The sequence below is a fragment of the Streptomyces sp. NPDC003327 genome (assembly GCF_053589515.1).
In genome coordinates this window covers 1-89,824 of sequence record NZ_JBSFSA010000025.1, presented here as the reverse complement: position 1 = coordinate 89,824, position 89,824 = coordinate 1, and the positions used below count along the sequence as shown (strand labels likewise).

The 89,824-nt window shown below is 72.8% G+C and carries 70 protein-coding genes and 1 pseudogene; 49 read left to right on the top strand and 22 right to left on the bottom strand.

What is annotated here, in order from left to right:
- Positions 1–210, top strand: a pseudogene (locus tag ACWDVG_RS19990) (2-oxoacid:ferredoxin oxidoreductase subunit beta); the annotation flags it as partial.
- Positions 211–295: 85 nt separating this feature from the next.
- On the opposite strand, the gene ACWDVG_RS19985 reads toward ACWDVG_RS19990, so the two are convergent.
- Positions 296–832, bottom strand: coding sequence for a flavin reductase family protein (locus tag ACWDVG_RS19985; RefSeq protein ID WP_451700607.1), 537 nt, complete (start codon positions 830–832; stop codon positions 296–298).
- Positions 833–879: 47 nt separating this feature from the next.
- A complete protein-coding gene (gene solA / locus ACWDVG_RS19980; RefSeq protein WP_451700606.1) occupies positions 880–2,022 on the bottom strand; it encodes an N-methyl-L-tryptophan oxidase in 1,143 nt (380 codons plus the stop codon).
- Positions 2,023–2,280: 258 nt separating this feature from the next.
- On the opposite strand from solA, the gene ACWDVG_RS19975 reads away from it, so the two are divergent.
- Entirely contained in the window at positions 2,281–3,252 is a 972-nt protein-coding gene (locus ACWDVG_RS19975) for an AfsR/SARP family transcriptional regulator (protein WP_451700605.1), read from the top strand.
- A 75-nt stretch (positions 3,253–3,327) separates the two neighbouring features.
- On the opposite strand, the gene ACWDVG_RS19970 is transcribed toward ACWDVG_RS19975, so the two are convergent.
- The gene (locus tag ACWDVG_RS19970; protein WP_451700604.1) at positions 3,328–4,401 is read right to left on the bottom strand and encodes an LLM class flavin-dependent oxidoreductase; all 1,074 of its coding nucleotides are present in this window, start codon (positions 4,399–4,401) and stop codon (positions 3,328–3,330) included.
- A 228-nt stretch (positions 4,402–4,629) separates the two neighbouring features.
- Between ACWDVG_RS19970 and ACWDVG_RS19965 the strand changes: the two genes are divergently transcribed.
- Positions 4,630–5,913: a DegT/DnrJ/EryC1/StrS family aminotransferase gene (locus tag ACWDVG_RS19965; protein WP_451700603.1), complete on the top strand. Its 1,284-nt coding sequence runs from the start codon at positions 4,630–4,632 to the stop codon at positions 5,911–5,913.
- Between the two features lie 19 nt (positions 5,914–5,932).
- Entirely contained in the window at positions 5,933–6,139 is a 207-nt protein-coding gene (locus ACWDVG_RS19960; protein ID WP_451700602.1) for a tautomerase family protein, read from the top strand.
- 148 nt (positions 6,140–6,287) lie between these two features.
- On the opposite strand, the gene ACWDVG_RS19955 is transcribed toward ACWDVG_RS19960, so the two are convergent.
- Together ACWDVG_RS19955 and ACWDVG_RS19950 are read right to left on the bottom strand one after the other, a co-directional pair.
- Positions 6,288–8,030 (bottom strand): ABC transporter ATP-binding protein, encoded by a 1,743-nt coding sequence (locus tag ACWDVG_RS19955; RefSeq protein ID WP_451700601.1) that lies wholly within the window; start codon positions 8,028–8,030, stop codon positions 6,288–6,290.
- Complete coding sequence (locus ACWDVG_RS19950) at positions 8,027–9,877, bottom strand: ABC transporter ATP-binding protein (RefSeq protein ID WP_451700600.1); 1,851 nt, start codon at positions 9,875–9,877, stop codon at positions 8,027–8,029. Before ACWDVG_RS19950 ends, ACWDVG_RS19955 begins: the two co-directional genes overlap by 4 nt.
- 200 nt (positions 9,878–10,077) lie before the next feature.
- Here ACWDVG_RS19950 and ACWDVG_RS19945 point away from each other — a divergent pair, with 200 nt between their 5' ends.
- On the top strand, positions 10,078–10,806 hold the full coding sequence (locus tag ACWDVG_RS19945; protein ID WP_451700599.1) for a TetR/AcrR family transcriptional regulator: 729 nt from the start codon (positions 10,078–10,080) through the stop codon (positions 10,804–10,806).
- Positions 10,807–10,833: 27 nt separating this feature from the next.
- Here ACWDVG_RS19945 and ACWDVG_RS19940 read toward each other — a convergent pair whose 3' ends face one another.
- Positions 10,834–12,138 (bottom strand): phenylacetate--CoA ligase family protein, encoded by a 1,305-nt coding sequence (locus ACWDVG_RS19940; protein ID WP_451700598.1) that lies wholly within the window; start codon positions 12,136–12,138, stop codon positions 10,834–10,836.
- Between the two features lie 319 nt (positions 12,139–12,457).
- Between ACWDVG_RS19940 and ACWDVG_RS19935 the strand changes: the two genes are divergently transcribed.
- From ACWDVG_RS19935 to ACWDVG_RS19890, 10 genes are all read left to right on the top strand, one after another.
- A complete protein-coding gene (locus ACWDVG_RS19935) occupies positions 12,458–13,543 on the top strand; it encodes a ketoacyl-ACP synthase III family protein (protein ID WP_451700597.1) in 1,086 nt (361 codons plus the stop codon).
- A gap of 91 nt (positions 13,544–13,634) precedes the next feature.
- On the top strand, positions 13,635–15,314 hold the full coding sequence (locus ACWDVG_RS19930) for a (2,3-dihydroxybenzoyl)adenylate synthase (RefSeq protein WP_451700596.1): 1,680 nt from the start codon (positions 13,635–13,637) through the stop codon (positions 15,312–15,314).
- A gap of 120 nt (positions 15,315–15,434) precedes the next feature.
- A complete protein-coding gene (locus tag ACWDVG_RS19925; RefSeq protein WP_451700595.1) occupies positions 15,435–15,734 on the top strand; it encodes a phosphopantetheine-binding protein in 300 nt (99 codons plus the stop codon).
- The gene (locus ACWDVG_RS19920) at positions 15,731–17,365 is read left to right on the top strand and encodes an amidohydrolase family protein (RefSeq protein WP_451700594.1); all 1,635 of its coding nucleotides are present in this window, start codon (positions 15,731–15,733) and stop codon (positions 17,363–17,365) included. The genes ACWDVG_RS19925 and ACWDVG_RS19920 overlap by 4 nt, the downstream gene beginning before the upstream one ends.
- Complete coding sequence (locus tag ACWDVG_RS19915; RefSeq protein ID WP_451700593.1) at positions 17,362–18,204, top strand: 2,3-dihydro-2,3-dihydroxybenzoate dehydrogenase; 843 nt, start codon at positions 17,362–17,364, stop codon at positions 18,202–18,204. Before ACWDVG_RS19920 ends, ACWDVG_RS19915 begins: the two co-directional genes overlap by 4 nt.
- 46 nt (positions 18,205–18,250) lie before the next feature.
- The gene (locus ACWDVG_RS19910) at positions 18,251–18,964 is read left to right on the top strand and encodes an isochorismatase family protein (protein WP_451700592.1); all 714 of its coding nucleotides are present in this window, start codon (positions 18,251–18,253) and stop codon (positions 18,962–18,964) included.
- The gene (locus tag ACWDVG_RS19905; RefSeq protein WP_451700591.1) at positions 18,961–21,141 is read left to right on the top strand and encodes an anthranilate synthase family protein; all 2,181 of its coding nucleotides are present in this window, start codon (positions 18,961–18,963) and stop codon (positions 21,139–21,141) included. The genes ACWDVG_RS19910 and ACWDVG_RS19905 overlap by 4 nt, the downstream gene beginning before the upstream one ends.
- Before the next feature lie 13 nt (positions 21,142–21,154).
- Positions 21,155–22,426 (top strand): 3-deoxy-7-phosphoheptulonate synthase class II, encoded by a 1,272-nt coding sequence (locus tag ACWDVG_RS19900; RefSeq protein WP_451700590.1) that lies wholly within the window; start codon positions 21,155–21,157, stop codon positions 22,424–22,426.
- A gap of 385 nt (positions 22,427–22,811) precedes the next feature.
- On the top strand, positions 22,812–25,025 hold the full coding sequence (locus tag ACWDVG_RS19895) for an MMPL family transporter (RefSeq protein ID WP_451700610.1): 2,214 nt from the start codon (positions 22,812–22,814) through the stop codon (positions 25,023–25,025).
- 231 nt (positions 25,026–25,256) lie between these two features.
- Positions 25,257–25,922 (top strand): GntR family transcriptional regulator, encoded by a 666-nt coding sequence (locus ACWDVG_RS19890; protein WP_451700589.1) that lies wholly within the window; start codon positions 25,257–25,259, stop codon positions 25,920–25,922.
- 76 nt (positions 25,923–25,998) lie between these two features.
- On the opposite strand, the gene ACWDVG_RS19885 is transcribed toward ACWDVG_RS19890, so the two are convergent.
- Positions 25,999–26,616 carry an NADP oxidoreductase gene (locus tag ACWDVG_RS19885; protein WP_451700588.1) on the bottom strand — a complete coding sequence of 206 codons (618 nt, stop codon included), beginning with the start codon at positions 26,614–26,616 and terminating at the stop codon, positions 25,999–26,001.
- A gap of 51 nt (positions 26,617–26,667) precedes the next feature.
- Between ACWDVG_RS19885 and ACWDVG_RS19880 the strand changes: the two genes are divergently transcribed.
- From ACWDVG_RS19880 to ACWDVG_RS19865, 4 genes are all read left to right on the top strand, one after another.
- A complete protein-coding gene (locus ACWDVG_RS19880; protein WP_451700586.1) occupies positions 26,668–27,096 on the top strand; it encodes a cell division protein SepF in 429 nt (142 codons plus the stop codon).
- Positions 27,097–27,151: 55 nt separating this feature from the next.
- Complete coding sequence (locus ACWDVG_RS19875) at positions 27,152–28,651, top strand: ATP-binding protein (protein WP_451700585.1); 1,500 nt, start codon at positions 27,152–27,154, stop codon at positions 28,649–28,651.
- Entirely contained in the window at positions 28,648–29,073 is a 426-nt protein-coding gene (locus ACWDVG_RS19870) for a nucleotide pyrophosphohydrolase (RefSeq protein ID WP_451700584.1), read from the top strand. The genes ACWDVG_RS19875 and ACWDVG_RS19870 overlap by 4 nt, the downstream gene beginning before the upstream one ends.
- Positions 29,074–29,235: 162 nt before the next feature.
- The gene (locus ACWDVG_RS19865; protein ID WP_451700583.1) at positions 29,236–29,721 is read left to right on the top strand and encodes a DUF6099 family protein; all 486 of its coding nucleotides are present in this window, start codon (positions 29,236–29,238) and stop codon (positions 29,719–29,721) included.
- Between the two features lie 44 nt (positions 29,722–29,765).
- On the opposite strand, the gene ACWDVG_RS19860 is transcribed toward ACWDVG_RS19865, so the two are convergent.
- Positions 29,766–30,119: a hypothetical protein gene (locus tag ACWDVG_RS19860; protein WP_451700582.1), complete on the bottom strand. Its 354-nt coding sequence runs from the start codon at positions 30,117–30,119 to the stop codon at positions 29,766–29,768.
- A 251-nt stretch (positions 30,120–30,370) separates the two neighbouring features.
- Between ACWDVG_RS19860 and ACWDVG_RS19855 the strand changes: the two genes are divergently transcribed.
- From ACWDVG_RS19855 to argF, 7 genes are all read left to right on the top strand, one after another.
- A complete protein-coding gene (locus tag ACWDVG_RS19855) occupies positions 30,371–31,294 on the top strand; it encodes an LLM class F420-dependent oxidoreductase (RefSeq protein WP_451700581.1) in 924 nt (307 codons plus the stop codon).
- A gap of 4 nt (positions 31,295–31,298) precedes the next feature.
- Complete coding sequence (mmuM, locus tag ACWDVG_RS19850) at positions 31,299–32,222, top strand: homocysteine S-methyltransferase (protein ID WP_451700580.1); 924 nt, start codon at positions 31,299–31,301, stop codon at positions 32,220–32,222.
- Between the two features lie 69 nt (positions 32,223–32,291).
- Positions 32,292–33,848 (top strand): 3' terminal RNA ribose 2'-O-methyltransferase Hen1, encoded by a 1,557-nt coding sequence (locus tag ACWDVG_RS19845; protein ID WP_451700579.1) that lies wholly within the window; start codon positions 32,292–32,294, stop codon positions 33,846–33,848.
- On the top strand, positions 33,848–36,385 hold the full coding sequence (locus tag ACWDVG_RS19840) for a polynucleotide kinase-phosphatase (protein WP_451700578.1): 2,538 nt from the start codon (positions 33,848–33,850) through the stop codon (positions 36,383–36,385). The genes ACWDVG_RS19845 and ACWDVG_RS19840 overlap by 1 nt, the downstream gene beginning before the upstream one ends.
- 662 nt (positions 36,386–37,047) lie before the next feature.
- Complete coding sequence (locus ACWDVG_RS19835; protein WP_451700577.1) at positions 37,048–38,616, top strand: hypothetical protein; 1,569 nt, start codon at positions 37,048–37,050, stop codon at positions 38,614–38,616.
- Positions 38,617–38,734: 118 nt separating this feature from the next.
- Entirely contained in the window at positions 38,735–39,967 is a 1,233-nt protein-coding gene (locus tag ACWDVG_RS19830) for an arginine deiminase (RefSeq protein WP_451700576.1), read from the top strand.
- Between the two features lie 120 nt (positions 39,968–40,087).
- Complete coding sequence (gene argF / locus ACWDVG_RS19825) at positions 40,088–41,119, top strand: ornithine carbamoyltransferase (protein ID WP_451700575.1); 1,032 nt, start codon at positions 40,088–40,090, stop codon at positions 41,117–41,119.
- On the opposite strand, the gene ACWDVG_RS19820 is transcribed toward argF, so the two are convergent.
- The gene (locus ACWDVG_RS19820) at positions 41,055–41,606 is read right to left on the bottom strand and encodes an ATP-binding protein (RefSeq protein ID WP_451700574.1); all 552 of its coding nucleotides are present in this window, start codon (positions 41,604–41,606) and stop codon (positions 41,055–41,057) included. The genes argF and ACWDVG_RS19820 overlap by 65 nt on opposite strands.
- A gap of 259 nt (positions 41,607–41,865) precedes the next feature.
- On the opposite strand from ACWDVG_RS19820, the gene ACWDVG_RS19815 reads away from it, so the two are divergent.
- Both ACWDVG_RS19815 and ACWDVG_RS19810 read left to right on the top strand, forming a co-directional pair.
- Entirely contained in the window at positions 41,866–42,693 is an 828-nt protein-coding gene (locus ACWDVG_RS19815) for an enoyl-CoA hydratase family protein (RefSeq protein WP_451700573.1), read from the top strand.
- Positions 42,678–44,993: a bifunctional salicylyl-CoA 5-hydroxylase/oxidoreductase gene (locus ACWDVG_RS19810; RefSeq protein ID WP_451700572.1), complete on the top strand. Its 2,316-nt coding sequence runs from the start codon at positions 42,678–42,680 to the stop codon at positions 44,991–44,993. Before ACWDVG_RS19815 ends, ACWDVG_RS19810 begins: the two co-directional genes overlap by 16 nt.
- A gap of 33 nt (positions 44,994–45,026) precedes the next feature.
- Here ACWDVG_RS19810 and ACWDVG_RS19805 read toward each other — a convergent pair whose 3' ends face one another.
- Together ACWDVG_RS19805 and ACWDVG_RS19800 are read right to left on the bottom strand one after the other, a co-directional pair.
- Positions 45,027–45,839: a PaaX family transcriptional regulator gene (locus ACWDVG_RS19805; protein WP_451700571.1), complete on the bottom strand. Its 813-nt coding sequence runs from the start codon at positions 45,837–45,839 to the stop codon at positions 45,027–45,029.
- A gap of 4 nt (positions 45,840–45,843) precedes the next feature.
- The gene (locus ACWDVG_RS19800) at positions 45,844–47,553 is read right to left on the bottom strand and encodes an AMP-binding protein (protein ID WP_451700570.1); all 1,710 of its coding nucleotides are present in this window, start codon (positions 47,551–47,553) and stop codon (positions 45,844–45,846) included.
- Between the two features lie 186 nt (positions 47,554–47,739).
- Between ACWDVG_RS19800 and ACWDVG_RS19795 the strand changes: the two genes are divergently transcribed.
- From ACWDVG_RS19795 to ACWDVG_RS19770, 6 genes are all read left to right on the top strand, one after another.
- Positions 47,740–48,909 (top strand): acyl-CoA dehydrogenase family protein, encoded by a 1,170-nt coding sequence (locus tag ACWDVG_RS19795; RefSeq protein ID WP_451700569.1) that lies wholly within the window; start codon positions 47,740–47,742, stop codon positions 48,907–48,909.
- On the top strand, positions 48,906–49,319 hold the full coding sequence (locus tag ACWDVG_RS19790; RefSeq protein WP_451700568.1) for a RidA family protein: 414 nt from the start codon (positions 48,906–48,908) through the stop codon (positions 49,317–49,319). Before ACWDVG_RS19795 ends, ACWDVG_RS19790 begins: the two co-directional genes overlap by 4 nt.
- 95 nt (positions 49,320–49,414) lie before the next feature.
- The gene (locus tag ACWDVG_RS19785) at positions 49,415–50,968 is read left to right on the top strand and encodes an MFS transporter (protein ID WP_451700567.1); all 1,554 of its coding nucleotides are present in this window, start codon (positions 49,415–49,417) and stop codon (positions 50,966–50,968) included.
- A 341-nt stretch (positions 50,969–51,309) separates the two neighbouring features.
- Positions 51,310–51,861 (top strand): DUF2690 domain-containing protein, encoded by a 552-nt coding sequence (locus tag ACWDVG_RS19780; protein WP_451700566.1) that lies wholly within the window; start codon positions 51,310–51,312, stop codon positions 51,859–51,861.
- Positions 51,862–51,884: 23 nt separating this feature from the next.
- Positions 51,885–54,881, top strand: coding sequence for a hypothetical protein (locus tag ACWDVG_RS19775; protein ID WP_451700565.1), 2,997 nt, complete (start codon positions 51,885–51,887; stop codon positions 54,879–54,881).
- A complete protein-coding gene (locus ACWDVG_RS19770; RefSeq protein ID WP_451700564.1) occupies positions 54,878–55,585 on the top strand; it encodes a hypothetical protein in 708 nt (235 codons plus the stop codon). Before ACWDVG_RS19775 ends, ACWDVG_RS19770 begins: the two co-directional genes overlap by 4 nt.
- A 109-nt stretch (positions 55,586–55,694) precedes the next feature.
- Here ACWDVG_RS19770 and ACWDVG_RS19765 read toward each other — a convergent pair whose 3' ends face one another.
- From ACWDVG_RS19765 to ACWDVG_RS19755, 3 genes are all read right to left on the bottom strand, one after another.
- Positions 55,695–55,994, bottom strand: a complete 300-nt coding sequence (locus tag ACWDVG_RS19765) for a hypothetical protein (RefSeq protein ID WP_451700563.1) — start codon at positions 55,992–55,994, stop codon at positions 55,695–55,697.
- 74 nt (positions 55,995–56,068) lie between these two features.
- On the bottom strand, positions 56,069–57,598 hold the full coding sequence (locus ACWDVG_RS19760; RefSeq protein WP_451700562.1) for a helix-turn-helix domain-containing protein: 1,530 nt from the start codon (positions 57,596–57,598) through the stop codon (positions 56,069–56,071).
- A 51-nt stretch (positions 57,599–57,649) separates the two neighbouring features.
- Positions 57,650–58,006, bottom strand: coding sequence for a VOC family protein (locus tag ACWDVG_RS19755; RefSeq protein WP_451700561.1), 357 nt, complete (start codon positions 58,004–58,006; stop codon positions 57,650–57,652).
- A gap of 272 nt (positions 58,007–58,278) precedes the next feature.
- Between ACWDVG_RS19755 and acnA the strand changes: the two genes are divergently transcribed.
- Complete coding sequence (gene acnA, locus ACWDVG_RS19750) at positions 58,279–60,993, top strand: aconitate hydratase AcnA (RefSeq protein ID WP_451700560.1); 2,715 nt, start codon at positions 58,279–58,281, stop codon at positions 60,991–60,993.
- Between the two features lie 97 nt (positions 60,994–61,090).
- Here the strand turns inward: acnA and ACWDVG_RS19745 are convergent, their stop codons facing one another.
- On the bottom strand, positions 61,091–62,014 hold the full coding sequence (locus ACWDVG_RS19745) for an FG-GAP repeat domain-containing protein (protein ID WP_451700559.1): 924 nt from the start codon (positions 62,012–62,014) through the stop codon (positions 61,091–61,093).
- 527 nt (positions 62,015–62,541) lie between these two features.
- Here ACWDVG_RS19745 and ngcE point away from each other — a divergent pair.
- From ngcE to ACWDVG_RS19695, 10 genes are all read left to right on the top strand, one after another.
- Positions 62,542–63,987 (top strand): N-acetylglucosamine/diacetylchitobiose ABC transporter substrate-binding protein, encoded by a 1,446-nt coding sequence (gene ngcE, locus ACWDVG_RS19740; RefSeq protein ID WP_451700558.1) that lies wholly within the window; start codon positions 62,542–62,544, stop codon positions 63,985–63,987.
- A 100-nt stretch (positions 63,988–64,087) separates the two neighbouring features.
- Complete coding sequence (locus ACWDVG_RS19735; protein ID WP_451700557.1) at positions 64,088–65,017, top strand: carbohydrate ABC transporter permease; 930 nt, start codon at positions 64,088–64,090, stop codon at positions 65,015–65,017.
- Positions 65,017–65,958, top strand: coding sequence for a carbohydrate ABC transporter permease (locus ACWDVG_RS19730; RefSeq protein ID WP_451700556.1), 942 nt, complete (start codon positions 65,017–65,019; stop codon positions 65,956–65,958). The genes ACWDVG_RS19735 and ACWDVG_RS19730 overlap by 1 nt, the downstream gene beginning before the upstream one ends.
- A 195-nt stretch (positions 65,959–66,153) precedes the next feature.
- The gene (locus tag ACWDVG_RS19725; RefSeq protein WP_451700555.1) at positions 66,154–67,365 is read left to right on the top strand and encodes an ROK family transcriptional regulator; all 1,212 of its coding nucleotides are present in this window, start codon (positions 66,154–66,156) and stop codon (positions 67,363–67,365) included.
- A gap of 121 nt (positions 67,366–67,486) precedes the next feature.
- Positions 67,487–68,551, top strand: coding sequence for a sugar ABC transporter substrate-binding protein (locus ACWDVG_RS19720; protein WP_451700554.1), 1,065 nt, complete (start codon positions 67,487–67,489; stop codon positions 68,549–68,551).
- 209 nt (positions 68,552–68,760) lie between these two features.
- Positions 68,761–69,549: an ATP-binding cassette domain-containing protein gene (locus ACWDVG_RS19715; protein WP_451700553.1), complete on the top strand. Its 789-nt coding sequence runs from the start codon at positions 68,761–68,763 to the stop codon at positions 69,547–69,549.
- Complete coding sequence (locus ACWDVG_RS19710) at positions 69,546–70,820, top strand: sugar ABC transporter permease (protein WP_451700552.1); 1,275 nt, start codon at positions 69,546–69,548, stop codon at positions 70,818–70,820. Before ACWDVG_RS19715 ends, ACWDVG_RS19710 begins: the two co-directional genes overlap by 4 nt.
- A gap of 281 nt (positions 70,821–71,101) precedes the next feature.
- Positions 71,102–73,021: a 1-deoxy-D-xylulose-5-phosphate synthase gene (gene dxs / locus ACWDVG_RS19705; RefSeq protein WP_451700551.1), complete on the top strand. Its 1,920-nt coding sequence runs from the start codon at positions 71,102–71,104 to the stop codon at positions 73,019–73,021.
- A gap of 156 nt (positions 73,022–73,177) precedes the next feature.
- A complete protein-coding gene (locus ACWDVG_RS19700) occupies positions 73,178–74,656 on the top strand; it encodes an amino acid permease (protein ID WP_451700609.1) in 1,479 nt (492 codons plus the stop codon).
- Positions 74,657–74,841: 185 nt separating this feature from the next.
- Positions 74,842–75,855, top strand: coding sequence for a hypothetical protein (locus ACWDVG_RS19695; protein WP_451700550.1), 1,014 nt, complete (start codon positions 74,842–74,844; stop codon positions 75,853–75,855).
- A 100-nt stretch (positions 75,856–75,955) separates the two neighbouring features.
- Here ACWDVG_RS19695 and ACWDVG_RS19690 read toward each other — a convergent pair whose 3' ends face one another.
- Positions 75,956–78,094 carry a 3-hydroxyacyl-CoA dehydrogenase NAD-binding domain-containing protein gene (locus ACWDVG_RS19690; RefSeq protein WP_451700549.1) on the bottom strand — a complete coding sequence of 713 codons (2,139 nt, stop codon included), beginning with the start codon at positions 78,092–78,094 and terminating at the stop codon, positions 75,956–75,958.
- Positions 78,091–79,305, bottom strand: a complete 1,215-nt coding sequence (locus tag ACWDVG_RS19685; RefSeq protein ID WP_451700548.1) for a thiolase family protein — start codon at positions 79,303–79,305, stop codon at positions 78,091–78,093. The genes ACWDVG_RS19690 and ACWDVG_RS19685 overlap by 4 nt, the downstream gene beginning before the upstream one ends.
- Positions 79,306–79,886: 581 nt before the next feature.
- Between ACWDVG_RS19685 and ACWDVG_RS19680 the strand changes: the two genes are divergently transcribed.
- Complete coding sequence (locus tag ACWDVG_RS19680; protein WP_451700547.1) at positions 79,887–80,597, top strand: hypothetical protein; 711 nt, start codon at positions 79,887–79,889, stop codon at positions 80,595–80,597.
- 98 nt (positions 80,598–80,695) lie between these two features.
- Here the strand turns inward: ACWDVG_RS19680 and ACWDVG_RS19675 are convergent, their stop codons facing one another.
- The 3 genes from ACWDVG_RS19675 to ACWDVG_RS19665 form a co-directional block, all read right to left on the bottom strand.
- A complete protein-coding gene (locus tag ACWDVG_RS19675; RefSeq protein WP_451700546.1) occupies positions 80,696–81,979 on the bottom strand; it encodes an HRDC domain-containing protein in 1,284 nt (427 codons plus the stop codon).
- A 196-nt stretch (positions 81,980–82,175) separates the two neighbouring features.
- On the bottom strand, positions 82,176–82,841 hold the full coding sequence (locus ACWDVG_RS19670; RefSeq protein ID WP_015037008.1) for a response regulator transcription factor: 666 nt from the start codon (positions 82,839–82,841) through the stop codon (positions 82,176–82,178).
- A 216-nt stretch (positions 82,842–83,057) separates the two neighbouring features.
- On the bottom strand, positions 83,058–83,750 hold the full coding sequence (locus ACWDVG_RS19665; protein WP_451700545.1) for a DUF3000 domain-containing protein: 693 nt from the start codon (positions 83,748–83,750) through the stop codon (positions 83,058–83,060).
- A gap of 90 nt (positions 83,751–83,840) precedes the next feature.
- Here ACWDVG_RS19665 and hemE point away from each other — a divergent pair, with 90 nt between their 5' ends.
- Positions 83,841–84,917 carry a uroporphyrinogen decarboxylase gene (gene hemE / locus ACWDVG_RS19660; RefSeq protein ID WP_451700544.1) on the top strand — a complete coding sequence of 359 codons (1,077 nt, stop codon included), beginning with the start codon at positions 83,841–83,843 and terminating at the stop codon, positions 84,915–84,917.
- Between the two features lie 69 nt (positions 84,918–84,986).
- Here the strand turns inward: hemE and ACWDVG_RS19655 are convergent, their stop codons facing one another.
- The gene (locus tag ACWDVG_RS19655; protein ID WP_451700543.1) at positions 84,987–86,360 is read right to left on the bottom strand and encodes an FAD-dependent oxidoreductase; all 1,374 of its coding nucleotides are present in this window, start codon (positions 86,358–86,360) and stop codon (positions 84,987–84,989) included.
- A gap of 157 nt (positions 86,361–86,517) precedes the next feature.
- The gene (locus tag ACWDVG_RS19650; RefSeq protein WP_451700542.1) at positions 86,518–87,465 is read right to left on the bottom strand and encodes a DUF4349 domain-containing protein; all 948 of its coding nucleotides are present in this window, start codon (positions 87,463–87,465) and stop codon (positions 86,518–86,520) included.
- Positions 87,466–87,603: 138 nt separating this feature from the next.
- Here ACWDVG_RS19650 and hemG point away from each other — a divergent pair, with 138 nt between their 5' ends.
- Together hemG and hemQ are read left to right on the top strand one after the other, a co-directional pair.
- Complete coding sequence (gene hemG / locus ACWDVG_RS19645) at positions 87,604–89,133, top strand: protoporphyrinogen oxidase (protein WP_451700541.1); 1,530 nt, start codon at positions 87,604–87,606, stop codon at positions 89,131–89,133.
- Positions 89,134–89,150: 17 nt separating this feature from the next.
- Positions 89,151–89,824 (top strand): hydrogen peroxide-dependent heme synthase (hemQ, locus tag ACWDVG_RS19640; RefSeq protein ID WP_451700540.1); only part of this gene is annotated, 674 nt, incomplete at its 3' end.

Here is an 89,824-nt window from a genome sequence, read left to right as displayed (position 1 = left end):
GCCGCCACCCCCACCACCGCGTTCGCCCTCTCCCGCCTCGCCGACCCCACCACCCTCCACCACACCCCCATCGGCGTCCTGCGCTCCGTCGAACGCCCCGTCTACGACACCCTCATGGCCGACCAGCTCGACACCGCCGTCGAACACCACGGCAAGGGCGACCTCACCCAACTCCTCACCGGCAACGACACCTGGACCGTCATCGGCTGACAAACCCCCCGGCGCGTACGACGAGGCCCGGCCCCCGCGCGGGGGACCGGGCTTCCTCGTACGCGCCGGGGCTCCGGCACCCGCCTTACGGCCGGGGCCTCGGCAGGGTGCAGAAGGTCCGGTCGTACCAGAGCAGGGCCGCGTCGGCGGAATCGGCAGCGGGCGGGGCGATGCGGGTGTCGCGGAGCGCCCCGAGCAGCAGGTCGTGGTCGCCCGCGGGCAGGGCTGCTCCGGTCACGCAGCGGAACACGGCCGGGGCGTCGGGAAGGCAGGGCAGGTCCGTGCCCGGCCAGGTGGTGAAGCCGCCCTCGGCGAAGCGGTCGACGCCGTGGGTGGCGAAGCGTCCGGCGAGCGCGCGGTGCCGGGCGCCGAGCACGTTGACCACGAACTCCTGGGACTCGGTCAGCGCCCGGTGGCAGCTCGACGTACGGGCGAGTCCGACGAGCAGCAGCGGCGGGTCGAGCGAGACCGAGACGACGGAGCTCGCGGTGAACCCCCATCGGCGGCCGTGCTCGTCCACGGTCGTCACGACGGCGAGGGGCGCCGCCAGCTGTGCCATCGCGTCGCGGAACCGCTGGGCGTCCACCAGCGGTGCCACGGACTGGGCCGGGGGAGACGTCATCAGGTGCCTTCCGTCGTCGGGGAGGGGATCGGGAGGGGCGGGGACGGTCAGCGGAAGCGGCCCGGCGAGAGGAACTCCAGGTCCATCCTGGTCGGTTCGCCCTTGACCAGGTGCGTCAGGGCCTCGCCGATGCCGGTGGCGTGCTTGAAGCCGTGGGCGTTGTCGCCGCCCGCCACGATCACCCGCGGGTCGCCGCCGGGCCGGCCGACGACGAACTGCCCGTCGGGGGTGCGGGTCAGCATGCACACCGCGACCTTCGCGGGCAGCGGCGTGAGGCCGGGGACCTTCGCGGGCAGCAGCTGGGCCAGCTCCGACCAGTCGTCGGGGGTGACCGACCGGTCGCTGTCGTCCGGGTCGATCGGCTTCGACACCTTGCCCCGCTCCTCAAGGCCGAGTTTCACGTCGTGGCCGCCCTCCCTGCCGTTGCCCCACAGCACGCGGCCGTCGTCGAGCTCGCGCATGAAGACCGGGAAGCGTTCGAGGGCGAAGGCGGAGTCGGCCTCCAGGGGCCGGAACCAGGTGATGGGCATCCGCAGCGTCTCCAGGGGCAGCCCGGGGTAGAGCGTCGAGAGCCAGGAGCCGACCGTCACCACGACCTGGCGCACCCGGGTGCCGCCCTGCGCGGTGCGCAGCAGCACCCCGCCCGGCACCCGCTCGATCCCGAGGACGCGGGTGTCCGCGTACACCCGCGCCCCGGCGTCCGTGGCGAGGCGGATCGCGGCCCGTACGGACCGCTCGGGGCGGATGATGCCGGCGGACGGCTCCCAGACGCCGATGTGGTGGTCGGGCACGGCGGTGTGGCGCGGGTAGCGGAAGGCGAGGGCCCGGGACGAGAGCGTGCGGACCCTGATGTCGTGGGTGTGCGAGGCGCGCAGGGTGCCGCCCGCGATGTGCCCGTCCCTCGGGCCGATCAGGAGCCCGCCCGTCGGGAAGAACAGCTGCTCGCCCGCGCCCTCCTCCAGCTCGGACCACAGCTCGCGGGAGCGGCGCGCGAGCGGTACGAGCCCGGGGTGTTCCAGGCAGGTGATCCGGAACATCCGGGACCCGCCGTGGGTGGAGCCCAGGGCGTGCCCCGGGGTGAACCGGTCGAAGCCGATCGCGTCGACGCCGCTCGTCGCCAGTCTCCACAGCGTCGCCGACCCCCACGCGCCGAGGCCGACGACGGCCACTTCCGCATCCCAGCGAGCCATGCCTTGTCTCCCCACCTGTTGTCGCGGTACGTGACGGCCACCAGATCACGCGCGCCCCGGCGCGCAGGTGAGTAGCCGCCACTCACCTGCTCCCGGAGGGCCCGGCCGCCGACGCGCGCGGCGCCGCCGCGGCCGGGCACGGGCCGGGGGCGTACCGGCGGGGACTGAGTAGCGCGGTACTCATGCGGGCCGCGGGCGGGCCGTGATGGCCTCGGAGCCGCGGCTCAGCGCCGACCGCGACGACGGGTGGAGGTAGGAATGGAGTTCCGCGTACTGGGCCCGCCCGAGATCTGTGACGGGGACCGGCAGCGACGGGTCCGGCTGACCAGCCCCAAGCAGCGCCTGCTGCTCGGCGCGCTCCTCGTCCGGGGCGGGACTCCGGTGGCGACCGAGGACCTCATCACCGAGCTGTGGGGCGACCACGCTCCCGACAAGGCCGCCAACGCCCTTCAGGCCCATGTCTCCCGGCTGCGCCAGCAGTTGATCGACCTGGAGCCGCCCCGGGCCAGCTCGCCCCGGCTCGTGGCGCGCGGCGCGGGCTATCTGCTCCAGGTGCGGCCCGAGGAGATCGACAGCGTGCAGTTCCGGCTGCGCGCGGAGCGGGGCAGGCGCCGGCTGGACGCGGAGCCGCGCGTCGCCTGCCGCCTGCTGCGGGAGGCGCTGCGGCTGTGGCGCGGTCCGGCCCTCGCGGGCGGGACGCACGGTCCGATCTGCGCCGCGGTGGCCGCCCGGCTGGAGGAGGAGCGGCGGCTGGTCCTGGAGGACCTGTACGACGCGTCGCTGCGCGACGGCCGTCACCGGCAGGTGATCGGCGAGCTCCAGGAGCTGGTCGTCGCCCATCCGTCGCGGGAACGCTTCCGCGAGCTGCTGGTCCTCGCGCTCCGGCGGTCCGGCCGGCAGAACGAGGCGCGGGCCCTGAGCGACGCCGGCCACCGCCGCGCGCCGGGCCCCACCCTCCCCGCACCGACCGTCGCCGGCGTCCCGGCCGCCGTCCCCGCGGCCCGAACGCCTCCCGTGCCTCCGGCCGAGCAGCCGTACGCCGAGACCGGCGGGGTGGACGGCGCCGCGCAGACCCGCGAGCTGCTGCGGCTGCGCCGCCAGGTCGACCGGCTGACGACGGAGCAGGACACGCTCCGTACGGAACTGGCCCGGCTGGTCTCCCTGGTCGAGCGGTCGCCGGCGCCCCGGGGCGCCGCCCCCGGCCTCTCCGCGGCGACGCGCACCGGCTGAGCCGGCCCCGGGCGCGAGACGCGAGGCACGAGGAGCACCGCCCCGGACGGAGGGCGCCGTCCGGGGCGGACCGGGTCAGCGGTCGGAATCGTCCGTGAATTCCGGCATCACCTCGGCGGCGAAAAGGTCCATCGCGCGCGCCGCGTGGGCGAAGGAAAGCCCGCCCGGATTGAACTGCAGGCTCATCGTCAGATCCGTGCCGAATTCGTCCCGCACCCACGAGATCTGCTTCCGCACGTCCTCCGGATTTCCGGCGAAAACCTTGTTCGCGGCGAGGGAGGCGGCGAAGTCGTAGTTCATCGCCTTTTCCAGGAACTTCTCGTACCCGGGGTAGTCCGCCGAGCCGACCTCCGCCAGCGGCGCCACCGCCTTCGCCATGTGCGCGACGTAGGAGCGCTCGTACCGCTCCGCCGTGCGCAGCGCCTCGGCCGCGTCCTCGCCGAGGTAGCAGGTGTACTTGATCTGGATGCGGCGCTCCGCGGTGTCGTGACCGGCCTCGTCCCAGGCGGCCCGGTAGTGCTTCAGCATCGCCGCGAGCTGCTCCGCCGACGTCACCGACGGCACGATCTGCAGGTGGTGTCCGGCGGTCCCGGCCGCCGCGCACGACTCGCTGCTGGTCGCCGACGCGATGAAGATCGGCGGGTGCGGGGCCTGGTACGGGCGGGGCAGCAGGGTGACGGGGCCGAAGCGGTGAAAGCGGCCCTCGAAGACCACGTCCTCCTCCGACCACAGGCGCCGGCAGGCCTCCACCCCTTCCTGGAAGCGGGCCCTGCTCTCGTCCATGTCGATCTGGAAGGCCTCGAACTCCGAGGGCAGGAAGCCCCGGCCGAAGCCCACGTCGAGGCGCCCGTGCGAGAGGTGGTCGAGCATGGCGAGCTTGCCGGCCAGCTTCACCGGGTGGGTGAACGCGGGGATCACGGCGCCCGTGGCGATCCGGATGCGGCTCGTGCGGGCGGCCATCGCGGTGAGCAGGGTGACGGGGTCGGGGCTGTAGCCGCCGTAGCCCGTGAAGTAGTGCTCCACCGTCTGCGCGTGCTCGAACCCGAGCGCCTCGGCGAGCTCGACCAGGCGGAGCGTCTCGTCGTAGTAGGCGGTCGCGCTCTTCACCTCGGGGTCGATGACGGGGAAGAAGTTCACACCGAATTTCATCTCTGCCGTGCTCCCTGCGCTCATCGGTTCGTTTCGGGGTCGGCCCCCAGTATTTCCGTCGCGCGAACAATCGTGTCAAGGGAGAACGGTCCCGGCCGTCAGCATGTCAATTACTTGTCAGTGTGCGCATTCGACCGTGTGCGGCTGCGGGAGCGCACTCTACGATGCGCATGCCCAGCAATTCGATCGGCGGGCAGTGACACCACTATTCCAGCCGGAGGGTACGTTATGCACGGAACCTACGCCGTCCCGTACGCGAGCCGTGGAAGCATCCTCGGCGGAGCGGAGAAGCGGGCTCTGGAGCGGCTCATCGAGTCCGACGACACGCTGTCGATGGGGTCGTGGCGGGAGAGGTTCGAGAAACGCTTCAGCGAGCATGTCGGATCCCGCCACGCGCTGACCGTGACCAGTGGCACGGTCGCCCTGGAACTGGCGATCCACCTGCTGGACCTGGCGCCGGGCGACGAGGTCATCGTCACCCCGCAGACCTTCCAGGCGACGGTCCAGCCGCTCCTCGACCACCAGGCCACGGTGCTCTTCTGCGACGTCGACCCCGACTCGCTCAACATGGACCCGCGCGAGCTGAAGAACCTCATCACCGACCGCACCCGCGCCATCCTCCTCGTGCACTACGGCGGCTGGCCCGCCGAGATGGACGAGATCCTCACGATGGCCCGCGAGCGCGGGATCCTCGTGGTCGAGGACTGCGCGCACGCGCTCGGCTCCCGTTACGACGGCCGGCGCCCCGGGTCCCTCGGTGACATCGGCTGCTTCAGCTTCCACTCCTCGAAGAACATCACGACCCTCGGCGAGGGCGGCATGCTCACCTTCGACCGGGACGACTGGGCGGAACGCATCCACCGGCTCCGCTCGAACGAGGTCGACGGCGTGTTCGTCCCGGCTTCCGAACTGCCCATGCAGGAGCCGGGGTTGCTGCCCTGGATGAAGTACTCCGCGACCGTCTACCAGGAGGCCTGCCTGCGGGTCCGCCGGTCCGGCACGAACGCCACCCTCTCCGAGGCGGCCTGCGCCGTCGGCCTCATGCAGATGGACCGGCTGGACGAGCTGGTGGCCCGGCGGCAGTCCATCGCGGCCCGGCTCGACGCGGTGATCGACCGCCACCCCGGGGCCCGGGTGGGCCGCCCCCGGGCCGGCCTCGAGCACGCCCAGCACCTCTACACCTGCTTCGTCGAGGGCCCGCCCGGAACCCGCGAGGGCCTGGTCCGGGGCCTCGACGAGCGCGGCGTCGAGGTGCAGCTGCGCTACTTCCCGCTGCACCTGCTGCCCGAGTGGCGCGACCGCGGCCACGGCCTCGGGGACTGCCCGGTGGCGGAGGAGCTGTGGTTCACCGCGCACGTCAACCTGCCCTGCCACCCCGGGCTCACGGACGCCCAGGTGGCGCACCTGGAGACCGCCCTCGACGAGGCGCTGACCGCCGCCTACGCGGCGACCCCGGCCGCCGCCCCCGCGCCCGCATCCGCCCCCACGCCCGCTCCCGCGCACAGCGTCTGACACGGAAGGAACCGCCCCCATGCCCCTCATCGAGGTCAAGCTCTACGAGGGTCGGCTCGACGGCACGACCGAGACCGAGCTGATCGCCCGTCTGACCGACGCCGTCACCGAGGTCTTCGGCGAGAAGGCCCGCGCCGCCACCTGGGTGGTGCTCCAGGAGGTGCCGGCCACCCGCTGGGGCATCGCCGGCGAACCCGGGACCCGCCCGCCGCACGCCCGCGACTGACCCCCCCGCGCCCCTGCGCCCCCGGCCCCCACACCCGCCGAGCCCCCACACCCCCCCACGCCCCACGAAAGGGGGCCTCCCGTCGCCGGGAGGCCCCCTTTCTCGTACGTACGCGTCCGGTGTGCGGCTCCGCTGTACGGCTCCGGGCTCAGCCGGCCGTCGGAGCGGCGAGCCGCCAGCCGCGCGCCCGGTCCCGCTCGCGCCAGAAGTCCGCGTAGCGCCCCGGCTCGCCGATCAGTTCCGCGTGCGTGCCGCGCTGCACGATGCCGCCGCCGTCGAGCACCAGGATCTGGTCCGCGGCCATCACGGTCTGGAGCCGGTGGGCGATCACCAGGAGCGTCCGGTCGGCGGTCAGGGCCGTCAGGGCGTCCTGCACGGCCTGCTCGTTCTCGGGGTCGAGCGAGGCGGTGGCCTCGTCGAGGAGCACCACCGGCGCGTCCTTCAGGATGGCGCGGGCGATCGAGATGCGCTGGCGCTCGCCGCCGGAGAGGGCCGCGCCGCCCTCGCCGACCTGCGTGCCCCAGCCGTCCGGCAGCCGGTGCACGATCTCGTCGACGCGCGCCTGCCGCGCCGCGTCGCGCACCTCCGCGTCGGTCGCGTCGGGGCGGCCGACCCGGATGTTCTCCTCGATCGTCCCCTCGAAGAGGTAGACGTCCTGGAAGACCACGGAGATCCGGGACATCAGGTCCTCCGTCACCAGGTCCCGGACGTCGGTGCCGCCGACCCGGACGGTGCCCGCGTCCACGTCCCAGAACCGCGCGATCAGCCGGGTGACCGTGGTCTTGCCGGAGCCCGAGGGGCCGATCAGCGCCGTCATCGTCCGCTCCGGGACGGTGAAGGACACGTCGTCGAGGACCTTGCGGGACTCGTAGCCGAAGGTGACCCGGTCGAACTCGATGTCCGAGCGGCGCGGCGCCTCGGCCGGCCGGACCGGCTCCCGCAGCGGTTCGAGGGCGAGCAGCTCCTGCACCCGGCCCAGCGAGGCACGGGCCTGGCGCAGCGCCCCGCCGAGGTTGGCCGCCTCCGTCATCGGCTCCACGAACCGGGCCGCCAGCACCAGCAGCGCCATCAGCTCCGGCACGTCGAGCGAGCCGCCGAGCGCCAGGTACGTCCCGTACACGAGGACCGTGGTGAACGCGGCCTGGACCACGAGCGTGAAGGCCGCCTGGCCCGGCACGCCCGCCGTCATCACCTTGTGCGAGGCCTCCCGCTGGGCGGAGAGGGCGGCGTCGAGCGGCCGGCTGACCGCTCCGCCGGAGCGCCCGAAGGAACGCAGGACGGGCTGCATGTCGGCGTACTCGATGACCCGTCCCGCGGCCTCGGTCATCGTCGCGTGCCGCAGGTCGTCGGCCTTGACCGTCAGCCCGCTGCTCCAGCGGTAGACGAGGACGATCACGGGGACGGTGACGGTCGCGGCGAGGGCCATCCGCCAGTCGAACAGGTACATCAGGAGGACCACCACGGCCGGTGTCAGGAGGCCGTTGATCAGCGGCCTGACCAGATAGCCGGGGACGCGCATGATGGCCATGACGGTGCTGGTCGTGAGCGCGCTCAGCTCGCCGGTGCGGGCCGGTCCGAACCAGCCGAGCGGCAGGTTCGAGACGTGGTCGCCGATCCGGTGGTGCAGGTCGCGGGAGAGCGAGGCCCCGGCCTCGAAGCCCTTCTTGGCGCCGAGGAAGTACAGCACGGCCTGCACGGCGCAGACCGCGCCGAGGGCCCACACCCACGGCCAGGCCGCGTCCGGGTCGGCGCCGAGGAGCCGCCGCAGGACCGGGACGAGCAGCACGAAGGCGGTGGCCTGCACCACGGCTCCGGCGATCTGGAGGGCGAGGACGGTGCGGAGCAGCCGGCGTTCGTCGGCGCCGACGACGGAGAACAGCTGACGGATCATCGGACGACCTCCTGGGCGGCGGTGTTCAGCGGAGCGGTGGATCCGGCGCCGGACGTCCCCGCGCCCGGGGACCCCGTGTCCGTCGTCCCCGCGTTCTCGGAGCCCGGACGCCAGCCCTCGGCGCGCTGGTGGGCGGCCCACATGCGGGAGTAGGGGCCGCCGCGGGCCAGCAGTTCGGGGTGGGTGCCCTGCTCGACGACCGCCCCGTCCGCCATCACCACGATCCGGTCCACGTCCTTGACGGTCGCCAGCCGGTGCGCGATGACCAGGAGGGTCCTGCCCCGGGTCAGTTCGGAGAGCGCGTCCTGGACGGCGGCCTCCGACTCGGGGTCGGCGTAGGCGGTCGCCTCGTCGAGGACGATGACCGGGGTGTCGGCGAGCAGCGCGCGGGCGATGGAGAGGCGCTGGGCCTCGCCACCCGACAGGCGGGCGTCCTCGCCGACCACCGAGTCGTAGCCGCGGGGCAGTTCCATGATCCGGTCGTGGATCTGGGCGCGCCTGGCCGCCTCCACGAGCTCGGCGTCGGTCGCCTCCGGCCGTGCCACGGCGAGGTTCGCCCGGACCGAGTCGCGGAGCAGCTGCACCTTCTGGAAGACGAAGGACACGTGCCCGTACAGGTCGGCGGGGGAGATCTCGCGCAGGTCGGTGCCGCCGATCCGGACGGCGCCCGACTCCGGGTCCCAGAAGCGGGGGAGCAGCGCGGCCACGGTGCTCTTGCCGGCGCCCGAGGGGCCGACGACGGCGGTGGTGGTGCCGGGGGCGAGGGTGAGGCCGACGCCGCGCAGGACCTGGTGCTCGCCGTCGTACGAGAAGTCGACGTCCTCGAAGGTGACGGCTCCGGGGCCGGGCGTGCCGGGCACCGCGGGGAGCGGGAGTTCGGGGGCGGTGAGGACGGCCTGGACGCGGCCGGCGGCCGCCGTGGCGGCGCGGACCTCCTCCTCCGCGTAGCTGATGGTGAGGACGGGGGTGGTGATGCCGACGCCGAGCAGGGCGAAGGGCAGCACGTCGACGGCGGCCATCGAACCGTTCGTCACGAACAGCGCGCCGCCCGCCATGACGGTGAAGAGCATGAGCGTCGGGGAGAGCACGATCTCCGACAGCGCGCGGGGCCGCACCAGCGAGCCGACCCAGCCGCGGAAGAAGTCGGCGAAGCGGTCGGCGGCCTCGGTGAACCTGCGGTGGGCGCGCCGGGCCTGGCCGAAGGTCTTGACGACGGCGATGCCGTGGACGAACTCCACGGCCGCGCCGTTGATGGCGCCCATCGCCGCGTCGAGCGCGGGCAGGTTCTCCTTGAAGGCGTTTCCGGTGCGGCCGAAGAGCGCGAGGCCGAGCAGCAGCGGGACCATCGTGACCAGGGCGAGCCGCCACTCGACCGTGAAGAGGTAGACCAGCGTGGCGACCGGGACGATCACGGCGGCGGTCAGTTCGCGCAGGGAGTGGGCGACCAGGTGGTGCATCGCGTTGACGTCGTCCTGCACGGTCTTCTTCACGGACGCCGAGTTGCGGCCGGAGAACCAGCCGAGCGGCACCCGCCCCAGCCGCTCCACGAGCCGGCGCCGGATCGTGTACTGGAGGTCGTTCTCCGCGAAGTGGCTGACGGTGTTGGCGGCCAGCAGCAGGAGCATGCGGGCGAGCAGGGCTCCGGCGGCCACGGCCGCGATCGCCCAGGCCCGGTCCTCGTCGACCGGACCGGCGGCCAGCAGTTCCCGTCCCAGCTCCGCGACCGCGACGAAGGGGACGATGCCGAGCAGGGAGGCGAGCGCCTGGCAGACGCACGCCAGAATCAGCCGCCCCTTGACGGGCTGCAGTAACGAGCCGAGCGCGGCGGGTTCCGGATCCGCGGACATCGTCTTCCTCCGTTGACATAGATCTGCCATAGACCCAGATCGGGGTTCTTACCCAGTGGGTAATGGATAGCAGTACTATACGTTGTGGGGGTCGGCGCGGGTCAAGCCGGGAAACCGTCCCGGAGAGCGCGACGTCAGCTGTTCGTCAGCTGTTCCACGGGAGGTCGGTCATGACGGGGAGGTCCATTACAGTTCCTGGTATGACCGGAACAACCGCTCCCAGAACGCGCTCGGGAAAGGCGGCGGACCGGCCGCCGGTGACGGCGAGGAAGATCGTCGAAGCCGCTGTGCGACTCACCGCGTCCCACGGCCTGGACGCCTGGTCCACCCGGCAGCTCGCCGCCGAACTCGAGGTCTGGCCCCGGGTCATCTACCACCACGTCGGTGACCGGGAGGCCGTCGCCGACGCCGTCGCCGACCACGTCGTCGGCCAGATGCCGCTGCCCGACGCGGACCTTCCGTGGCGCGCCTGGTTCGAGGCCCTGCTCATCGGCGGCCGCCGCGTGCTCCTCGGCTATCCCGGCGTGGCCCGCCGACTGGTGCGCACCGGCCCCACCATGCCCTCCGCCCTGCAGCTGATGGACCGCGGCATCCTGGTGCTCCGGCGCGCCGGGTTCGGCGACGGCGCCACGGCGGCGTACCGCTACCTCACCAACAGCGCCTTCATGCTCGTCGCCGTCGAGGACGACCGCGCCGAGCACCTGCCCGACGCCCGCGCCCGGCTGGCCGGAATCCTCTCCTCGCACCGGGGCGACGCCGAGCACCCCGGCCTCGCCGTGGTCGGCGAGGCCGTCGTCGGCAAGGGCGCCGACGACCCGGAGGCCATCCGCGCCCTGGAGGCCGAGTTCTACGCGTACACCGTGGAACGGGCCCTCGACGGCATCGCCGTGATGCTGGCCGACGGCGCGGCGGCCGCCACCCCGCTGTAAGCCGTACGCGGGAAGGGAGCCGCGGCCTCAGTAGTAGAGCAGCGCGCGGTCCCAGTCCTCGTCCGGGCCGAACAGGCCCCGCGGCTTCAGCACGTCGGGGTCCGCCGTCAGCGCCGACAGCGGCACCAGCGTCCCGGGCGGGCCCGCCGTCACCTCGCACGGCACCCCGAGCGTGGCCCGGATCGCCGCCGTCAGCGCCTCCACCGCCGCCGGACCGCGCCCCTCGGCCGCCTCCAGCTCCACCCGCAGCAGGTCCCGCTCGGCCCTCGCCCGCCAGAAGACGACCTCGTCGCGCGCGGGCAGCCCGAAGACCAGCTCCTCCAGACGGTGCTGGTCCACCGTGCCCCCGCCCACCCGGTGGGCGAAACCGGAGCGCCCGTAGACCTGCACGACCGGCAGCCGCCATCCGCAGGCGCAGTCCGGCCAGGAGATCCGCACGTCGTCGTCCAGGTTGTACCGCAGCAGCGGCATCGCCTCCCGGTACAGGGGCGTGACGACGAGCCGGCCGCGGCCCTCCTCGGACAGCGTCCCGGTGGCCGGATCCAGCACCTCGAACAGGGCGCGGTCGGCCCACAGGTGCAGCTGCCCCTCCGGGCACTGCCCGGCCAGGGTGCCCGTCTCCGTCGAGCCGTACTCCTCCACCACCGGCACGTTCCAGATCTCGCTGATCCGGTCCCGGCGGGCCGGACTGAGCGGCTCGCCGCCGACGAACAGCGCCCGCAGCGCCGGGAAGTCCTTCTCAGGCGCCCGCCCCGCGGCCCGCGCGGCCGCCGCCCACAGCAGCGTCTCGGTCGGATTGGACCAGGTCAGGGTCACGTCCAGGTCGTGCAGGACGCGGATGATCCGCGCGGGAGGCGTGGCCGCCGAGCGGCTGTCGCCCGGCACGACCGTCGCCCCGCGCGACCGGGCCGCCGCGTGCGCCAGGTGCCCGGTGATCATCAGCGCGTAGGGGGTGCGGACCAGGAAGGTGTCCGAGGCCTCGATGCCCACCCACTTGCGGGCGTACCGCTCGGCCAGGTCGGCCCAGTCGTTCTCGGTGTAGTACGAGGCGGTCGGCCGGCCCGAGGTGCCGCTGGACTCGTGGTACGTGGCGAGCAGCGAACGGTCCACGGCCAGCAGGCCGTACGGGTAGGCGTCGCGCAGGTCGTCCTTGGTGGTCGGCTCCAGGAGGAAGAAGTCCTTCCGGGTCGTCGGCGCCGCCCCGCCCGCGTGCCGCGCCCGGTAGAACGGGGAGCGCCCGGCCCGCGCGAGCAGCGGCTCCAGCCGGCGGTGCTGCAGCGCCCGCAGTTCGTCGAGGCTCGTCCAGTCGCCCATCGCGGGCCGTCGTTCCACCACAGCTCTCGTCTCCTCCGGATCGCCCCGCGGCCCTCCGTGTGGACCGCGGCCACCGCGCGCCAGCACAGCAGCGGGGCCATCGGGACGGCCTGAGTACCCACCACTCAGCACGCCCGGCCCGGCGCCGCCCGTGGCCGCCCGCCGGAGCCCCGGGCACGCGGCCGCCGGGAGGAAACGCCGCCGCCCCGCGCCCCGCCCGGCCCCAACGTGAGTGACGCCTACTCACGAAGCGCCCCGAGCGCCCGTGTTGGGCTGATCAGCGGTCACGACACGAGAGCCGACGACACGCGCACTGCGGAGACGAAAGAGGCCGAGGGTGAAGCTCGAGAACATTCATCTGGCAGGTGTGGGGACCTACGTCCCCGAACTGGTTCCCACCCGGCGGGCGGTCGAAGCCGGCTGGTACGACGCCGCCGAGTGCGAGGCGTCCGGAATCGAGTCCATCGCGGTGGAGGACACCGTCTCCGCCCCCGACATGGCGATCCGGGCGGCGAAGACCGCCCTCGCCCGCTCCGGACACACGCCCGACGACTTCGCCGCGCTGCTGCACAGCAACACCTACCACCAGGGCCCCGACGGCTGGTCGTCCCCCCACTACGTCCTGCTCAACACGCTCGACCGGCCCGTCCCCGCCCTCGAACTGCGCCAGGGCTGCCTCGGCATGCTGGCCTCCCTGGAGGCGGCCGCGCACCGGCTGACGGCCTGCCCCGAGAAGGACGCCGTCCTCCTCACCACCGGAGACAACTTCTCCACCCCGATGGTGAACCGCTGGACCGCCTCCAAGCTGTTCCTCTTCGCCGACGCCGGCGCCTCGCTCGTCGTCTCGCGCCGCCCCGGCTTCGCCCGGGTCCTCGCCGTCGGCTCGCTCTCCGACCCGCGCATGGAGGCCCTCCACCGCGGCGGCGAGAAGCTGCTCCCGCCGAGCATCACGGAGGGCATCCCGCTCGACTTCGACTCCCGCATCCAGTACTGGCGCAAGCAGTGGGCGAACGGCGTGAAGCCGCCCGTCGGCCACTTCGGCGACCAGGTCGCGGACGTCGCCGAGCGCACCCTCAAGGAGGCCGGCCTGACGATGGACCAGGTCAAGCGGGTCTGCCACGTCGGCTTCCACCTCGACCCGCTCCAGGCCATGTTCCTGGAGCCCCTCGGCATCACGCCCGAGCGCGGCATCTGGGACATCGTCCGCCGCATCGGCCACACCGGCGTCAGCGACTTCGTCATCGGCCTGGAGCGGCTCTGGCTCTCCGGCGAGGTCGTCCCCGGCGACCACGTCCTCCTCGTCGGCGCCGCCACCGGCATGGAGGCCGGGTGCGCCGTCCTGGAGATCACCGCGGCCCCCGCCCCCGAGCACACGACCGCCCAGGAGCACACGACCGGCCCGGAGCACACGCCCGCCGCCTGACGGTCCCGCCCCGCGCCCCTCCGGGCCCCGACCACCTCCCGAGCCGACGCCCGGCGACCGACCCCCACGTACACAGCACCGAGGAGACATCATGCTGGAAGGCTGCACTCCCTGGCCCGCGGACCGGGCGGAGCGCTACCGCCGCGAAGGACTCTGGCGCGGCGAGAGCCTCGTACGGCTCCTGTCCGACGCGGCCCGCGTCCACGGTCCGAAGACCGCTCTGGTGGGCGGCGGCCGACGGATCAGCTACGCGGGCCTGGAGGACCGGGCGCGCCGCATCGCGGCCGGTTTCCGGCAGCACGGCATCGAGCAGGGCGACCGGGTGGTCGTCCAGCTGCCCAACTGCCCCGAGTTCGTCGAGGTCTGCTTCGCGCTCTTCCTGGTCGGGGCGAAGCCCGTGTTCGCCCTCCCCGCCCACCGCCACAGCGAGATCCGCCACCTCTGCGAGCTGTCGGGCGCGACCGGATACGTCTTCCCCGGTCTGCTCCGCGGCTTCGACCACCCGGCGCTCGCCCGCCGCGTCCACGACGAGGTCCCCACCCTGCGCACGCTCTTCGTCCACGGCGAGGACAGCAAGGACGCCGAGGGCGCCACGCCCGTCGTGCCGCTCTCCGAGGTCGACGCCGACCCCGACGAGGGCCCCGCCTTCCCCGTACCGGACCCCTCCGACGCGGCGTTCTTCCTGCTCTCGGGCGGCACCACCGCCCTGCCCAAGCTGATCCCGCGCACCCACGACGACTACACGTACCAGGTACGGGCCGCCGCCGAGGCCTCCGGGCTCGGCGACCGCGACGTCTACCTGGCCACGCTCCCCGTCGAGTTCAACTTCACCTGGGGCTGCCCCGGTGTCGTGGGCACCCTCCGGGTCGGCGGCACCGTCGTCTTCGCCGACGACCCGACGCCCGAGCACTGCTTCCCCGTCATCGCGCGGGAGAAGGTCACCGTCACCTCCGTCGTCCCGAGCGTGCTCCAGCTGTGGCTGGAGGGCGCCGAGTGGCTCGACGACGACCTGACCAGCCTGCGCGTCCTCCAGGTCGGCAGCGCCAAGCTCTACCCGGAGATCGCCGAGCGCGTCGAGCCGGTCCTCGGCTGCCGCCTCCAGCAGGTCTTCGGCATGGCGGAGGGCCTGCTCACCTTCACCCGGGACGGCGACCCCGCCGAGACCGTCCTCACCACCCAGGGCCGGGCCATCTCGCCGGCCGACGAGATCCGCATCGTCGACGAGAACGACGAGGACCTCCCGGCCGGCGGCGTCGGCGAACTCCTCGCCCGCGGGCCGTACACCCTCCAGGGCTACTACCGGGCCCCCGAGCACAACGCGAAGGCCTTCACCGCCGACGGCTTCTACCGCAGCGGCGACCTCGCCCGGCTCACCGAGAACGGCGACCTCGTCATCGAGGGCCGCATCAAGGACGTCGTCATCCGGGGCGGCGACAAGGTCTCCGCGGCCGAGGTCGAGGGCCACCTCCTCGCCCACCCGGCCGTCGCGGTCGCCGCGGTCGTGCCGGTGCCGGACCAGTTCCTCGGGGAGCGGACCTGCGCCTACCTCGTCACCGAGGAGGGGGCCGAGCAGCCGACGCTGCCCGACCTGAAGAAGGCGCTCCTGGAGCGCGGGCTCGCCGAGTTCAAGCTGCCCGACCGGGTCGTCTACATCGAGGAGATGCCGCTCACCGGGCTCGGCAAGATCGACAAGAAGGCGCTGGGCGCCCTCGCCCGCGGCGAGTCCCTGCCCGAGACCGGCGCCTTCATCCCGACGCGCGCCGACGCCTGACCCGGCCGGGCCCCGCCGCCGGCCGGCCGGTCCGCGTGCCGGCACCGGTCGACCGGCCCGCGTGCCGCCGCCGCCCGTACCCCCCTCCCCGCATCCGCAGAGACGAGGACTCCGACTCCCATGGACAGCACTGAAGTGAGCGCAGAGCACGCGGCCGAGACCACCCGGCAGGAGGTGCGCGAGGCCGTCTCCGCCCTCATCGGCCTGGACCCGTCCGAACTGGCCGACGACGCCAACCTCGTCCACCTCGGCCTCGCGTCCCTCGACGTGATGCGGATCAGCAGCCGGTGGCGCCGGGCCGGGACGCCCGTCGACTTCGACACGCTCGTCGCCGGACCCACCGTCGGCGGCTGGGCCCTGCACCTGGAGCAGGTCCGCGCCCGCACCGCCGCCGCGGCGCCGGACGGCGGTGCCGCGTGACCGCCCCGGAGCCGGACGCCGCCGGGGCCCCCGCCCCGATGCTGCTGCGCGGGGCGTACGTCTACCCCGCCGACGCCACCGACCGGGTCCTGCCCGACGGCTCGCTGCTCGTCGTCGACGGCCGGATCGCCGCCGTCGGCACGACGGCCGAGGTCGACGCCGCCGTCGCCGCCCTCGACCCGGCCGCGCGGGCCGCCCTGCGCACGATCGACGGCCGCCGGATGCTCGCCATGCCCGGCTTCGTCAACGCCCACTGGCACGAACTCTTCGCCACCCGCCTGCCGTTCAACGGCGCCTTCCGCCCGGCGTCGGACCGGGAGGACAAGCCCGGGTTCCTCGCCAGGGGCGGCGACATGCACCGTACGTCCGCGGTCTTCGACGCGTTCCACGATATGATCGACGGCCTCACCCCCGACGAGGCCGAGGCGATCGCACGCTTCTCCCTCTGGACCCAGCTGCGCGCCGGCTCCACCACCCTCGGCGACGTCGGCTCCGTCAACCGCCCCGAGGCCCTGGCGGCCGCCGCCGTCGGCCTCGGCATGCGGTGCTCGATCAGCACCTGGGCGGCGGACGCCGTCTGCGCGCCCGGCGAGAGCCGCTTCCGCCGCACCCGCGACACCGACGCGCTCCTCGCCGGCGTCGAGGCGCTGATCAAGCGCTGCGAGGCGGACACCACCGGGCTCCTCAAGGCCCGCCCCACCGCCGTCTACGGCACCAACATGACCGACGAGCTCGGCCGGGGCCTCGCCGAACTCGTCGCCCGGCACGACACCGGCTTCGCCTCCCACATCGGCGCCCAGCGCAACGAGTCCGCCGTCGTCGAGCAGTACTACGGCGCCACGCCCGTACGGCGCTTCGCCGACCTCGGCCTCCTCGACGAGCGGCTGATGTCGGTCCACACCGCCTTCGTCGACGCCGAGGAGCGCGAGCTGCTCCTCGCCGGCCGCGTCCACCTCAGCCACTCGCCGGCCAAGTACGGCGGGGCGGGCGAGTCCGCCATGACCGAGACCCGGCTCATCCCGGAGCTGCGCCGCGCCGGACTCGACGTCTCCCTCTCCACCGACGGCCAGCCGCTCGTCTTCGCGGGCATGACCGAGCAGATGCGCGCGGCCTGGCAGGGGCACAACGAGCTGTACGCCGACTCCACGGTCGTCGTCCCCACCGACGCCCTCGCCATGGCGACCCGCCTCGCCGCCCGCGGCCTGCGCTGGGACGACCGGATCGGCAGCCTGGAGCCCGGCAAGGAGGCGGACTTCGTGCTCGTCCGCATGGACGACTGGCGGTACGTCCACACCCCCCGGCCGCTGGAGACCTTCCTGGCCACGGCCGGCTCCGGCGACATCGACACCGTCGTCGTCGGCGGCCGGGTGCTCATCGAGGGCGGCCGCAGCGTCACCGTCGACGAGGACGAACTCCTCGCCGCGTACGAGGAGGCGCTCCGCTCCTTCTCGGTGCGCTGCCTCGGCGTGGAGCGCGAGGCCGTCGACCGGCTGTACGCCCGCTCCGCCCGCCGCCGCTCCGGCGCGCCCGCACCGAGCGGGGCCCCGGCGAACGCCTCCGCACCGAGCGGGGCCGCGTCCGGCGCGGCCGCGGCCCGACCCGTACCGCACCGGACCCAGGAGGAGAAGTGACCACAGCACCCGCGCGGTCCTCCGTCGCGCCCGCCCGTGCCGGAGGCGCCCACGGCGAGGTCGCCCTCGTCACCGGCGCGGCCGGCGGCATCGGGGCCGAGATCGCCCGCGCCCTGTACGCCCGGGGCGTCTCGGTCGGCCTGGTCGACCGGGACCGGGCGGCGCTCGACGCCCTCGCCACCGAGCTGAAGGGCGGCGCCGACGGCGGCCCCGGGGCCGCCGCCCGCCTGCTCGTGCTCCCCGCCGACGTCTCCAGCGCCGCCGACGTGGCGGACGTCGTGGAGACGGCCGAGCGCGAACTCGGCCCCGTCGACCGGCTGGTGAACGCCGCCGGCATTCTGCGCCCCGGATCCGTGCACGACCTGGCCGACGCGGACTGGCACGACACCCTCGCGGTGAACGCCACCGGCGTCTTCCTGGTCTCCCGCGCCGTCTCGGCCCGCATGAAGGAGCGCCGCAGGGGCGCCATCGTGACGGTCGCCTCCAACTGCGCCCGCACCGCCCGCACCGACATGGCCGCCTACGCCGCGTCCAAGGCCGCCGCCCAGGCCTTCACCAAGTGCCTCGGCCTGGAACTCGCCGGCCACGGCATCCGCTGCAACGTCGTCGCGCCCGGCTCCACGGACACCCCGATGCTGACCTCCCTCTGGTCCGGTGACGGCGCGGAGGCCGCCTCGATCGAGGGCGTCGCGAAGGCATTCCGCGTCGGCATCCCCACCGGCCGTCTGGCCCGCCCCTCCGACGTGGCGCAGGCGGTGCTCTTCCTGCTGTCCGACGCCGCCGCCCACATCACCCTGCAGGACCTGACCGTTGACGGCGGAGCCACCCTCGGCGTCTGACCCGCCCGGGGCGCGTCGTCGCCCTGTCGACCAGAAGGGCCACACCATGGCAGAGAACTCCCTTCCCGAGATTCCCCCCTATCCCATGCCGACGGCCGGTGAGCTGCCGCGCAACACCGCCTCCTGGACGGTCGACCCGGCCCGCGCCGTGCTCCTGATCCACGACATGCAGCGGTACTTCCTCCGGCCCTTCCCCCGGGGCGCGTCCCCGCGCGAGGAGCTGCTCGCCCACGCGGTCGCGCTGCGCGAGGCGGCCGTCGTCGCGGGCGTGCCCGTCGTCTACACCGCCCAGCCGGGCGGCATGACGCCCGAGCAGCGCGGCCTGCTCGTCGACTTCTGGGGCCCCGGCATGAGCGCGGATCCCGCCCACCGCCAGATCGTCGACGAACTGGCCCCCGGGGCGGGCGACACGGTCCTCACCAAGTGGCGGCCCAGCGCCTACTTCGACACCGAGCTGCTCGACCTGCTCCGCGAGGCGGGGCGGGACCAGCTCGTTGTCTGCGGGGTGTACGCGCACGTGGGCATCCTGCAGACGGCCTGCGAGGGCTTCGCCCACGGCGTCCGCACCTTCCTGGCGGGCGACGCGGTGGCCGACTTCGGCACCGCGGAGCACCGCATGGCCCTGGAGTACGCGGCCGCCCGGTGCGCCATGGTGCTGCCCACGAAGGAACTGTGCGACGCGTTCGCGGCCGGTGCGGGTGCCGGCCTCGCGGCGGCGACGGCGGGCGGCGTGTCCGCGGGGGCGGGTGAGCGCGCATGAGCAGGACCACGATCCCGGACCCGTCGACCCCGGACGCGGCGGCCCCGGGCCCGGCGACCCCCGACCCGTACGCCCTCCTCGACCGGATCGCGGGCGGCGCGAGCACCGCGCCGTTCGCCCTGCTGTTCCGGCCCGAGTCGGCGGACCCGGAGGCGCCGCCCCGGGTGGACCTCCTGACCGGCCCGGTCGAACGGTTCACGGACCTCGCCGACCTGCCCGTACGGGAGCACACCGGAGCGGACGAGGCGAGCACGGGCGGGCGGCACGAGCTGCTGGTCCTCGTCCCGTACCGCCAGATCGCCGAGCAGGGCTTCGCGCACGTCGACGACAAGACCCCGCTGCTCGCCATGACCGTCGAGGAGCAGGCCGCGCTGCCGCTCGACGCGGTCGTGTCCCGGCTCCCCGACGGGGCGGCGTACCCGATCCGGGTGCGGGACGGGCGCTTCGACCGGGACGACGAGGAGTACGCGGCGACCGTGCGGCGCATCCTCGACGAGGAGATCGGCGCGGGCGCCGGAGCCAACTTCGTCCTCAAGCGGACGTTCACCGCCGAGCTGGAGGGCTGGTCCGTCCCGGCCGCCCTGGCCCTCTACGCCCGGCTCCTGAACGGCGCCCCGGGACAGTACTGGACCTTCCTCGTCCACCTCGGCGACCGCACGCTCGTCGGGGCCAGCCCCGAGCGGCACATCACCCTCGACCGGGGCACCGCCGTCATGAACCCGATCAGCGGCACGTACCGCTACCCGCCGGAGGGACCCACGGCCGAGGGCGTCCTCGCGTTCCTCTCCGACGACAAGGAGACCAACGAGCTCTACATGGTCCTCGACGAGGAACTGAAGATGATGAGCCGGGTCTGCGACGAGGGCGGGCAGGTGCTCGGCCCCCGGCTGCGCGAGATGGCGCACCTCGCCCACACCGAGTACTACATCGAGGGCCGCACCACCCGTGACGTCCGCGAGGTGCTCAAGGAGACCCTCCTCGCGCCGACCGTCACCGGCAGCCCGGTGGAGAGCGCCTGCCGGGTCATCGCCCGCTTCGAGCCCGAGGGCCGCGGCTACTACTCCGGGGTCGCCGCGCTCATCGGCCGCGACGCCCGGGGCGGCCGGACCATGGACTCCGCCATCCTGATCCGTACGGCCGACGTCGACGCCACCGGCACGCTGCGGCTCGGCGTGGGGTCGACGCTCGTCCGCGACTCCGACCCGGCGGCCGAGTCCGTCGAGACCCGGGCCAAGGCGGCCGGACTGCTCGCCGCGCTCTACGACGGGGAGGAGCGGCCCGCGGCCGCCCCGGCTCCCGTCACCGGCCGCGCTTCCGCGGCCCGGCCGGAGGTCGCCGAACGACCCGCCGTCGCCGAACTGCCGGGCGTCGCCGAACTGCCGGGCGTCGCCGAGGCGCTGGCCGCGCGCAACGCGCCCCTCGCGCCCTTCTGGCAGGCCCCGCCGACGGCCCGCTCGCAGGCCCGCCCCGGCCTGGAAGGGCGCCGGGTGCTGATCATCGACGCCGAGGACACCTTCACGGCGATGGGGGCGACGCTGCTGCGCTCGCTCGGCTGCACCGTGGACGTCCGGCGCTTCGACGAGATGTTCCTCCTGGAGGGCGCCGACCTCGTCATCGTCGGCCCGGGCCCCGGTGACCCGCGCGAGGTGGAGCACCCCAAGATCGGCTACCTGTACGAGGCCACCGGCGAACTCCTCGAACGCGGCACGCCGTTCCTCTCGGTCTGCCTCGGGCACCAGGTGCTCAGCGGCCTCCTCGGGCTGCCCCTGGTCCGCAAGAAGGTCCCCCACCAGGGCGCGCAGCACGAGATCGACCTCTTCGGCCGCCGCGAACTCGTCTACTTCTACAACTCCTTCGCGGCGGTCAGCGAGACGGACGCCTTCCCCGGTGTCGCCGTGCGGCCGGGCACGGTCCGGGTCGCGCGCGACGCCGCGACCGGCGAGGTGCACGCCCTGCGCGGACCGGGCTTCGCCTCCGTGCAGTTCCATCCCGCGTCCGTGATGACCCGGGACGGCCGCGGGATCGTCGGTGACCTGCTGGTCTCGCTGCTGAGCGAGCCCGCGGGCACGGGGGTACGGGCAGGCACCGGGGCACGGGCGGGTGCCGGTGTTGTCGGTCCTCCGCCGCCGCCCGTCCCGTGGCGTACCGCACCCGCACCCGCGACCGCAGAAGCGTGAGGCTGAGGACGACATGAGCGAGTTCGATCAGACGTCCGTCCCCCGGACGGACCTTCCGGCCGCCCAGCAGCCGGACTGGCCCGACCCGGCCGCGCTGCGCTGGGTGCGCGGCCGGCTCGCCGGGCTGCCCCCGCTGGTCGCCCCCGAGGACGTGGACCGGCTGCACGCGCGGCTGGCCGAGGTCGCCCGCGGCGAGGCGTTCCTGCTCCAGGGCGGCGACTGCGCCGAGGTGTTCGACCGGGTGACGCCGCAGGCCGTGCACGCCACCGCCGAGACGCTCCTGAGGATGGCGTCCGGTCTCGAACGCGCCACCGGCACGCGGGTGGTGACGGTCGGCCGGATGGCCGGCCAGTACGCCAAGCCCCGCTCCCGCCCCACCGAGACCCGCGGCGACGTCACCCTCCCGGTCTACCGGGGCGACGCGGTCAACGGCGTGGGCTTCACCGAGGCCGAGCGCGTGCCCGACCCGCACCGGATGCTCCGCGCGTACACCGCCGCCCGCGCCACGCTCCAGCACCTCGACACCTATCTGCGGTCCGTGGCGCCCGACGCCCGACGGGACCTGTTCGTCTCCCACGAGGGCCTGCTCCTCGACTACGAGCGGCCGCTCACCCGTCTCGACGTACGGTCCCCGGGGCGCCGTTACGCGGCCTCCGGCCACCTCCTGTGGGTGGGGGAGCGGACCCGTGACCTCGGGGGCGCGCACGTCGACCACCTGGCGGGCGTCGCCAACCCGGTGGCGGTGAAGATCGGGCCGACGGCCGAACCGGCCGATCTCCTCGCCCTCGCCCGGCGGCTCGACCCCGGCCGCGTCCCGGGGCGGCTCACCTTCGTCGTCCGGGTCGGCGCGCGGGCCGTGCGGCGGGTGCTGCCCCGGCTGATCGAGGCGCTGACGGAGTCGGGCTCGCCCGCCGTCTGGGTCTGCGACCCGATGCACGGCAACACCTACACCGCGCAGTCGGGACACAAGACCCGGCACTTCGACGACGTCCACGACGAGATCGCCGGCTTCTTCGAGGTGCACCGGGCGCTCGGGACCCACCCGGGCGGGGTGCACCTGGAGATGACGGGGGCCGCCGTGACCGAGTGCGTCGGCGGCGGTTCGGGTTCCGCGCGCGGCGGCGCGGTGGCCCCGGCCGACCTGGGCCGGTGCTACGAGTCCGCCTGCGACCCCCGGCTCAACCGCGACCAGTCCCTGGAGATGGGCCGGATGATCGCGGGCCTGCTCGCCCCGGTCGGGGCGCCCCGGGTCGTACCGCCCGGGGTCGTACCGGTGCCGGCCTGAGGCGCGCGGGCGAAGGGGAGGGCGGAGGTGAGCGGTCATGGGTGAACGGCCGTCGTCGGCACTGGGCTGGCGGGCGGTGTTCTGCATGGGAGCCGGGGTGTACCCGGACGTGTATCCGGGCGAGGAACCCGCCCGCCCGGAGGCCTCGGACGGGGCGGCGGCTCCCGACGACGGGGGAGAGGGGACGACGGGCGCACCCGGGCCCTCAGTAGACAACGGCTAGTGCCGCTGTCTATTCTGACATGGCCACCCTCCCCGTGCGGAGGGGGGTTCGTCGCCGCTTCCTCCGGCTCCTGGTGTGGCCCCGGATGTGCGGCCGGGGCCACACCGCCCCCCTGTCACCACCACGCCCTCACCCTCGACTCACCCAAGGGAAGTGCCCACCGTGCTCACCAGGATCGCCGAACTCGCACTGCGCAGGACCCGGTTACTTCTCGTGCTCGCCGCCGCCGTCGTCGCCCTGATGGGCGCGCTGGGCGTCGGCGCCTTCGGCAAGCTGCTCAGCGGCGGCTTCGACGACCCCGACGCGCCCTCGGCGCGCGCCCAGAGCGTCATCGACGAGAAGTTCGGCGGCGAGACCGACCTCGTCCTGCTCGTCCGCGCCGTGGACGGAAGTCCGCTCGACTCGCCGGCCGTCGAGGAGCGGGGCCGTACCCTCACCGAGGCGCTCAAGAAGGACGCGACGGTCGGCAACGTCATCTCCTACTGGGACACCGGAGCCGACGCCCTCGCCTCCCGCGACGGCAAGAAGGCCCTCGTCCTCGCCCATGTGAACGGCGACGAGAACGAACGCGCCGACCTCGCCAAGGCCGTGATCGAGGAGCACGGCGGCGTCAGGAACGGCGTCGAGGTCCAGGCCGGCGGCCTCTCCGCGATCATGAACGACGTGACCACGCAGGTCGGCAAGGACCTCGCGATCGCCGAGGCCATCGCCGTACCCATCACCCTCGTCCTGCTCGTCCTCGCCTTCGGCAGCGTCGTCGCCGCGCTCCTCCCGCTCGTCATCGGGATGTTCGCCGTCATGGGCACCTTCGCCGAGCTCTTCGTCATCGGCAGCGCCACCGAGGTCTCCGTCTTCGCCATCAACCTCACCACCGCCCTCGGCCTCGGCCTCGGCATCGACTACGCGCTCCTGCTCGTCAGCCGCTTCCGCGAGCAACTGGCCGCGGGCGCCGAGGTCGACGACGCCCTGCGCCGCACCGTCCAGACCGCAGGCCGCACCATCGTCTTCTCGGCGGCCACCGTCATCGCCGCGCTCGCCGCCCTCCTCATCTTCCCGCCGTTCTTCCTGCGCTCCTTCGCGTACGCGGGCATCGGCGTCGTCCTCATCTCCGCCCTCAGCGCCCTCTTCGTCATCCCGCCGATGCTCGCCGCCCTCGGCCCCCGTGTGAACAAGGGCCGCCTGCCGTGGGCCGCGCGCGTCCAGCGCACCGACACGCCGTTCTGGGGCAAGCTCGCCGCCCTCGTGATGCGCAGGCCCGCGCTGACCGCGCTCCCGGTCCTCGCCCTCATGCTGCTGGCCGCGAGCCCCCTCCTCTCCGTCACCTTCGGCACCCCGGACGAGCGCGTCCTGCCCGAGAGCGCCGGCAGCCGCCAGGTCGCCACCCAGCTCCAGGAGGACTTCCCCGGCGACGAGAACAACGCCGTCCAGATCGTCGCCCTCAACGGCGCCACCGGCACCGCCTTCCAGGAGTACGCGAAGGAGGTGTCCCGCCTCGACGGCGTCGAGCAGGTCGCCACCAGCACCGGCTCGTACCGCGACGGCACCGCCGGCCGGCCCGGCCCCGCCGCCGCGGCCCTCGGCCGCGACGACGCCCAGCGGCTCGTCGTCACCATCAGCCATCCCACCAAGTCGGAGGAGGCCCAGAGCCTCGCCGAGGAGATCCGCGCGGTCGCCCCGCCGGCGGGCACCGACGTCCTCGTCGGCGGCCAGGACGCCCGCCTGGTCGACTCCAAGCACTCCATCGGCGTCCGGCTTCCCATCGCCGCCGGACTGATCGTCGTCACCACCTTCGTCCTGCTCTTCCTCTTCACCGGCAGCGTCGTCCAGCCGCTGCGCGCGCTCGTCCTCAACGCCGTCAGCCTCACCGCCTCCGTCGGCGTCATGGTCTGGATCTTCGAGGACGGCCACCTCTCCTCCTGGCTCGGCTTCACCCCGCAGCCGCTCGACACCTCCATGACCGTGCTGTTCTTCTGCGTGGCCTTCGGACTGTCGATGGACTACGAGGTGTTCGTGACCAGCCGGATGAAGGAGCTCCACGACGCGGGACACGACCGCGAGAGCGTCGTCACCCAGGGACTCGCCAGGACCGGCCGGATCGTCACCGTCGCCGCCGGTCTGCTCTCGGTCAGCTTCTTCGCCTTCGGCACGAGCTCCATCAGCTTCCTGATGATGTTCGGCATCGGCAGCGGTCTCGCCGTGGTGATCGACGCGCTCCTGGTCCGCGGCGTGCTGGTGCCCGCCGCGATGCGGGTCCTCGGCGGCGCCGCCTGGTACGCCCCGCGCGGCCTGCGCAAGCTGCACGACCGGGTCGGCCTCAGCGAGGGCGACCCCGCGGCGGACGAGGCCGAGCGCCAGCAGCCGGTCCCGGCCGCCTGAACCGCCGTCGGCCTGAACCGCCGCCGCCGCGACGCACGAGGCCTCCCCGGGCTCCGCCCCCGCCGCCCGGGGAGGCCTCGTGCGTCAGCGACCGGCGACCGGCGACCGGCGACCGGCGGCCCGCGCGCCCGGCGACCGGCCCGCGCGACCGCGTACGGCTCGCGCCGCAGCGACGGCCGGAGAAACGTGACATTGTACGATGCCCCTCCGCGACGTCCCGGAGGACACACGATGGGTGACCTGAAGCAGTACGGCCTCGTCCGGGCGCAGGAGCGGCTCCGCGACCAGGTCGGCCACGCGCTCCGCGCGGCGCTCATCGCCGGCGCACTGCGCCCCGGCCAGGTCTATTCGGCCCCCGGTCTCGCCGCCGACCTCGGCGTCTCCGCCACCCCGGTCCGCGAGGCCATGCTCGACCTGGCCCGCGAGGGCCTCGTGGAGCCCGTGCGGAACAAGGGTTTCCGCATCACCGAGGTCAGCGAGCGGGACCTCGACCAGTTCACCGAACTCCGCACCCTCATCGAGGTCCCCACCATCGGCCGGGTGACCCGGACCGCCCGCCCCGAGCAGCTGGAGGAACTCCGCCCGGTCGCCCAGGAGATCGTCGACAGCGCCCGCGCCCACGACCTCATCGGCTACCTGGAGGCGGACCGCCGCTTCCACCTCGCGCTGCTCGCCCTCAGTGGCAACGACCGGCTCGTCGAGACCGTGGGGGATCTCCGCAAGCGCTCCCGGCTCTACGGCCTCACCGCCCTCTCCGAGGCCGGAAAGCTCGTCAGCTCCGCCGAGGAACACCTGGAACTCCTCGACCTGATGCTCGCGGGCGACGCGGCCGGAGCGGAGGCGTGCATGCGCCGCCACCTCGGCCACGTGCGCTCCCTCTGGGCGGCCGACGCCTGAGACCTCGCGGGCGCCGGGGCCCGTCACTCCGGGCCCTCGCCCGGGTCCGGCCGCTCCGGCCGTCACCCCGGGCGCCTCACCTCCCCGGGCCCGTCGCGAAGTCCAGCGGCGGCGCGACGGCCCGGGCGTCGGCGTGCTCCGCCACCCACAGCCCGATGAACAGCGCGGCCGTCGCCTCCAGCAGCCCGGCGCGCCCGAGGCCGCCTCCCGCCACCGGCTCGCAGCCCACGTCCCGTACCAGCGTGTACACCCGCGCGAGCGCCGCCTCGTCGTCCCCGCAGACCGGCACCGCGAGCGGCCGGCCGTCGAAGACCGGCGGGGTCATCCGCCACACGTTCTCGTGGCAGAGGTGGAACGCCTTGACGACCCGGGCCCCCGGCGCCGCCGCGGCGAGCCGGAGCGCCGCCGAGGGACCGCCCTCCGTGAGCAGCCGCTGGAACCGGCCGGAGGGCGGCATGTTCGTCTGGGCGACCCTCCCCGAGGGGTTCGACGCGACCGCGCTCCTGGCGACGGCGGTCGGCCACGAGGTGGCGTACGTCCCGGGACGCCGTTCTTCAGCGGGAACCCCGACCCGGGCGCCCTGCGCCTGTCGTTCACCACGCACCCGGCCGACGAGATCGCGGAGGGCCTGCGCCGGCTGGCCAAGACCTTCGTCTGAGGCCCCGTTGCCGTACCGTGCCGTCGTTCGGGTCATGACTTCGTGTCGTTGTTGGGCCGAACGGGTGAGGAGCGGGAGGATGGACCCATGAGTAGGTACGAGAGGTACGACGTCACCGACGAGCAGTGGGAGGGCCTGGCCCAGGTCGTCCCCCTGCGCGGCCGTGACGAATGGCCGTCCAGGGTCGACCACCGCACGATCCCCGAGCAGTACGAGTCCGCCGAGCAGCGCCGCATGGTCGTGCTGCGGGTCCAGGTGTTCGCCGACGCCCGCGAGGTCGCCGAGTACCTCATCGCCCAGGTCCCGGTCCTCCTCGACCTGACCAGCGCCGACACCGAGGTCGCCAAGCGCATCCTCGACTTCAGCAGCGGCGTCGTCTTCGGCCTCGGCAGCGGCATGCACCGGGTTGACCGGAACGTCTTCCTGCTGGCCCCCGCGGGCACCGAGGTCGAGGGCGCCGTCGAGGACTCGGAGTCGGTCGGGGGCGCCACCGCGGCCGGTGTCCCCCGATCGTAGGAAGGCCGTCTCGCCGTAACGGTTCGTCAGGTGGACGGATGCGTACGGTCCCGGCATGGACCTCACCGGCGGCGCCACGCTCGCCCGCACGCCCGACGACCCCACGCCCGCGCCGCCGCGCGCCGCTTCCTCCGGCCCGGCCGGCCCCGCAGCCGGAACCCGTACCGCCGCCGGACCCCGTGCCGCCGTCGGGTCCCCCACTGCCGCCGGACCCCGTGCCTCCGTCCCCGAGGCACGGCGTCCGAGCGGAGCTCCGGGACGCGGCGCGGACCCCCAGGACGGCCGGGCGGCCCCCGCGCGGGTCCCCGCCCCGGCCCGTTCGTCTCGGGGCGAGTCAGTTCGGGGCGGGTCGGTTCGGGGTGACGCGGCCCGGGCGCCGGGGGGCGACCTGGCCGCGACCGACCCGGGCGCGGGCGGCGACGCCGACGGGAACGCCGCCCGCCCCGCCGTAACCGAACTGCGCCTGTCCGCCTTCGGCGGGCGTCGGGCGGACGTCCACGCGCTCGGCCCCGTCACCCTCTTCGCCGGGCCCAGCGGCAGCGGCAAGAGCACCACCCTCCGGGCGTACGAGGCACTGGCCCGGCTCGGCGCGGGCGAGCCCCTCGGCGAGGTCTTCCCCCACCCCGGCGACCACGTCCCCGACCGGGCCCGGCCTGACGCCCAGGGACGGCGCGGCTTCCGCATCGGATGCACCGTCGAAGGACCCGCGGGCCCCGTCCACCTCGACCTCGCCGTCCAGGTCGAGCCGCGGCTCCGCATCGTCGGCGAACGCCTCAGCCGCCACGGCCGCCCCCTGCTCACCACCGCCCTGCGCGACCCGGGCCGCAGCACCGTCCAGGCCGCCTGGTACACGGCGGGCGCCACCCCCGTCACCCGGGCCCCGCTCCCCGACGACCTCCTCGGCACGGCGCTGCTCCCGCTGCGCGTCGCGGGCAAGACGCCCGGCCAGCTGGAGGTCCTGGCCGCGGCCGAACAGCTCGTCATCGGACTGCGGTCCGTCTTCGCCTGCGAGCCGCGCCCCGACCGCATGCGGGCACCCGTGCCGCCGGGGGACGGCAGGCTGCGCCGAGGCTGCGGGAACCTCGCGGAGGTCCTCCACCGCACGAGCACCGCCTGCGCGCGGCGCCACCAGCGGTTCGCGGCGACGGCGGGCGCGGGCTGCGCCGGGCCCGTCACGGGTCTCGCCGTGCGCGAGCTGCCGGACGGCACGGTCCGCGCCGTGCTCGAACGCGGCGGCGCCCGCCCCGCGACCCCGCTCGGCCGCCTCGGCGACGGCGAACTCCGCTACCTGGCCCTCGCGGTGACCCTCCTCACCGGGCCCGGGGTGCTGGCCATGGACCGGATCGCGGAGGTGCCGGACGCCATGCAGCTCCTGACCCTGCTCGCGGACGACCTGGACCGCGGGCTCGACGGGCGCCAACGGCGCGAACTGCTCGCCCTGACCTCGTCGGTGGCCGCGGACGGCCACATCCGGGTCGTCGGCGCGGTGGGCGAGGAGGCGGCGCGGGAGGCGCGCTCCCTGCCGGGGGTCACGGTGGTAGACCTGGAGCCATGACGGAGAACGAGACGACGCACGACGGCCCGGACCGGGCCTCGGACCGGGCCCCGGGTCAGGCCTCGGACCAGGTCCCGGACCGGGCCCCCGACCTGGCCGAACTCCAGGGCAGGCTGGTCGCCTTCGCGGCCGCGCGCGACTGGGGTCCCTACCACACGCCCAAGAACCTGGTGGCGGCGCTCAGCGTGGAGGCGGCCGAACTGCTCGCGATCTTCCAGTGGTTGACGCCCGAGGAGGCGGAGCGGGTCATGGAGGACCCGGAGCGGGCGCCCCGGGTCGCGGACGAGGTCGCCGACGTCCTCGCCTACCTGCTCCAGTTCTGCGCCGTGCTCGACGTCGACCCGCTGACCGCGCTCGCCGCGAAGATCGACCGGAACGAGGTCCGATTTCCGGTGCGGAGGCGCGGCGGAGCGGACACCTGAGCCCTCACGACGGCGGGGTCGTCACTCTTCGGAGTGATCGACTTTTCCCCCTCAGGCCTCCTGTCCACAGATTTCCGAATTCCTCTGGTGCCGGGGCTCAGGCGGCCTCACTCTGGGTAATGACTCAGTGGGTGGTAAGTCGTGGGAACGGGGGCGGTGTTGATGGAGGCGGAGCGACTCGTCGCGGTCGGCCGGCACGCGCTGGCGGCGAGCGGAACGGCGCAGGACATCGTGGCGGAGGCCTGGCAGGCACAGGCGCTCGCCCAGGCAATGGGAAGTCATCTCGCGCTCTGCGGTCCGCTGGAGCTGCGCGGCGAGGCGCGGGGCCTGAGCGAGATCGGGGAGTACCCCGCGTGGGGCGCGGGCGGCCCGAGGGCCGCGCAGCTCACCGAGGTCCTCGACCCGGAGGCGGCGCTCACGGCGCTCGCCGAGCTGCTCGGGGAGGTGGGCATCGCGCTCGTCGGCGTGGCCTGCGCCACCGACGAGGAGGGGCTGTACTGGCAGTGCATCGAGGCCATCGACGCCGCCGACGAGTCGAGCGACCGGGTGCGCGGCATGCTGCGGCGCCTCGCGGTGCGGGACCGGGACCGGGCGCGGCCTCCCGACCACGCCCGGGGCCGCGCGGGCCCCGGGCGGGACCCGTCGTGAACGGCGGGCGGCGATCGGCCGGGGGCGCGGGGGTTTCCGGTGGATCAGAAGACGTCGCTGCCGCCGCCCCGGCGCTGCTCGGCGTCGTCCTGCTGCGGCTCGTCGTGGCGGGGACGGGGGCTCTCGTGCCGCGGGTCGTCGTGACGGGGGCTCTCGTCTCGCGGGCCGTCCTGCTGCGGGCCTTCGTGGCGCGGGCCGTCGTGCGTCGCGGGCTCGTCGCGGTCGGCCGAGGACTGGAGGTCGGCGTCCAGCTGGGAGAGGTCGGCCGAGAGCGCCGCCATCAGCTCCTCCATCTGCTGGAGCAGGCCCTTCGGCGCGCCGGAGCCCTGCTGCTCGGGCACGGCCTGCGGCACCTGTTGCTCGGGGACGGCCCGCTCCGGCGCGGCTTCCTGGGACATGGCGGCCTCCTCGGCCCCGGACCCGGCCGGTGTGACGACGGGGCCGGAAGAGAGAGCGGCGCACCGGCAGCGGCCGCCGGCACGCGGGCCGGGCGGTCCGGCTCCGCCCGAGCCAACGACGGCCCGGCGCCCCGGTCACTGGCCGGGGCGGTACGGAGCCCGCCAGGGGGACGGATATCACCCGACAGGGCCGGACGGCCCGACGGGCTGACGGAGAGGTTGACACGCACCCGACGGTGCAGGATGGAGGCATGGATCTTCGCATCTTCACGGAACCCCAGCAGGGGGCGAGCTACGACACCCTGCTCTCGGTGGCGCGCGCCACCGAGGAGCTCGGCTTCGACGCCTTCTTCCGCTCCGACCACTACGTCAGCATGGGCTCGGCCGACGGGCTGCCCGGACCCACCGACGCCTGGATCACCCTCGCCGGTCTCGCGCGCGAGACGAAGCGGATCCGCCTCGGCACCCTGATGACCGCGGCCACCTTCCGGCTCCCCGGCGTCCTGGCCATCCAGGTCGCCCAGGTGGACCAGATGTCCGGCGGCCGGGTGGAACTGGGCCTCGGCGCGGGCTGGTTCGAGGAGGAGCACACGGCCTACGGCATTCCGTTCCCCAAGGAGCGGTTCGCCCGGCTGGAGGAGCAGCTGGCGATCGTCACCGGGCTGTGGGAGACGGAGGCCGGCAAGACCTTCTCCTACGAGGGCACCCACTACCGGCTCACCGACTCGCCCGCCCTGCCCAAGCCGGCCCAGGACCGGGTCCCCGTCCTGATCGGCGGGCACGGCGCGAGCCGCACGCCGCGGCTGGCCGCGCGGTACGCGGACGAGTTCAACATCCCGTTCGCCTCCGTCGAGGACACCGAGGCGCAGTTCGGCCGGGTCCGGGCGGCGGCCGAGGCCGCGGGCCGGCGGGCGGACGACCTCGTGTACTCCAACGCGCTGGTCGTCTGCGTCGGGAAGGACGACGCCGAGGTGGCCCGCCGGGCCGCCGCCATCGGCCGGGACGTGGACGAGCTGAAGGCGAACGGCCTGGCCGGTTCGCCGGACGAGGTCGTCGAGAAGATCGGCCGGTACGCGGCCGTCGGCTCCTCCCGGATCTACCTCCAGGTCCTCGACCTGCACGACCTGGACCACCTGGAGCTGATCGCCGGCCGCGTCCAGTCGCAGCTGGGGTGAACCGATGACGCCGGACCGCACGCTCGCCGATGCCCTCGCCGCGGAGGTCCTCGTCCTCGACGGCGGGCTCTCCAACCAACTGGAGGCCCAGGGCTGCGACCTGTCGGACGCGCTCTGGTCCGCCCGGCTCCTCGCCGAGGCGCCCGAGCAGATCGAGGCCGCGCACACGGCGTACGTACGGGCCGGGGCCCGGGTGCTGATCACCGGCAGCTACCAGGCCACCTTCGAGGGCTTCGCCCGCCGGGGCACCGGCAGGGCGGAGACGGAGCGGCTCCTCGGCCGCAGCGTGGGACTCGCCCGCGCGGCGGCCGAGGGGGCGGCCGAGGAGGTGTGGGTCGCGGCCTCCGTCGGGCCGTACGGCGCGATGCTCGCGGACGGCGCCGAGTACCGGGGCCGGTACGGGCTCTCGGTGCGGCAGCTCGAACGGTTCCACCGGCCCCGGATCGAGGCGCTGGCCGCGGCGGAGCCGGACGTCCTCGCCCTGGAGACCGTGCCCGACGCCGACGAGGCCGAGGCGCTGCTGAGGGCCGCCGAGGGGTGCGGGGTGCCCGTCTGGCTCTCGTACACCGTCGAGGGCGGCCGGACCCGCGCCGGGCAGGAGCTGGCGGAGGCCTTCGCGGTCGCCGCCGGGAACGATCAGGTCGTCGCCGTCGGGGTGAACTGCTGCGACCCGGCGGGCGTGGGCGACGCCGTGGCGTCGGCCGTCGCCGTCACCGGCAAGCCCGGCGTCGTCTACCCCAACAGCGGGGAGAGCTGGGACGCCGGCGCGCGGAGCTGGCGCGGGGACGTCGCCTTCGACCCCGCCCTCGCGACCGGCTGGGCCGCGGCGGGCGCCCGCCTCGTCGGCGGCTGCTGCCGCGTCGGGCCGCCCACCGTCGGCGCGCTCGCCACGGTCCTGAGGGGCCGTCCACCGCACGAGGGCGACTGAGGGGCGGAGTACCGGGGGGACCCGGAAAATGCCTGGTCGGCGGGGACGCGCGCGCCCATACTCGGACGTGTGTTCCTGACGATCAGCACCCACGGCACCCCGGAGCGACCCGCGACCGACCTCGGATTCCTGCTGCACAAGCATCCCGAGCGGGCGCAGTCGTTCTCGACCTCGCACGGCACCGCGCACGTCCTCTACCCCGAGGCGAGCGCCGAGCGGTGCACGGCGGCGCTCCTCCTGGAGGTGGACCCCGTCGCGCTCGTGCGCCGCGGCAAGGGCAAGGGCCGGGGTGGCGCCCCCGACTCCGCGCTCGCGCAGTACGTGAACGACCGGCCCTACGCCGCGTCCTCGCTGCTCGCGGTCGCGCTCGCCAAGGTGTTCACGTCCGCCCTCCACGGCCAGTGCGCCGCGCTGCCCGAGCGGGCCGCCGCACCGCTGCCGCTGCGCATCGAGGTCCCGGCGCTTCCCGCCCGGGGCGGCGGCGACCTGGTCGCGGCGCTCTTCGGACCGCTCGGCTGGGACAGGGTGGAGGCCGAACCGGTCGCGCTGGACGCGGAGTTCCCCGAGTGGGGCGACTCCCGGTACGTGCGCCTGGTCCTGGAGGGCGAGCTGCGGCTCGCGGACGCGCTCAACCACCTGTACGTGCTGCTGCCCGTCCTCGACGACGCCAAGCACTACTGGGTCGCGCCCGACGAGGTCGACAAGCTGCTGCGCGCCGGGGACGGCTGGCTCGCCGACCACCCCGAGCGCGGGCTGATCACGGCGCGCTACCTCTCCCGCCGCCGGGGCCTGACCCGGGAGGCCACCGAACGCCTCGAACTGGTCCGGCTCGCCGAGGCGGAGGGCCTCGACGTGGAGGACGTCGACAACGCCGTCGACGAGACCACCGACACCGAGGAACGCCCGGTGCCGCTCGCCGCGCAGCGCCGGGACGCGATCCTGGCCGAGCTGCGCGACGCCGGGGCCGTCCGCGTCCTCGACCTCGGCTGCGGGCAGGGCCAGCTCGTGCAGGCCCTCCTCAAGGACGTCCGCTTCACCGAGATCGTCGGCGTGGACGTCTCCGTCCGCGCCCTGACCGTGGCCGCCCGCCGACTGCGCCTGGACCGGCTGGGGGTGCGGCAGGCCGCCCGCGTGAAGCTCCTCCAGGGTTCGCTGGCGTACACGGACAAGCGGCTGGCCGGCTACGACGCCGCCGTGCTCAGCGAGGTCATCGAGCACCTGGACCTGCCGAGGCTGCCGGCGCTCGCGTACGCGGTGTTCGGCGCCGCCCGGCCCCGTACCGTCCTCGTGACCACGCCGAACGTCGAGTACAACGTGCGCTGGGAGTCGCTCCCGGCCGGGCACGTCCGGCACGGCGACCACCGCTTCGAGTGGACCCGCGCGGAGTTCCGCGCCTGGGCGGCCGGAACCGCGGACCAGTACGGGTACGAGGTGCGGTTCGTCGCCGTCGGCCCGGACGACCCCGAGGTCGGCCCGCCGACCCAGATGGCCGTCTTCGCCCGTACCGAGACCGGGACCCCGACCCGCACCAAGACCCCGGCCAAGACCCCGGCCAAGACCCCGACCGAGACGCCGACCGGGACCCCGGCCAACACCCCGACCGAGACCGAGAAGGAGGGACCGTGATGACCACCGAGACCCGAACCCTGCCCGTCACCGACCTCTCCCTCGTCGTCCTCGTCGGCGCCACCGGATCGGGCAAGTCGACCTTCGCCCGGCGCCACTTCAAGCCCACCGAGGTCATCTCCTCCGACTTCTGCCGCGGCCTCGTCGCCGACGACGAGAACGACCAGTCCGCGAGCGGGGACGCCTTCGACGTCCTCCACTACGTCGTCGGCAAGCGGCTCGCCGCCGGCCGTCTCACCGTCGTCGACGCCACCAACGTGCAGCGCGAGGCCCGCCGTCAGCTCGTCGACCTGGCCCGCGCCCACGACGTGCTGCCCATCGCGATCGTCCTCGACCTGCCCGAGGACGTCTGCCGCAGCCGCAACGCGGCCCGGCCCGACCGCGCCGGCCTGCCCGCCCACGTCATCCCGCGCCACCGCCGCGAGCTGCGCCGCTCGCTGCGCGGCCTGGAGCGCGAGGGCTTCCGCAAGGTCCACGTCCTGCACTCCGAGGCGGAGGTGGAGGCGGCCGAGGTCATCCTGGAGCGCCGCTTCAACGACCTGCGCCACCTGACCGGTCCCTTCGACATCATCGGTGACATCCACGGTTGCCGTTCCGAGCTGGAGACCCTGCTCGCGAAGCTGGGCTACGTCGACGGCCACCACCCCGACGGCCGCACGGCCGTCTTCGTCGGCGACCTGGTCGACCGCGGCCCCGACTCCCCGGGCGTGCTGCGCCGGGTGATGGGGATGGTCGCCGCGGGCGACGCGCTCTGCGTCCCCGGCAACCACGAGAACAAGCTCGGCCGCTGGCTGAAGGGCCGCAAGGTCCAGGAGACCCACGGCCTCGCCGAGACGATCGAGCAGCTCGGCCGCGAACCGGAGGAGTTCCGGGCCCGGGTGCGGGAGTTCATCGACGGACTCGTCAGCCACTACGTCCTCGACGGCGGGAACCTCGTCGTCTGCCACGCGGGGCTCCCCGAGAAGTACCACGGCCGCACCTCCGGCCGGGTCCGCTCGCACGCGCTCTACGGCGACACCACCGGCGAGACCGACGAGTTCGGCCTGCCCGTGCGCTACCCGTGGGCCGAGGAGTACCGCGGCCGGGCGACCGTCGTCTACGGCCACACACCCGTCCCGAACACCTCCTGGATCAACAACACCATCTGCCTCGACACCGGCGCGGTCTTCGGCGGGAAGATGACGGCGCTGCGCTGGCCGGAGCGCGAACTCGTCGACGTACCGGCCGAGCGGGTCTGGTACGAGCCGGCCCGGCCGCTCGTGACCGAGGCGCCCGGCGGCCACGAGGGACGCCCCCTCGACCTCGCCGACGTGCACGGACGCCGCACCGTGGAGACCCGCCACCTCGGCAACGTCGCCGTACGGGAGGAGAACGCCGCCGCGGCCCTGGAGGTCATGAGCCGCTTCGCGGTCGACCCCCGGCTGCTCGCCTACCTGCCGCCGACCATGGCCCCCACCGCCACCTCCCGCGAGGACGGATACCTGGAGCACCCGGCCGAGGCCTTCGCGCAGTACCGGGCGGACGGCGTCGAGCGGGTCGTGTGCGAGGAGAAGCACATGGGCTCCCGGGCCGTGGCCCTGGTCTGCCGGGACGCCGGGGCGGCCGGCGCGCGCTTCGGGGTCACCGGGGCGACCGGCGCCCTGCACACCCGTACCGGACGGCCGTTCTTCGACGACCCCGCGACCACCGAGGAGGTCCTCGGTCGGCTGCGGACCGCGATCGGGGCCGCGGGGCTCTGGGACGAGCTGGGCACGGACTGGCTGCTGCTCGACGGCGAGCTGATGCCGTGGTCGCTGAAGGCGTCCGGGCTGCTCCGCGCCCAGTACGCGGCGGTCGGCGCCGCCTCGGGAGCCGTCCTCCCCGGCGCGGTCACCGCCCTGGAGCGGGCGGCGGCGCGCGGGATCGAGGGCGTCGACGCGCTGCTCGCCAAGCAGCGCGAACGGGCCGTGGACGCGGCCGCGTTCACCGAGGCGTACCGCAGGTACTGCTGGCCGACGCAGGGACTCGACGGCGTGCGGTTCGCCCCGTTCCAGGTGCTCGCGGCGGAGGGGCGCTCGCTCGCCGGCGTCCCGCACGACGAGCAGCTCGCGCTCCTCGACCGGCTCGTCGAGCACGACCCGACCGGGCTGCTCCAGGTCACCCGCAGGACCGTCGTCGACACCGGCGACGAGGCCTCGGTCCGCGCGGGCACCGACTGGTGGCTCGACCTCACCGCCGCCGGCGGCGAGGGCATGGTCGTCAAGCCGCTCGCGGCGCTCGTCCGGGACCCCGGCGGCCGGCTCGCCCAGCCCGGCGTGAAGGTGCGCGGCCGGGAGTACCTGCGGATCATCTACGGCCCCGAGTACACCCGGCCGGAGAACCTGGAGCGGCTGCGGCAGCGGCACCTCGGGCACAAGCGCTCGCTCGCCCTGCGCGAGTACGCGCTCGGCCTGGAGGCACTGGACCGGCTCGCCGACGGGGAGCCGCTCTGGCGGGTCCACGAGGCGGTCTTCGCCGTCCTCGCCCTGGAGTCGGAGCCGGTCGACCCGAGGCTCTGACGCCGCGAGCGCGCCGCGAGCGCGTCCGGGCGCGTCCGAGCGCGCCCCGGCGCGCCGGTGGACGCCGGGGGCGCAGGGGTGCCGACGACGGCGCTCCCCTGCGCCCCCCGTGCTCGTTGACGCGTTTCTTCCGCACCCTCTAGCGTTCTTCACCCCATGATGTGACATGTCGTCAACACCGTTGCGCAGCAAGCTACTTGCGGTGTGACCGCACACGCCGAAGCGGCCGGTCGGCCATCGGCGGACGTGGTCTTCCCCGGAAGACCGGCGGCTCCCGCCCCCACCTGGCCCTGCGCGGCGCGGGCGAGGCCGTCGGCGACCTCGCCGCAGCGGACCGGGGCCCGCGCAGCGCCACCTCCCGCTGCCCCCGCACGACCTGGCGGCGGCCATCGGCGCGACGCGCGAGGCGGTCGCCAAGGCGCCACGGCTGCTGACATCGCCGGCCGCGGAACGCGGCCGGTCCGGACACGCGCCACCACCACGGCAGGTCACGCACCACCACCGCAACACGGCACCCAGGGAGTCGCAGTGGGAGTGAGCAGTGCGGGTACGAACGGGGCGGCGGCGCCCGGCGGCATCCACCGGCAGCGGCCCCTGCGTCTGCGGCTCGGCGTGAACGCGGGTCCGGTCGTGCGGGACGCCGTGACGGAAGGAGCGAACCGATGACGGGGCCCGAACAGTACGGCGGCGACGCGCGGCCGGACGAGCGGGAAGGGTACGAGGGGCGGTACGACGGAGGGTACGAGGCCCGGGAGCGGCGGCGGGAACGACCCGCGCCCCGCCCCGCGCGCCGCGACGACGAGCGGTACGACGAGGACCACGGCGACGCCGGCCGGTACGGGAACGGGGTCCGCGAGCGCGACCCCCGGGCGGCCGTACGCGCACGGGCAGGGACGCCCGGGACCCCGGCCGAGCGGGGCGCGGCCCGGCGCCCCCGCGGGCCCCTGTTGCGCGAGTCCACGCCCCCGTACCAGCGCAGGGGCGGCATCGCGGCCGTGCTGCTCTACCGCAACGGCGGGCACCGGATCGTCTGGCCGGACCGCAACGAGGACGTCAACAAGCCACTGTTCGGCTCCCCGTACACCGTCTTCGAGGTCCAGCTCGGCACGCACGTCACCGAGTTGCGGCTCGACCTGCCGGCGGCCGGTGACGGGGTCTTCTTCCAGGCCGTCGCCAAGGTCCACTGGGTGGTGACCGATCCGCACCTCGTCGTCCAGGAGCAGGTCTGGGACGTGGCGGAACTCCTCCACGACGAGCTCCTCGACGGGCTGCGACGGCTCTCCCGCCGGTTCCGGATCACCGAGGCGCAGCGCGCCGACGAGGCGGTCAGGGACGAACTGGCCTCCGGGCGGCTCAGCCTGGGCCGGGACATCGGCCTGCGCACCCGGGTCTACGTCTTCGTCGACCTCGACGCCTCCGTCAAGGCGGAGGTCTCCCGCCGCGACACCCTCGGCCTGACCATGGAGGCCGACCAGCGCATCGCCGAGGCGGAGCGCCGCAGGGACGCGGCCGAGCGCGCGCTCGTCGCCGACCGCGCCCGGGAGATGGAGGAACTGTTCCGGCGCGGCGACCTCGCCCAGATCGCCCACCGCATGGTGATGCACCCCGACAAGCAGGGGGACATCCGCAGCCGGCTCCAGCGGGAGCGGCAAGACGGCCGGGAGGACTACCTGGCCGTCTTCAACCGGCTCCTGGACACCGGGGTCCTGGAGCGGCACGACATCGGCGAGCAGACGTACCAGGTGCTGATGTACCTGCGGACGCGGACGGGCACGGGCACGGTCACCGGGGGCAGCGCCGACCGGGTCGTCGACCCGGCCGGCGCCACGGGCCGCAGGCTCGCCCTGGAGGGGGCGCTCCCCGAACCGGACCGGCCCGACCGGGACGGGGAGGAGCGGCGGGCGCCCCGCCCCGAACACGGCGGCGCGCCCCACGACCCCCGGGTCTACGAGCCGACCCGGGTCGAGTCCGGCTCCGAACGCGACCGCGACCGCGAGCGCGACCGCGAGCGTGACGGTGACCGCGACCGTGACGGTGCGCGGGGCGGCGGCGGGCGGCGGGACGGGCACCGCGACCCGTACGAGCGGGAGGACGCCTACGACCGCGCCGAGACGTACGACCGCTACGACCGGGCCGACCCGTACGACCGCGGGGGACGCGGCCGTACGGGCGGGGGCTCCGCGCGCTCCGGCCGGGCGAGCACCGACTTCGACGACTGGGACGACGCGTGAGCGCCCCCGAGGCACCCCCGCCGCCCTCGCCTGATCCGGGGCGTCCCAGGAGGTGCCGCCCGGGGCCACGTGCGGCGAAAGACGGGACCGCGACGCTCCGCTCCGTCAGGATGGGCCCATGGGATTCCACGTCGATTCCGAGACCGGGCGGCTGCGCCGCGTCATCCTCCACCGCCCGGATCTGGAGCTGAAGCGGCTCACGCCCACCAACAAGGACACCCTCCTCTTCGACGACGTGCTGTGGGTGCGCAGGGCCCGCCAGGAGCACGACGGCTTCGCCGACGTGCTGCGTGACCGCGGGGTGGCGGTGCACCTCTTCGGGGACCTGCTGCGCGAGGCCCTCGAGGTGCCGGCCGCCCGCGGACTCGTCCTCGACCGCGTCTTCCACGAGAAGGCGTACGGGCCGCTCGCCGCCGACCACCTGCGCGCGGCGTTCGACTCACTGGACGCCGCCGCCCTGGGCGAGGCGCTCGTCGGGGGGATGACGAAGCGCGAGTTCCTGGCGTCGCACCGCGAGCCGACCTCGGTGCGCTTCCACGCGCTCGACCTGGACGACTTCGTGCTCGACCCGCTGCCCAACCACCTCTTCACGCGGGACACCTCCGCCTGGATCTACGACGGGGTGTCGATCAACGCCATGCGCTGGCCGGCCCGGCAGCGCGAGACCGTGCACTTCGAGGCGATCTACAAGCACCATCCGCTCTTCACGGGCCCGCAGGCGGGCGCCTTCCACCACTGGTCGGAGGGGCAGGCGGACTATCCGTCGACGATCGAGGGCGGTGACGTCCTGGTCATCGGGAACGGCGCCGTCCTCATCGGGATGAGCGAGCGCACCACCCCGCAGGCGGTGGAGATGCTGGCGCGCGGCCTCTTCGCGGCGGGCTCGGCGCGGACGATCGTGGCGCTCGACATGCCGAAGCGGCGGGCGTTCATGCACCTGGACACGGTGATGACGATGGTCGACCACGACACGTTCACGCAGTACGCCGGGCTCGGCATGCTCCGCTCGTACACGATCGAGCCGGGCGACGAGGGCCAGTCCCTGCGGGTGACCGACCACCCGCCGGAGCAGATGCACAGCGCGATCGCGGCCGCCCTCGGGCTCCAGGACGTCCGGGTCCTGACGGCGACGCAGGACGTGCACGCCGCCGAGCGCGAGCAGTGGGACGACGGGTGCAACGTGCTCGCCGTGGAGCCGGGCGTGGTCGTGGCGTACGAGCGGAACGTCACGACCAACACGCACCTGCGCAAGCAGGGCATCGAGGTGATCGAGATCCCGGGGAGCGAGCTGGGCCGGGGGAGGGGCGGGCCGCGCTGCATGAGCTGCCCGGTGGAGCGGGACGCCGCCTGAGCGGGGCGGGTGGCGGGTGGCGAGGGGGTCCGGGACGGGGGCTGTATATAAATGTCTTTCCATGTATACACTTGCAGGGTTCGCGACCACCGCCCCGACCGTCACACAGGAGCACGACCCATGGCCATTGACCTCATCGGCCGCCACTTCCTCAAGGAGCTGGACTTCACCGCCGAGGAGTTCCGCGGCCTGATCGAGCTCGCCGCCGAACTCAAGGCCGCCAAGAAGGCGGGCACCGAGGTCCAGCGGCTCCGCGGCCGGAACATCGCCCTGATCTTCGAGAAGACCTCCACCCGGACCCGCTGCGCCTTCGAGGTCGCCGCCGCCGACCAGGGCGCCTCCACCACCTATCTGGACCCGTCCGGCTCCCAGATCGGCCACAAGGAGTCGGTCAAGGACACCGCCCGCGTCCTCGGCCGGATGTTCGACGGCATCGAGTACCGCGGTGACAGCCAGGCCGCCGTCGAAGAGCTCGCCGCCTTCGCGGGCGTCCCCGTCTTCAACGGGCTCACCGACGACTGGCACCCCACCCAGATGCTCGCCGACGTGCTCACCATGACCGAGCACACCGACAAGCCCCTGGACGGCATCGCCTTCGCCTACCTCGGCGACGCCCGCTTCAACATGGGCAACTCCTACCTCGTCACCGGCGCCCTGCTCGGCATGGACGTCCGGATCGTCGCCCCCGAGGCGTACTGGCCGGCCGAGGACGTCGTCGCCGCCGCCCGCAAGCTCGCCGAGACCAGCGGGGCCACGATCACCCTCACCGAGGAGGTGGGCGAGGGCGTCCGGGGCGCCGACTTCGTCGTCACCGACGTCTGGGTCTCGATGGGCGAGCCCAAGGAGGTCTGGGACGAGCGGATCGCCGCCCTCGCCCCGTACTCCGTGACCATGGACGTGCTGCGCGCCACCGGGAACCCGCACGTCAAGTTCCTCCACTGCCTGCCGGCCTTCCACGACCTCGGCACGGCCGTCGCCCGCGACATCCACGCCCGGCACGGCCTCACCGAGCTGGAGGTCACCGACGAGGTCTTCGAGTCGGAGCACTCGGTCGTCTTCGACGAGGCCGAGAACCGCCTCCACACCATCAAGGCCGTGCTGGTGGCGACGATGGCCGACGGCGCTGCTGCGCCGGCACCCCGGGAAGGGTGAACCAGACCGCCTTGCCGTCCTCGGTGGGGCGGTGACCGCAGTCGCTGCTGAGCGCCCGGACCAGCAACAGGCCCCGGCCGTGCTCCTGCCACGGGTCGACCTCGGCGTCCGGGTCGGGGCAGACCAGATCGCCCGGCCGGGCCGGCTCGGGGTCGTGCACCTCGATCTGGCAGCCGCCGGCCGCCGCGAGCACCTCCACGACCAGCTCGATCGGGCCCCCGCCCGCGGTGTGCTCGACCGCGTTGGCGACGAGCTCCGCGGTGAGCAGCTCCGCCGTGTCCCGGTCCGGCCGCCCGTCCTGCCCCGCGTCCTGTTCCGCGTCCTGTTCCGCGTCCTGCCGTCCGTCCCGGCCGCCGGAGAGCGCCGTACGGACCAGGGCGCGGGCCAGGGGCACGGCGGCCGTCGTGCGGGGCAGCCGCACGCGCCAGGTGCCGGAGGCGGTCGCGGGAGCGGTCGCGAGGGCGGCGGGGGCCATGGCTTCGGGCATGGGAGCGGGTCCTTCACGGGGGAGGGAAGGCGGCAGGGCGGGCGAGGAGGCGGGGTGGGGAAGGGTCCCGAGTCGTCCGGTTTCCACCCTACGAGGCGCCGCGTCGCGCCCCCAGGGCACCCCTCCCTCACCACCCCGGGACCTCCGTCCCCGCCCTTCGGGGCCCTCGGCCCCACGCGACCCCGAGGCGCTTATCGCGCAGTCGTGACGACAGTCACAAGTCGGTGATACGCTCCCGGTGGAGGAAGGAGGCCGCCGAATGAGCCCCTTTACCGGCTCCGCGACCCGCACCGCACGATGGCGGCATCTCCGCCTCGACCTCGACGAGGGCGTCGCCACCGTCACCCTCGCCCGCCCCGCCAAGCTCAACGCCCTCACCTTCGGCGCCTACGCCGACCTGCGCGACCTGCTCGCCGAACTCTCCCGCGAGCGCGCCGTCCGCGCCCTCGTCCTCGGCGGCGAGGGGCGCGGCTTCTGCTCCGGCGGCGACGTCGACGAGATCATCGGCGCCACGCTCGCCCTCGACACCGCCCAGCTCCTCGACTTCAACCGCATGACCGGCCAGGTCGTCCGGGCCCTGCGCGAATGTCCCTTCCCGGTGATCGCCGCCCTCCACGGCGTCGCCGCCGGGGCGGGCGCCGTCCTCGCCCTCGCCGCCGACTTCCGCGTCGCCGACCCGACCACCCGCTTCGCCTTCCTCTTCACCCGCGTCGGCCTCTCCGGCGGCGACATGGGCGCCGCGTACCTGCTGCCCCGCGTCGTCGGCCTCGGCCACGCCACCCGGCTCCTCATGCTCGGCGAGGCCGTCCACGCCGCCGAGGCCGAGCGCATCGGGCTCCTCAGCGAGCTCACCGAGGAGGGACGGGCGGGGGAGCGTGCCGCGGCCCTCGCCCGCCACCTCGCCGACGGCCCGGCCCTCGCCCACGCGCAGACGAAGGCGCTGCTCACCGCCGAACTCGACATGCCGCTCGCCGCCTCCGTCGAACTCGACGCCGCCACCCAGGCGCTCCTCATGAACGGCGAGGACTACGCCGAGTTCCACGCCGCCTTCACCGAGAAGCGGCCCCCGAAATGGCGGGGGCGCTAGCCGTGCCGGGCGCCCGCGCCGACGGCCCCGCGAGCCCCGGACACCCCGTCTCGCGCCCGCCCCGGACGGTCGCCGTCGTCGGCGGCGGCCCCGGCGGGCTCTACGCCGCCGCCCTCCTCAAACGGCAGGACCCCACCCGCGAGGTCACCGTCTGGGAGCGCAACGCCCCCTCCGACACCTTCGGCTTCGGCGTCGTCCTCTCCGACGAGACCCTCGGCGGCATCCGGGACGCCGACCCCGTCGCGTACGAGGCGCTCGACCGCGCACTCGTCCGCTGGGACGCCGTCGACATCGTCCACCGCGGCCACCTCACCACCTCCACCGGCCACGGCTTCGCCGCCCTCGGCCGCCGCCGCCTCCTGGAGCTGCTGCACACCCGCTGCGCCGACCTCGGCGTACGGCTGCGCTTCCGCACCGAGGCCCCGCCGCCCGACGTCCTCGCCGCCACCCACGACCTGGTCGTCGCCGCCGACGGCGTCCACAGCCGCACCCGCGACGCCTACGCCCCGCACTTCCGGCCCCGGCTCACCACCCACCGCTGCCGCTACATCTGGCTCGCCGCCGACTTCCCCTTCGACGCCTTCCGCTTCGAGATCGCCGAGACCGAACACGGCGTGATGCAGCTCCACGGCTACCCCTTCTCGGCCGACGCCTCCACCGTCATCGTCGAGATGCGCGAGGAGGTCTGGCGCTCCGCCGGATTCGACGAACTCGACGAGACCGAGTCCACCGTCCGCTGCGCCAAGATCTTCGCCGAGGCGCTCGGCGGCCGTCCCCTGCGCTCCCACCGCTCCGCCTGGACCGCCTTCCGCACGGTCGTCAACGCCCACTGGTCCCACGGCCCCACCGTCCTCATCGGCGACGCCGCGCACACCGCGCACTTCTCCATCGGGTCCGGCACCAAGCTGGCCGTCGAGGACGCCCTCGCCCTCACCACCGCCCTCGGCCACCACCCGGCCCTGGACGAGGCGTTGACGGCCTACGAGGCCGAGCGCCGCCCCGTCGTGGAGTCCACCCAGCGGGCCGCGACCGCCAGCCTCCGCTGGTTCGAGGAGCTCGCGGGACACGTCGACCGCCCGCCCCGCCGCTTCGCCTTCGACCTCCTCACCCGCAGCCGCCGCGTCACCCACGCCAACCTCCGGCTGCGCGACCCGGCGCTCACCGCCGCCGTCGAGGCCGACTTCGGCTGCCCGCCCGGCACCCCGCCGATGTTCACCCCCTTCCGGCTGCGCGGACTCACCCTCCGCAACCGGATCGTCGTCTCGCCCATGGACATGTACGTCGCCGAGGACGGCGTCCCCGGCGACTTCCACCTCGTCCACCTGGGCGCCCGGGCCCTCGGTGGCGCCGGACTCGTCATGACGGAGATGGTCTGCGTCGCCCCCGAGGGCCGCATCACCCCCGGCTGCACCGGCCTGTGGAGCGACGAACAGGCCGCCGCATGGACCCGGATCACCGACTTCGTCCACCACCGGGCACCCGGCACCGCACTCGGCGTCCAGCTCGGCCACTCCGGCCGAAAGGGCTCCACCCGCCTCATGTGGGAGGGCATCGACCAGCCCCTCCCCACCGGCAACTGGCCGCTCGTCGCCGCCTCACCCCTGCCGTACCGCCCGGGCGTCAGCCAGGTTCCCCACGCCCTCGACCGCGCCGGACTCGCCGCCGTGCGGCGGCAGTTCGCCGAGGCGGCCCGCCGCGCCGCCCGCTGCGACTTCGACCTCCTCGAACTCCACTGCGCTCACGGCTACCTCCTCTCCGGCTTTCTCTCCCCCCTCACCAACCACCGCACCGACGCCTACGGCGGGGACCTCACCGGACGGCTCCGCTTCCCCCTCGACGTCTTCGACGCCGTGCGCGAGGCCTGGCCGGACGACCGGCCCCTGACCGTCCGCGTCTCCGCCACCGACTGGGCCGAGGGCGGCACCACCGCCGAGGACGCCGTCACCGTCGCCCGCGCCTTCGCCGACCGCGGCGCCGACGCCATCGACGTCTCCACCGGCCAGGTCGTCCCCGAGGAGGCCCCCGAGTACGGCCGCTCCTACCAGACGCCCTTCGCCGACCGCATCCGCAACGAGGCCGGCGTCCCCGTCATCGCCGTCGGCGCCATCTCCTCCTGGGACGACGTCAACTCGCTGCTCCTCGCCGGCCGCGCCGACCTGTGCGCCCTGGGCCGCCCGCACCTCTACGACCCGCACTGGACCCTCCACGCGGCCGCCGAACAGGAGTACACGGGCCCCGCGGCCCCCTGGCCCGCCCCGTACCGCGCGGGCAGCCGCCGCCCCCCGACCGGCAAGGCCTGACCGGCCCCCGGACAGGACCTTGCGACAGGCCCGCTAGAACACCCCCCGCACGTACTCCGCGCCCCGGTCCCGCAGCAGCTCGTGCAGGGCCGCGAAGACCTCCGCCGAGCGGCGGCCCGGCCAGTCGTCGGGGAGCAGCTCGGCCGGGAGGACCGGGTCGGCGTACGGGAGGCGGCGCCAGGAGTCCAGGGCGAGGAGGTAGTCCCGGTAGGCGTCCTCCGCGGTCCCCGGGTCCGCCCCGCGGGCCCGCAGGACCGGCTCGTGGGCGGCGAGGAACTCCTGGTGGAGGGCGGCGATCGCGGGCAGGTCCCACCAGCGCTCCGCCGCCCCGGCCGTCGCCGCGTAGCCGAGGTGGTCGCCGCGGAAGAGGTCCACGTACGAGGAGAGCTCCAGGCGCTCCAGGGTGTTGCGGGTCTCCTCGTACAGCCGAGCGGGTGCGATCCACACCCCCGGCGCCGCCGTCCCGAAGCCCAGCCTGCCGAGCCGGGAGCGCAGCAGGTGCCGCTTGTGGCGCTCCTGCTCGGGCACCGAGAACACGGCGAGGACCCAGCCCTCGGACAGCTTCGGCTCCGTACGGGCGTAGATGCGGCGGTCGCCGTCGTCCAGGAGCCGCCGGGCCTCCTCCGAGAGCGCGTACCCCGCGGCCCCGTCCGCCGTCCTGCGCGGGAGCAGCAGCCCGCGCCGTTTCAGCCGCGAGACCGACGACCGCACCGAGGGCGCGTCCACGCCGACGGCCGCGAGCAGCCGGATCAGCGCGGCCACCGGCATCGGGTGCTCGTCGGTCCCGCGGCCGTAGGCGCCGTAGAGGGAGACGATCAGGGAACGGGGAGTGTGCTGCTCGGCCACGTGATCACTGTAGGCCGTGCCCCGCCGGGCCGGTCGGCGGGCCGGTCGCGGCACCCGTCGGTGCGTCCGTCGCCCCGCCGGGCCCCGCGCCCGTCGCCGGGTCGCGGAGCCGGAAGCGCTGGAGCTTGCCGGTGGCGGTGCGCGGCAGCGCGTCCAGGAAGACGACCTCGCGCGGCGACTTGTACGGGGCAAGGCGGGCCCGCACGAAGGCACGCAGCGCGGCGGCCGTCGTCGAGTCCCGCGGCACCCCGTCCCGTACGACCGCGTAGGCGACGACGATCTGTCCGCGCAGGGGGTCGGGGCGGCCCACGACCGCCGTCTCGACGACGTCCGGGTGGTCGAGCAGCACCTCCTCGACCTGGGGGCCCGCGATGTTGTACCCGGCCGAGATGATCATGTCGTCGGCGCGGGAGACGTACCGGAAGTAGCCGTCGGGCTCGCGGACGTACGTGTCGCCCGTGACGTTCCAGCCGTCCCGCACGTACTCCGCCTGGCGCGGATCGGCCAGGTAGCGACAGCCCACCGGGCCGCGCACCGCGAGCAGCCCCTCCTCGCCGTCCGGGACCGGGCGGCCCTCCGCGTCGACGATCCGGGCCTGCCACCCGGGGACCGGGCGGCCGGTCGTGCCGGGCCGGATGTCGCCGTCGGCGGCCGAGATGAAGATGTGCAGCAGCTCCGTCGCCCCGATGCCGTTGATCAGGCGGAGCCCCGTCCGCCCGTACCAGGCCGTCCAGGTCGCCTCGGGCAGGTTCTCCCCGGCGGAGACGCAGCGCCGCAGCGAGCCGATGTCCGGCGCGGCGCCGGACGCGAGCTCGTCCAGCATCACCCGGTACGCCGTGGGCGCGGTGAAGAGCACGGACACGCGGTGCCGCTCGATCGCGGCGAGCAGCTGCTTGGGGCCCGCCTGCCGGAGCAGGACCGCGCTGGCCCCGGCGCGCAGCGGGAAGACGACGAGCCCGCCGAGTCCGAAGGTGAAGGCGAGGGGCGGCGAGCCGGCGAAGACGTCGTCGGGCCGGGGCCGCAGGACGTGCGCCGAGAAGGTGTCGGCGACGGCGAGGACGTCCCGGTGGAAGTGGACGCAGCCCTTGGGCCGTCCGGTGGTGCCGGAGGTGAAGGCGATGAGCGCCACGTCGTCGGCGGCCGTCGCCACCGCCTCGTACCGTCCGGGCCGGCGGGCGGCCAGGGCGAGCAGGTCGTCCGGGCCCGCTCCGCCGAACGGGGTGATCCGCAGCCCGGGGATCCGCGCCGCGAGCAGCTCGTCGAGGGACGCGGCGTCGCAGAGCGCGTGGGTGCAGTGCGCCAGCTCGGCCATGACGGCCAGTTCGGGGGCGCGCTGCTGGGCCAGGACGGTGACGGCGACGCCGCCCGCCTTCATCACGGCGAGCCAGCACGCGGCGAGCCACGGGGTGGTGGGGCCGCGCAGCAGGACGCGGTTGCCGGGCCGCAGCCCGAGGTCGGCGGTGAGGGCGTGGGCCAGCCCGTCGACCCGGTCCCGCAGGCCGCCGTAGCTCCACACCCCGCCCTCCTCGTCGTGGAAGGCAGGCCGGTCCGCGCCGAAACGTTCCACCGAGCGGTCGAGGAGCTCCGTGCCGCAGTTGAGCCGGTCGGGGTAGGCGAGTTCGGGACGGTCGAAGACGAGGTGCGGCCACCGCTCCGGGGGCGGCAGGTGGTCACGGGCGAAGGTGTCGAGGTGGGCCGAGGGCGTCAGCTCCATGAGTCCGTCCCCCTGTCGTGGTGGGGTCGCCCAACGCTCCACGAGCGTATCGTGATGGTGACGACAGTCAACAGTTCGCGACAAGGGTGCCGGAGGGCGCCGCGGCGAACCGGCTCAGGGGCGCCGCGACGGACCGGCCCCGGGGCGCGGGGACGCGGACGCCCGAGGGCGTCGGAGAGGGCCCGCATGCCCGCATTCTCGCTCGATCCCGAACAGATCACCCGGTGTGCGGAGCTCCGCGCGCTCGCCGCCGACCGGCTGCGGCCCCTCGCCGACCGGGGCGAGCCCGGCCGCGTCAACCGCCCCCTCGTCGCCGCCCTCGGCGACCTCGGCCTCCTCGACCGCCTCTTCGACGCGGGCGCCCTCGACCTGTGCCTGCTGCGCGAGTCCCTCGCCCGCGTCTGCACCGAGGCGGAGACCGCCCTCGCCCTCCAGGGCCTCGGCACCCACCCCGTCGCCGCCTTCGGGACCGCCGCCCAGCGCGCCCGCTGGCTGCCCGGGGCGGCCTCGGGCCGGGCCGTCGCCGCCTTCGCCCTCTCCGAGCCCGGCGCGGGCTCGGACGCCGCCGCCCTGGAGCTGGAGGCCGTCCCCGACGGGCGCGGCGGCTGGCGGCTGCGCGGCGAGAAGCGGTGGATCTCCAACGCGCCCGAGGCCGACTTCGCGACCGTCTTCGCCCGCACCACCCCCGGCGCGGGTTCCCGGGGCGTCACCGCCTTCCTCGTCCCCGCCGACCGGCCGGGCCTCGGCGGGGAACCCCTCGACATGCTCGCCCCGCACGCCCTCGGCACCCTCACCTTCGAGGACGTCCCCGTCGGCCCCGAGGACGTCCTCGGCGAGCCCGACCGGGGCTTCCGGGTCGCCATGCACACCCTCAACCTCTTCCGCCCCAGCGTCGGCGCCTTCGCCGTCGGCATGGCGCAGGCCGCCCTGGACGCCGCCCTCGCCCACACCGCCGAGCGCCGCGCCTTCGGCGGCGTCCTCGCCGACCTCCAGGCCGTCTCCCACCGGATCGCGGAGATGGCCACGCGGACGGAGGCGGCCCGGCTGCTGGTGTACGCGGCCGCGGCGGCGTACGACGCGGGCGACCCGGATGTGCCCCGGCGCTCCGCCATGGCCAAGCTCCTCGCCACCGAGACCGCGCAGTACGTCGTCGACTCCGCCGTCCAGCTCCACGGCGCCCGCGCGCTCCAGCGCGGCCACCTCCTCGAACACCTCTACCGCGAGGTGCGCGCACCCCGGATCTACGAAGGCGCGAGCGAGGTCCAGCGCACGATCGTCGCGAAGGAGCTGTACGGGGCGCGGGAGCACCTGGGCCGGGCCCCGTCCCTCCCGGTCGAGGAGGTGCGGACCGCGTGACCCTCCACCGCCACAACCCCGCCGAGCTCTCCCCGCCCACCGGCTTCTCGCACGCCGTCACCGCCACCGGCACCCGCCTCGTCTTCCTGGCCGGGCAGACCTCGCTCGACAGCGAGGGCGAGGTCGTGGGGGAGTCCCTCACCGAGCAGTTCACCACCGCACTCGGTAACCTGCTCACCGCGCTGCGCCACGCCGGCGGCACCCCCGCCGACCTGGCCCGGGTCACCGTCTACACCACGGACGTCGAGGAGTACCGCACGCACGCCCACCAACTGGGCCGTATCTGGCGGGCGTTGGCCGGCCGCGACTATCCCGCGATGGCCGTCGTCGGCGTCGTACGGCTCTGGGACGAACAGGCGCGGGTGGAGCTCGACGGCTTCGCCGTCCTCGACGAACCGACGCACGCTTGATCAACTGGTCACCCGCACGGGCCGGGCTTAGTGTCGAAAGGTGGACTGACCGGCCCACGGCCCCTCAGCAGAGGCGCGATGCGCCATGAGTTGCCATGACTAGTGCACCGAAGCCGACGACCCCCGAAGCGACCGCCCCGCGCAAGAGCGGCGGCGACGGCAAGGGCATCGCCCTGTTCGTGATCGCCTCCTGCCAGCTGATGGTCGTCCTCGACATCACCATCGTGAACATCGCGCTCCCGGACATCCAGAGCTCGCTTGCCTTCTCGACCACCAGCCTGTCCTGGGTCGTCAACGCGTACACGCTGACGTTCGGCGGCCTGCTGCTCCTCGGCGGACGGGCGGGCGACATCCTCGGCCGCCGACGGGTCTTCATCTTCGGCGTGCTGCTCTTCGGACTGGCCTCCCTGCTCGGCGGGTTCGCCCAGAACTCCTGGCAACTGCTCGCCGCCCGCGCCCTCCAGGGCGTCGGCGGCGCGATCGCCTCGCCGACCTCCCTCTCCCTCATCACCACGACCTTCGACGAGGGACCCGAACGCAACCGTGCCTTCGGCGTGTTCGCGGGGGTCTCGGCGGGCGGCGGGGCCATCGGCCTGCTCGCGGGCGGCGTCCTCGTCGAGTGGCTCGACTGGCGCTGGATCTTCTTCGTGAACGTCCCGATCGCCCTGCTCATCGCTTTCCTGACGCCACGTCACGTCAAGGAGTCCGAGCGGCACCCCGGCCACTTCGACCTGGCCGGCGCGCTCACCTCGACCCTCGGCATGGTGGCGCTGGTGTACGGCTTCATCAGAGCCGCCCAGGAGGGCTGGCGCGATCCCTTCACGCTCGGCTCCTTCGCGGCCGCCGTCGTCCTCCTCGTCGCCTTCGTCCTCATCGAGCGGCGCTCCCGGCAGCCGATCACCCCGCTGCGGATGTTCGCCGACCGCAACCGCGCCGGCACCTACGGCATCATGCTCTGCCTCGCGGCGGCGATCTTCGGCATGTTCTTCTTCCTGACCCTCTTCGTGCAGACGGTCCTGGACTTCAGCCCGCTGGAGGCCGGCCTGGCCTTCCTGCCGGTCAGCGCCGTGATCGCGGTCGCCGCGGGCCTCACCTCCCAGCTCCTGCCCAAGTTCGGCCCGAAGCCCTTCATGGTGATCGGCTCGCTCTGTCTGGCCGCCGGGCTCTCCTGGCTCACCCTGACCGACGTCCACTCGACGTACGCGGGCTCGATCCTCGGACCGATGCTGGTATTCAGCTTCGGCATGGGCTTCATGTTCGTCTCGCTGACCCTGATGGCCCTGTCGAACGTGGCCCTCGAGGACTCCGGAGCCGCCTCCGGACTCCTCAACGCCACCCAGCAGGTGGGCGGTTCGCTCGGCCTGTCCATCCTCGTCACGGTCTTCGGCACCGTGAGCCGCAACGAGGCCGACACCCAGGTCCCGGCCTTCCTCCAGCAGGCGGGCCCCCTGGAGAAGGCGCGCTTCGCCGAGACCGGCCAGCTGCCGCCGCCGTGGGGCGACGAGGTCCTCACGGCCGGCGTCTCCGCGGGGTTCATCGTGGCGGCCGCCTTCGCGATCGTCGCCTTCGTGATCGCCCTCGTGGTGATCCAGGTCCGGCCCTCGGACATCGAGCGCCTCAAGGGCGGCGCGATGATGCCGGGCGCCTGACCCGCGGGTCCGCCCCTCCCACGGGGCCGCGCGCGGAGCCCCTCGGCCCCGCTCGCGGCCCCTTCGCGCGCCGCCGCACGATCGCCCGACACGCCGCCGGACGACCGCCTGACACGCCGCCGGACGACCGCCTGACACGTCCCGCTCTGGGGTCGCGCACCACCGATGAGAGGCCTGCCACGACATGTCCGGCTTCGGTGTCCGCGCAGGTAAAGGGCAGGACAACGAACGGATCAACCCACGCTGTGCGTACGTGTGTTCGCGTAGGCTGCGGGCGTTCTGGAACATGACCGTCCGCGTCCGCTCCGAGCGGCGCGGAGAGCGAACACCCGAGGTGATGTGTGTTACACGCAATACGCAGATGGGGACCCGCGGCGGCCGCACTGACACTGCTGGCGGGAGCCGTCCAGGGCATCCAGGCGTCCCCCGCGGCCGCCGCCGGCTGCTGGCGGGCCACGTGTTCGGGCAAGGACCCGATCCAGATGGGCTGTGACGCCGACGCCGAGATCCTCCAGCAGGTGACCGAGCCGGACGCGTCGGTCTCGGTGCGGCTGATGTGGTCGCCGGAGTGCCAGGCCGTCTGGGCGAAGGTCTCGCGCGACCTCGACACCTCGCCCGACTACGTCTACCTGACGCTGTGGACGACCCGCGCGCCCGACGGCGGGATCCAGGACTACGACACGGCGGGCCTGCTCGCCGACGGCGTGGCCGGGGCGTACACGCCGATGCGGAACTGGAAGACGACGTCGGCGAAGGCGTGCTGGAACGACGTCCACGCGCAGTACGACCCCGCGCCGCTGAAGTACATCATCAACGCCCCCGGCGCCACCACGGACAAGCCGGTCGACGCGAGCCTGCCCACCACGCACGGCACGTGCACGAACTGGCTGTGAGGAAACCCATGCCGAGGAAACCCATGCCCGCCTTACGTCTCAAGAAGTACTTCGCCACGAGTCCCCTGGTCGTCCTGAGCATGGTGGCGGCCTCCGTCGCCCTCGTGCCGGTGGCCGCCGCCCCCGGGACCCCGGCGGCCCCCGCGGTCCCCGCCGCGGCGGACGCCCCGACGCCCCGCCTCTTCTCCGCTCCCGCCAAGGAGCTGGGCGCGGACTACGCCGCCTCCCCGGACGCGATCGTCCAGGCCACCGGCGACGCCGACGGCCTGCACGTCCTCGCGGCGCGCGAGAGCGACGGGTTCTCCTTCTACGAGATCGCCCGCCTCAGCCGCAGGGGCCTGTCCGACGTCGGTCCCTGGACCGGTTACGTCTGCACCACCGGATCGGGCAACTACGCCGCCGCCGTCTACGCCCCGTCGGCCTGGTCCAACGAGCCCGGCGCCTACGAGAACGGCGCCTTCGCCGCCCTGATCCGCCTCTCCGACGGCAAGGTCACCGAGATCCCCGACCGGGTGCAGATGGCGTACTTCACGCCCGGCTGCGGAACGGGCGACCAGGTCGCGTTCACCACCAGCTCGGCCACCGACACCTCCGCCGGCGCGACGACGGTGATCTCCGTCGACGCCGCGACCGGAAACGTCTCCTCCCGCAGCGCGGTCGACGGCTACCTCACGCACGTCACGCCCACGCCGGACGGCACCGTCGGCGTACTCGGCGGCCACCTCGTCGACCTGAAGGCCAACGGCAAGAAGCTGTCCGCCCGCAGGCTCGCCGCCGTGCCCGGCCCGATGTTCGCGCTGACCGCCTCCAAGAACGGCGCCGTGGACATCGGCACCGTCGACGGCGAGAAGAGCGTCATCTCCCGCCTCAGCGGCAAGGCCTTCACCGAACTCGGCCGCGCCCCCAAGGGCAAGGTCAAGCTCCTCCCCGTCGCCGACGGCGCCGCCGTCGTCGGCGACGTCACGAACATCGACACGAGCAGGGCCCCGGGCCTCGCCAAGCACGCGGTGGACGGCCGGGTCGCCGGGATCTCCCGCCACGGCCACCTGGTGACCCACTCGGTCTTCTCCGAGCAGATGAAGGGCATCACCTCCCGCATCGGCTCGCCCACGGCAGAGGGCGTCGGCTCGCTCACCGTCAAGGCGACCGCCCTGAAGACCGGCGCGAAGGCCACCACGCGCGTGGACGCCGACCGCAAGCGGCCCGCGCTGCGGTCCTCGGTGCCGATGGGCCCGGCCGCCTTCCCCCTCGCCGACGACGACGATCCGCCGAACTGCGGCGAGGGCGGGCCGGAGTCGCAGTGCCTGTCCGGTCAGGGCGCCGCCGTCTACGGCAAGGTCCACGAGATGGAGACCCCCTGCATCGTCAAGCGCAACGACCCGAAGCGCCAGGCGCTCCAGGCCAGCGCGAACCAGGTCGAATGGGCCGTCGACCAGGCCGTGCACGGGCGGCTGACCGTCTCCCGCCCGCAGAACTGGCACGACACCGGCCTCGGCGCCTACACCCCGCAGGGCCTGTTCCCCAAGCCGGCGCTGACCGGCGGCGGCGAGATCCCCGCCCAGGTCATGCTGGGCATCCTCGCCCAGGAGTCCAACTTCAAGCAGGCGTCCTGGCACTCCATGAACGGTGACTCGGGCAACGTCACCCGGTCCGACTGGTACGGCAACGAGAACGGCATCCACGGCTACCCCAAGCGGTCCAAGGCCGACTGCGGCTACGGCATCGCCCAGGTGACGACCGGCATGTCCGAGGAGCACGACACGCAGCTCGACCCGCTGCGGGCCGGCGCCGTCACCACGGACTACGCGGCGAACATCGCCGCCGGCCTCGGCATCCTGGCCGAGAAGTGGAACCAGCTCAAGGCCCTCGGCATGAACGCCAACGACGGCAACCCGGCCTACATCGAGAACTGGTACATGGCGCTGTGGGGCTACAACTCCGGCGTCTACACCTCGGGTTACGTCGGTGTCGGCTTCTTCAACAACCCGGTCAACCCGCGCTACCCGGCCGACCGGCAGCCGTTCCTGCGCTACAGCTACGACGACGCCTCCCACCCGGGCGACTGGAACTACTCGGAGAAGATCTTCGGCTGGGCCGAGGTCCCGCAGATGACCTGGAACGGCGAGGAGTCGTACTCCGAGCCCAACATGCCGTTCGGCGGCATCAAGGTCCCGCCGCGGACCCTGTTCTGCTCCTCGCTCAACGCGTGCGACCCGGCCGCGGCCGACCCGTGCCCCAGCTGGGACGACCGCTGCCGCTGGAGCGGCTGGGTGAACTGGATGGGCTCGCAGAGCACCGGCAACAGCAGCACCGAGAAGCTCAACTACGCCCTGGGCTCGCCCGAGCCGGAGCTCAAGAGCAAGTACGGTCACGGCCCCTGCATCGACCACCCGAGCGCCTACACCAACGCGATCATCGTGGACAACCTCGGCCAGCACGAGGAGACGTACGACTGCGGGGACTTCGAGGGCGCCGACGACGGCAAGTTCACCCTCCAGGCCGGTGACAACATCACCATGCTGAGGGACGACGGCACCTTCCGCGCGACCCCGTACCTCGCCCCCATCGACGTCCACCAGCTCGGTGCCGGGTACGACCACCACGTGTGGTTCACGCACAACTACGACTACAACGAGCCGTTCCACAAGGTCACCGGCCGCTGGCAGGTCAACCAGGAGAAGCTGCCCTCCGGCGACCAGCCCGGCCAGCGCTACAAGGTCTTCGTCCACCTGCCCAGCCACGGCGCCGAGGCGGTCGTCCGCTACGACTTCATCCCGGGCGACAACACGGCGGGAGCCAAGGCCGACTACTGCAACGTCAACCAGGCCACCCGCAGCGCGGGCCAGGACACCTGGTTCGAGATGGGCACCTTCACCTTCTGGAAGGGCGGCCGGATCGAGGCGGACAACATCCACAAGGGCGGCACCGGAGACGACAACGTCGTGTTCGACGCCATCGCCTTCGTGCCGTACCTCTACGCCGACCCCGGTCCGTGCGCCCTCGTCGACGGTGGCCTGTGATCCGCACGACCCTCCGCGTTCCCGCCGTGCTGATGACGGTCGTCATCGGCACGGCGGGAGCCGTCTCCTGCAGCGCCGACCCCACCGACCGCACCGGCCGGACCGACGGCCCCGCGCGGCCCACGGCCACCGCGGCGCCCCGGACCGGTCCGTCGAAGACGGCCTGGACCCCGCCGCCCGCCGCCGACCTGCCCCGGCGCGCCGTGGCCGACAAGCGGCCCGGCCTCGCCGCGGCCGGCACGATGGCCACCGGATACACGGGGAAGGAATTCCTCACCGGCCTCGCGGAGCGCTGGAAACTGAAACTCGACGAGCCCGTCGAGCAGGAGATGCCCGACGGAAAGAAAAGGACGTACGTCAACGGACGCGGCGGAAACGGAATGACCGTCTCGGCCGGTTATGCCGACCACAAGGACATGTCGTCCCTCGTCTGCAGAACGGGCACGAACCACTCCGCCGCCCTCGCCTTCCTCACCGCCTGCACCGGCCTCGACGTGGCCGGGATCGACCACGCCAAGGTTTCTTCCTGGCTGGAGCGGGCGAAGCGGGAAACCGATTCCCTCTACGCGAAGAAGGTCGCGGAAACGAAGAACGAGAAGGAGTACGTCGTCAGCGGCGCGCTCGCCTCGGGCCCCGTGGTGATGGTCCTGCACCGGGCGTACGACAAGTACTCCCTGCGCATCCTCGGCGACGCGACCTCCTAGCCCCACCCCGCCCCGCACCACCCCGCGCCGCACCACCCGCGGAGCACCGCCCCGCACGCACGAAGGTCCCTGCCGCCACCCGGCAGGGACCTTCGCCACGACGCGCCCGTCAGCAGACCAGTTCGGCGGACTTCTGCTTGTACTCCTGCATCTCGCCGGCCTCGTACCCGGCGTCCTTCAGGCTCTGCATGAGCGCCGCCGTGTCACCGCACAGCCGCGGCCGCTGCTGGTCGAGGTAGGCCTTGACGCCCTCGGCGGTCAGCTCTTCCCAGGTCTCCCTGGTTTCCTGGTTCTTCTCGTGCGCGTAGGAGAACTCGACCCATTCCTTTTCCCGGTCGGTCAGCCCGGAGGTGTCGACGGCCGAGCTGCTTTTTCCCCCGCACGAGGCGGCCAGGAGAGTGCATGCCACGACGAGACAAATGCGCGCTATCTTCACGATGCTCTCTTCTGAGTGGACTCCGGAAGCGCATTCTAGGCAGCGGCTCAGATGTCCCGGAAGATCTCGATCTGCGCACCGACCGAATTCAGCCGCTCCGCCAGGTCCTCGTATCCGCGGTTGATGACGTACACGTTCCGCAGCACCGACGTCCCCTCCGCGGCCATCATCGCCAGCAGCACGACCACGGCCGGGCGCAGCGCCGGCGGGCACATCATCTCGGCGGCGCGCCAGCGGGTGGGGCCCTCGACGAGGACGCGGTGGGGGTCGAGGAGCTGGAGCCGGCCGCCGAGGCGGTTGAGGTCCGCGAGGTAGATCGCGCGGTTGTCGTAGACCCAGTCGTGGATGAGGGTCTTGCCCTGGGCGGTGGCCGCGATCGCCGCGAAGAACGGCACGTTGTCGATGTTCAGGCCGGGGAACGGCATCGGGTGGATCTTGTCGATGGGCGCCTCCAGCTTGGAGGGGCGGACCGTCAGGTCGACCAGCCGCGTGCGGCCGTTGTCGGCGGCGTACTCCGGCGAGCGGTCGTGGTCGAGGCCCATCTCCTCCAGGACCGCGAGCTCGATCTCCATGAACTCGATGGGGACGCGGCGGATCGTCAGCTCTGACTCGGTCACGACCGCGGCGGCGAGCAGGCTCATCGCCTCGACCGGGTCCTCGGAGGGGGAGTAGTCGACGTCCACGTCGATCCGGGGCACGCCGTGCACGGTGAGCGTGGTGGTGCCGACGCCGTCGACCCGTACGCCCAGCGTCTCCAGGAAGAAGCAGAGGTCCTGGACCATGTAGTTGGAGGAGGCGTTGCGGATGACGGTGACGCCGTCGTGGCGGGCCGCGGCGAGCAGCGCGTTCTCGGTGACGGTGTCCCCGCGCTCGGTCAGCACGATCGGGCGGTCGGGGGAGACGGAGCGCTCGACCTGGGCGTGGTAGAGGCCCTCGGTGGCGGTGATCTCGAGCCCGAAGCGGCGCAGCGCGATCATGTGCGGCTCGATCGTGCGCGTACCGAGGTCGCAGCCGCCGGCGTACGGCAGCCGGAAGCGGTCCAGCCGGTGCAGCAGCGGGCCGAAGAACATGATGATGGAGCGGGTGCGGATCGCGGCCTCGGCGTCGATGGACTCCATGTCCAGCTCGGCGGGCGGCACGATCTCCAGGTCGACCCCCTCGTTGATCCAGCGGGTGCGCACGCCGATGGAGTTGAGGACCTCCAGGAGCCGGAAGACCTCCTCGATGCGGGCGACGCGGCGCAGGACGGTGCGGCCCTTGTTGAGCAGGGAGGCGCAGAGCAGCGCGACACAGGCGTTCTTGCTCGTCTTGACGTCGATGGAGCCGGAGAGCCTGCGGCGGCCGACGACCCGCAGGTGCATGGGGCCGGAGTAGCCGAGGGAGACGATCTCGCTGTCCAGGGCCTCGCCGATGCGGGCGATCATCTCAAGGCTGATGTTCTGGTTGCCGCGCTCGATCCGGTTGACTGCGCTCTGGCTGGTGGCCAGCGCCTCGGCGAGCTGCGTCTGCGTCCAGCCACGGTGCTGCCGGGCGTCACGGATGAGCTTGCCGATGCGTACGAGGTAGTCGTCTGTCATGGCGTCACGTTATCTCAGATATGAGATGGACTCGATCATCGGGGTGGGCCGTCAGGGTGACGTGTCGTGGGCGCGGGGGTGCCGCGGTTCGTAGAGCGGCAGTTCGGTGCCGCTCGGCAGGCGCACGGCCGCGAGCATGCCCCACCCCTGGTCGGTGATGGCCCGTGAGATCTCGGCCCCGCGGTCTTCCAGGGTGGTCAGGGTGGCGGCGATGTCGTCGCACATGAGGTAGACCTCGTGCTTCGGTTCGCCCTCGGTGGGGTGCACGGCGATCTCGGCCGGGGGCAGCTCGAAGATGAGCCAGCCCCGCCCCGCGTCGACGTGCTCGAAGCCGATGACGTCCTTGAGGAAGTCGCGGTCGGCCTCGGCGTCCCGGGTGTAGAGGATCACATGCGCGCCGTTGATCATGGTCCGATCATCGGCTCGTCGGAGGGGCTCGGCAATATGTCCGCGTCCGTCCGGGTACGGCCGGGCGCGCCCTCGCGTATCACGGGGTGGCCGGGCATGACCGACGGGCCGGGATGCACTAGAGTTATCTCGACATCGAGATAACTGCTTACGGCGCACTGCGGCCGCCTGCCCGGTAAGGGTGACCTAACTTAGCCTTACCTTAGCGGATCGGCGAGGAGTCGTGGCGGCAGCATGACGGTAGTACGCGCACATTGATGAAGGAGACTGTCGTGTCGGCGAACAGCTTCGACGCCCGCAGCACGCTGCGCGTGGGCGACGAGTCGTACGAGATCTTCCGGCTGGACAAGGTGGAGGGCTCCGCTCGCCTTCCCTACAGCCTGAAGGTCCTCCTGGAGAACCTGCTCCGCACCGAGGACGGCGCGAACATCACCGCCGACCACATCCGGGCCCTCGGCACCTGGGACTCGCAGGCCCAGCCGAGCCAGGAGATCCAGTTCACGCCGGCCCGCGTGATCATGCAGGACTTCACCGGTGTGCCGTGTGTCGTCGACCTCGCCACCATGCGCGAGGCCGTCGCCGCGCTCGGCGGCGACCCGGCGAAGATCAACCCGCTCTCCCCGGCCGAGATGGTCATCGACCACTCCGTCATCGCCGACAAGTTCGGCACCAACGACGCGTTCGCGCAGAACGTCGAGCTGGAGTACGGCCGCAACAAGGAGCGCTACCAGTTCCTGCGCTGGGGCCAGACCGCCTTCGACGACTTCAAGGTCGTCCCGCCGGGCACCGGCATCGTCCACCAGGTGAACATCGAGCACCTGGCCCGCACGGTCATGGTCCGCAACGGCCAGGCCTACCCCGACACCCTCGTCGGCACCGACTCCCACACCACCATGGTCAACGGCCTCGGTGTGCTCGGCTGGGGCGTCGGCGGCATCGAGGCCGAGGCCGCCATGCTCGGCCAGCCGGTCTCCATGCTCATCCCGCGCGTCGTCGGCTTCAAGCTGACCGGCGAGCTGCCCACCGGCACCACCGCCACCGACCTGGTGCTGACCATCACCGAGATGCTGCGCAAGCACGGCGTCGTCGGCAAGATCGTCGAGTTCTACGGTGAGGGCGTCGCCGCGACCTCCCTCGCGAACCGCGCCACCATCGGCAACATGTCGCCGGAGTTCGGCTCCACCGCCGCCATGTTCCCGATCGACGGTGAGACCCTGAACTACCTCAAGCTCACCGGACGCTCCGCGCAGCAGGTCGCGCTCGTCGAGGCGTACGCCAAGGAGCAGGGCCTCTGGCTCGACCCGGCCGCCGAGCCCGACTTCTCCGAGAAGCTGGAGCTCGACCTCTCCACCGTCGTCCCGTCGATCGCCGGCCCGAAGCGCCCGCAGGACCGCATCGTCCTCGCGAACGCCGCCGAGCAGTTCGCCCAGGACGTCCGCAACTACGTCTACTCGGTCGACGAGGCGGGCCAGGAGTCCTTCCCGGCCTCCGACGCCCCGGCCGTCTCCAGCACCGTCCCGTCGAACCCGGTCCAGGTGACCGCCCCCGACGGCACCACCTACACGCTGGACCACGGCGCCGTCACCGTCGCCGCGATCACCTCCTGCACCAACACCTCGAACCCGTACGTGATGGTCGCCGCCGCGCTCGTCGCGAAGAAGGCCGTCGAGAAGGGCCTGACCCGCAAGCCGTGGGTCAAGACCACCCTCGCCCCGGGCTCGAAGGTCGTCACCGACTACTTCGACAAGGCGGGCCTCACCCCGTACCTCGACAAGGTCGGCTTCAACCTCGTCGGCTACGGCTGCACCACCTGCATCGGCAACTCCGGCCCGCTGCCGGAGGAGGTCTCGAAGGCCGTCAACGATCACGACCTGGCCGTGACCTCGGTGCTCTCGGGCAACCGCAACTTCGAGGGGCGCATCAACCCCGACGTCAAGATGAACTACCTGGCCTCCCCGCCGCTGGTCGTCGCGTACGCCCTCGCGGGCTCCATGAAGGTGGACATCACCAAGGACGCGCTCGGCACCGACACCGAGGGCAACCCGGTCTTCCTCAAGGACATCTGGCCCTCGGAGGCCGAGGTCAACGACGTCGTCGCCAGTGCGATCGGCGAGGACATGTTCGCCAAGTCCTACCAGGACGTCTTCGCCGGCGACGCCCAGTGGCAGTCGCTGTCGATCCCGACCGGCAACACCTTCGAGTGGGACCCGGAGTCGACCTACGTCCGCAAGCCCCCGTACTTCGAGGGCATGACGATGGAGACCACCCCGGTCAAGGACATCACGGGCGCCCGCGTGCTCGCGAAGCTCGGCGACTCGGTCACCACCGACCACATCTCCCCGGCCGGTGCCATCAAGGCCGACACCCCGGCCGGCAAGTACCTCACCGAGCACGGTGTGGAGCGTCGTGACTTCAACTCCTACGGCTCGCGCCGGGGCAACCACGAGGTCATGATCCGCGGCACCTTCGCCAACATCCGCCTGCGCAACCAGATCGCGCCGGGCACCGAGGGCGGCTACACCCGCGACTTCACGCAGGAGGGCGGCCCGGTCTCCTTCATCTACGACGCCTCGCAGAACTACCAGGCCGCCGGCACCCCGCTGGTGATCCTGGGCGGCAAGGAGTACGGCTCCGGCTCGTCCCGCGACTGGGCGGCCAAGGGCACGGCCCTCCTCGGCGTCAAGGCCGTCATCACCGAGTCGTACGAGCGCATCCACCGCTCGAACCTCATCGGCATGGGCGTCCTCCCGCTCCAGTTCCCGGCCGGCCAGTCGGCCGACTCGCTGGGCCTGACCGGCGAGGAGACCTTCTCCATCACCGGCATCACCGAGCTGAACGAGGGCACCACCCCCAGCACGGTGAAGGTCACCACCGACACCGGTGTCGAGTTCGACGCGGTCGTCCGCATCGACACCCCCGGTGAGGCGGACTACTACCGCAACGGCGGCATCATGCAGTACGTGCTCCGCAACCTGATCCGCGGCTGACGACCCGGGCAAGCGACAAGGGCCCCGCTCCTCGGAAGAGGAGCGGGGCCCTTTCGCGTCCGTCACACGCCCCGCCGACTGCGGGCGGGAGCGGGCGTCAGAACATCAGGCGGTAGGTGTTCCAGCCGCTGGTGCCGATCTTCACGCGCGGCTTGAACGGGACGGTGCCGTTCGCCGTGCCCTTGTACAGCCACAGCGCACCGGCGCCGTCACGGGCGATGAGGTCCGTGATGCCGTCGATGTCGATGTCGCCGACCTGGACGATCGTGTTGTAGATCTGCCAGCCGCCACCGATCTTGGTGCGGCCGGAGAACGGCGCGTTGTAGTTGCCGGTGCCCTTGTAGAGCCACAGCACGCCGGAGCCGTCGCGCGCGACGATGTCGTCACGGCCGTCGCCGCTCAGGTCGCCCTTGCCGGTGATCTGGTTGTAGATCTGCCAGCCGGTGCCGACCTTGATGCGCGAGGCGACCTTGCCGTTGCCGAAGCCGAGGTACAGCCACAGGGTGCCGTAGCTGTCACGGGCGAGCAGGTCGTCCGCGGCGGCGCCGCCCTGGTTGCCCGCCGAGAACACCTTGTTGTAGATGCTCCAGCCGGTGCCGACGGAGAAGCTCTCGCCGTCGTACGGGTTGTAGCTCAGGCGGCCCGCGGTGACGTCCCAGACGCCGTCCGAACCGTCGCCGGCGGCCGGGTTCTGGTCCACCTGCGTGAGGAACTTCGTGTTGCTCCAGCCGAAGCCGGAGTCCGTGCGGGCGTCGAGGCCGCCCTCGCCGTTCGGCGAGTAGCCCCACAGGTCACCGCGGGAGTCCACGCCGTAGAGCGCGTTGATCTGGGCGTCGGCGGAGGCGGCGGTGGCCGCGAAGGTGCCCGCGGACTGCTGCTGCTTGACGCCGGTGACCGCGCGCTCCTGCGGCGCGTCGGCCGCGACCGCGGCGGTGGTCGTGCCCACCAGGGCGGCGGTGACGGCGGCGACCGTGACACGGGACAGGACGCCCGTGCGGTTCAGGCCAGAAGAGTTGGCCACGTAGTACTCCAGATCCGTAAGGAATGAGGCAGGTCCCGCCCGCTCCCGCACCCGAAGGGCGTAACGCGGCGGGAAGACTATCTTCCAGGATGGTCCTTACGAGATCTTCACCGGGCAACTGGTTTGTGACACAGCTGTTTCGATCACGCCCGAATGTGCCCCCTTTGTCCTTTCGGTCCCCGGCAACGTTGTCAGCAGCGCCGAAGGGCTCCAGTACGGCCGGATCCGACGTGGTGTCAACGGTGTGACCGAGTCGGTGGTTGGACGAAACGCCGCAGATACAGCGTGCTTATCCCGGAGGTCTCAACTCGGGAAAGATGGCTGTCGAAACCTGCTTTCGATCTTGCTCACCGGAAGGGAAGTGGACTATACCTGTCGGCGTCCCGCCAGTCGTACCTCCGACGACGGCCCGACGCCTGCACGACCCAGCTGCAATTGACCGCGGTGGCGGGGCCCTTCGCCTGTGGCGAGTGAGTACGGGCGACCGGTACACCGCCTGAGTCCTGAATGAAGGCGAGGACTTGAGCATGGGATCCACCTCCGCTCACGACAATGAGGGCCTCGGCCGTCGCGACCTGATCAAGCGTTCCGCCGCGATCGGCCTGATCTCGGTACCGACGATGGGCTTCCTCTCGGCCTGTGCGAGCAGCAGCGGCGCCGGCAACGAGAAGGTCGAGAAGGGGACGAAGTCCGACAAGAACCCGCTCGGGGTGAACGAGTCGGCACCGCTCGATTTCGTCCTCTTCGACGGCGGATTCGGACAGCAGTACGCCAAGGACGCGATCAAGGTCTACGAGACGAATTACCCGAAGGCCAAGGTCAAGTTCACCCCCACCCAGAAGATCACCACCGAGCTCCAGCCCCGCTTCAACGGCGGCAACCCGCCGGACCTGATCGACAACTCCGGCGCCGAGCAGATGGACATGGGCGTCCTCGTCGGCCAGAAGCAGCTCGCCGACCTCACCGCGCTCCTCGACGCGCCCTCCCTCGACGACCCGGCCAAGAAGGTCCGCGACACCCTGCGGCCCGGCATCGTCGAGATGGGCCAGTTCGACGGCGCCCCGGTCTGGATCCTCTACTACGCGTACACCGTCTACGGCGTCTGGTACTCCCAGAAGCTGCTCGACTCGCTCGACGCGAAGTACCCCGAGACCTGGGACGAGATGCTGGCCGTCTGCGAGAAGGCCAAGAAGAAGGGCATCGCCGGCTGGACGTACGCGGGCAAGCACCCGTACTACGTCCCCTTCTCGCTCTACCCGATGATCGGCAAGGTCGGCGGCCGCGAGGTCCTGGACGCCATCGACAACCTGGAGCCGAAGGCCTGGGAGCACCCGGCGGTCAAGGCCTGCTTCGAGGCCTACTACGAGCTGGTCCGCAAGGGCTACATCCTCAAGGGCACCCCCGGCCTCGACCACATCCAGTCGCAGACCGCCTGGACCGAGAACAAGGCGCTGTTCATCCCGAACGGCTCCTGGGTCGAGAACGAGGCGGCCAAGACCATGCCGGCCGACTTCAACCTGGCCGTCTCCGCCCCGACCGGCCTCGACGCCTCCGACAAGATGCCCTTCGGCACCATCTGGGCCTCCGGCGGCGAGCCCTTCATCGTGCCCGCGAAGGCGAAGAACGTCGAGGGCGGCATGGAGCAGCTGCGCATCATGCTCAGCGAGGCCTCGTCCAAGAACTTCACGCAGTCCGTGAAGTCCCTGACCGCCTTCAACGGCGGCACCGACGGCATCGAGCTGACCCCGGGCCTGAAGTCCGGCGTCGCCGCCCTGGAGAAGGCCGGCCAGAACGTCGTCAACCCGCGCCTGCAGGACTGGTACGTCGCCCTGCAGAAGGAGAAGATCGGTGTGGCCGGCATCGGCGAGATGATGGCCGGCCGAGCGACCCCGGCCGAGACGATCAAGAAGATCCAGAAGTTCGCCGACGAGGCCGCCAAGGACTCGAGCATCAAGCACTACAAGCACCAGTGAGCAGTGCCGGGGCCCCTTCCCGCCGACCGGGAGCGGGCCCCGGGCCCTTCGCGCGCGGCACCGGCGGCGCGCCTCCGCGGGAAGATCGGGGTCGGTAGGAATGCAACACGGCAAGTACCGTTTCATCGTGGGGTTCCTGGCGGTCCCCCTCGCGCTCTACGCGCTGTTCGTCATCTGGCCGTTCGTCCAGTCCATCTACTACTCGTTCACGGACTGGACGGGACTCAGCCCCGAATTCGGGATGGTCGGCTTCGACAACTACAGCAGAATGCTGGACGACGAGATCTTCTGGAAATCGCTCCAGCACAGTCTGACCTTCGCCGTGGTCCTGCCGCTGGTGACCGTCGGCCTCGCGCTCTTCTTCGCGTTCATGCTCAATGTCGGTGGCCGGCGCCGCAGGGGAGCGGCCGTCGCGGGAGTGCGCGGATCGTCCTTCTACAAGATCGTGTACTTCTTCCCGCAGGTGCTGTCGATCGCGATCGTCGCGCTGCTCTTCCAGTTCGCGTACAACCCGAACAGCGGAGCCATCAATTCCGCGCTGAAGCTGGTGGGTCTCGGGAGCATTCAGCCCGATTGGCTGGGCGACCCGGATCTCGCCCTCATCTGCGTGATGGTGGTCCTCGTCTGGTCCACGGTCGGATTCTTCGTCGTCCTCTTCTCGGCCGGCATGGCGTCGATTCCGAAGGACTTCTACGAGGCCGCCCTGCTCGACGGCGCCAACCGCTTCACCACCTTCTTCAAGATCACCCTGCCGCTGCTCTGGGACACCGTGCAGTCCGGCTGGATCTACATGGGCATCCTCGCGCTCGGCGCGGAGTCCTTCGCCGTCGTGCAGATCATGACCGTCGGCCCCAACGGCGGCGGGCCCGACTACTCCACCATCGTCATGCCGCTGTACGTGTACCAGAAGGCATTCCGGGACGGTCAGGCCGCCTACGCAACGACCATCGGTGTCGCGCTCCTCGTCGTCACGCTGGCCTTCGCGGCGGTCGTGATGAAGGTGGGCCGGCGCGAGCGGCTGGAGTTCTGATGAAGACGACCGACACGGCCGCCACCGGCCTCGACAAGACCCCCGGCACCCCGGCCGGCGCGGACCCCGCGCCCCCGAGGTCCGCGACCGCCGTCCCGCGCGGGAAGTCCGAGGGGGAGGGCAAGGTCCTCAACGTCTTCTCGCACGGCGTGCTGGTCATCTGGGCGATCATGGTCGTCATGCCGCTGCTCTGGGCGGTCATGACCTCCTTCAAGACCGACAAGGCGATCTTCACCTCGCCGTGGTCGCTGCCCGACACGCTGCACTTCGAGAACTGGTCGCGCGCCTGGACCGAGGCGCACATGGGCGACTACTTCCTGAACACGATCGTGGTGGTCGGCGGCTCGCTCATCGGCACGCTGCTCTTCGGCTCCATGGCCGCGTACGTGCTGGCCCGCTTCGACTTCCCCGGGAACCGCTTCATCTACTTCCTCTTCATCGGAGGAATGAGCTTCCCGATCATCCTGGCGCTCGTGCCGCTCTTCTACGTGATGCAGAACCTGGCCCTGCTCAACACGCCGCACGGCCTGATCCTCGTCTACATCGCGTACTCGCTGCCCTTCACCGTCTTCTTCCTCACGGCCTTCTTCCGCACCCTGCCGTCCTCGGTGGCGGAGGCGGCCTTCGTGGACGGCGCCTCGCACACCCGGACCTTCTTCCAGGTGATGCTGCCGATGGCGAAGCCGGGTCTGATCAGCGTCGGCATCTTCAACTTCCTGGGCCAGTGGAACCAGTACCTGCTGCCGACCGTGCTCAACACGGAGCAGGACCAGAAGGTGCTCTCGCAGGGTCTCGTCCAGCTCGCCGTGAGCCAGGGCTACAAGGGCGACTGGTCCGGCCTCTTCGCCGGCCTGGTCATGGCCATGCTCCCGGTCCTCGCCGCGTACGTCATCTTCCAGCGGCAGGTGGTCGCCGGCCTCACCGCCGGCGCCGTGAAGTAGCCCCTCCCGCACCTCCCCGAAGGCCCCCTGCGCCCCCGCGCCGGGGGCCTTCCGTATGCCCGCCGTACGCCCGGAGGCCGCCTGGAGTGTGCCGTGACACCGTCCGCCCGCCACTCAAGGTCTTGACGGGGAGCAAGCCGAAAGCGTCCCCTTAGAGTTCACATGTTGGAGAAAACGGCAGGAGTGAGTGAGTCGATGGAGACTCCCGGGTCGCAGACGTCTCTGCACAGGGCCAATCTCGAACGGGTCGTCCGTGCGGTACGCATGGCCGGGTCGCTCACCCAGGCGGAGATCGCCCGGACGACCGGCCTCTCCGCGGCGACGGTCTCCAACATCGTCCGCGAGCTGAAGGACGGCGGGACGGTCGACGTCACGCCCACCTCGGCGGGCGGCCGCAGGGCGCGCAGCGTCTCGCTCTCGGGGGACGCCGGCATCGTCATCGGCGTCGACTTCGGCCACACCCACCTGCGGGTCGCCGTCGGCAACCTCGCCCACCAGGTCCTCGCCGAGGAGTCCGAGCCGCTCGACGTCGACGCCTCCGCCGCCGACGGCTTCGACCGGGCGGAACAGCTGGTCACACGGCTGATCGACGCCACCGGGATCGGCCGCGACAAGGTGATCGGCGTCGGCCTCGGCGTACCCGGCCCGATCGACGTCTCCTCCGGGACGCTCGGCTCGACCTCGATCCTGCCGGGCTGGAGCGGCATCAACCCCGCGGAGGAGCTCTCCGGCCGGCTCGGCGTCCCCGTGCACGTCGACAACGACGCCAACCTCGGCGCGCTCGGCGAGCTGGTCTGGGGCAGCGGCCGGGGCGTGAAGGACCTCGCGTACATCAAGGTGGCGAGCGGCGTCGGCGCCGGCCTGGTGATCGACGGCCGGGTCTACCGCGGCCCCGGCGGCACCGCGGGCGAGATCGGGCACATCACCCTCGACGAGTCCGGGCCCGTCTGCCGCTGCGGCAACCGCGGCTGCCTGGAGACCTTCACCGCCGCCCGCTACGTCCTGCCGCTGCTCCAGCCCAGCCACGGCCCCGACCTCACGATGGAGCGGGTCGTGCAGCTGGCCCGCGAGGGGGACCCGGGCTGCCGCCGGGTCGTCGCCGACGTCGGCCGGCACATCGGCAGCGGCATCGCCAACCTCTGCAACCTCCTGAACCCGAGCCGGGTGGTGCTCGGCGGCGACCTCGCGGAGGCCGGCGAACTGGTCCTCGCGCCCATCAGGGACTCCGTCTCGCGGTACGCGATCCCCAGTGCCGCCCGGCAGTTGTCGCTGGCCCAGGGGGCACTGGGCGGCCGCGCCGAGGTGCTGGGCGCGCTCGCCCTCGTCCTGAGCGAGATGGGTGATTCGTCCCTGTTGGAGAGTGCCCTGCCGACCGCCGCCCCTGCCTCACGCCTTGCGTTCACTTAGATAACGAATGGCACCGTTGCCGTCTCGTTAATAATTTACTTCTTGACGTAAGTGTTGCGGCCGAGTTGACTTCGTGCCACCTCGGCCGCAACGTCGCGGCCTCGTCAGGGAGGCAACCCCAATGAACGCAGTGACGCGCCGCGTCGTCATAGCCACGGCCGCCGTCTCGATGTCCCTCTCGCTCGCCGCCTGTGGCCAGGCCGGTGGCGACGACAGCGGGGACAAGGGCAGCTCGACCAAGATCGGTCTGCTGCTGCCGGAGAACAAGACCTCGCGCTACGAGTCGCTCGACAAGCCGCAGTTCGAGAAGGCCGTCAAGGCCGCCTGCGGCAGCTGTGAGGTCGTCTACAACAACGCCGTCGCCGACGTCGTGAAGCAGAAGCAGCAGTTCGACCAGATGATCGCCGACGGCATCAAGGTCATCGCCCTCGACCCGGTGGACGCCGCCAAGGCCGCCGCCTGGGTCAAGGAGGCGCAGGGCAAGGGCGTGAAGGTCGTCGCGTACGACCGTGCCGTCCAGGGCGCCGACGCCTACGTCAGCCACGACAACAACAAGGTCGGCGAGCTCCAGGGCCAGGCCCTCCTCGCCGCGCTCGGCCCCAAGGCCGCCACCGCCAACGTCGTGATGATCAACGGCGACGAGAAGGACCCGAACGCCGCCCTGTTCAAGAAGGGCGCCCACACCGCGCTCGACGGCAAGGTCGGCAAGATCGCCTACGAGGCCTCCGGCGAGTGGGACCCGAAGATCGCCGGCGAGAAGATGGCCGCCGCGATCTCCTCGGTCGGCAAGGACAAGATCGGCGCCGTCTACTCCGCGAACGACGGCATGGCGGGCGGCATCGTCACCTCCCTGGAGAACGCCGGCGTCAAGGGCATCCCGGTCGGCGGCCAGGACGCCGAGCTCGCGGGCGTCCAGCGCATCGTCGCCGGCACCCAGACCTTCACCATCTACAAGTCCCCGCTGCAGCTGGCCCCCGAGGCCGCCAAGTTCGCGGTGAACCTGCTCCGCGGCGAGAAGCTCGGCGCCGAGGGCGAGACGGACGGCGTGCCCTCCACCCTCTTCGCCCCGGTCGTGGTGGACAGCAAGAACATCAAGTCCACGGTCATCGAGGACGGCATCTACTCCGCCGCCGACATCTGCACGTCGGACCTCGCCGCCAAGTGCTCCGCGCTCGGCATCAAGTGAGCCCCCGCACCTGAGCCCGCGGGCTCCCGCCCGTTCATCAGGTGAAGGCCTCCGGGCCCCGGGGCTCCGCCCCCTCACGCCGTCCGGCCCCCGGCCGACCCAGACCCCGCTGTCGGCGGGGGCCGGACGAGCACAGCACCCCCCTCGAATTCCCTGGCGCTGCACCGGCGGCGCGACATTCCGCCGCCCCCGCGCGGGCGGCGAAGGAGTTGGTTCACGTGTCCCAGACGCCCGTGCTGGCGTTGCGCGGGATCTTCAAGCGGTTCGGAGCGGTCCAGGTCCTCTCCGGTGTCGATCTCGAAGTCCACGCAGGAGAGGTCGTCGCCCTCGTCGGCGACAACGGAGCGGGCAAGTCCACGCTCGTCAAGACGATCGCCGGTGTCCACCCCATCGACGAGGGCGTCATCGAGTGGGAGGGGCGGCCGGTCGAGATCTCCCGCCCGCACGACTCCCAGAACCTCGGCGTCGCGACCGTCTACCAGGACCTCGCGCTCTGCGACAACCTCGACGTCGTCGCCAACCTGTTCCTCGGCCGCGAGATCAAGAAGGGCGGCGTCCTCGACGAGGTCGCCATGGAGAAGCGGGCCAAGGACCTGCTCTCCACGCTCTCCATCCGCATCCCGAGCGTCCGCATCCCCGTCGCCGCCCTCTCCGGCGGCCAGCGCCAGGTCGTCGCCATCGCGCGCGCCCTGGTCGGCAACCCCAAGATCGTCATCCTGGACGAGCCGACCGCCGCCCTCGGCGTCGAGCAGACCGCCCAGGTCCTCGACCTGGTCGAGCGCCTGCGCGAGCAGGGCCTCGGCGTCATCCTCATCAGCCACAACATGGCCGACGTGAAGGCCGTCGCCGACACGGTCGCCGTCCTGCGCCTGGGCCGCAACAACGGCACCTTCCCGGTGGCCACCACCACGCACGAAGAGATCATCGCCGCGATCACGGGAGCCACGGACAACGCCGTGACCCGCCGCCAGGCCCGCAACGCGGAGGTAGCGAAGTGAGCACGACCCCGTCGCCCGCGGAGACGGCCGCGAGCGAGCCCGCTCCCGCCGCCGTCCCGGCCGTCGACCCCCGCCTCCTCGTCCGCGAGCAGGGCTTCAAGGGGTACGTCGAGGAGTTCAAGCGCAAGATCCGCTCCGGCGAGATCGGCTCCCTGCCGGTCGTCGTCGGCCTCATCGTGATCGGCATCGTCTTCCAGGCCCTCACCGGCAACTTCATCACCTCCTACAACCTCGACCAGATCACGCTGTACGCGGTCGGCCCCGGCATCATGGCCGTCGGCATCGTCTTCGTCCTGCTGCTCGGCGAGATCGACCTCGCGGTCGGCTCCGTCGCCGGTCTGGCCGGCGCGGTCTGGGGCGTCCTCGGCACCGACATGCCGGACTCCCTCGCCATCGTGTTCGGCATCCTCTCCGGCACGCTCATCGGCGCCTTCCACGGCATCGTCTTCGCGAAGATAGGCGTGCCCGCGTTCGTCGTCACCCTGGCCGGCTTCCTCGGCTGGGCCGGTCTCCAGACCTGGGTGATGGGGGAGAAGTCCACCATCCCGACGCCGATCGGCAGCTTCGTCGGCGACCTCACCAAGTACTACTTCTCCGACGTCGCCGCCGCCTACGGCCTCGCCGTCGCCGTCGTCGCCGCCTTCTACCTCGCCCAGCTGCGCGACTCCCGCCGGCGCAAGGCGGCCCAGCTGCCGCACCGCCCGCAGAGCGAGATCGTCCTGCGCACCGCGGTCCTGGCGGTCCTCGTCCTCGTCGCCGCGTACGGCTTCAACCAGGAGAAGGGCCTGCCGCTCTCCCTGGTGATCTTCCTGGTGATCCTGCTCGTCACCGACTTCGTGCTCCGCCGCACCACCTACGGCCGCCAGGTCTTCGCGGTCGGCGGCGGCATCGAGGCGGCCCGCCGGGCCGGCATCAACGTGTCGTGGATCCGGATCTCCGTCTTCATGGTCTCCGGCACGATGGGCGCCATCGGCGGCCTCTTCCTCGCCTCCGCGACGGGCGGCGCCGACCGCTCCCTCGGCGGCGGCAACCAGCTGATGATGTGCATCGCCGCCGCGGTCATCGGCGGTACGTCCCTCTTCGGCGGACGCGGCAAGGTCTGGTCGGCGCTCCTCGGCATCCTGGTCATCCAGTCGATCGTCCAGGGCCTCAACCAGATGAACCTGGACTCCAACGCGATCCAGTACATGATCACCGGCGGCGTCCTGCTCATCGCCGTGATCATCGACTCCGTCTCCCGCCGGACGCAGAAGTCCGCGGGCCGCGCGTAGCGCTCCGCGCGTCACGCTCGTCACACTGCCCGGCGCCGCGAAACCGGCGCCGGGCAGGCGTGCGTCCGGACCCGTGTCGGAGCCTTTCGGGCAGCCGTGCCGGCAGCGGTGCCGCGCCGTGCCCGCGGGCGCGGTGACCGGCGCGCAGAGCCGTACGGATCAGCGCGACGTCGGCCGTGCGGGTGACGCCTCACCCCCCGGCCCGATGCCCACGATCCAAGACGGAACATTAGACTCGACAAATCGGCATGCTCGACCAGCTCAAACGCAAGGAGGCACGGGTGGCTCTGCTGACCCGTATCAGGGGACCGCGCGACCTGGACCGGCTCTCCCCGGAACAGCTGGAGCAGCTGGCCGCGGAGATCCGGACCTTTCTCGTGGACGCCGTCTCCAAGACCGGCGGCCACCTCGGCCCCAACCTCGGTGTGGTCGAGCTGACGATCGCCCTGCACCGCGTCTTCGACTCCCCGAAGGACAGGGTCCTCTTCGACACCGGTCACCAGAGCTACGTGCACAAGCTCCTCACCGGCCGCCAGGACTTCTCCCGGCTCAAGATGAAGGGCGGCCTCTCCGGCTACCCCTCGCAGGCCGAGTCCGAGCACGACGTCATCGAGAACTCGCACGCCTCGACCGTCCTCGGCTGGGCCGACGGCCTCGCCAAGGCCAACGAGATCCGGAAGAAGGACGACCACGTCGTCGCGGTCATCGGCGACGGCGCCCTCACCGGCGGCATGGCCTGGGAGGCGCTGAACAACATCGCCGCGGCCAAGGACCGCCCGCTCGTCATCGTCGTCAACGACAACGAGCGCTCCTACGCCCCCACGATCGGCGGCCTCGCCAACCACCTGGCCACCCTGCGCACCACCGACGGCTACGAGCGCTTCCTCGCCCGCGGCAAGGACATCCTGGAGCGCACCCCCGTCGTCGGGAAGCCGCTGTACGAGACGCTGCACGGTGCCAAGAAGGGCCTCAAGGACTTCATCGCCCCGCAGGGCATGTTCGAGGACCTGGGCCTGAAGTACGTCGGCCCCATCGACGGCCACGACATCGAGGCGCTGGAGTCCGCGCTCACCCGCGCCAAGCGGTTCGGCGGCCCCGTCATCGTGCACTGCCTCACCGAGAAGGGCCGCGGCTACCAGCCCGCCCTGCAGGACGAGGCGGACCGCTTCCACGCGGTCGGCAAGATCCACCCCGACACCGGCCTGCCCATCTCCACCTCCGGCGCCGACTGGACCGGCGTCTTCGCCGAGGAGATGGTGGCGCTCGGCAAGGAGCGCGAGGACATCGTCGCGATCACCGCGGCCATGCTCCAGCCCGTCGGCCTCGACAAGTTCGCCAAGGCCTTCCCCGAGCGGGTCTTCGACGTCGGCATCGCCGAGCAGCACGGCGCGGTCTCCGCCGCCGGCCTCGCCACCGGCGGCCTCCACCCGGTCTTCGCCGTCTACGCGACCTTCCTCAACCGCGCCTTCGACCAGGTCCTCATGGACGTGGCGCTGCACAAGTGCGGCGTCACCTTCGTCCTGGACCGGGCCGGTGTCACCGGCACCGACGGCGCCTCCCACAACGGCATGTGGGACATGTCGATCCTCCAGGTCGTGCCCGGCCTGCGGCTCGCCGCCCCGCGCGACGCCGACCAGGTCCGCGCCCAGCTCCGCGAGGCCGTCGAGGTCACCGACGCCCCCACCGTCGTCCGCTTCTCCAAGGGCGCCGTCGGCCCCGCCGTGCCGGCCCTGCGCCGGGTCGGCGGCATGGACGTGCTCCGCGAGCCGGACAGCGACCGGCCGGACGTCCTGCTCGTCTCGGTGGGCGCGCTCGCCCCCATGTGCCTGGAGATCGCCGGCCTGCTCGACCGGCAGGGCATCTCCACCACCGTGGTCGACCCCCGCTGGGTCAAGCCCGTCGACGAGGCCCTCGCCCCGCTCGCCGAGCAGCACCGGGTCGTCGTCACCGTCGAGGACAACAGCCGCGTCGGCGGCGTCGGCTCGGCCGTCGCGCAGGCGCTGCGCGACGCCGGCGTGGACGTACCGCTGCGTGACTTCGGCATTCCGCCGCGCTTCCTCGACCACGCCTCCCGCGCCGAGGTCATGGCCGAGATCGGGCTGACCGCCCCGGACATCGCCCGGCAGGTCACCGGCCTGGTCTCGCGGCTCGACGGCCGGTTCGAGAGCAGCGCGAAGGCCGTGGAGCCCGCCCGCGACTGACGTTCACCGTCACGCGGCGTCACCCTTGGGCCGGTCGGATCACTCTTCGGAGTGCCGACCGGCCCTTTCGCGTGCATCCTGACCACAGAGCGGGCAGCTCCATCGCAGGGAGGTACCACGGTGAGTACGGACCAGCAGCCACGCGCGAACTCCGGCATGTTCCGGACCAAGACGGTCGAACAGTCGATCCGCGACACGGAGGAACCGGAGCACGCCCTCCGGAAGTCCCTGTCGGCCTGGGACCTGACGGTCTTCGGCGTCGGCGTCATCATCGGCACTGGCATCTTCGTCCTGACCGGCAAGGTCGCCAAGGAGAACGCCGGCCCGGCGACCGCCCTCGCCTTCGTCGCCGCGGGCATCGTCTGCGCCCTCGCCGCGCTCTGTTACGCCGAGTTCGCCTCGACGGTCCCCGTCGCCGGATCGGCGTACACGTTCGCGTACGCCTCGATCGGCGAGCTCCCCGCCTGGATCATCGGCTGGGACCTCGTCCTGGAGTTCGCGCTCGGCACGGCGGTGGTGGCCGTCGGCTGGTCGGGGTATGTGCGCTCGCTGATGGACAACGCCGGCTGGCACCTACCGGCCGCGCTCGAGGGCCCGGACGCGCCGGGCGGCACCTTCGACATCCTGGCGTTCCTGCTGGTCCTGGTGCTGACCGCGATCCTCGTGGTCGGCATGAAGCTGTCGGCCCGCATCACCGCCCTGGTGGTGGCGATCAAGGTGACCGTCGTCATGATCGTCATCGTGGCCGGCCTGTTCTTCATCGTCGGCGACAACTACAAGCCGTTCGTGCCGCCGGCCGTCACCCCCGAGGGCGGCGGCTCCAACTGGGACTCGCCGCTCGTCCAGCTCCTCTTCGGGTACGAGCCCACCAACTTCGGCGTCATGGGCATCTTCACGGCCGCCTCCGTCGTCTTCTTCGCCTTCATCGGCTTCGACGTCGTCGCCACCGCCGCCGAGGAGACCAAGCTGCCGCAGCGGGACATGCCCCGGGGCATCCTCGGCTCCCTCCTCATCTGCACCGTGCTGTACGTGGCGGTGGCGCTCGTCGTCACCGGCATGCAGCACTACACCGAACTGTCCGTGAGCGCGCCACTGGCCGACGCCTTCAAGGCCGTCGGGCACCCGTTCTACGCGGGCGTGATCAGCTTCGGTGCCGCCGTCGGCCTCACCACGGTCTGCCTCATCCTGCTGCTGGGCCAGACCCGCGTCTTCTTCGCCATGAGCCGCGACGGACTGCTGCCGCGCTTCTTCTCGGTCACCCACCCGCGCTTCAAGACCCCCTACCGCCCGACGATCCTGCTCGGCGTGGTCATCGCGATCGTCGCGGGCTTCACCAGCATCAACGAGCTGGCGACGCTCGTGAACATCGGCACCCTCTTCGCCTTCGTCGTCGTCGCCGCCGGTGTCATCGTCCTGCGCCGCACCCGCCCCGACCTGCCCCGCGCCTTCCGCACCCCGTGGGTGCCGGTGCTGCCGGTCCTCTCCATCGCCGCCTCGCTCTGGCTGATGCTGAACCTGCCGGGCGAGACCTGGTTCCGGTTCGCGGTCTGGATGGCCATCGGCATCGTCGTGTACTTCCTGTACGGGCGCGGGCACAGCCGGTTGGGCAAGGCGGGCCGCGAGGCCCGGTACTGACGGCCCCCGGACGGCGGGACCACGGGTGCGGAACACCGCGTTCACCAGGGGGGACTACAGTCGCCTCGTACCCGACCTCAATCCCGATGACCGGAGTGCTGGATCCCCCCATGGCGAATCGATCCGAGGCCCCCACGACCCGTCCCACCGGTGCCCCCGAGGCCCCCCGAATGCGGGGGGCCTGGTTGGCCCGGGGGAAGGAGGGGAGATTCAGCGCCTATCTGCCCCGGAACGGCGAAGTGGTGCGCTGGACCGAGGACACCGGCGGCCGCTGGACCGGACCCGTCTCCCTCGGCGGCGGTACCCTCCTGCCCAGCCTCTCGGTCGGCCAGGGCACCGACGGCTACGTGCACCTCGTGGGGCTGCGGCCGGTCGCGGGCGACGAGCCGGACCGGGTCGAACTCGTCCACACCACCCAGTACCAGACGGGCCGTCCGGCCCTCGAATGGCGCTCCCTCACCCATCCGAACGGGCCCGCTCACCAGTGGACGGGGACCCCGTCCGTGACCGTGGACGGCATCGGCCGCGCGTACGTCTTCTGCCGCAACGGCGGCGGCGGCGTCAGCGTGCGGGCCCAGAAGGACGCGGGCGGCTGGCACCCCTGGTGGGACCTGCTCGGCTCCAAGACCGACCCCTCGCCGGCCGCCGTCACCAACGGCGCCGGGTTCGTCGAGCTGTACAGCTCGCACGCGAAGGGCCTGGTCCGCTACCAGCAGCGCGAGTCCGGCGGCAAGCCGGTCCGCGAGGAGCTGCTGCCCGCCTCGGTGACCATGGGCACCCTCGCCGCCGTCACCGGCCCCTCCGGGCACTCGACGGCCTTCTACGTCGACCAGGAGGGCGACCTGCGGGCCTGGTCGCCCGACCGCTCCCTCGCCCCGACGGTCCTCGGCCGGGCGGTCGGCACGGGACCGCTCTCCGCGGGCCGCTGTCTCGTCGACGGCGTCGAGTGCACGGTCCTCGCCCAGCAGGCCGCCGACGGGCGGCTCGCGGTCGGCGTGCACCCGACCGAGCAGGAGGACTCGGGCGTCCAGTGGATCGAGACGGGCGTCCCGCACGGCGAACTGGCCACCGCCTTCGGCCGCGACATCGACGGCCGCCTCGTCGCGCTGACCCTGGCCGGCGCCGCCACGCTCATCACCGCCCGGCAGCGCCCCGCGGCGGGCGGGCTCTCCCTCGACAGCTGGCGCTCCCTGGGCTGACCCCCGCGCCCCGCAGCACGTACGGGAACGCCTCGCCGTACACGCGCGAACGGCCCCGGCACCTGGGAAGGTGCCGGGGCCGTCGCCGTACGCCCTGCGGTTACGCGGGAACGCTCGCCACGCCCTGCGCCAGGAAACGCTTGCCGTTGACGCGCTCGGAGACGCCCTCACGGTCCAGGTACGGCGTGATGCCGCCCAGGTGGAAGGGCCAGCCCGCACCGGTGATCAGGCAGAGGTCGATGTCCTGCGCCTCGGCGACGACACCCTCCTCCAGCATCAGGCCGATCTCCTGCGCCACCGCGTCCAGGACGCGGTCGCGGACCTGCTCCTCGGTCAGGACGACGTCGCCCTGCTTGAGGAGCGCGGCGACCTCGGGGTCCAGCTCCGGCTTGAAGCCGTTCTCCGGCTTGTAGACGTAGAAGCCGCGCTTGCCGGCCTCGACGACCGCCTTCAGGTTGGGGGAGACCGTGAAGCGCTCCGGGAAGGCGCGGTTCAGCGTCTCGGAGACGTGCAGACCGATCGCGGGGCCGACCAGCTCCAGGAGGACGAGCGGGGACATCGGCAGGCCGAGCGGCTCGATGGCCTTCTCCGCCGTCTCGACGGAGGTGCCCTCGTCGATGACGTTCTGGATCTCGCCCATGAAGCGGGTGAGGATGCGGTTCACGACGAACGCCGGGGCGTCCTTCGTCAGGACCGCGGTCTTCTTCAGCTTCTTCGCCACGCCGAAGGCGGTGGCGAGGGAGGCGTCGTCGGTCTGCTCGCCGCGGACGATCTCCAGGAGCGGGAGGATTGCGACCGGGTTGAAGAAGTGGAAGCCGACCACGCGCTCCGGGTGCTGGAGCTTCGAGGCCATCTCGGAGACCGAGAGCGAGGAGGTGTTGGTGGCGAGGATCGCGTGCGCCGGGGCGACCGCCTCGACCTCCGCGAACACCTTCTGCTTGACGGACATCTCCTCGAACACGGCCTCGATGATGAAGTCCGCGTCCGAGAAGCCCTCGGCCTTGTCGAGGACACCGGAGACCAGGCCCTTGAGACGGTTGGCCTTGTCCTGGTTGATGCGGCCCTTGCCGAGCAGCTTCTCGATCTCGGCGTGGACGTAGCCGACGCCCTTGTCGACGCGCTCCTGGTCGATGTCGGTCAGGACGACCGGCACCTCCAGGCGGCGCAGGAAGAGCAGCGCGAGCTGGGAGGCCATCAGACCGGCGCCGACGACACCGACCTTGGTGACCGGGCGGGCCAGCGACTTGTCCGGGGCACCGGCGGGGCGCTTGGCGCGCTTCTGCACCAGGTTGAAGGCGTAGATGCCGGAGCGCAGCTCGCCGCCCATGATCAGGTCCGCGAGAGCCTGGTCCTCGGCGTCGAAGCCCTTCTGGAGGTCCCCGTCCTTGGCGGCCTCGATGATCTCCAGGGCGCGGTAGGCGGCCGGGGCGGCGCCGTGCACCTTGGAGTCGGCGACGGCACGGCCCTTGGCGACGGCCTGGTCCCAGGCCTCGCCGCGGTCGACCTCGGGACGCTCGACGGTGACGGTGCCGTTCAGGACGGAGGCCGTCCAGATCAGCGACTGCTCCAGGAAGTCGGCGCCCTCGAAGAGGGCGTCGGCGATGCCGAGCTCGAAGACCTGCTTGCCCTTGAGCTGACGGTTCTGGTTCAGCGAGTTCTCGATGATGACCGAGACGGCCTTCTCGGCGCCGATCAGGTTCGGCAGGATCGCGCAGCCGCCCCAGCCGGGCACCAGGCCGAGGAAGACCTCGGGCAGCGAGAAGGCCGGCAGGGCCTTCGACACGGTGCGGTAGGTGCAGTGCAGACCGACCTCGACGCCGCCGCCCATGGCCGCGCCGTTGTAGTACGCGAAGGTCGGCACGGCGAGGGAGGAGAGGCGCTTGAAGACGTCGTGGCCGCCCTTGCCGATGGCGAGGGCCTCCTCGTGCTTCTTCAGCAGCTCGACGCCCTTGAGGTCGGCGCCGACGGCGAAGATGAACGGCTTGCCGGTCAGGCCGACGCCGACGATCTCACCGTTCGCGGCCTCCGCCTCGACCTGGTCGATCGCCGCGTTCAGGTTGGCGAGGGACTGCGGGCCGAAGGTGGTCGGCTTGGTGTGGTCGAAGCCGTTGTCCAGCGTGATCAGCGCGAACCGGCCGGCGTTCGCCGGGAGTTCGAAGTGCCGCACGTGGGCGCTGGTGACGACCTCGTCCGGGAAGAGCTCGGCGGCGCCCTTCAGAAGCTCGGCGGTGGTGCTCACTTGCCCTCCCAGTGGGGGTTCTCCCAGATGACCGTCGCGCCCATGCCGAAGCCGACGCACATGGTGGTGAGGCCGTAACGGACCTGCGGCTGCTCCTCGAACTGGCGGGCCAGCTGCGTCATGAGACGGACGCCGGAGGAGGCGAGCGGGTGACCGAAGGCGATGGCGCCGCCGTACTGGTTGACGCGCGCGTCGTCGTCGGCGATGCCGTAGTGGTCGAGGAAGGCGAGGACCTGGACGGCGAACGCCTCGTTGATCTCGAACAGGTTGATGTCGTCGATCGTCAGGCCGGCCTTGGCGAGGGCCTTCTCGGTCGCCGGGATCGGGCCGTAGCCCATGACCTCGGGCTCGACGCCGGCGAAGGCGTACGAGACGAGGCGCATCTTGACCGGGAGGTCGTTCTCCCGGGCGAACTCCTCGGAGGCGATGATCGAGGCGGTGGCGCCGTCGTTGAGACCGGCGGCGTTGCCCGCGGTGACGTTGCCGTGGACGCGGAACGGCGTCTTCAGGCCGGCCAGCGACTCCAGGGTCGTGCCCGGGCGCATCGGCTCGTCGGCGGTGACCAGGCCCCAGCCGGTCTCGCCGGCCTCGGGGGAGGTGCGGCGGACCGAGATCGGCACCAGGTCCTGCTGGATCTTGCCGTCGGCGTACGCCTTGGCGGCCTTCTCCTGCGAGCGCACGGCGTACTCGTCGGCGCGCTGCTTGGTGATGTGCGGGTAGCGGTCGTGCAGGTTCTCGGCGGTCATGCCCATGAAGAGGGCGGACTCGTCGACGAGCTTCTCCGACACGAAGCGCGGGTTCGGGTCGACGCCCTCGCCCATGGGGTGGCGGCCCATGTGCTCGACGCCACCGGCGATGACGGCGTCGTACGCGCCGAAGGCGATCGAACCGGCCACCGAGGTCACGGCGGTCAGCGCGCCGGCGCACATGCGGTCGATGGAGTAGCCCGGCACCGACTGCGGGAGCCCGGCGAGGATGCCCGCGGTCCGGCCGAGGGTCAGGCCCTGGTCGCCGATCTGCGTGGTCGCGGCGATGGCGACCTCGTCGATCTTCGCCGGGTCGAGGCCCGGGTTGCGGCGCAGCAGCTCCCGGATGGCCTTCACGACGAGGTCGTCGGCGCGGGTCTCGTGGTAGATGCCCTTCGGGCCCGCCTTGCCGAACGGGGTGCGGACGCCGTCGACGAAGACGACGTCCCTGACGGTACGAGGCACGATGGCTCTCCTCCAGGGTGCGGGATGGCACTGCTGCGGCGCACGCCTAAGCGCGCGCTTGCTTCCTCCATGCTACTTGTGGGTAACCATGCTGCCCAGTCCTCGGGGGCCAAGCGGTGAAGGTCACATCCGGCGCGCGCGACCCGAGCGCACGCGCCCCGTGCGTACGCCCGTCCGAACGGAGGGTTCCGCGACCGGATGGCCGCGGGCGCCCGGCCGCGCCACGGGCCCCCGCGGCGGCCGCCCGGTACACATCGGACCGAGGCCGGCCCCCGCGGGTCACGAGGCCTCGCGGACCGATCGCACGGAAGGGAACTCCATGGCGGCGATCATCACCAAGGACCACGAGGTCCCCCACACGTCCACCGTCCCCGCGAACGAGAACGAGAAGGTCCACCTGTTCGTCCGGGAGCGGGACGGCACAACGCCTCCTACGGCTGGGCGGAACACCTGGCCAAGGCCGGTTACGACGTCTTCATGATGGACCTCCAGGGCTCCGGCCGGTCGGATTCACCCCGGGCCAGCCGCTGTACGGCTTCCAGCTGAACAACTCGAACAGCGACCGGGACGAGCTGCACACCGTGGTCGAGTACATCCGCGAGAAGCGCCAGGTGGACAAGGTCGCGTTCATCGGCTGGTCGGCCGCGGCCTTCACCATGGGGCCCTACGCGGTGAACAACCCCACCAGGGTGGAGAGCCTGTTCCTGCTGGCGTCGATCTTCCCGCCCGAGGGCACGTCGACCGCGCCGAGCCCGCTGCCGAGGCCCGGCTTCCCGATGTTCCTCGCCACCCGGTGGGGGCTGGAGTCGGGGTGGAACAACGAACTGGCCTGCGTGGACCAGCGCGAGCCCGGCATGGTCGAGCGGGCGTGGGCCGCGATGATGGAGAACGACTCCGAGGGCAGGACCTGGGGACCGCCGGAGGGGCTCAACCGGATCCGGAACTTCGTCCGCTGGGGCTGGAACAAGACGACGGCCGGGCAGGGCGGCGTCCTCGGCGGAGACGTCCCTGTCCTGATCGTCTACGGGGACCGCGACAGCCAGGTGAACACCTCACCGCCCAACCCGGACCCGGAGCTCAACTTCTCCGTCCCGGCGCTCTACAACGCCGTCGCGGGCTCCCGCAAGCTCATGGTCAAGCTGGCCTGCGCGGGCCACTCGGTGGTGTGGGAGCAGCAGCACAAGAACGTGCACAACCTCTCCAAGCACTGGCTCAAGCACCTCACGGTCGACGGCAAGACCCAGGGCGTCTTCGACATGAGCACGAACGGCGACCTGAGCCCCGTTCCGTAGGAGAGGGGAAGCCGGGACGGACGAAAGCCCCCGGGACCGCGCGGTCCCGGGGGCTTCGTCGAGTCGGCGCGGGTCCGTGCGAGCCCGGCGCGCGTGCGTTACGCGGAGACCGCCAGGGCCTCCACCAGGAGCGGCGTCACCAGGCCGACCTGCCACGGCCGCGCGCCGTGACCCGCGAGGGCGGCGGCGACCGTCTCCGCGGTGGCAGGGGACGGCGGCTCCCAGCAGACCCGGCGCACGGTGTCCGGGGTGATCAGGTTCTCCTGCGGCAGGTTCAGCTCCTCCGCGAGGGCCGTCACCGAGGTGCGGGCCGCCGCGAGGCGGGCGGCGGCCACCGGGTCCTTGTCCGCCCAGGCGCGCGGCGGCGGCGGCCCGGCCACCTGCTGGCCCGGCTGGGGCAGCTCGCTCTCGGGGAGGGCCCTGGCGCGGTCCACCGAGGCCTGCCACTGCTCCAGCTGACGGCGGCTCGTCCGGTGGCCGAAACCGGGCAGCGCGGAGAGCGCGGCCACGTTCACCGGCAGGGCGAGGGCGGCCTCGACGATCGCCGCGTCGCTCAGCACCTTGCCGGGGGAGACGTCGCGCCGCTGGGCGATCCGGTCCCGGGCCGTCCACAGCTCCCGTACCACAGCCATCTGGCGACGGCGGCGGACCTTGTGCATGCCCGAGGTGCGGCGCCACGGGTCCTTGCGCGGCGGGGCGGGCGGCGCCGAGGCGATCGCGTCGAACTCCTGGTGGGCCCACTCCAGCTTGCCCTGCCGGTCCAGCTCCTTCTCCAGGGCGTCGCGCAGGTCGACGAGCAGCTCCACGTCGAGCGCGGCGTAGCGCAGCCACGGCTCGGGCAGCGGGCGGGTGGACCAGTCGACGGCGGAGTGCCCCTTCTCCAGGGCGTAGCCGAGGACGGACTCGACCATCGCGCCGAGGCCGACGCGCGGGAAGCCCGCGAGACGGCCGGCCAGCTCGGTGTCGAACAGCGTGGACGGACGCATGCCTATGTCACGGAGACACGGGAGGTCCTGGGTGGCCGCGTGCAGGATCCACTCGACGCCGTCGAGCGCCTCGCCGAGCCCGGAGAGGTCCGGGCAGCCGACGGGGTCGATCAGGGCGGTCCCGGCGCCCTCGCGACGGAGCTGGACGAGGTAGGCGCGCTGGCCGTAGCGGTAGCCGGAGGCGCGCTCGGCGTCCACGGCGACCGGGCCGCTGCCCGCGGCGAAGGCGGCGATCACCTCGGCGAGGGCGTCCTCGCCCGCGACGACGGGCGGAATCCCCTCACGGGGCTCCAGCAACGGGATCGGAAGCCCATTCGCAGGGACGTCGTCGTCCGGGGGGCCGCCCCCGGTGGTGCGCAGTGCGGTGTCTGCTGCGGTCTCTTGGGCGTCGGTCACCTGTCAAGGGTATCCGTCCCCCGGCACATACCCGTCGACGGAACGAAAGGAGACGTCCACGCGGGAGGCCCGGGCACGCCCGCCCGGGACCGCTGTCCGAGACGTCCGCCGGGGACGCCGTCAGCGGCGGGCCCAACGCCGAGCGCCCGCCGACGGAACGTTCCGTCGGCAGGCGCTCGGGGAGGGGCCGGATCGGTCAGTGGATGATGCCGGTCCGCAGGGCCACCGCGACCATGCCGGCGCGGTCGCCGGTGCCCAGCTTGCGGGCGATCCGGGCGAGGTGGCTCTTCACGGTGAGGGCCGAGAGGCCCATGGAGACGCCGATGGCCTTGTTCGACTGGCCCTCGGCGACGAGGCGGAGCACCTCGACCTCACGGCCGGAGAGCTCGCGGTAGCCGCCCGGGTGGCTCGGGGCACCCGGGGGGCGGCGGTGGCCGAGGCGGGCGGCCGCGGCGCCGATGGGGGCGGCGCCGGGACGCGTCGGGTGGCCGATGTTGGTACGGGTGCCGGTGACGACATAGCCCTTCACGCCGCCGGCCAGGGCGTTGCGCACGGCGCCGATGTCGTCGGCGGCCGAGAGGGCGAGGCCGTTGGGCCAGCCCGCGGCGCGGGTCTCGGACAGCAGGGTCAGGCCGCTGCCGTCGGGCAGGTGGACGTCGGCCACGCAGATGTCGCGCGGGTTGCCGACGCGGGGACGGGCCTCCGCGATGGACGAAGCCTCGATCACGTCACGTACTCCGAGGGCCCACAGGTGGCGGGTCACGGTGGATCGGACGCGCGGGTCGGCCACGACGACCATGGCCGTCGGCTTGTTCGGGCGGTAGGCGACCAGGCTTGCGGGCTGCTCGAGGAGAACGGACACCAGGCCTCCTGGGGGGAAGGTGCGGGACGGAGCCGGCTCGGGGAAGAAGCCGGGGGCGAACCCGTGCTGTGAAGGGGTCACTGACTCCTTCGGCAGCTGGGCCGCCCGCCTTTAGGGAAAGATCACGATTTGGTGAGTAACATTTAGGGCAATTCGGACGCGTGATCGATCATCCTACGAGCGGACCCGGCCCGTCACCCCCACGGGGGACCCCGGTCAGGCCCCCTGCGGGCCCCGCCGCTGGGGCAGCGGGACGACCCCCGCCCCCGAGACCGTGCCCGCACCCGGCTCCGCCGCCAGCGGCGGCAGCCCCGCGATCTGGCAGAGCAGATCGCACCAGGCGACCAGGTGCGCCCCCGAGTCCGGCACCCCGCCCGGCCCCTCCCGGGGCGTCCACGACGCCCGGATCTCGATCTGCGTGGCCGGTCTGCGGTCCGCGAGCCCCCCGAAGTAGTGCGAGCCCGCCATCGTCACCGTCCCGCTCGCCTCGCCGTACGCCAGCCCCCGCGCCTCCAGGGCGCCCGTCAGCCAGGACCAGCACACCTCCGGGAGCAGGGGATCGGCCGCCATCTCCGGCTCCAGCTCCGCCCGCACCAGGGTCACCAGACGGAACGTGCCCTTCCAGGCGTCGTGACCGGCCGGATCGTGCAGCAGGACCAGCCGCCCGTCCGCCAGGTCCTCCTCGCCCTCCACGACGGCCGCCTCCACCGCGTACGCGTACGGCGCGAGGCGCTGCGGCGGCCGCGTCGGGTCCACCTCGATCTCCGGCCGCAGCCGCGCCGAGCGCAGCGCCTCCACCGCCCGCCGGAACGCGGGCGGCGCCGGGTTCGTCTCCGTACTGTCCGCCGTGTCGTCCGTCCCTCGAGTGCCGTCGGAATGATCGGAAAAATGTCCCTGAGCCGCAGCCATGCGGGGAAGAGTAGGCGGAACGGGGCCGCCGCGCAGGGAGGGACACCCGCCCCGGACGAGCGGCTTCCCGCCACATGCGAAGATTTGGGCGTGAGTGCCATCGACAGCCCGCAGGGCCAGCAGACCAAGCAGCAGTCGCGGACGCACGACTCCGCGTTCCTCAGGGCGTGCCGGCGCGAGCCCGTGCCCCACACCCCCGTCTGGTTCATGCGACAGGCCGGGCGCTCCCTCCCCGAGTACCTGAAGGTGCGCGAGGGCATCCCGATGCTCGAGTCGTGCATGCGGCCCGAGCTGGTCACCGAGATCACGCTGCAGCCCGTGCGCCGCCACAAGGTCGACGCCGCGATCTTCTTCAGCGACATCGTCGTCCCGCTCAAGGCCATCGGCGTCGACCTCGACATCAAGCCCGGCGTCGGCCCGGTCGTCGCCGAGCCGATCCGCACCCGCGCCGACCTCGACCGGCTGCGCGAGCTGACCCCCGAGGACGTCCACTACGTCACCGAGGCCATCGGCATGCTCACCGGCGAGCTGGGCGACACCCCGCTCATCGGCTTCGCCGGAGCGCCTTTCACCCTCGCGAGCTACCTCGTCGAGGGCGGCCCGTCCCGCAGCCACGAGCACACCAAGGCGCTCATGTACGGCGACCCGCAGCTCTGGGCCGACCTGCTCGACCGCCTCGCCGACATCACCGCGGCCTTCCTCAAGGTCCAGATCGAGGCCGGCGCCTCCGCCGTACAGCTCTTCGACTCCTGGGTCGGCGCCCTCGCCCCCGCCGACTACCGTCGCTCGGTCATGCCCGCCTCCGCCAAGGTCTTCGACGCGGTCGCCGGCTACGGCGTCCCCCGCATCCACTTCGGCGTCGGTACGGGCGAGCTCCTCGGCCTCATGGGAGAGGCGGGCGCGGACGTCGTCGGCGTCGACTGGCGCGTCCCGCTCGACGAGGCCGCCCGCCGCGTCGGCCCCGGAAAGGCGCTCCAGGGCAACCTCGACCCCGCCGTCCTCTTCGCCTCGCGCGAGGTCGTCGAGGCCAAGACGGACGAGGTCCTGGCCGCCGCCGAGGACCTGGAGGGGCACGTCTTCAACCTCGGCCACGGCGTGATGCCGGCCATGGACCCGGACGCCCTGACGCGCCTGGTCGAGTACGTCCACACGCGCACGGCCGTCTGACGCCCGCCCGACGAAGGGGCGCCGCCGCCGGGAAACCGACGCGGCGCCCCCGACGCGAGGGGGTGCTCGTCAGCCGGCCGCCCGGACGGCCGCCACCGCCTTCCGGGCCGCGATCAGCACCGGATCCCACACCGGCGAGAACGGCGGCGCGTACCCCAGGTCCAGGAACGTCATCGCCTCCACCGTCATCCCCGCCGTCAACGCGACCGCCGCGATGTCCACCCGCTTCGCCGCCCCCTCCCGGCCCACGATCTGCACCCCGAGCAGCCGCCCCGTACGCCGCTCCGCCAGCATCTTCACCGTCATCGGCGCGGCCCCCGGGTAGTAGCCCGCCCGGCTCGTCGACTCCACCGTCACCGACACGTGACGCAGCCCCACCTCCCGGGCGTCCTTCTCCCGCAGCCCCGTGCGCGCGATCTCCAGATCGCACACCTTGGACACCGCCGTCCCCACCACCCCCGGGAACGTCGCGTAACCGCCCCCCACGTTCGCGCCGATCACCTGGCCCTGCTTGTTCGCGTGCGTCCCCAACGGAACGTGCCGCTCCCGGTTCGACACCAGGTCCAGCACCTCCACGCAGTCACCGCCCGCCCAGATGTTCCCCTGGCCCCGCACCCGCATCGCCAGATCCGTCAGCAGCCCGCCGTGCGCCCCCAGGGGGAGCCCCGCCGCCTCCGCCAACGACGTCTCCGGCACCACGCCCGTGCCCAGCACCACCACGTCCGCCGGATACTCGCCCGCCTCCGTCGTCACCGCCCGCACCCGGCCGTCCCCGCCCGTCAGCACCCCCGTCACCGCCGCCGAACCCACCGTCCTGATCCCGAGCCCGTCCATCGCCCGGTGCACCAGACGCCCCATGTCCGGATCCAGCGTCGACATCGGCTCCTCGCCCCGGTTCAGGACCGTCACCTCGTACCCCCGGCCCAACAGCGCCTCCGCCATCTCCACGCCGATGTACCCCGCGCCGACCACGACCGCCCGCCGCCCCGACGTCCGCGCCAGCGAATCCAGCAACGCCTGCCCGTCGTCCAGCGTCTGCACCCCGTGCACACCCGGCGCGTCGATCCCCGGCACCGGCGGCCGCAGCGGCCGCGCCCCCGTCGCGATCACCAACTTGTCGAAGCCCGTCCACGACTCGGCACCCGACTCCAGATCCCTGGCGCGAACCCGCTGCCCCGACACGTCGATCTCCGTCACCTCCGTCCGCATCCGCAGATCGATGTCCCGGGCCCGGTGCTCCTCCGGCGCACGCGCGACCAACTCCGCGCGCTCCCGGACCTCGCCCCCCACCCAGTACGGAATGCCGCACGCCGAGTACGAGGAGAAACGACCGCGCTCGAACGCGACGATCTCCAGCTCCCCGGACCCCTTCAGCCTGCGCGCCTGCGACGCGGCGGCCATGCCCGCCGCGTCGCCACCGATGACCACCAGTCGTTCACTCATGGCTGCATTGTTCTAGAGGGCTCGGTTCGCCTCCGGGTCGCTCTTCGCCGGGCTCACGGTCCCGTGCGTCCTCGGGCCCGTTCCCCCGGCCGCGACCCTTCGGCTCACTCGCCCCGGGTGCTTGCGGGCATCCAAAGGTTCCGACGGGCGTCCTCGCTCACTCGGCTTCCCGGGCCGGGAGTTCGCTGCGGGCAGCCCTGCGGGCGCGGTGGCGGGGGCGGAGGAGGAAGTGCCAGACGGCGTACGCGAGCAGGGCCACCGCCAGCCAGGGAGCCAGCGCCGCCAGCACGATCACCACCCACGCCCCCGCCGCCACCAGCGCGTCCCAGCCGCCGCCCAGGGCGTCACCGGCCGACGGGCGGTCGTCGGCCGGGTCCTCGTCGGCGTGCGGCCTCTCCTTCTCGACCAGCTCCAGGGTGATCGTCGACAGCGTCGTCCGGTCCCGCAGCGACGCCTGCTGGGCGAGCAGCGACTCCAGATCCGCCTGGCGACGGCTCAGCTCCCCCTCCAGGGTCACCACGTCCGCGAGCTTCTCCGCGCGCTGCATCAGCGCCCGGACCCGCGCCACGCTCGCCCGCTGCGTCGCGATCCGGCTCTCCACGTCCACCACCTGCTCGGTGACGTCCTTGGCGTCCGCCGTGCGCGCCAGCAGCTTGCCGGAGCCCGCCAGCGCGGCGAGCACCGTGTCGTACCGCTCCTGCGGCACGCGCAGCACCACCCGCGAGGTGACGTACGCGTCGTCGACCCGCTCCGTCGTCTCGTTCTCCACCCGGCCGCCCGCGCCCGCCGTCACCCGGCGCGCCTCCGCCAGCGCCTTCGGCACGTCCGCGACCTCCACGGTCAGCGCGGCGGTGCGGATGACGTGCTGCGGTGCCGCCGGGGTCCGCGACGCGGGCGCCCGCTGGGCCCCCGGCGCGGCGGACGCCCCGGAGGCGCCCGACGCGGTGTCCCCCGCGCCCTCCTGGCGCGAGCCGTCCGCGGGCTCGACCGCCCGTACGCCCGACTTGGCGTCCCCGGCCGCCGTGTCCGCGCCGCCCGCCCCGCAGCCGGTCAGGACCAGTGACGCCGTCAGCAGCGCCGCGGCCGTCGTTCTCGCTCTCCGCACGAGTCCCCCCAAGGAATGGTGGTGAGTAGTGCCCCTTGGACGTACCGTCCCCGGCGGCGGTTGCCGCCCGCCGGTAGCGAAGCGGTCACGGTCCGGCCTCGGAACGGGCGCGCGCGGGCGATTTGAGAGAGTGGTCCCATGAACGCGGACAGCACGGGGCAGCACGCCGGGAACGCAGGGCACGTCGTCGTCGTGGGCGGAGGCATCGCAGGCCTCGCCGCCGCCCACCGACTGGTCCTCGCCGGACACCGGGTCACCCTCCTCGAAGGCGGCGACCGCGTCGGCGGCAAGCTCCTCGCCGGGGAGATCGCCGGCGCCCCCGTGGACCTCGGCGCCGAGTCGCTGCTCGCCCGCCGCCCCGAGGCGATCGCGCTCGCCGCGTCCGTCGGCCTCGGCGACCGCCTCCAGGCCCCCGCCACCACGACCGCCTCCGTCTGGTCGCGCGGCGCGCTCGTCCCCATGCCCAAGGGCCACGTCATGGGCGTCCCCGGCGACGCCGCCGCCGTCGAGGGGCTGCTCTCCGCCGAGGCGCTGCGCCGGATCGGCCGCGACCTGGAGCTTCCGCCGACCGAGGTCGGCGAGGACGTCGCCATCGGCGCGTACGTCGCCGAGCGCATGGGCCACGAGGTCGTCGACCGGCTCGTCGAACCCCTCCTCGGCGGCGTCTACGCGGGCGACGCCTACCGCATCTCGATGAGGGCCGCCGTCCCCGCGCTCTTCGAGGCCGCCCGCCGCCACCCGACGCTCACCGCCGCCGTCCGGGCCGTCCAGCAGGCCGGCGCCGCCACGCCCACCGACGTCGCGGGCGCCGCGACCGGCCTCGGCGGAGCCGCCTTCGCCGGCCTCGAAGGAGGCGTCGGCACCCTTCCCGCGGCCGTCGCCGCCGCCGTCCGCGCCGCAGGCGGCGAAATCCTCACCGGCGCCCCCGTGCGGGCACTGCTCCGCTCCGGCGCCACCGGCTGGCGCGTCGTGACCCGCGACCGCGACGGCGACCGCGTCCTCGACGCCGACGCGGTGGTCCTGGCCACCCCCGCCGGAGTCGCGGCCGGCCTCCTCGGCCCCCACGCCCCGGCCGCCGCGGCCGAACTCGGCGCCGTCGCCTACGCCTCGATGGCCCTCGTCACCCTCGCCTTCCGGCGCGCCGACCTGCCCGCCCTGCGCGGCTCCGGCTTCCTCGTACCGCCCGTCGACGGACACACCGTCAAGGCCTCCACCTTCTCCTCGCAGAAGTGGCGCTGGGTCGCCGACGGCGCGCCCGACCTCTTCGTGCTCCGCACCTCCGTGGGCCGCCACGGCGAGGAGCAGCAGGTCCACCGCGAGGACGCCGACCTGGTCGCCGCCTCCCTCAAGGACCTCGCCGCCGCCACCGGCCTCACCGCCCGCCCCGTCGCCACCACCGTCACCCGCTGGACCGACGGCCTGCCGCAGTACCCCGTCGGCCACCTCGCCCGCGTCGCCCGCGTCCGCGAGGCCGTCGCCGCCCTGCCCGGAATCCGCCTCGCGGGCGCCGCCTACGACGGGGTCGGCATCCCCGCCTGCGTCGCCTCCGCCCACCGGGCCGCCGACGAGATCACCGAAGAGATCACCGGCGACATCACGGACGAGACCGCCCACGAGATCATCGCCACGTCGAAAAGGACCGACCCCGGTGCGGGGCACTCCTCGTGACGGGCGAGAATAGGGCCATGAGTGCGCCCGAAAAGATCCCGAACGCCGGTAAGAAGGCGAAGGACCTCAACGAGGTCATCCGCTACACCCTGTGGTCCGTCTTCAAGCTGCGCGACGTCCTGCCCGCCGACCGAGCCGGCTGGGCCGACGAGGTCCAGGAGCTCTTCGACCAGCTCGCCGCCAAGGACATCACCGTCCGCGGCACGTACGACCTGTCCGGTCTGCGCGCCGACGCCGACGTCATGATCTGGTGGCACGCCGAGACGAGCGACGAGCTCCAGGACGCGTACAGCCTCTTCCGCCGCACCAAGCTCGGCCGCGCCCTCGAACCGGTCTGGTCGAACATGGCGCTGCACCGCCCCGCCGAGTTCAACAAGTCGCACATCCCGGCCTTCCTGGCCGACGAGACCCCGCGCGACTACGTCTCGGTCTACCCCTTCGTGCGCTCCTACGACTGGTACCTGCTGCCGGACGAGGACCGCCGCCGGATGCTCGCCGACCACGGCAAGATGGCCCGCGGCTACCCCGACGTCCGCGCCAACACGGTCGCCTCCTTCTCGCTCGGCGACTACGAGTGGATCCTCGCCTTCGAGGCCGACGAACTCCACCGCATCGTCGACCTCATGCGCCACCTGCGCGGCTCCGAGGCCCGCATGCACGTCCGCGAGGAGGTCCCGTTCTACACCGGCCG

Excerpts from the sequence above, each read along its gene's own strand:
- ACWDVG_RS19985 (WP_451700607.1), bottom strand. The coding sequence starts at position 832 with ATGACGTCTCCCCCGGCCCAGTCCGTGGCACCGCTGGTGGACGCCCAG.
- solA (WP_451700606.1), bottom strand. The coding sequence starts at position 2,022 with ATGGCTCGCTGGGATGCGGAAGTGGCCGTCGTCGGCCTCGGCGCGTGG.
- ACWDVG_RS19975 (WP_451700605.1), top strand. The coding sequence starts at position 2,281 with ATGGAGTTCCGCGTACTGGGCCCGCCCGAGATCTGTGACGGGGACCGG.
- ACWDVG_RS19970 (WP_451700604.1), bottom strand. The coding sequence starts at position 4,401 with ATGAAATTCGGTGTGAACTTCTTCCCCGTCATCGACCCCGAGGTGAAG.
- ACWDVG_RS19965 (WP_451700603.1), top strand. The coding sequence starts at position 4,630 with ATGCACGGAACCTACGCCGTCCCGTACGCGAGCCGTGGAAGCATCCTC.
- ACWDVG_RS19960 (WP_451700602.1), top strand. The coding sequence starts at position 5,933 with ATGCCCCTCATCGAGGTCAAGCTCTACGAGGGTCGGCTCGACGGCACG.
- ACWDVG_RS19955 (WP_451700601.1), bottom strand. The coding sequence starts at position 8,030 with ATGATCCGTCAGCTGTTCTCCGTCGTCGGCGCCGACGAACGCCGGCTG.
- ACWDVG_RS19950 (WP_451700600.1), bottom strand. The coding sequence starts at position 9,877 with ATGTCCGCGGATCCGGAACCCGCCGCGCTCGGCTCGTTACTGCAGCCC.
- ACWDVG_RS19945 (WP_451700599.1), top strand. The coding sequence starts at position 10,078 with ATGACCGGAACAACCGCTCCCAGAACGCGCTCGGGAAAGGCGGCGGAC.
- ACWDVG_RS19930 (WP_451700596.1), top strand. The coding sequence starts at position 13,635 with ATGCTGGAAGGCTGCACTCCCTGGCCCGCGGACCGGGCGGAGCGCTAC.
- ACWDVG_RS19925 (WP_451700595.1), top strand. The coding sequence starts at position 15,435 with ATGGACAGCACTGAAGTGAGCGCAGAGCACGCGGCCGAGACCACCCGG.
- ACWDVG_RS19910 (WP_451700592.1), top strand. The coding sequence starts at position 18,251 with ATGGCAGAGAACTCCCTTCCCGAGATTCCCCCCTATCCCATGCCGACG.
- ACWDVG_RS19905 (WP_451700591.1), top strand. The coding sequence starts at position 18,961 with ATGAGCAGGACCACGATCCCGGACCCGTCGACCCCGGACGCGGCGGCC.
- ACWDVG_RS19900 (WP_451700590.1), top strand. The coding sequence starts at position 21,155 with ATGAGCGAGTTCGATCAGACGTCCGTCCCCCGGACGGACCTTCCGGCC.
- ACWDVG_RS19890 (WP_451700589.1), top strand. The coding sequence starts at position 25,257 with ATGGGTGACCTGAAGCAGTACGGCCTCGTCCGGGCGCAGGAGCGGCTC.
- ACWDVG_RS19885 (WP_451700588.1), bottom strand. The coding sequence starts at position 26,616 with ATGACCCGAACGACGGCACGGTACGGCAACGGGGCCTCAGACGAAGGT.
- ACWDVG_RS19880 (WP_451700586.1), top strand. The coding sequence starts at position 26,668 with ATGAGTAGGTACGAGAGGTACGACGTCACCGACGAGCAGTGGGAGGGC.
- ACWDVG_RS19875 (WP_451700585.1), top strand. The coding sequence starts at position 27,152 with ATGGACCTCACCGGCGGCGCCACGCTCGCCCGCACGCCCGACGACCCC.
- ACWDVG_RS19870 (WP_451700584.1), top strand. The coding sequence starts at position 28,648 with ATGACGGAGAACGAGACGACGCACGACGGCCCGGACCGGGCCTCGGAC.
- ACWDVG_RS19865 (WP_451700583.1), top strand. The coding sequence starts at position 29,236 with ATGGAGGCGGAGCGACTCGTCGCGGTCGGCCGGCACGCGCTGGCGGCG.
- ACWDVG_RS19860 (WP_451700582.1), bottom strand. The coding sequence starts at position 30,119 with ATGTCCCAGGAAGCCGCGCCGGAGCGGGCCGTCCCCGAGCAACAGGTG.
- ACWDVG_RS19855 (WP_451700581.1), top strand. The coding sequence starts at position 30,371 with ATGGATCTTCGCATCTTCACGGAACCCCAGCAGGGGGCGAGCTACGAC.
- mmuM (WP_451700580.1), top strand. The coding sequence starts at position 31,299 with ATGACGCCGGACCGCACGCTCGCCGATGCCCTCGCCGCGGAGGTCCTC.
- ACWDVG_RS19840 (WP_451700578.1), top strand. The coding sequence starts at position 33,848 with ATGACCACCGAGACCCGAACCCTGCCCGTCACCGACCTCTCCCTCGTC.
- ACWDVG_RS19835 (WP_451700577.1), top strand. The coding sequence starts at position 37,048 with ATGACGGGGCCCGAACAGTACGGCGGCGACGCGCGGCCGGACGAGCGG.
- ACWDVG_RS19830 (WP_451700576.1), top strand. The coding sequence starts at position 38,735 with ATGGGATTCCACGTCGATTCCGAGACCGGGCGGCTGCGCCGCGTCATC.
- argF (WP_451700575.1), top strand. The coding sequence starts at position 40,088 with ATGGCCATTGACCTCATCGGCCGCCACTTCCTCAAGGAGCTGGACTTC.
- ACWDVG_RS19820 (WP_451700574.1), bottom strand. The coding sequence starts at position 41,606 with ATGCCCGAAGCCATGGCCCCCGCCGCCCTCGCGACCGCTCCCGCGACC.
- ACWDVG_RS19815 (WP_451700573.1), top strand. The coding sequence starts at position 41,866 with ATGAGCCCCTTTACCGGCTCCGCGACCCGCACCGCACGATGGCGGCAT.
- ACWDVG_RS19810 (WP_451700572.1), top strand. The coding sequence starts at position 42,678 with ATGGCGGGGGCGCTAGCCGTGCCGGGCGCCCGCGCCGACGGCCCCGCG.
- ACWDVG_RS19800 (WP_451700570.1), bottom strand. The coding sequence starts at position 47,553 with ATGGAGCTGACGCCCTCGGCCCACCTCGACACCTTCGCCCGTGACCAC.
- ACWDVG_RS19795 (WP_451700569.1), top strand. The coding sequence starts at position 47,740 with ATGCCCGCATTCTCGCTCGATCCCGAACAGATCACCCGGTGTGCGGAG.
- ACWDVG_RS19785 (WP_451700567.1), top strand. The coding sequence starts at position 49,415 with ATGACTAGTGCACCGAAGCCGACGACCCCCGAAGCGACCGCCCCGCGC.
- ACWDVG_RS19775 (WP_451700565.1), top strand. The coding sequence starts at position 51,885 with ATGCCCGCCTTACGTCTCAAGAAGTACTTCGCCACGAGTCCCCTGGTC.
- ACWDVG_RS19760 (WP_451700562.1), bottom strand. The coding sequence starts at position 57,598 with ATGACAGACGACTACCTCGTACGCATCGGCAAGCTCATCCGTGACGCC.
- ACWDVG_RS19755 (WP_451700561.1), bottom strand. The coding sequence starts at position 58,006 with ATGATCAACGGCGCGCATGTGATCCTCTACACCCGGGACGCCGAGGCC.
- ngcE (WP_451700558.1), top strand. The coding sequence starts at position 62,542 with ATGGGATCCACCTCCGCTCACGACAATGAGGGCCTCGGCCGTCGCGAC.
- ACWDVG_RS19735 (WP_451700557.1), top strand. The coding sequence starts at position 64,088 with ATGCAACACGGCAAGTACCGTTTCATCGTGGGGTTCCTGGCGGTCCCC.
- ACWDVG_RS19730 (WP_451700556.1), top strand. The coding sequence starts at position 65,017 with ATGAAGACGACCGACACGGCCGCCACCGGCCTCGACAAGACCCCCGGC.
- ACWDVG_RS19725 (WP_451700555.1), top strand. The coding sequence starts at position 66,154 with ATGGAGACTCCCGGGTCGCAGACGTCTCTGCACAGGGCCAATCTCGAA.
- ACWDVG_RS19720 (WP_451700554.1), top strand. The coding sequence starts at position 67,487 with ATGAACGCAGTGACGCGCCGCGTCGTCATAGCCACGGCCGCCGTCTCG.
- ACWDVG_RS19700 (WP_451700609.1), top strand. The coding sequence starts at position 73,178 with ATGTTCCGGACCAAGACGGTCGAACAGTCGATCCGCGACACGGAGGAA.
- ACWDVG_RS19665 (WP_451700545.1), bottom strand. The coding sequence starts at position 83,750 with ATGGCTGCGGCTCAGGGACATTTTTCCGATCATTCCGACGGCACTCGA.
- ACWDVG_RS19655 (WP_451700543.1), bottom strand. The coding sequence starts at position 86,360 with ATGAGTGAACGACTGGTGGTCATCGGTGGCGACGCGGCGGGCATGGCC.
- hemG (WP_451700541.1), top strand. The coding sequence starts at position 87,604 with ATGAACGCGGACAGCACGGGGCAGCACGCCGGGAACGCAGGGCACGTC.